Source organism: Nocardia asteroides, from assembly GCA_019930625.1.
Classification (GTDB): Bacteria; Actinomycetota; Actinomycetes; order Mycobacteriales; family Mycobacteriaceae; genus Nocardia; species Nocardia sputi.
Map to the genome: position 1 here is coordinate 6956533 of CP082844.1, position 114291 is coordinate 7070823.

The 114291-nt window shown below is 69.3% G+C and carries 112 protein-coding genes, 1 tRNA gene and 1 pseudogene (2 of these 114 cut by a window edge); 43 read left to right on the top strand and 71 right to left on the bottom strand.

The annotated features are described in order from the left end of the window. Window positions 1-425: the 3' portion of a class I SAM-dependent methyltransferase gene (locus K8O92_31410; protein ID UAK32162.1), read on the top strand. The gene continues 421 nt to the left of window position 1, outside the view; 425 of the gene's 846 nt are visible here — the last part of the coding sequence; its start codon lies beyond the left edge, outside the window; its stop codon occupies window positions 423-425. Here the strand turns inward: K8O92_31410 and K8O92_31415 are convergent. The 4 genes from K8O92_31415 to K8O92_31430 form a co-directional block, all read right to left on the bottom strand. Beyond that, entirely contained in the window at window positions 409-717 is a 309-nt protein-coding gene (locus tag K8O92_31415) for a hypothetical protein (GenBank protein UAK32163.1), read from the bottom strand. The genes K8O92_31410 and K8O92_31415 overlap by 17 nt on opposite strands. 99 nt (window positions 718-816) lie before the next feature. After that, window positions 817-975, bottom strand: a complete 159-nt coding sequence (locus K8O92_31420; GenBank protein ID UAK32164.1) for a hypothetical protein — start codon at window positions 973-975, stop codon at window positions 817-819. A 12-nt stretch (window positions 976-987) separates the two neighbouring features. After that, a complete protein-coding gene (locus K8O92_31425; GenBank protein UAK32165.1) occupies window positions 988-1872 on the bottom strand; it encodes an SPFH domain-containing protein in 885 nt (294 codons plus the stop codon). Between the two features lie 80 nt (window positions 1873-1952). After that, window positions 1953-3308, bottom strand: a complete 1356-nt coding sequence (locus K8O92_31430; protein UAK32166.1) for an FAD-binding oxidoreductase — start codon at window positions 3306-3308, stop codon at window positions 1953-1955. Window positions 3309-3379: 71 nt separating this feature from the next. Between K8O92_31430 and K8O92_31435 the strand changes: the two genes are divergently transcribed. Beyond that, on the top strand, window positions 3380-4276 hold the full coding sequence (locus tag K8O92_31435) for a LysR family transcriptional regulator (GenBank protein ID UAK32167.1): 897 nt from the start codon (window positions 3380-3382) through the stop codon (window positions 4274-4276). A gap of 167 nt (window positions 4277-4443) precedes the next feature. Here the strand turns inward: K8O92_31435 and K8O92_31440 are convergent, their stop codons facing one another. Next, entirely contained in the window at window positions 4444-5289 is an 846-nt protein-coding gene (locus K8O92_31440) for an NAD(P)-dependent oxidoreductase (GenBank protein UAK32168.1), read from the bottom strand. Window positions 5290-5394: 105 nt separating this feature from the next. On the opposite strand from K8O92_31440, the gene K8O92_31445 reads away from it, so the two are divergent. Continuing rightward, entirely contained in the window at window positions 5395-5748 is a 354-nt protein-coding gene (locus K8O92_31445; protein UAK32169.1) for a MerR family transcriptional regulator, read from the top strand. A 101-nt stretch (window positions 5749-5849) separates the two neighbouring features. Then, complete coding sequence (locus K8O92_31450; protein ID UAK32170.1) at window positions 5850-6602, top strand: SDR family oxidoreductase; 753 nt, start codon at window positions 5850-5852, stop codon at window positions 6600-6602. Window positions 6603-6664: 62 nt separating this feature from the next. On the opposite strand, the gene K8O92_31455 is transcribed toward K8O92_31450, so the two are convergent. The 4 genes from K8O92_31455 to K8O92_31470 form a co-directional block, all read right to left on the bottom strand. Then, window positions 6665-7417 carry an amino acid ABC transporter ATP-binding protein gene (locus K8O92_31455; protein ID UAK36057.1) on the bottom strand — a complete coding sequence of 251 codons (753 nt, stop codon included), beginning with the start codon at window positions 7415-7417 and terminating at the stop codon, window positions 6665-6667. 32 nt (window positions 7418-7449) lie between these two features. Continuing rightward, window positions 7450-8409 carry an amino acid ABC transporter permease gene (locus K8O92_31460; GenBank protein ID UAK32171.1) on the bottom strand — a complete coding sequence of 320 codons (960 nt, stop codon included), beginning with the start codon at window positions 8407-8409 and terminating at the stop codon, window positions 7450-7452. 3 nt (window positions 8410-8412) lie between these two features. Further along, a complete protein-coding gene (locus K8O92_31465) occupies window positions 8413-9336 on the bottom strand; it encodes an ABC transporter substrate-binding protein (protein ID UAK32172.1) in 924 nt (307 codons plus the stop codon). Window positions 9337-9557: 221 nt separating this feature from the next. After that, the gene (locus tag K8O92_31470) at window positions 9558-10733 is read right to left on the bottom strand and encodes an isocitrate/isopropylmalate dehydrogenase family protein (protein UAK32173.1); all 1176 of its coding nucleotides are present in this window, start codon (window positions 10731-10733) and stop codon (window positions 9558-9560) included. Here K8O92_31470 and K8O92_31475 point away from each other — a divergent pair. Next, window positions 10732-11262, top strand: coding sequence for a 2'-5' RNA ligase family protein (locus tag K8O92_31475; protein UAK32174.1), 531 nt, complete (start codon window positions 10732-10734; stop codon window positions 11260-11262). The two genes, K8O92_31470 and K8O92_31475, sit on opposite strands and share 2 nt — an antisense overlap. A gap of 47 nt (window positions 11263-11309) precedes the next feature. Next, window positions 11310-11696, top strand: coding sequence for a thioredoxin (gene trxA, locus K8O92_31480; protein ID UAK32175.1), 387 nt, complete (start codon window positions 11310-11312; stop codon window positions 11694-11696). A gap of 157 nt (window positions 11697-11853) precedes the next feature. Here the strand turns inward: trxA and K8O92_31485 are convergent, their stop codons facing one another. Then, the gene (locus K8O92_31485) at window positions 11854-12291 is read right to left on the bottom strand and encodes a 2-keto-3-deoxygluconate kinase (protein ID UAK32176.1); all 438 of its coding nucleotides are present in this window, start codon (window positions 12289-12291) and stop codon (window positions 11854-11856) included. Window positions 12292-12387: 96 nt separating this feature from the next. Beyond that, entirely contained in the window at window positions 12388-12594 is a 207-nt protein-coding gene (locus K8O92_31490) for a hypothetical protein (GenBank protein UAK32177.1), read from the bottom strand. Between the two features lie 123 nt (window positions 12595-12717). Here K8O92_31490 and K8O92_31495 point away from each other — a divergent pair, with 123 nt between their 5' ends. Then, window positions 12718-13047, top strand: a complete 330-nt coding sequence (locus K8O92_31495; protein ID UAK32178.1) for a DUF6191 domain-containing protein — start codon at window positions 12718-12720, stop codon at window positions 13045-13047. Between the two features lie 67 nt (window positions 13048-13114). On the opposite strand, the gene K8O92_31500 is transcribed toward K8O92_31495, so the two are convergent. Together K8O92_31500 and polA are read right to left on the bottom strand one after the other, a co-directional pair. Further along, complete coding sequence (locus tag K8O92_31500; GenBank protein UAK32179.1) at window positions 13115-13609, bottom strand: carbonic anhydrase; 495 nt, start codon at window positions 13607-13609, stop codon at window positions 13115-13117. Between the two features lie 200 nt (window positions 13610-13809). After that, entirely contained in the window at window positions 13810-16590 is a 2781-nt protein-coding gene (gene polA, locus K8O92_31505) for a DNA polymerase I (protein UAK32180.1), read from the bottom strand. 138 nt (window positions 16591-16728) lie between these two features. On the opposite strand from polA, the gene K8O92_31510 reads away from it, so the two are divergent. Together K8O92_31510 and K8O92_31515 are read left to right on the top strand one after the other, a co-directional pair. Beyond that, entirely contained in the window at window positions 16729-16893 is a 165-nt protein-coding gene (locus K8O92_31510; protein ID UAK32181.1) for a hypothetical protein, read from the top strand. 13 nt (window positions 16894-16906) lie between these two features. Then, window positions 16907-18133 (top strand): FxsB family radical SAM/SPASM domain protein, encoded by a 1227-nt coding sequence (locus K8O92_31515; protein UAK32182.1) that lies wholly within the window; start codon window positions 16907-16909, stop codon window positions 18131-18133. A 5-nt stretch (window positions 18134-18138) separates the two neighbouring features. Here K8O92_31515 and K8O92_31520 read toward each other — a convergent pair whose 3' ends face one another. From K8O92_31520 to K8O92_31545, 6 genes are all read right to left on the bottom strand, one after another. Beyond that, entirely contained in the window at window positions 18139-20673 is a 2535-nt protein-coding gene (locus tag K8O92_31520; GenBank protein UAK32183.1) for a tetratricopeptide repeat protein, read from the bottom strand. Window positions 20674-20783: 110 nt separating this feature from the next. Then, on the bottom strand, window positions 20784-22601 hold the full coding sequence (locus tag K8O92_31525; GenBank protein UAK32184.1) for an ATP-binding cassette domain-containing protein: 1818 nt from the start codon (window positions 22599-22601) through the stop codon (window positions 20784-20786). Continuing rightward, a complete protein-coding gene (locus K8O92_31530; protein ID UAK32185.1) occupies window positions 22598-24013 on the bottom strand; it encodes a branched-chain amino acid ABC transporter permease in 1416 nt (471 codons plus the stop codon). Before K8O92_31530 ends, K8O92_31525 begins: the two co-directional genes overlap by 4 nt. Then, entirely contained in the window at window positions 24010-25047 is a 1038-nt protein-coding gene (locus K8O92_31535) for a branched-chain amino acid ABC transporter permease (GenBank protein UAK32186.1), read from the bottom strand. Before K8O92_31535 ends, K8O92_31530 begins: the two co-directional genes overlap by 4 nt. A gap of 93 nt (window positions 25048-25140) precedes the next feature. Further along, window positions 25141-26340 carry a branched-chain amino acid ABC transporter substrate-binding protein gene (locus K8O92_31540; protein UAK36058.1) on the bottom strand — a complete coding sequence of 400 codons (1200 nt, stop codon included), beginning with the start codon at window positions 26338-26340 and terminating at the stop codon, window positions 25141-25143. 224 nt (window positions 26341-26564) lie between these two features. After that, window positions 26565-27182 (bottom strand): ANTAR domain-containing response regulator, encoded by a 618-nt coding sequence (locus K8O92_31545; GenBank protein ID UAK32187.1) that lies wholly within the window; start codon window positions 27180-27182, stop codon window positions 26565-26567. A 223-nt stretch (window positions 27183-27405) separates the two neighbouring features. Here K8O92_31545 and K8O92_31550 point away from each other — a divergent pair. The 3 genes from K8O92_31550 to K8O92_31560 all read left to right on the top strand — a co-directional run bounded on the left by K8O92_31550 (window position 27406) and on the right by K8O92_31560 (window position 29544). Next, window positions 27406-27489 (top strand) — tRNA-Leu (locus tag K8O92_31550). Window positions 27490-28346: 857 nt separating this feature from the next. Then, window positions 28347-28967 (top strand): low molecular weight phosphatase family protein, encoded by a 621-nt coding sequence (locus K8O92_31555; GenBank protein ID UAK36059.1) that lies wholly within the window; start codon window positions 28347-28349, stop codon window positions 28965-28967. A gap of 151 nt (window positions 28968-29118) precedes the next feature. After that, the gene (locus K8O92_31560; GenBank protein ID UAK32188.1) at window positions 29119-29544 is read left to right on the top strand and encodes a hypothetical protein; all 426 of its coding nucleotides are present in this window, start codon (window positions 29119-29121) and stop codon (window positions 29542-29544) included. Between the two features lie 2 nt (window positions 29545-29546). Here K8O92_31560 and K8O92_31565 read toward each other — a convergent pair whose 3' ends face one another. From K8O92_31565 to K8O92_31610, 10 genes and pseudogenes are all read right to left on the bottom strand, one after another. Beyond that, the gene (locus K8O92_31565) at window positions 29547-30425 is read right to left on the bottom strand and encodes an acyl-CoA thioesterase II (protein ID UAK36060.1); all 879 of its coding nucleotides are present in this window, start codon (window positions 30423-30425) and stop codon (window positions 29547-29549) included. A 29-nt stretch (window positions 30426-30454) separates the two neighbouring features. Then, window positions 30455-31873, bottom strand: coding sequence for a pyruvate kinase (pyk, locus tag K8O92_31570; protein ID UAK32189.1), 1419 nt, complete (start codon window positions 31871-31873; stop codon window positions 30455-30457). A 102-nt stretch (window positions 31874-31975) separates the two neighbouring features. Continuing rightward, a pseudogene (locus K8O92_31575) lies at window positions 31976-33409 on the bottom strand (ABC transporter permease subunit). Between the two features lie 194 nt (window positions 33410-33603). Continuing rightward, window positions 33604-34098 (bottom strand): TM2 domain-containing protein, encoded by a 495-nt coding sequence (locus K8O92_31580; GenBank protein ID UAK32190.1) that lies wholly within the window; start codon window positions 34096-34098, stop codon window positions 33604-33606. Window positions 34099-34328: 230 nt separating this feature from the next. After that, a complete protein-coding gene (lgt, locus tag K8O92_31585) occupies window positions 34329-35495 on the bottom strand; it encodes a prolipoprotein diacylglyceryl transferase (GenBank protein ID UAK36061.1) in 1167 nt (388 codons plus the stop codon). A 312-nt stretch (window positions 35496-35807) separates the two neighbouring features. Further along, window positions 35808-36608, bottom strand: a complete 801-nt coding sequence (trpA, locus tag K8O92_31590; protein UAK32191.1) for a tryptophan synthase subunit alpha — start codon at window positions 36606-36608, stop codon at window positions 35808-35810. Then, window positions 36605-37876 carry a tryptophan synthase subunit beta gene (trpB, locus tag K8O92_31595; protein UAK36062.1) on the bottom strand — a complete coding sequence of 424 codons (1272 nt, stop codon included), beginning with the start codon at window positions 37874-37876 and terminating at the stop codon, window positions 36605-36607. The genes trpA and trpB overlap by 4 nt, the downstream gene beginning before the upstream one ends. Beyond that, a complete protein-coding gene (trpC, locus tag K8O92_31600) occupies window positions 37876-38694 on the bottom strand; it encodes an indole-3-glycerol phosphate synthase TrpC (GenBank protein ID UAK32192.1) in 819 nt (272 codons plus the stop codon). Before trpC ends, trpB begins: the two co-directional genes overlap by 1 nt. 183 nt (window positions 38695-38877) lie before the next feature. Next, window positions 38878-39708 (bottom strand): TIGR02234 family membrane protein, encoded by an 831-nt coding sequence (locus K8O92_31605; GenBank protein ID UAK32193.1) that lies wholly within the window; start codon window positions 39706-39708, stop codon window positions 38878-38880. Next, complete coding sequence (locus tag K8O92_31610; protein ID UAK32194.1) at window positions 39705-41264, bottom strand: anthranilate synthase component I; 1560 nt, start codon at window positions 41262-41264, stop codon at window positions 39705-39707. The genes K8O92_31605 and K8O92_31610 overlap by 4 nt, the downstream gene beginning before the upstream one ends. Window positions 41265-41452: 188 nt before the next feature. On the opposite strand from K8O92_31610, the gene K8O92_31615 reads away from it, so the two are divergent. The 4 genes from K8O92_31615 (at window position 41453) to K8O92_31630 (ending at window position 43630) form a co-directional block, all read left to right on the top strand. Beyond that, window positions 41453-41764, top strand: a complete 312-nt coding sequence (locus tag K8O92_31615; GenBank protein UAK32195.1) for a hypothetical protein — start codon at window positions 41453-41455, stop codon at window positions 41762-41764. A 138-nt stretch (window positions 41765-41902) separates the two neighbouring features. Next, window positions 41903-42358 carry a peroxiredoxin gene (locus K8O92_31620; protein UAK32196.1) on the top strand — a complete coding sequence of 152 codons (456 nt, stop codon included), beginning with the start codon at window positions 41903-41905 and terminating at the stop codon, window positions 42356-42358. A gap of 63 nt (window positions 42359-42421) precedes the next feature. Continuing rightward, window positions 42422-42976 (top strand): permease, encoded by a 555-nt coding sequence (locus tag K8O92_31625; protein UAK32197.1) that lies wholly within the window; start codon window positions 42422-42424, stop codon window positions 42974-42976. Between the two features lie 201 nt (window positions 42977-43177). After that, window positions 43178-43630 carry a MarR family transcriptional regulator gene (locus K8O92_31630; GenBank protein UAK36063.1) on the top strand — a complete coding sequence of 151 codons (453 nt, stop codon included), beginning with the start codon at window positions 43178-43180 and terminating at the stop codon, window positions 43628-43630. Here the strand turns inward: K8O92_31630 and hisI are convergent. The 6 genes from hisI to K8O92_31660 all read right to left on the bottom strand — a co-directional run bounded on the left by hisI (window position 43627) and on the right by K8O92_31660 (window position 47893). After that, window positions 43627-43989, bottom strand: a complete 363-nt coding sequence (hisI, locus tag K8O92_31635) for a phosphoribosyl-AMP cyclohydrolase (GenBank protein UAK32198.1) — start codon at window positions 43987-43989, stop codon at window positions 43627-43629. The two genes, K8O92_31630 and hisI, sit on opposite strands and share 4 nt — an antisense overlap. Before the next feature lie 51 nt (window positions 43990-44040). Continuing rightward, complete coding sequence (locus K8O92_31640; protein UAK32199.1) at window positions 44041-44985, bottom strand: TIGR03564 family F420-dependent LLM class oxidoreductase; 945 nt, start codon at window positions 44983-44985, stop codon at window positions 44041-44043. Between the two features lie 59 nt (window positions 44986-45044). Beyond that, complete coding sequence (gene hisF, locus K8O92_31645) at window positions 45045-45818, bottom strand: imidazole glycerol phosphate synthase subunit HisF (protein ID UAK32200.1); 774 nt, start codon at window positions 45816-45818, stop codon at window positions 45045-45047. A 4-nt stretch (window positions 45819-45822) separates the two neighbouring features. Next, window positions 45823-46638 (bottom strand): inositol monophosphatase family protein, encoded by an 816-nt coding sequence (locus K8O92_31650; GenBank protein UAK32201.1) that lies wholly within the window; start codon window positions 46636-46638, stop codon window positions 45823-45825. Next, window positions 46635-47366 (bottom strand): bifunctional 1-(5-phosphoribosyl)-5-((5-phosphoribosylamino)methylideneamino)imidazole-4-carboxamide isomerase/phosphoribosylanthranilate isomerase PriA, encoded by a 732-nt coding sequence (gene priA, locus K8O92_31655; GenBank protein ID UAK32202.1) that lies wholly within the window; start codon window positions 47364-47366, stop codon window positions 46635-46637. Before priA ends, K8O92_31650 begins: the two co-directional genes overlap by 4 nt. Window positions 47367-47443: 77 nt before the next feature. Next, entirely contained in the window at window positions 47444-47893 is a 450-nt protein-coding gene (locus K8O92_31660; GenBank protein ID UAK32203.1) for a MarR family transcriptional regulator, read from the bottom strand. A 99-nt stretch (window positions 47894-47992) separates the two neighbouring features. Here K8O92_31660 and K8O92_31665 point away from each other — a divergent pair, with 99 nt between their 5' ends. After that, complete coding sequence (locus K8O92_31665) at window positions 47993-48508, top strand: nuclear transport factor 2 family protein (GenBank protein UAK32204.1); 516 nt, start codon at window positions 47993-47995, stop codon at window positions 48506-48508. Here the strand turns inward: K8O92_31665 and K8O92_31670 are convergent, their stop codons facing one another. Beyond that, entirely contained in the window at window positions 48509-49012 is a 504-nt protein-coding gene (locus K8O92_31670; GenBank protein UAK36064.1) for a hypothetical protein, read from the bottom strand. Between the two features lie 352 nt (window positions 49013-49364). Between K8O92_31670 and K8O92_31675 the strand changes: the two genes are divergently transcribed. Continuing rightward, a complete protein-coding gene (locus K8O92_31675; GenBank protein UAK32205.1) occupies window positions 49365-49826 on the top strand; it encodes a hypothetical protein in 462 nt (153 codons plus the stop codon). Between the two features lie 42 nt (window positions 49827-49868). Here K8O92_31675 and hisH read toward each other — a convergent pair whose 3' ends face one another. The 8 genes from hisH to K8O92_31715 form a co-directional block, all read right to left on the bottom strand. Continuing rightward, on the bottom strand, window positions 49869-50504 hold the full coding sequence (hisH, locus tag K8O92_31680) for an imidazole glycerol phosphate synthase subunit HisH (protein ID UAK32206.1): 636 nt from the start codon (window positions 50502-50504) through the stop codon (window positions 49869-49871). Continuing rightward, on the bottom strand, window positions 50501-51121 hold the full coding sequence (hisB, locus tag K8O92_31685) for an imidazoleglycerol-phosphate dehydratase HisB (GenBank protein ID UAK32207.1): 621 nt from the start codon (window positions 51119-51121) through the stop codon (window positions 50501-50503). Before hisB ends, hisH begins: the two co-directional genes overlap by 4 nt. A gap of 39 nt (window positions 51122-51160) precedes the next feature. Then, window positions 51161-52294, bottom strand: a complete 1134-nt coding sequence (locus K8O92_31690; GenBank protein ID UAK32208.1) for a histidinol-phosphate transaminase — start codon at window positions 52292-52294, stop codon at window positions 51161-51163. After that, window positions 52291-53628, bottom strand: coding sequence for a histidinol dehydrogenase (gene hisD / locus K8O92_31695; protein ID UAK32209.1), 1338 nt, complete (start codon window positions 53626-53628; stop codon window positions 52291-52293). Before hisD ends, K8O92_31690 begins: the two co-directional genes overlap by 4 nt. Window positions 53629-53880: 252 nt before the next feature. Next, window positions 53881-55488 (bottom strand): protein kinase, encoded by a 1608-nt coding sequence (locus K8O92_31700; GenBank protein ID UAK32210.1) that lies wholly within the window; start codon window positions 55486-55488, stop codon window positions 53881-53883. 99 nt (window positions 55489-55587) lie between these two features. After that, the gene (locus K8O92_31705) at window positions 55588-57297 is read right to left on the bottom strand and encodes a penicillin-binding protein (protein ID UAK36065.1); all 1710 of its coding nucleotides are present in this window, start codon (window positions 57295-57297) and stop codon (window positions 55588-55590) included. 78 nt (window positions 57298-57375) lie between these two features. Next, the gene (locus K8O92_31710; GenBank protein ID UAK32211.1) at window positions 57376-58242 is read right to left on the bottom strand and encodes an arylamine N-acetyltransferase; all 867 of its coding nucleotides are present in this window, start codon (window positions 58240-58242) and stop codon (window positions 57376-57378) included. A 73-nt stretch (window positions 58243-58315) separates the two neighbouring features. Next, window positions 58316-59260, bottom strand: coding sequence for a S9 family peptidase (locus K8O92_31715; GenBank protein UAK36066.1), 945 nt, complete (start codon window positions 59258-59260; stop codon window positions 58316-58318). 333 nt (window positions 59261-59593) lie between these two features. On the opposite strand from K8O92_31715, the gene K8O92_31720 reads away from it, so the two are divergent. The 3 genes from K8O92_31720 to K8O92_31730 are packed head-to-tail and all read left to right on the top strand — an operon-like array spanning window position 59594 to window position 61962. Continuing rightward, window positions 59594-60079, top strand: coding sequence for a TerB family tellurite resistance protein (locus tag K8O92_31720; protein UAK32212.1), 486 nt, complete (start codon window positions 59594-59596; stop codon window positions 60077-60079). Window positions 60080-60104: 25 nt separating this feature from the next. After that, entirely contained in the window at window positions 60105-61283 is a 1179-nt protein-coding gene (locus tag K8O92_31725) for a winged helix DNA-binding domain-containing protein (protein UAK32213.1), read from the top strand. Window positions 61284-61323: 40 nt separating this feature from the next. After that, window positions 61324-61962, top strand: coding sequence for a GNAT family N-acetyltransferase (locus K8O92_31730; GenBank protein UAK32214.1), 639 nt, complete (start codon window positions 61324-61326; stop codon window positions 61960-61962). A gap of 309 nt (window positions 61963-62271) precedes the next feature. Here K8O92_31730 and nadC read toward each other — a convergent pair whose 3' ends face one another. Genes nadC through nadA form a run of 3 tightly spaced genes read right to left on the bottom strand, consistent with a single transcriptional unit; the run spans window position 62272 to window position 65804 of the window. After that, the gene (gene nadC / locus K8O92_31735; protein ID UAK32215.1) at window positions 62272-63132 is read right to left on the bottom strand and encodes a carboxylating nicotinate-nucleotide diphosphorylase; all 861 of its coding nucleotides are present in this window, start codon (window positions 63130-63132) and stop codon (window positions 62272-62274) included. A 51-nt stretch (window positions 63133-63183) separates the two neighbouring features. Further along, window positions 63184-64764, bottom strand: a complete 1581-nt coding sequence (locus tag K8O92_31740; GenBank protein ID UAK32216.1) for an L-aspartate oxidase — start codon at window positions 64762-64764, stop codon at window positions 63184-63186. After that, window positions 64761-65804, bottom strand: coding sequence for a quinolinate synthase NadA (nadA, locus tag K8O92_31745; GenBank protein ID UAK32217.1), 1044 nt, complete (start codon window positions 65802-65804; stop codon window positions 64761-64763). The genes K8O92_31740 and nadA overlap by 4 nt, the downstream gene beginning before the upstream one ends. 76 nt (window positions 65805-65880) lie before the next feature. On the opposite strand from nadA, the gene K8O92_31750 reads away from it, so the two are divergent. Further along, a complete protein-coding gene (locus tag K8O92_31750) occupies window positions 65881-66645 on the top strand; it encodes an NUDIX hydrolase (GenBank protein ID UAK32218.1) in 765 nt (254 codons plus the stop codon). A 173-nt stretch (window positions 66646-66818) separates the two neighbouring features. Here the strand turns inward: K8O92_31750 and K8O92_31755 are convergent, their stop codons facing one another. Both K8O92_31755 and K8O92_31760 read right to left on the bottom strand, forming a co-directional pair. After that, window positions 66819-66992 carry a hypothetical protein gene (locus K8O92_31755; protein UAK36112.1) on the bottom strand — a complete coding sequence of 58 codons (174 nt, stop codon included), beginning with the start codon at window positions 66990-66992 and terminating at the stop codon, window positions 66819-66821. A gap of 165 nt (window positions 66993-67157) precedes the next feature. After that, on the bottom strand, window positions 67158-68759 hold the full coding sequence (locus K8O92_31760) for an alkaline phosphatase family protein (protein UAK32219.1): 1602 nt from the start codon (window positions 68757-68759) through the stop codon (window positions 67158-67160). Window positions 68760-69020: 261 nt separating this feature from the next. Between K8O92_31760 and K8O92_31765 the strand changes: the two genes are divergently transcribed. Next, window positions 69021-69224: a cold-shock protein gene (locus K8O92_31765; GenBank protein ID UAK32220.1), complete on the top strand. Its 204-nt coding sequence runs from the start codon at window positions 69021-69023 to the stop codon at window positions 69222-69224. A gap of 124 nt (window positions 69225-69348) precedes the next feature. On the opposite strand, the gene K8O92_31770 is transcribed toward K8O92_31765, so the two are convergent. The 5 genes from K8O92_31770 to bioB form a co-directional block, all read right to left on the bottom strand. Beyond that, entirely contained in the window at window positions 69349-69900 is a 552-nt protein-coding gene (locus K8O92_31770; GenBank protein ID UAK32221.1) for an ATP-binding protein, read from the bottom strand. A 98-nt stretch (window positions 69901-69998) separates the two neighbouring features. Further along, window positions 69999-70532 carry a DUF1353 domain-containing protein gene (locus K8O92_31775; GenBank protein ID UAK32222.1) on the bottom strand — a complete coding sequence of 178 codons (534 nt, stop codon included), beginning with the start codon at window positions 70530-70532 and terminating at the stop codon, window positions 69999-70001. A gap of 81 nt (window positions 70533-70613) precedes the next feature. Then, entirely contained in the window at window positions 70614-71264 is a 651-nt protein-coding gene (locus tag K8O92_31780; protein ID UAK32223.1) for a DUF2567 domain-containing protein, read from the bottom strand. After that, on the bottom strand, window positions 71264-71491 hold the full coding sequence (locus tag K8O92_31785; protein ID UAK32224.1) for a hypothetical protein: 228 nt from the start codon (window positions 71489-71491) through the stop codon (window positions 71264-71266). Before K8O92_31785 ends, K8O92_31780 begins: the two co-directional genes overlap by 1 nt. 32 nt (window positions 71492-71523) lie before the next feature. Beyond that, a complete protein-coding gene (gene bioB / locus K8O92_31790; protein ID UAK32225.1) occupies window positions 71524-72537 on the bottom strand; it encodes a biotin synthase BioB in 1014 nt (337 codons plus the stop codon). Between the two features lie 102 nt (window positions 72538-72639). Here bioB and K8O92_31795 point away from each other — a divergent pair, with 102 nt between their 5' ends. Next, window positions 72640-73224, top strand: coding sequence for a TetR/AcrR family transcriptional regulator C-terminal domain-containing protein (locus K8O92_31795; GenBank protein ID UAK32226.1), 585 nt, complete (start codon window positions 72640-72642; stop codon window positions 73222-73224). A gap of 324 nt (window positions 73225-73548) precedes the next feature. On the opposite strand, the gene K8O92_31800 is transcribed toward K8O92_31795, so the two are convergent. The 8 genes from K8O92_31800 to K8O92_31835 all read right to left on the bottom strand — a co-directional run bounded on the left by K8O92_31800 (window position 73549) and on the right by K8O92_31835 (window position 82764). Then, complete coding sequence (locus K8O92_31800) at window positions 73549-74772, bottom strand: MFS transporter (GenBank protein UAK36067.1); 1224 nt, start codon at window positions 74770-74772, stop codon at window positions 73549-73551. Window positions 74773-75313: 541 nt separating this feature from the next. After that, complete coding sequence (locus K8O92_31805) at window positions 75314-76663, bottom strand: LLM class flavin-dependent oxidoreductase (GenBank protein UAK32227.1); 1350 nt, start codon at window positions 76661-76663, stop codon at window positions 75314-75316. Beyond that, a complete protein-coding gene (locus K8O92_31810; protein ID UAK32228.1) occupies window positions 76660-77412 on the bottom strand; it encodes an ABC transporter ATP-binding protein in 753 nt (250 codons plus the stop codon). The genes K8O92_31805 and K8O92_31810 overlap by 4 nt, the downstream gene beginning before the upstream one ends. Continuing rightward, entirely contained in the window at window positions 77388-78251 is an 864-nt protein-coding gene (locus K8O92_31815) for an ABC transporter permease (protein UAK32229.1), read from the bottom strand. The genes K8O92_31810 and K8O92_31815 overlap by 25 nt, the downstream gene beginning before the upstream one ends. Then, on the bottom strand, window positions 78251-79342 hold the full coding sequence (locus K8O92_31820) for an ABC transporter substrate-binding protein (GenBank protein UAK32230.1): 1092 nt from the start codon (window positions 79340-79342) through the stop codon (window positions 78251-78253). The genes K8O92_31815 and K8O92_31820 overlap by 1 nt, the downstream gene beginning before the upstream one ends. Window positions 79343-79406: 64 nt before the next feature. Next, window positions 79407-80570 (bottom strand): alpha/beta hydrolase, encoded by a 1164-nt coding sequence (locus K8O92_31825; GenBank protein UAK32231.1) that lies wholly within the window; start codon window positions 80568-80570, stop codon window positions 79407-79409. A gap of 353 nt (window positions 80571-80923) precedes the next feature. After that, window positions 80924-81595 carry a dethiobiotin synthase gene (gene bioD, locus K8O92_31830; GenBank protein UAK32232.1) on the bottom strand — a complete coding sequence of 224 codons (672 nt, stop codon included), beginning with the start codon at window positions 81593-81595 and terminating at the stop codon, window positions 80924-80926. Further along, window positions 81592-82764, bottom strand: coding sequence for an 8-amino-7-oxononanoate synthase (locus tag K8O92_31835; protein UAK32233.1), 1173 nt, complete (start codon window positions 82762-82764; stop codon window positions 81592-81594). Before K8O92_31835 ends, bioD begins: the two co-directional genes overlap by 4 nt. 127 nt (window positions 82765-82891) lie before the next feature. On the opposite strand from K8O92_31835, the gene K8O92_31840 reads away from it, so the two are divergent. Further along, a complete protein-coding gene (locus tag K8O92_31840; protein ID UAK32234.1) occupies window positions 82892-83221 on the top strand; it encodes a hypothetical protein in 330 nt (109 codons plus the stop codon). Here K8O92_31840 and K8O92_31845 read toward each other — a convergent pair. Further along, window positions 83208-83690, bottom strand: coding sequence for a MarR family winged helix-turn-helix transcriptional regulator (locus K8O92_31845; protein UAK32235.1), 483 nt, complete (start codon window positions 83688-83690; stop codon window positions 83208-83210). The genes K8O92_31840 and K8O92_31845 overlap by 14 nt on opposite strands. A gap of 60 nt (window positions 83691-83750) precedes the next feature. Between K8O92_31845 and K8O92_31850 the strand changes: the two genes are divergently transcribed. Beyond that, window positions 83751-84122 carry a cupin domain-containing protein gene (locus K8O92_31850; GenBank protein UAK32236.1) on the top strand — a complete coding sequence of 124 codons (372 nt, stop codon included), beginning with the start codon at window positions 83751-83753 and terminating at the stop codon, window positions 84120-84122. A gap of 4 nt (window positions 84123-84126) precedes the next feature. Here K8O92_31850 and K8O92_31855 read toward each other — a convergent pair whose 3' ends face one another. Next, entirely contained in the window at window positions 84127-85407 is a 1281-nt protein-coding gene (locus K8O92_31855; protein ID UAK32237.1) for an adenosylmethionine--8-amino-7-oxononanoate transaminase, read from the bottom strand. A 134-nt stretch (window positions 85408-85541) separates the two neighbouring features. On the opposite strand from K8O92_31855, the gene K8O92_31860 reads away from it, so the two are divergent. After that, complete coding sequence (locus K8O92_31860) at window positions 85542-85910, top strand: GNAT family N-acetyltransferase (protein ID UAK32238.1); 369 nt, start codon at window positions 85542-85544, stop codon at window positions 85908-85910. A 38-nt stretch (window positions 85911-85948) separates the two neighbouring features. Here K8O92_31860 and K8O92_31865 read toward each other — a convergent pair whose 3' ends face one another. Next, window positions 85949-86404: a MarR family transcriptional regulator gene (locus tag K8O92_31865; protein UAK32239.1), complete on the bottom strand. Its 456-nt coding sequence runs from the start codon at window positions 86402-86404 to the stop codon at window positions 85949-85951. A 30-nt stretch (window positions 86405-86434) separates the two neighbouring features. Between K8O92_31865 and K8O92_31870 the strand changes: the two genes are divergently transcribed. The 3 genes from K8O92_31870 to treY are packed head-to-tail and all read left to right on the top strand — an operon-like array spanning window position 86435 to window position 91607. Further along, window positions 86435-86983 (top strand): cupin domain-containing protein, encoded by a 549-nt coding sequence (locus K8O92_31870; GenBank protein UAK32240.1) that lies wholly within the window; start codon window positions 86435-86437, stop codon window positions 86981-86983. A 59-nt stretch (window positions 86984-87042) separates the two neighbouring features. Beyond that, on the top strand, window positions 87043-89163 hold the full coding sequence (glgX, locus tag K8O92_31875) for a glycogen debranching protein GlgX (protein ID UAK32241.1): 2121 nt from the start codon (window positions 87043-87045) through the stop codon (window positions 89161-89163). An 11-nt stretch (window positions 89164-89174) separates the two neighbouring features. Continuing rightward, entirely contained in the window at window positions 89175-91607 is a 2433-nt protein-coding gene (gene treY / locus K8O92_31880; GenBank protein ID UAK32242.1) for a malto-oligosyltrehalose synthase, read from the top strand. Here treY and K8O92_31885 read toward each other — a convergent pair. Together K8O92_31885 and K8O92_31890 are read right to left on the bottom strand one after the other, a co-directional pair. Continuing rightward, window positions 91593-92804, bottom strand: a complete 1212-nt coding sequence (locus K8O92_31885) for a DUF2235 domain-containing protein (protein ID UAK32243.1) — start codon at window positions 92802-92804, stop codon at window positions 91593-91595. The genes treY and K8O92_31885 overlap by 15 nt on opposite strands. A gap of 138 nt (window positions 92805-92942) precedes the next feature. After that, a complete protein-coding gene (locus K8O92_31890) occupies window positions 92943-93176 on the bottom strand; it encodes a hypothetical protein (GenBank protein ID UAK32244.1) in 234 nt (77 codons plus the stop codon). Between the two features lie 87 nt (window positions 93177-93263). Between K8O92_31890 and K8O92_31895 the strand changes: the two genes are divergently transcribed. Further along, window positions 93264-93698: a nitroreductase family deazaflavin-dependent oxidoreductase gene (locus K8O92_31895; protein ID UAK32245.1), complete on the top strand. Its 435-nt coding sequence runs from the start codon at window positions 93264-93266 to the stop codon at window positions 93696-93698. Window positions 93699-93773: 75 nt separating this feature from the next. After that, complete coding sequence (ilvA, locus tag K8O92_31900) at window positions 93774-95129, top strand: threonine ammonia-lyase IlvA (GenBank protein ID UAK32246.1); 1356 nt, start codon at window positions 93774-93776, stop codon at window positions 95127-95129. Window positions 95130-95230: 101 nt separating this feature from the next. On the opposite strand, the gene K8O92_31905 is transcribed toward ilvA, so the two are convergent. Then, window positions 95231-96481: a beta-lactamase family protein gene (locus K8O92_31905; protein UAK32247.1), complete on the bottom strand. Its 1251-nt coding sequence runs from the start codon at window positions 96479-96481 to the stop codon at window positions 95231-95233. 113 nt (window positions 96482-96594) lie between these two features. Further along, a complete protein-coding gene (gene treZ, locus K8O92_31910; GenBank protein UAK32248.1) occupies window positions 96595-98334 on the bottom strand; it encodes a malto-oligosyltrehalose trehalohydrolase in 1740 nt (579 codons plus the stop codon). 209 nt (window positions 98335-98543) lie between these two features. Here treZ and K8O92_31915 point away from each other — a divergent pair, with 209 nt between their 5' ends. Next, the gene (locus tag K8O92_31915; protein ID UAK32249.1) at window positions 98544-99161 is read left to right on the top strand and encodes a class I SAM-dependent methyltransferase; all 618 of its coding nucleotides are present in this window, start codon (window positions 98544-98546) and stop codon (window positions 99159-99161) included. A 5-nt stretch (window positions 99162-99166) separates the two neighbouring features. Here K8O92_31915 and K8O92_31920 read toward each other — a convergent pair whose 3' ends face one another. Then, window positions 99167-99568: a hypothetical protein gene (locus K8O92_31920; protein UAK32250.1), complete on the bottom strand. Its 402-nt coding sequence runs from the start codon at window positions 99566-99568 to the stop codon at window positions 99167-99169. A gap of 163 nt (window positions 99569-99731) precedes the next feature. On the opposite strand from K8O92_31920, the gene K8O92_31925 reads away from it, so the two are divergent. After that, entirely contained in the window at window positions 99732-100304 is a 573-nt protein-coding gene (locus tag K8O92_31925; GenBank protein ID UAK32251.1) for a TetR/AcrR family transcriptional regulator, read from the top strand. A gap of 81 nt (window positions 100305-100385) precedes the next feature. Continuing rightward, window positions 100386-101582: an MFS transporter gene (locus K8O92_31930; GenBank protein ID UAK32252.1), complete on the top strand. Its 1197-nt coding sequence runs from the start codon at window positions 100386-100388 to the stop codon at window positions 101580-101582. Between the two features lie 79 nt (window positions 101583-101661). On the opposite strand, the gene dnaE is transcribed toward K8O92_31930, so the two are convergent. After that, the gene (dnaE, locus tag K8O92_31935; GenBank protein UAK32253.1) at window positions 101662-105210 is read right to left on the bottom strand and encodes a DNA polymerase III subunit alpha; all 3549 of its coding nucleotides are present in this window, start codon (window positions 105208-105210) and stop codon (window positions 101662-101664) included. Between the two features lie 317 nt (window positions 105211-105527). Here dnaE and K8O92_31940 point away from each other — a divergent pair, with 317 nt between their 5' ends. From K8O92_31940 to acs, 8 genes are all read left to right on the top strand, one after another. Beyond that, the gene (locus tag K8O92_31940; protein ID UAK32254.1) at window positions 105528-105965 is read left to right on the top strand and encodes a hypothetical protein; all 438 of its coding nucleotides are present in this window, start codon (window positions 105528-105530) and stop codon (window positions 105963-105965) included. A 299-nt stretch (window positions 105966-106264) separates the two neighbouring features. After that, the gene (locus K8O92_31945) at window positions 106265-107461 is read left to right on the top strand and encodes a histidine kinase (protein ID UAK36068.1); all 1197 of its coding nucleotides are present in this window, start codon (window positions 106265-106267) and stop codon (window positions 107459-107461) included. Between the two features lie 148 nt (window positions 107462-107609). After that, window positions 107610-108407, top strand: a complete 798-nt coding sequence (locus K8O92_31950) for a LytTR family DNA-binding domain-containing protein (protein ID UAK32255.1) — start codon at window positions 107610-107612, stop codon at window positions 108405-108407. Next, complete coding sequence (locus K8O92_31955; protein UAK32256.1) at window positions 108404-108769, top strand: hypothetical protein; 366 nt, start codon at window positions 108404-108406, stop codon at window positions 108767-108769. Before K8O92_31950 ends, K8O92_31955 begins: the two co-directional genes overlap by 4 nt. A 313-nt stretch (window positions 108770-109082) precedes the next feature. After that, complete coding sequence (locus tag K8O92_31960) at window positions 109083-110837, top strand: cation acetate symporter (protein UAK32257.1); 1755 nt, start codon at window positions 109083-109085, stop codon at window positions 110835-110837. Between the two features lie 171 nt (window positions 110838-111008). After that, complete coding sequence (locus tag K8O92_31965; GenBank protein ID UAK32258.1) at window positions 111009-111365, top strand: DUF485 domain-containing protein; 357 nt, start codon at window positions 111009-111011, stop codon at window positions 111363-111365. Beyond that, a complete protein-coding gene (locus tag K8O92_31970; GenBank protein UAK32259.1) occupies window positions 111362-112999 on the top strand; it encodes a cation acetate symporter in 1638 nt (545 codons plus the stop codon). The genes K8O92_31965 and K8O92_31970 overlap by 4 nt, the downstream gene beginning before the upstream one ends. Before the next feature lie 50 nt (window positions 113000-113049). Beyond that, window positions 113050-114291: the 5' portion of an acetate--CoA ligase gene (gene acs, locus K8O92_31975; GenBank protein ID UAK32260.1), read on the top strand. Its footprint extends 714 nt past the window's final position; the window shows 1242 of its 1956 coding nt (coding positions 1-1242); the start codon lies at window positions 113050-113052; its stop codon lies off the right edge, out of view.

Here is a 114291-nt window from a genome sequence, read left to right on the forward strand (position 1 = left end):
CCGACGCCTCGTTCGATCTGGCCTGCTCGGCGTTCGGCGCCGTGCCGTTCGTCGCCGATTCCGCGCTGGTGATGCGCGAGGTGGCGCGGGTGCTGCGGCCGGGCGGGCGCTGGGTCTTCTCGGTGAACCACCCGTTGCGCTGGATCTTCCCGGACGATCCCGGTCCGGCGGGGCTGACCGCCACCATCCCGTACTTCGACCGCACCCCTTATGTCGAGGTGGACGGCGACGACGTGCCCACCTACGTCGAGCACCACCGGACCATCGGCGACCGCGTGCGCGAGATCGTCGCGGCGGGATTGGTCCTGGAGGACATCGTCGAACCGGAATGGCCGGAATGGCTCGATCGCGAATGGGGACAGTGGAGCCCGATGCGCGGCGAACTCTTCCCCGGCACGGCGATCTTCGTCACGAGGAAGCCGTGAGCTTCGGATGATGCTCGTCGGCCAGCTCGAGGATCGAGACCTCGTGCGTGACCAGCATCTCCTGCGACCGCGGCTGACCGGCGATCTCGCGCAGCCGCTCCCGGAACGCCTCGGCCGCGGCCATGCTGTCGAAGTCCACGTCGACGAGCACCCGATTGGGATAGTGCGTGAATCGCTGCACCCGGCAGTTGCGAGCCCCCGCCTCGGCGAGGAAATTGTCGAAGGCGTCGAACATCGGTTTCCACGTCTCGTAATCGCGCACGACGTGGTCGATGTGCACTGTCGCGGCCATCTGTGTCCCCTTTCCGTGGGTACGGCCGAAGTTGCCGACACTTAGCAGTCTTCGCGCCGATCGGGCGGGGCACCATCTCTGATCGGTCTCGGAGTCGCGTCACTGCGACTTCGGTTTGCGCCCGGCCTGATCCAGCGCCAGGCGCAGCGCGTACTCGATCTGGGCGTTGATACTGCGCAGGTCGTCGGCCGCCCACTTCGCGATGGCGTCGTGGACGGCCGGGTCCAGGCGTAGCAGCAGTCTCTTGCGCTCAGCCACGGGCCGCCCGCCTCATGAGTAGAGCGAACCGGCGTTGACGACAGGCTGAGTCGGACGGTCACCGCACAGCACGACGAGCAGGTTCGACACCATCGCCGCTTTGCGCTCCTCGTCCAGCTCCACCATGCCTTCCTGCGCAAGCCGCTCCAGAGCCAGGCCGACCATGCCGACCGCGCCCTCCACGATCCGGGTTCGCGCGGCGACCACCTGGGCCGCCTGCTGCCGAACCAGCATGGCCTGGGCGATCTCGGGCGCGTAGGCGAGGTGGGTGATCCGCGCCTCCAGCACCTCGATGCCCGCCATCTCGGTGCGGTCACGCAATTCCACGGTCAGCTCCTCGGCGACCTCGGCGCCGTCACGCAGGCTGGTGCGGCCCGCCTCGTGCGCGTCGTAGGGATGCGTCGTGGCCAAGTGCCGCACGGCCGCCTCGGACTGGGTCTCGACGTACTCCTCGTAGTCGTCGACGGCGAAGGCGGCCTTGAAGCTGTCCACCACCCGGTAGACGACCACCGCGGCGATCTCGACCGGGTTGCCGTCGGCGTCGTTGACCTTGAGTTTCTGGGTTTCGAAATTCCGCACGCGCAGCGAGATGCTCTTGCGGTCGGTCAGCGGGAGCACCGAGAAGAAGCCCGGTTCGCTCACCGAGCCGACGTAGCGGCCGAAGAACTGCACCACCTTGGCTTCGTTGGGGTTCACCACGGTCAGGCCGGTCGCGAGCAACAGCAAGACGACCACCATCACCGTCGCGGCCACCGCGCCGGCCACGGCGAGGCCGTTGCCGTGGCGGGCTCCCGCGACGAAACCGAACGCCGCGGCGGCGCCGAACAGGAGCGTGAGCACGAACCATCCCAGCAGCACCAGAAAGCCGTTCAGGCGGAACGCGGATCGAAACTGCATGACATCCTCCCAATATCAGAGTGATATCACGAAGATAGCATGCTGCCGCCGCGCCCCACCAGGCAGCGGCGGCGGCGAACTCACCGGGCGTCCGGCCGGATGTTGCGGTTGAAGCGGAACAGGTTGCGCGGATCGTGCTGCGCTTTGAGCGCCGCCAGCCGGGCGTAGGTGTCGGGCCGAAAGCCTGCGCGGGTCTGCGCCTCGTCCGCCTCGGCGCCCGCCCCGTAGAGGAAGTTGAGGCTGTGCCCGAGAGTCCACGGCGCCAGCGCGGCACGGATATCGGCTCGGGTCGCGGCAGCCTCGGGGCCGGTGATGATCCGGACGACATAGGAGGCCTCACGATGGTCCACCGCGATTCCGGCGTCGCCCGGGCGGGCCGACGCGCCACCGAGATGACGGATGTCGACCACCGCCCCCGCGCCGGATTCCGGCCCAGCGGCAGCCAGCAAGGCCGCGGCGGCGTCCTCGGTGAACTCACTCAGCAGCGCGTTGGTGGCAGCGTAAGCGTGCGGGTGATCGGGGTCGCTGTGAATGGTGTGCGACTCGGTGTACGGCATCGTGCGCAGGTCGTCGGTCAGCCGTTCGCCGACCGCACGCAGCGGTGCGATCAGCCGTTCGGCTTGCTCGGCAGGCCCGTTGTACGCGATCCGGATCGAGGCGACGTACCGTCCGCGCAGTTGCGCGGGCACCGGCGGGATATCCGGGAATGCGAGCATGGCGACCGTCGAGGTGAGTTCCTCCGGCACGGTCGCGGTCCATTGCCGCCACGCGTCCAACGCCCGCTCCACCAGCGGCGTGTCGAACACCAACTGCCCGCCGTACACCGTGGTGACCGGGACCAGACCGACCTCGAGGCCGGTCACGACACCGAAGTTGCCTCCGCTGCCGAGCACGGCGCCGAACAGTTCGTCGCCCGGCGACAGCGTGCGCACCCTGCCGTCGGCGGTGACCAGCTCGATCGCCCGCACGTGCTCGGCGGCGTACCCGAACTGACGCGCGAGCAGTCCGACGCCGCCACCGAGCAGATAGCCCACCATCCCCACCGACTGGGACGAGCCGTTCAGCGGCGCCAATCCGTGCTCGGCCGCCGCGTCGACCAGCGCGCCCGCGCGGACCCCGGCGCCGATGTGGGCGGTCCCGCGGACGGGATCGATGCGGATGCCAGCCAACCGGCGCGTGCTGATCAGCACTCCCCCGTCGGCCGCGACCGACAGCCCGTGGCCGGTCGCCTGTACCGCGATCGGCAACTCGTGCCGCGCCGCGTACTCCACGGCAGCGCGCACGTCCTCGGCGTGCGCAGCGCCGACGATCAGGGCGGGGCGATGCGTGTAGGCGGTCTGGAAACCGGCGGTCTCCGCGTCGTAGCCCGCGTCGCCGGGACGGAAGATCGGGCCGGTGAAGGCGTCGAGGTCGATGGTCTCTGCTATGTGTCCCATGGCTTCGACGATTCCCTGACGAGTTCAATAAGTAAAACAGCCAGCTTTTCTACTTCCTATAATTGCTAGTTATGGAATTGCGGCAGCTTCGCTACTTCGTCACGGTGGCCGAGGAGGCGAACTTCACCCGCGCGGCGGCGCGGCTGCATCTGACCCAGCCCGGGCTCAGCGCCCAGATCCGTCAGTTGGAGCGCGAGCTCGGCCTGCCACTGCTCGACCGTGGCGGGCGTACGGTCACACCGACCGAGGTGGGCGCGGCCGTGCTGCCGCACGCGCGGGCGGCGCTGGCCGCCGCCGAGCGGATCACCCACATGGCGGACGAGTTCACCGGGTTGCTCCGCGGACAAGTTCGGCTCGGGCTCATCTCGGGGGCGGCGGTCGAGGAATTCGACGTCGCCGCTGTGCTCGCCGATTTCCACCGAGACCACCCGCAAGTCGGCATCAGCTTGACCGAGGACACTTCGGAGCGGATGCTCGCCGCCCTCGACCGGGGCGAACTCGATGTGGCTCTGATCGGAATGACCGGCGCGGACGTCGGTCCCGGCATCGGTATCGAGGTGCTGCTGGAGACCGCGGTGGTGGCGGTCGCGGCGAGGGACCTCGGTGACGGCGCCGAGATCCCGGTCAGGACGCTGCGCGATCGTCCGCTGATCTGTCTGACGCCGGGCACCGGCATCCGCGCCGTCTTCGAGCGAGCCTGCGCGGCGGCGGGTTTCGAACCCGCCGTCGCTTACGAGGCGGCGGCGCCCGCACTCTTGCTGCGGTTGGCGGCACGCGGTCTCGGCGTGGCCGTGGTGCCCGATCTCACCGCCGAGGAGGCCGAGGCTTTCGGAGTGCGGACCATGCGCATCGTGGAACCGGAAGTGCGCGGGCGTCTCGCGCTGGCCTGGCGCACCGACCGTCCCGCGAGCCCAGCCGCCGAAGTGCTGCTCGGTCAGCTGCGAATCGCCCTGCGCGTCGACGAATGAACCGACCGGCCCGCCGGAGTGGCAAGCGCCCGCCGCGACCAGGGCCGTCTCCGGCCGCCGTGCGGGACGAAACAGCGCGGACAACGTGGTCGACCCGATCGCGAGTGTGCGGCGGTGGTGGGGCGTCGTCGGTGGAGTGAGCGGTGGATCTCCGCGGCGTCGAGTTCTCAGACGCTGGCGATGGTCTCTATGAGGCTTGCGAAGCTGTCTCTGCCGTGGCCGGCTTCGATGCCTCTGTGTGTAAGCGATCTGATGAGTTGGGGCAATTCGGTGTTGATGCCGCGCTGTCGGGCGGCGTGGATGAGGTGGTCCATGAGGGGCGCGTCGAGCTCGAGCCATTCCTCGTCGCCGGGGTACCGGCCGTTGTCTATCTGCTGGGCGTAGTCGGCGATGACCGACGCGATCGTGGTCGACATCCAGTGATTCAGCAGCGGGGCCGTCGATGCCGCACGAACCTCGGCCGTGCGCAGCAATGCCGCGCTGTACAGGTATCCGACGAGGGTGGCCCACGCGAAGTTCAGCATCGCGACGTCGTAGAGCGCTGCCGTGCCCGGGTTCGGTCCCAGATACGTCGCGCTACCCAGCTGCCCGAGCAGTGGTTCGTGACGGGCGAACAATTCTTCCGAACCGCTGTACACGAGGACCGTCTCGGGCTTGCCGACATGTTCGGGGTGCGCCATCAGCGCACCGTCGAGGTACCGGCCGCCACGTTCGGCCACCCAGGCGGCCAGTCGCCGGGCCTGCGCATCGGTGCCCGAGGTCACGTTCACCAGATCGCGGGATGTGATGTGCTGTTCGGCCCGTCCGAGGATCCCGGCGGCAGCGTCGTAGTCATCGACGCACACGACGACCAGGGCCGCGGCGTCGAGAGCCGCGTGCAGTGAATTCGCTTGCGCGTCGTCGTGCTCGTCCCAGAACGTGACCGCGTTGTGCATCGTTAGAGCTTCGGCCAGCGCCGCTGCTCGGACGCCGCGTCCGAGCACGGTCACGGATGTCCCCGTAGGTGTACGCATCAGATCTTCTCTCCGCATTGCTTGCCCACCGGGACGTGGGCGAAGGGCTTGGTGCGGCTACGCTAATCCTTCACATGGATGTGAGAGTCAAGTCGGAGAACCGTGATGCGCATCGGTGAACTGTCGGAACGAACGAGCGTCAGCCAACGGCTGCTGCGCTACTACGAGGAACAGGGCCTCTTGGCCCCTCTCCGTGAGCCGAGCGGTTACCGAAGCTATCGCGACAGCGATATCGAGCGGGTCCATCGCATCCGCACTCTGCTGGCCGCGGGCCTCAGCACTGCCACCATCGCTCATGTCCTGCCCTGCATCCTCGACACCGGCGACGGGCTGGCCGCGGCCTGTCCGGACCTGCTCGCCGATCTGCACCGGGAACGCGACAGGATCTCCGCCGCCATCGGTGAGCTCACCAGCGCACAGCACGCTTTGGACTCCATCATCCACGCCACGAAGCGATGAATCGCCGGTACCGCCGCGCCGCTCGGAGTCCGAAGGCGGGAAAGCCGCGGCAGGCAGATGCGCGGCGATGATTTTCTTCAGCTCGACCCGTCTGAAGTTGTATGAGTTTGATTGGTAAGAACGCGGTGGTGTACGGAGCGGCAGGCAGTATGGGCGGGGCAGTGGCGCGGGCGTACGCCGGCGCAGGGGCACAGGTCTATCTGGTCGGGCGCACTCGGGCGACGCTGGAAATCGTGGCCGAGGAGATCACGGCATCCGGTGGTCGCGCGAAGGTCGCAGAGGTCGACGTGTTCGATCGAACGGCTGTAGAGGCTCACGCAGACGAGATGATCGAAGAAGCCGGCTCGCTCGATATCTCCTTCAACGCGGTAGGTATGAAGGCAATCCAGGACGTGCCGCTGGTCGATATGGACCTCCAGGACTTCATGATCCCGATCATCGAGGCCGCGCGTTCACACTTCATCACCACGACCGCGGCGGCACGCCGGATGACTGCGCGGGGTAGCGGGGTCATCGTCCTGCTATCCGCTACCGCAGCCGCTGAATATCGGTACCGCATGGGTGGATTCAACATCGCTTGCGCCGGCATCGAGGCCCTCAACCGCAGCCTCGCTGGCGAAGTCGGCCGGTACGGGGTGCGCGTCGTATGCATTCGCTCCAACTTCGCCCCGGAGACCGTCCCCGGCCTGTCCGAGAACGACCCCTCCCTGCAGACCTTGATAGGCGATACCCGACTCGGGCGACTTCCCCGCCTCGCCGAGGTGGCCGACGCGGCGGTATTCGCCGCGTCCGACATGGCAGGCGCCATGACCGGCGCGGTCCTCAACCTTTCGTGTGGCGCCCTCGTCGACTGACTTCGAGACCGGGAGGCCTTCGGGGACCTGGTGCCGGATACCGCCCTCGTCGGTGACGGAAATCAAAGCAGTCGTGAAAGGAAGGCCTTCGTGCGCTGCTGGCGTGGATCGGCCAGCAGCTGCCGAGGCGGTCCCGCCTCCACGACCACGCCGCCGTCCATGAACGCCAGTTGATCGGCCACCTCGCGGGCGAATCCCATCTCATGGGTCACGACGACCATCGTCATGCCCGAGCGAGCGAGTTCGCGCATGACCGTGAGGACTTCGCCGACCAGTTCGGGATCCAGCGCGGAGGTCGGCTCGTCGAACAGCATGAGTTTGGGGTCCATGGCCAGCGCGCGGGCGATCGCCACGCGCTGCTGCTGACCGCCCGACAGTTGCGCCGGGTAGGCGTTCGCTTTGTCCGCCAGGCCGACCCGGTCCAGCAATTCCCGCGCCCTGGTCACCGCGTCGGCCTTGCGGACCTTCTTGACCTGGGTCGGCGCCTCGATGATGTTCTCCAGCGCGGTCCGATGCGGGAACAGGTTGAAGTGCTGGAACACCATGCCGATCTCGCGGCGCTGCTTGGCCGCGTCGCGCGGGTGCATCTCGTGCAGCTTGCCGTTCTTCTCCCGGTAGCCGACGATCTCGCCGTCGACGTAGAGCCGGCCCGCGTTCACCTGTTCCAAGTGGTTGATGCAGCGCAGGAAGGTGGACTTTCCCGAGCCGGACGGCCCGATGAGGCACAGCACCTCACCGCGGCCCACCTCGAGCGAAACGCCCTTGAGCACCTGCAGCGCCCCGAAGTTCTTGCAGACCCGGTCCGCCACGATCATCGGAGGGGAGGTGGTCTTCTCGACGTCCACGCTCATTTCGCCTTCTCCACCTGCTGGGCGTCGGCGAGTTCCTGCAGCTGCTTGGCGGTCAGCCTGCGGGAGACGCCGCGCGAGTAATAGCGCTCCAAGTAGTACTGCCCGACCATGAGCACGCTCGTGATCGCCAAGTACCAGGTGGCAGCGACCAACAGCAGCGGAATCGGCTGGAAGTTCACGCCGTAGATATCGCGTGCCCGGCCGAAGAGGTCGGTGCTCAGCGGGATGCCGGTGACCAGCGAGGTGGTCTTCAGCATGCCGATGAGCTCATTGCCGGTCGGCGGGATGATCACGCGCATAGCTTGCGGCAGCACCGTGCGGCGCATGGTCTGATTCCAGGACATGCCGAGCGCGAACGACGCCTCCCGCTGCCCCTCGCCGACGGAGTTGATCCCGGCCCGGACGATCTCGGCCATGTAGGCGGCTTCGTTGAGGCCGAGGCCGAGCACCGCGAAGGTGAACGCGGCCTGCAGTTGCTGCACGTCGAGTTGGAAGAACTGCGGCCCGAACGGAACGCCCAACTGGATCTGGCTGTAGAGCGAGGGGACCAACCCCCAGAACACCAGCTGCACGAACACCGGGGTGCCGCGGAAGATCCAGAGGTACACCCACGCCGTGGCGCGCAATACCGGGTTCGGTGACAGCCGCATCACGGCCAGCATCGTCCCGAGCGCGACCGCGATCGCCATCGCGCACACCGTCAGTTCCAGCGTCACGATGGCGCCCGCGGTGATCCGGCTGTCGAACAGATACTTCCAGTAGGTGTCCCAGCGATAGGCCGGGTTCGTCGCGGCGCCGTAGACGAACAGCGCCACCAGGACGAGGATGACCGCCGCCGCTATCCAGCGCCCCGGCCTGCGCAGCGGAACCGCTTTGATCGGCTCCGGCTCCCGCGTCGAATCCACTCCGCCGGGCCCGGGATCACCGGGCGCAGGCCGAGTGTCGTTGTCCGCCATCGATCAGCTCACGGCGCCGTTGATGACGGACGTGGTGATGGCGCCTTCCTGGACACCCCAGTTCTTCGTGATCTCGAGGTACTTGCCGTTGTCGATCAGGTGCTGGACGGCCTTTTGCAGCACGGCGGCCAGCGGCGCGCCCTTGGGCACCGCCCAGCCGTAGGGTGCGGAGTCGAACACCGGCCCCGCGGTCTCGATCTTGCCGCCGCTCTGCTTGATCGCGTACGCGGTCACCGGGGAGTCGGCCGACATGGCGTCGACCTGGCCGAGAACCAGCGCGTTGGTCGCGGCGCTCTGCTCGTCGAACGGCTTGATATCAATCGCGGGCTTGCCCTCCGCGACGCACTTGGCGCTCTTGGCGGGCACCTCTTCGGTGTGCTCCACGGTCGTGGCCTGGACGGCGACCTTCTTGCCGCAGGCGTTCTCCGGGTCGACCGGCTTGCCCTTCTGCTGGGCCCACTGGACACCCGCGTTGAAGTAGGTGGTGAAGTCGACCTGCTGCTCGCGTTCCTTGGAGTCGGTGATCGACGACATGCCCACGTCGTAGGTACCGGCCTGGATCGCGGGAATGATCTTCTCGAAGGCCGACTCGACGTATTCGGCCTTCACGCCGAGCACGGAGGCGACCGCGTCCATCAGGTCCACGTCGAAGCCGACGATCCGGCCGCTGGCGTCCCTGTACTCGTTCGGCTGATAGGGGACGTTCACGCCGACCACGAGTTTGCCGGACTGCTTGATCTTGTCGGGCAGCTGCGCGGCGATCTCTTCGACCTTGTCCACCTGCACCTTGGCCACCGAGGGTCCGGTTTCCTCGGTGTTGGTGGTACATCCGGTCAACACGAGCGCGCCCGCGGCGAGCGCGCCCGTGGCGGCTCGCAGGACGCGCCTGCCGAGAAACGATCGATCAGACACAGCAGTCCTCCACATTTTTGCTCCACGCAACCCGGGCGTCACCACCCGTTTGGCAATCTAAGCGACCGGGACGCTCCGCGCTGGACAGTAATGCAACAGCAACACGAAACCGTCGCCGGTCCCGTGCCGCCGCACCGGCCCGACACCCTACCCCGTCGCCAGCTGACCTGCGGGTTCGGGTTGTCGGGCGCGCCACCGGTGTGGATCCGCGTTCGGTCCCGGCACACCCGCTCGGGCTACCAGCGATGCACCCTGGCGCACACCTGTTCGGTGAACTCGCTGGTCGATGCCAGTCCCCCCAGGTCGGCGGTGGCGATGCCCGCCTCGAAGGTCGCGGCGACCGCCCGCTCGATCCGCTCACCCGCCCGCGCCAGGGTCACCTCCGCGTCCCGGGTCGCCAACCAGCGCAACAGCATCGCCGACGACAGCTGCAACGCTGCCGGGTTCGCGCGGTTGTGCCCGGCCAGCGACGGCGCGGCCCCGTGCACCGCCTGGGCCATCGCCGTGGTGGCCGAGCAGTTGAGCGACGCGGCCAGGCCGAGCGACCCGCTCAGTTCCCCGGCCAGGTCGGACAGGATGTCACCGAACAGATTCTCGGTGACCAGGACGTCGTAGTCGGCGGCGGCGCGGACGAGATGCGCCGCCGCCGCGTCGACATGTTCGTCGTCCACCTCGACGCCCGGGTACGCGAGTCCGACCTCCCGGCAGACGTCGCGGAACAGTCCCATCGTCAACGGCAGGACATTGGCCTTGTGCACGATCGTCACCCGCTTGCGTCGTGTCGTGGCCAGCCGGAACGCCTGATGCGCGATCCGCTCACAGGCGGCACGGGTCACCAGCCCGACCGACATCGCGATATCGGGCGTGGGCCCGAACTCGCCCACTCCGGCGAACATGTTCCGGTCGGCGTAGAAACCTTCGCTGTTCTCCCGGACGATCACCAGGTCGATGCCCGGCGCCGCCGCGTGCACACCGGCGAACGCCCGCGCGGGACGGATGTTGGCGTAGAGGTCGAAACGCTTGCGGATCACGCCGCCCGGCGCGATGCGGTGTTCGGCGGGATACGACGCGTTGTCGTGCGGGCCGAGAATCCACGCGTCCACCCCGGCGAGCTGCTCGAGTGTCTGCTCCGGCAGCGGGGCGCCGAATTCGGCGATGGCAGCGTGGCCCATGGCCAGCGGCACCCAGTCGACCGGCGCGGCGCCCACCGCCGACAACGCCTCGTCGACCACCTGCCTGGCGGCTCGCACCACCTCGGGGCCGATGCCGTCGCCGTCGATCAGGCCGAGCCGCAGTGCCCGCCCCTCCCGGGGTTGATTCACGTCGTTCACCGGGACATCCTCCCGCCGACATGCCCCGGGTGCCGGAACCGGCCCGCGGCAACGCCGGATGCGGTTACCTTCGGGGACCATGGTGCAGTCGGTCGAACTACTCCTCGACGAGGCCGCCGACACCGAGATCCGCCGCCAGTGGCAGATGCTCGCGGAGGCCGGTGTGGCGAGCCTGGCCGCGCGCACCGACGAGTCCAACCGTCCGCACATCACCGCCGCGGTGGCCAGGCAGATCTGGCCGCGCATCGAGCAGGCCCTGGACGAGCTGGCCTTCGCGCCGATCCCCGTGCGGCTCGGCGGACTGGTGGTCTTCGGTGCGCGCCGTCCGATCCTGGTGCGACTGGTGGTGCCGTCCGAGGCGCTGCTCGCGTTGCACCGGCGGATCTTCCACACGATCTCCCCGTGTCCCGGCGTTCCGGCCAATGTGCACCCGGACGCGTGGACGCCGCACATCACCCTGGCCAGGCGGGTGCCCCCGCACCTGCTCGGCGAGGCGATCCACGCCGTGGCCGGTGACCGGGATTTTCCGGCGACGGTGCTGGGTATCCGTCGGTGGGACGGGGATCAGCGGCGCGAATGGCCGGTCGGCCGGATCCGCCGTGGAAGATAACCGAGGAAGCCCGCGTTGTAGCAGGCATACCGAGACGAGAGGATGTCATGGCCACCCAGACGCTGACCCAGCACAATTTCGATGAGGTAGTCACCGGAAACGACGTGGTACTCGTCGATTTCTGGGCCGATTGGTGCGGTCCGTGCAAGAGTTTCGCACCGACTTTCGAGGCCTCCTCCGACAAGCACCCCGACGTGGTGCACGGAAAGGTCGACACCGAATCCGAGCAGGGCCTGGCGGCGGCTGCCAACATCCGCTCGATCCCGACCATCATGGCCTTCCGGGAGGGCGTGCTGGTGTTCGCGCAGCCCGGCGCATTGCCGCCCGCCGCGCTCGAGGATCTGGTGACCCAGGTCAAGGCGCTGGATATGGACGAGGTGCGCAAGCAGCTCGCCGAGCAGCAGGCGGCTGCCGAGAACCAAGCCGGACAGTGATCGGCGCGGCGCGGTGAAACACTGCGCCGCAACGATATTCACTCGGGCCCGGGGACGGACGCGCGGGAGCGAAGTCCGCGTCCGGGCCCGCTCGGCGTCTGGACCCCCACAGTGACGGGGGGGCGGCAGGCTGCCTCCCCGCGGTCCGTGCGTGATCTCAGGACACGCCGAGCAAGTTGACGCCCGCGATCATGGCGCGAACCGTCGATTCCGCGCCGTCATCGGCGATCGCCGCGCCCCAGCCGCGCCTGCCGTTGCATTCGCACCGCACGAAGGTGGCGGTGCCGTCGGCGGTGCGCCGCTGGTGGAATTGCAGAATCTCCACGGGGTAGCCCTCCTCGTAGAGAGCCGAGGTCATCGCGGCGACCGGGCTGCCGGTGGCCACGACGGTCCGCAGATGGTCGGCGAACTCCAGCGTGGCGGTGAACTCCGCGGTGCGCGCGCCCGCGGGAGACCACTCACCGAGGCGGATCGGACCGCCGTCCGCGCAGTAGCGGCTGTGGAACTCCGCCGAAGTCAGCCCGGCGGCTTCGGCGCGTAAGCCCTTGGGAGCGGCGGCGTGGAACATGTCTGTATCAAGAGTAAGGATGGTCATTGAAAGTAGGTCTTCCCGGAGAATGTCGTGGTTCAGTTGACAGAGGGGACCAGCACTAACAAGTGGAAAAGCCCGCAGCGAGGGGGCCGGCCCGAATCAGACCCCGCTACGGCGGGGTACTACGAGGACTCGGGGGCGCGGCGCCACCATCGCGGTGAGCGGAAGTAGCTCGGCGCGAACCTCGGGCTCGAAGGCGGTAGCCTGCGTCACCACGGAGGGCCCGATGAGCGACGCCGAAAGCAGAGCGCTGTCGCGGTCTGCGACGGTGAGCGCTGCGCTGCGGCGGTCGGCGGGATTCGGCACGGCATCGAGAATAGGGACATCGCGACGCAATAGCAACCACATTCGATGCCCGATTTGTCTACTGACGAGTACCGTTCGTGCAGTTCAGGCCGCTGCGGGCGGAACGAGGGTAGCGTCGGTGACATGGGTCTCCTCGTCGCGATGACCATTCCGGGTCTGGCCGTCCTGCTCATCCTGTTCGCCTTCGCCGAAGTCGCCTGGAACAAGCTCACCGGTAGCCGCGCGCTGCCCTGGACCCGCAAGCGGTCCGGCCGCCCGGTGGCGGCCGCGGGCTTCGAAGAAGTCACGGCGGTTTTCCAAGGCGGCAAACACCACGAGTTCGAGCAGCGGCTGACGACACTGATGCACCGCGAGGACAAGTCCGACGGCGCGCCGCCCCGCGACGAGGTAGATCTCGCCCACGGTTCGGCCCGCCTGGTCGGGCAGCGGCCTTCGGGAAGCCGGACTTCGTGAACATGGTCGGTCGTAGGGAGATCCGGGCGCCGTCTTCCGGATCGCACTGTGCGGGCGGATTCGCCCCCTAGCGGGGAAGAACCTCGTTCAGCTTGCCGGTGGCGACATCGAAGACGAACCCGCGGATCGAATCCTTGTGCGGCACGAACGGGCTGGCGACGATGCGCGCGATCGATTGACGCACATCGGTTTCCAGGTCCGAGAACGCCTCCGCCGCCCACTCGGGCTTGATCCCGGTCTCCTCCTGGATGCTCGCCTTGAAGTCGTCGTCGGTGAAGGTGAGCATGCCGCAATCGGTGTGGTGGATCAGAATGATCTCCCTCGTGCCGAGCAGCCGCTGGCTGATGGCCAGCGAGCGGATCTCGTCGGGAGTGACGACGCCGCCCGCATTGCGGATGACGTGCGCCTCGCCTTCGGCGAGGCCGAGCGCGCCGTAGACGTTGAGCCGCGCGTCCATGCAGGCGACCACGGCCACGCCCTTGGCGGGCGGCAGCGGCAGCGGGCCTCGGAAGGTGCTCGAATAGGCGGCGTTGTTCTCCAGGTACTCGTCGGTGACAGTCATGGGCCATCCCCTGCGCTCGGTATGCGTGAATCCCTCTGTGTGATCAGCCCAACGGTAGGTGGCCGCGCAGTATGGGACAGCGGTCCCGTTCACCGTGATTCATTCACTTGCACGCGGCGGCCCGATGATAGCTCGCCGATTGCCCCATGCCGGGCCCGTGCGGTCGGACCCGGCATGTCCGGTGCGGTGCGCGGAGCCGGTCAGTGCGCGGCGGAGTCCCAGCTGTGGCCGACGCCGACCGAGACCTCCAGCGGCACCGAGAGGGCGATGGCGGAGGACATCTGTTCGCGTGCCAGCGCCTCGAGCACCTCCCGCTCGCCGTCGGCTACCTCGAACAACAGTTCGTCGTGGATCTGCAACAGCATCCGCGAGCGCAAACCGGCCTCGTTCATGGCCCGGTGCACGTTGATCATCGCCACCTTGATGATGTCGGCCGCGGTGCCCTGGATCGGGGCGTTGAGCGCCATCCGTTCCGCCGATTCCCGGCGCTGCCGGTTGCTGGAGTCCAGGTCGGGCAGGTAGCGGCGGCGGCCGAACAGCGTCTCGGTGTAGCCGACCTTGCGCGCCTGCTCCACCACCTCGTACAGGTAGTCGCGGATGCGGCCGAAGCGGGCGAAGTAGACCTCCATCTGCTCCTTCGCCTCGGTGGTGCTGATCTTCAACTGCGCGGACAGACCGTAGGAACTCAATCCGTAGGCCAAGCCGTAGGACATCGCCTTGATCCGGCGGCGCAGTTCCGGACCGACCTCGGAGATCGGGATGTCGAACGCTTTCGACGCCACGAAAGTGTGCAGGTCCTCACCGGAGTTGAACGCCTCGATCAGCCCCTCGTCCCCGGACAGGTGCGCCATGATCCGCATCTCGATCTGGCTGTAGTCCGCGGTCATCAGCGACTGGTAGCCGGAGCCGACCACGAATGTGTCGCGGATCTGCCTGCCGGTGTCGGTGCGGATGGGAATGTTCTGCAGGTTCGGTTCGGTCGAGGACAGCCGACCGGTGGCCGCGATCGTCTGGTTGAACGTGGTGTGGATGCGACCGTCCTCGGCGACGCACTTGAGCAGGCCGTCGACGGTGACCTTCAGGCGGGTGGCGTCGCGATGCGCGAGCAGATGCTCCAGGAACGGGTGCTGGGTCTTCTCGTAGAGCGACTCCAGCGCGTCCGCGTCGGTGGTGTAGCCGGTCTTGGTGCGCTTGGTCTTCGGCATGTCCAGCTCGTCGAACAGCACCACCTGCAACTGCTTGGGCGAGCCCAGGTTGATCTGCTTGCCGATCACCTCGTAGGCCGCCTCGGCCGCCTCTGCCACCCGGTCGGCGAACTGCCGCTGCAGCGTCGCGAGCTGGTCGGTGTCCACCGCGATGCCCGCCTCCTCCAAAGCGGACAGCACACCCAGCAGCGGCAGCTCCATGTCCGCCAGCAGCGGGATGGATTCGATCTTCGCCAGTTCCTCGTCGAGCGCGTCGGCCAGGTCGGCGACGGCACGCGCGCGCAACATCTGCGCCCGCGCCAACTCGGCGTCGACGGCGTCCTCCTCGTCGAGCAGTGACAGCTGCGCGGTCTCGCCGGCCTCGGCGCGCAGCTCTCGGTGCAGGTAGCGCAACGACAGGTCATCGAGGTTGAAGGTGCGCTGACCGGGGCGGACCAGATACGCCGCCAGCGCGGTGTCGCTGGTCAGCCCGCCGAGAGTCCAGCCGCGACCGCGCAGCGCGTGCAGGGCGGCCTTGGCCTCGTGCAGTGCCTTCGGCACGGCCGGGTCGGCGAGCCAAGCGCCCAGCGCGGCTTCGTCTTCCGGGGTGAGCACCGTGACGTCGATATAGCCGCTTTCGCCGTCACCCGCCGCGATGGCCAGCGCTCGGACGTCACCACCGGCCGGAGAGCCCGTGCCGACGATCGATACACCATGGCGCGCACCGGCTTTCGCATGCTCGGCCAGCCAGCCCGCGACCGCGCCGATCTCCAGCGCGCCGCCGCTGATCTCGAATCCCGACTCCGCCTCCGGCTCCGGCGGCGCCAGCGTCTCGAACAGCCGGTCGCGCAGCACGCGGAACTCGAGATCGTCGAACAACTGATGGATCTTCTCGCGATCCCACGGCCCCTGCGCCAGCTGATCGGGGGTGTAGGGCAGCGGCACGTCCCGCATCAGCTCGGTGAGCTGCCGGTTGAGCACCACGCTGCTCAGATTCGCCCGCAGCGCGTCGCCGACCTTGCCTTTCACCTGGTCGACCTTCTCCACCAGGACGTTGAGGTCACCGTACTCACGAATCCACTTGGCGGCGGTCTTCTCCCCCACGCCGGGAATGCCGGGCAGGTTGTCGCTGGGGTCGCCGCGCAGCGCCGCGTAGTCGGGGTACTGGTTCGGCGTGAGGCCGTATTTGGCCATCACCTCTTCCGGAGTGAACCGGGTCAGGTCCGATACGCCTTTGCGCGGGTACAAGACGGTGACGTTCTCGTCCACCAGCTGGATGGCGTCCCGGTCACCGGTGACGATGAACACGCGGAAACCCGCGGCCGTCGCCTGCGTGGTGAGCGTGGCGATGATGTCGTCGGCCTCGAAGCCCTCGATGGCCATCACCGGGATGCCCAACGCCCCGAGCACGTCCTTGGTGAGCTCGACCTGGCCGCGGAACTCGTCCGGCGTGGTGGTGCGATTGGCCTTGTACTCCGGGTACGCCTCGGCGCGGAAGGTCTGGCGCGAGACGTCGAACGCCGCGGCAACGTGTGTCGGCTTCTCGTCGCGCAGCAGGTTGATCAGCATCGCGGTGAAGCCGTAGACCGCGTTCGTGGTCTGCCCGGTGACCGTCTTGAAGTTTTCCGCCGGTAGCGCGAAGAACGCGCGATAGGCGATCGAATGCCCATCCAGCAACAGCAGCGTCGGCCGGTCCCCCGAACCGGGATCGATGGAGCCGGACGCGGGGGCAGGACGCGGAGCGGTCGTGGGTGAACTCACGCCCCAGAGTCTAGGGACCGGCACCGACAAGGCCATACGCCGACACCCGGCTGACCGACGGTCGGCGGCGCGCCGATCCCACCTGCGGCCCGGTCGGTACGCGGACCGCTCATTCACCCCTCGCCGTGCGGGTTGAAATGCGATGATAGAGACAGACTTCCATAAGGAGCCGCCATGAAATCGCCCGCCGAGATTCCCCCGGTTTCCGCTCCGGCATCCGCGCTCGACCTGGCCCTGGAGCGATTGCACGCTCCGCGAGCCGCGGACTGCGCGGCCTACGCCCACAGTTCGAACGGGCGCGCGGTCACCGCCGTCCGCGCCCCACGACAAGACCGGTAATCCGGATACAGAGATGTCGGCGGATCTGCCGTGGCCGGGCTTCTCCTCGGCTCCGGCGCGGCCGACCGGCGGATTCCGTCCGTTACGCGAGTTCGTTCTCAAGGTTCAGTCCCGGTGCAATCTGGACTGCGACTACTGCTACGTCTATCACTTGGCGGATCAGTCGTGGCGCAACCAACCGCGCGGTATGGCGCCGGAAATCGTCGCCGCTGTCGGCGACCGCATCGCCGAGCACGCCCGTACACACGATCTGGACAGTGTGACCGTCCGGCTGCACGGTGGAGAACCTCTGCTCGCAGGCCCTGACTACCTTGTGCGGATCGTCGACGAGCTGCGCCACCGACTGGCGCCCACCCGTGTCGTCGCTTCGGTTCAGACCAACGGCGTGCGGCTGGACGCGGTGGCCGCCGACCGCCTGATCGCAGCCGATATCGGCATCGGGATCAGCCTGGACGGAGACCGGAAGGCCAACGACCTCCACCGGCGTTTCCGTAACGGCAGGTCCAGCTACGACACCGTCGTGGCGGCGATCGAGCTCATGCGTGAGCCGGAGCGGAGCGCGTATTTCAGCGGCGTCCTCTGCACCATCCAACTCGAGGCCGATCCGCTCGACGTCTGGCGGGCTTTGCGGGATAGGAATCTGCCCGCGGTCGATTTCCTGCTCCCGCACGGCACGTGGGAGAACCCGCCGCCCGGTCTGGTTCCCGGCGACGGTCGTACTCCGTACGCCGACTGGCTGATACCCATCTTCGATGAGTGGTTCGATGCGGCCGAATGTCCCTGCGGGGTACGTATATTCGAGGATTTGGTGCATCTGGTGCTCGGTGGTACCGAAAGCTATGAATCGTTCGGGCTGGATCCGGTGGCGCTCGTGGTCATCGAGACCGATGGTTCATACGAACAGGTGGACAGCATGAAAGCCGTGCACGACGGCGCAGCGGCCACCGGCCTGCATGTCCTGCGGCACGCACTCGACGACGTGCTGCGACTACCGTCCTTCGTAGCCAGACAGCAGGGAATCGACGCGCTGTCGCCCATCTGTCGCTCCTGCGCACACCACCGGATCTGCGGTGGCGGCCTCTACCCCCATCGGTATCGGCCGGAGAACGGGTTCGGCAATCCGTCCGTCTATTGCGCCGACCTGTTCGCCTTGATCACTCATATAGAGCAGCGGGTTGCCGACGGCTTGGCGCGGCGCGGGACCTCACTCGCCGCAATCCGCGCCACCCGCAGGAGGTAGCAGCCCTAGCTCCCGTGCCCATCCTCCGAATCGACCCCCAGTTCGCGCAGGCGCGCACGCACCTCGTCGGCACGGGGTGAACCCGATTCCACGTAAACGGCCAATGCTTGGAGCAGCGCGCTCTGCGCGCCCACCTGGTCGCCGAGCAACCGCCGGGTCTCCCCGAGGGCGTAAAGGGTTTCCGCCTCCCCGAAACGGTCGCCGCTCATCCTCCGCACCGCCAGCGCCTCTTCGTAAGTATCCGCTGCCTCCCCGTACCGGAGCATGGCCTGCAGGGTGGTACCCAGGTCGTGCAGTACGTTGCCCTCGGTGTGCGAGTCGATGCCATGACAAGCCGCGAGGGCATCCCGGTAGAGCCGTTCCGCCGCCGGGTAGTCACCGTGATCGAAGCGCGCACCGGCGAGGACATCTCGCAGCACAATGGCTTCGTTGCGCCGATCGCCGATCGCGCGCCAGATCGCGAGGGCCTGTTCGCCCAGCTCGCTGGCATAGTCGGGGCGGTCGAGCTCGCGCGCGGCCTCCCCGAGGTTTCCCAGCGCCATGCCCTCGCCGATCCGGTCGCCGATCTGCCGGTTGATCCGCAGCGACTGCTCGTACGCCGACCGCGCCTCTTCGAAACGGCCGACCTCGACCAACGCGCCACCCAGACTGGTCAGGCACCACTGCTCGGCGAAGGCGTCTCCCGCCTCCCGCGCCGCGGTCACGGCGAGTTCACTGGTCGTCAGCCAATCGTCGTGGTGACGGCGGATCTTGTAGAAAGTCACCGCGGCCAGCGCCAGCCGCCATGCGACGTCCGGCATACCGTCCGTACCGGCGGCCCGTATCGCCGCGACCAGGTTGGCTCTCTCGCTGTCACACCACTTCAGAGCATTGTCGTAGTCGCCGAACTCGGTGGTCGGAGTGCCGGGGCCGGGCGGCTCGAGCGGCACATGCCGACGCAGCGGCGCCAGCAATCGGTCGGCGGCGTCCACGGTATGCGCGTACCAGTCGAGTTCCCGAGCCAGCGCAGCGTGACGCGCTCCGTCGGGCTCGTCTTCCGCGGCTCGCTCTGCCGCGTACTCCCGCAACAGGTCCAGCAATCGGTAACGATTGCGGGACAGGCGCTCCAGCACACTGAATGCCACGAGGGAGTCCAGGATTCGGCGGGCTCGATCCGCCGGAACACCCAGCAGCGCCGCCGCGGCCGTGGTGCTGAATTCATCGCCCGGATGCAAACCGAGAAGCCGGAATGCACGGCGGAGATCATGGGGCAGATTCCGGTAAGACCAGGAGAACACCATCCGTACCTCCGATGTCGGGTCACCGTCCACACCGGCCAGTGCGTCCAGCCGGTTCCGTTCGTTCGACAGCTCGGCCGCGAGCTCACCCAAGGTCATGCCGGACACGGCGGCGTGCTCCGCAGCGAGCTTCAGCGTCAGCGGCAGATGCCCGCACATCCGTGCGACCTTCGCCGCCGCGGCGCTGTCCTGCGAGCCGGTCGCGGTCCTCAGCAACGTCTCGGCGTGGGCCGGCATCAGTGGCCGTAACACCAGCCTGCTCGCATCGTCCCGTACCACCAGCCCGGACAACGGGCTTCGTGACGTGATCACGGTCGCGCAGCAAGGCGGCGGCAGCAGCGGCCGCACTTGTTCCGGAGTCAAGGCATTGTCGATGACCACCAGCACGCGCCGCCCATCGAGCAGCGCGCGGTAGCGCTGCGCCAGCCGTTCCACGTCCAGCTCCGGGTCCCCCTGCGCGGTGTCGTCGAGGGTCCGCACGAAACGATCCAGGGCCTCGTAGGCCGTCGATGCCGGCATCGCGCTGTACCCGTGCAGATCCAGATACAGTTGCCCGTCCGGGAACTCCGCGCACAGCGCGTGCGCCACCCGGACCGCCAGCGTCGACTTTCCGACACCGGGCGGACCGCTGATGATGCCGATCGAGCGCGCGCACGTTCCGTCACCGCGCAGTAGTGCGGTCAGCCAGGCGCTGTCCTCGGCGCGATCGGTGAAACCCGATGCAGCGGCCGGTAATTGACGTGGGCGAGGTCTCGAAGCCGGCGCCACGACAGGGCCGCGCATCGCGTCGTCGAGCATCAGCTGGGCGATGGCTTGCGTCAGCGCGGCGTCCAGCTCACCCGGGTCGGCGACGCGGGCGATCGTCAGCCCGGAATCGAGCAGCCGAGCGTGGAACGCGAGCTGGCGGGCGTCGGCCGGCCTGGGTGAATCGTCCGCGACCAAGAACACCAGTCTGCGTTTGCCCGCCGCTGTGGCGGTGTCGAACTCGAGTTCGGTGTAAGAGCGTGACGGGTCATCGGGCACCGGCGAGCCGTAGTTGCTCCCGATGATCCCGACGTACAGATCGGCGAGACCGACCAGCTCCGCGCACACCTGGGCAGGTGGCCGGCCATCGGCGGCGAAGTACTTCATGTCCACCGGCGCATGCCGGAACCTTTTCACCGCTTCCTCGGCCGAGGTGATCCAGGAACGTCCACTCGGCTTGGACCGGAGATCACGAGTGTGACTCAAGAACACCCGCCACGGCCGTCCGACCGCTGTCACCTGTCAACGGTAACCCGCGGGACGCGGTCATCGCCCGGAAAAAGCTTCAGCGGACCGAAGCGGCCTGTGCTCCCGGGCATCGGGAGCACAGGCCGCGCTGGTGAAGACGCCTATCCCACGCCCAGATACGCCGACTTCACCGCGGGGTCGGTGAGCAATTCCGCGCCGCGGCCGGACTTGGTGACCTCACCGGTCTCCATGATGTAAGCGCGGTCGCTGCGGGCCAGCGCCTGCTGGGCGTTCTGCTCCACCAGCAGCACCGTGGTGCCCTGCTGGTTGATCTCGCCGATGATCCGGAAGATCTGCTGGATCACCATGGGCGCCAAACCCATCGACGGCTCGTCGAGCAACAGCAGCCGCGGACGCGCCATCAGTGCGCGGGCGATGGCCAGCATCTGCTGCTCACCGCCGGAGAGCGTGCCGCCGACCTGTTTGCGCCGCTCGAGCAATCGCGGGAAGAGCTCGAACACCCATTCCAGCGTCCGGTCGTACTCGCCCTTCCGCTTGAAACCTCGTCCGTAGCAGCCCATGTCGAGGTTCTCCTGCACCGTCATGCCGGGGAAGACACCCCGGCCCTCCGGAGCCTGGATCAACCCGTGCTTCACCCGCTCGTGCGCCTTCATCCGAGTGATGTCGCGGCCCTCGAACAGGATTCGGCCGCGGGTCAGCGGCAGCAGCCCGGACATCGCGCGCATGGTGGTCGTCTTGCCCGCGCCGTTGGCGCCGAGCAGGGTGACCAGCTCGCCCTCGGCGACGGTCAGCGAGATCCCGTGCAGCGCTCGGATCCTGCCGTAGTTGACGACCATGCCCTCCACTTCGAGCAGCGGAGCACCCGCGGCAGGAGGCTTGTCCGGCGCCTCGGTCACCGGTGGAGTGACCGCCGTCTCGGCGCGCGGCGCCGCCGCCGGTTCCGGACCCGACGGCGCGCTTTCGCCGCTCTCGCTGCCCTCCGGCACGGCGGGGTCGAATTCGCTCACCTCGGTATCCGGCACGCCGAGGTAGGCCGCGATCACCGCCGGGTTGTCGCGGATGTCCGCGGGCAATCCGTCGGCGATCTTGCGGCCGAACTCCAGCACCACGATCCGGTCGGTCACGCCCATGACCAGCCGCATGTCGTGCTCGATCAGCAGCACCGTGAACCCGTCGTCGCGGATCTTGCGAATCAGGTCCATGAGCGCGGACTTCTCGCTCGGATTGAATCCCGCCGCCGGCTCGTCCAGGCACAGCAGCTTCGGCTCCGTGGCCAGCGCGCGGGCGATCTCCAGGCGACGCTGGTCGCCGTAGGACAGGTTGCGTGCCTTCTCCACCGCGCGCGGAGCGATGCCGACGAACTCCAGCAGCGCCATGCCGCGCTCGATGGCGTCGCGTTCCTCGCGTCGATGCCGCGGCGTGCGGAACACCGCGCCGGGCACCGAGGTCTTGTGCCGTGCGTCGGTGCCCACCACGACGTTCTCCAGCGCCGTCATCTCGCCGAAGAGCCGCACGTTCTGGAACGTGCGCGCGATGCCGAGCCGGGTGATCGCGTTGCGTTTGGTCTTGGTCAGCGGCTTGCCGTCGAAGTACACCAGTCCGGAGGCGGGCTGGTAGATACCGGTGATCGCGTTGAAGCAGGTGGTCTTGCCCGCGCCGTTGGGGCCGATGGGACCGAGGATCTCGCCGCGGCGGATCTCGAAGCTCACCTGGTCCAGCGCGGTGAGACCGCCGAACTTCACCGTCAGGCCGTCGGTGCGCAGCAGCGGCTCACCCACCGCGGTCTCGATATCGCGGCGCGGCGCGACGACTTCCGCAACCGTCTCGGCGTCGGCGAGGTCCGGTATCACCTGGGTGACGTCGACCGTCCCCGCGGACTCGGCCTGCGGCTCGGCCGCGTAACCCGCGGCCATGTCCTCGTTGTCGAACAGCGCGTCACCCGCGCCCGGCCCGGTCATCGGCCCGCTCCGATCGGCTCGACCGCGGCCGGTCTGCGCACGGCCAGAACCACTTGCCTGCCGTAGGTGAGCAGTTTCTGCCGCACCGGGAACAGACCCTGCGGACGCAGAATCATCATCACCACCAACGCGATACCGAAGTACAGATATTTGAGGTCACCCAGCGACTGCGCGCCGCCCTTGCGGAACAGCAGCACGCTGCCGAGCAGCAGCAGCGCCAGCACGCCGGTCGTGACCATGCCGGTGATCACGCCGCGCCGCTGCCAGGTGCCCAACCGACCGGCCCACAGCCGCCAGAAGACGATCAGCGCGACGAACACCGCCACGTCGATCGCCAGCAGCACGTACCCGGTCGTCTCGTTGCTCACCAGGTTCACCGACTGCAACCGCGCGGGCAGATAGGCGATGACGAACGCGCCGAAGATCACTCCGAGCTTGTTGCCCTGACCGCCGATGACCACCGCGCACAGGAACAGCATCGAGTTGATGATGTTGAAGCCGGTGGGGTTGATGAACTGCACCTGCCCGGCGTAGATCGCGCCGGACATGCCGCCCACCGCGGCCCCGATCATGAACGCCCACAGCTTGAACTTGAACGTCGGCACGCCCATGATCTCGGCCGCGTCCTCATCCTCGCGGATGGCCACCCAGGCGCGGCCGACCCGGCTGCGCTCCAGGTTGCCGACCATCAGCAGCACGATGACCACCAGCACCATGCCGAACCAGTACCAGTAGGTGCCGTAGCTGGCGCGGTCGAGCAGGTTCGCGCTGTCGGGGTCGCCGCTGTTGCCGCCGGAGAAGACGCCCTCCGGCTTGCTCTCGGATTCGCCCACGTGCGGGTAGGCCACACCCGACAGGCCGAGGCTGCCGTTGGTGATCTCGGTGAGGTTCTCCGCGAGGAGCCGGACGATCTCACCGAATCCGAGTGTCACGATCGCCAGGTAGTCGCCGCGCAGACGCAGTGTGGGTGAACCGAGGATCAGGCCGGAGACCGCGGTCACCGCGACGGCGATCGGCAGACAGGCCAGCCACGCCCACTCCGGATCCAACCAGCCGCCGTCGGTCTGGTTCCACGGACTGTTCGGGCTGGTGAGCAGTCCGACGGTGTAGGCGCCGACCGCGTAGAAACCGACGTAGCCGAGGTCGAGCAGACCCGCCTGCCCGACCACCACGTTGAGGCCGATGGCCAGCAGCGCGTACATCGCCACCTGCGCCATCACCAGGCCGAAGTTGTAGGAGGGCGTGTTCAGCAGTGGCGGAGGAAACAGCGGCAGCAACGCCAGCAGGATGAGGATCGGGACGCCGACGCCCCACTGCGCGGGCCTGCTCAGACCGTCCCACCAGGTGCGGATCGCATCGCCGAGGCCGCGGCGCGCGGTGTCCGGCGACGCCGTCTTGGTCGTGTCGGTCATGCGCGCGCCCTTCCGAGACTCTCGCCGAGGATGCCGGTCGGGCGAACCATCAGCACAAGAACCAGCACCACGAACGCGACCACATCACGCCACTCGGTGCCGAACAGGATCTGGCCGTACTGCTCCACCACGCCGAGCAGCAGGCCGCCGAGCAGCGCGCCCCGCAGATTGCCGATGCCGCCGAGTACCGCGGCGCTGAACGCCTTGATACCGAGGACGAATCCGCCGGAGTAGATGATCCCGTTGGGAATCTTCAGCGTGAACAGCATCGCCGCCGCGCCCGCGAGCACACCGCCGATGAGGAAGGTCAGCATGATGACCCGCTCGCGTGACACGCCCATCAGCGTCGCGGTGTCGGGGTCCTGGGCCACCGCGCGGATGCCACGGCCGAATTTGGTCCGGTTGATCAGCACCTCGGTGGCGATCGCCAGCACCACCGCCGCCGACACGATCAGCAGCATGATGTTGGTGACGTCCGCGCCGCCGAAGCTGAACTGCACGGTGGGCTCGACCAGGCGGATCGGCTGCTGCGCGTTGGTGCCACCGAGATCGGGGCGGATCTTCGGCAGCACGAAGTGCACCAATTCCTGCAGCACGAACGACATGCCGATCGCCGTGATCAGGAAGGCCAGCGGTTTCGCGCCCCGTTTGCGCAGGGGTCGGTAGGCCACCCGCTCCAATCCGACAGCCGCGCCACCGGATACCGCCATGCCCACGACCATCGCCAAACCCAGATAGACGACGGTGAGCACCACGCCCTGGGTGTACACATCCGCGCTGGCGACGAATCCGAAGATCATCAACCCGATCAATTGCCCGAACAACCCGAGCATGAAGATTTCCGAATGGGCGAAATTGATCAGCCGCAATACGCCGTAGACCAAGGTGTAGCCCACCGCGACCAAAGCATAGATGGCGCCGTAGGTCACGCCGTCGACGGTCAGTCGCCAGAAACTATCGACCAACCCCTCGTAGTTGAAGTCGATCGAACCGGCCGTGAGTTGTATCCCACCGGCCAATAACGTTTGTTTCATTTATTTCTGCCCTCATCCTTTCGCCCACCGAACAACGGCACGTATGGGGATCCGGCCGAATCCCCATACGTGCCGTGCGCCCGGAATCCGGAGCTACTTGACCTCGTACACCCAGATCAGCGCGTTCGACAGCTCACCGTTGGGATCCCACTTGTACTGACGCGCGAGGCCGGCACCGTCGTACGTCCGTACATGGTCGAGCAGATCCGGGCGGGTCACCTTGCCGCCGTCGATGCCCTTGGCCAGGATCGTGGTGAGGTCGTACGCCTCGACCGAGTAGACACCGGGCGCCTGACCGTTGAGCGCCTCGTAGTCCTTGGCGAACTGCTCCGGGGCGGGACCGCACGGGCACGACAGCTTCGCGCCCTTGGCGGCGCTGCCCGCCTGGGTGACGAACTGCGGGTCGTTGGTGCCGTCGGCGGAGACGAAGACCGCGTTCACGCCACCGGACTTCAACTGCTGGGCCAGCGGCGCGCCCTCGGAGTAGTAGCCGGAGTAGAAGATGGCGTCCGGATTCGCGGCCGCCACCTTGGTGACCGTCGCGGAGAAGTCCTTGTCGCCCTTCTTGATGCTGGCCGCGCACGCCGGGTCCGCGGCGGCGCCGAGACCGTCGGTGATCGACTTCGCCAGACCCGTGCCGTAGTCGGTGTTGTCCTGGATGACGCAGACCTTCTTGTAGCCCGCGGTGTTGACCAGGTACTTCGCAACCGACGGGCCCTGCACGTCGTCGTTGGCCAGACCGCGGAAGAAGGTGGTCCAGCCGTTCTGGGTCAGCGTCGCGTTGGTCGCCGAAGAGGTGACCGAGACCAGCCCGGCGTCGCTGAGGATTTTGCCGGTCGCCTTCGTCTCCCCGGAGAACGCGGGACCGACCAGGCCGATGATCGACCGATCGTTGACGATCTGCGGGATCACCTGGGTGGCCTTCTGGGGGTCACCCTCGGTGTCGAACTGCTTGAGCTCGATCTTGCAACCGGGGTTGGCCTTGTTGTGCTTGTCGAGCGCGAGCTTGACGCCGTTGACGATGTTGATGCCCAGCGCGGCGTCCGGACCGGTCAGCGCGCCCGCCATCGCGATGGCCGTGCCCGGCGCGCAGGTCGCCTTGCCGTCGCCCGCGGGATCGGCCGCCGCGGACGCGTCCGCCTTCGGCACCTCCTTGCCCTGCTGGTCGACCTGCAAGACCGGCTGGATGGACAAGCCGCCCGCGCCGTTGGTGCCCGAGGAATCCGAACCGCTGCTGGTGGATTTGTCGCTACAACCGGTCAGCACCAGCGCGGCGGCGGCGCCGACGGCCAGGACACCGAGCGTCGAGCGACTGCGCCATGTCGAACTAAGCACGTTTCACCTCATCTAAGTTCTGTGCTCCCCCGGGTTCACCGAGGAGGCCGACCATGTCAGCCCGGTCAGAACATAGCGTCGGTACGTTAGTTCCGCATCACATTCGGATCATGCGCGCGACATCGTTTCGAATTCTTGTTCACGATCACGTTTCGTCTGCGTAAATTTTCGCGCGGGCCCCGTCACTTCGGCGTCAGGTTCTCCAACACGACCTCCGCGACCGCCTTCATCGTCGTGCGACGATCCATTGCGGTGCGTTGAATCCACTTGAACGCCTGCGGCTCCGAAAGGCCCTGCGTCTGCATCAGAACACCCTTGGCGCGCTCGACCAGCTTGCGCGTCTCCAGCCGGTCGGCCAGATTCGCGACCTCGCTCTCCAGCGCGGTGATCTCGTGGAAACGGCTGGCCGCCAATTCGATGGCGGGCACCAGATCCGATTTCGTGAACGGCTTCACCAGGTAGGCCATCGCCCCCGCGTCACGCGCCCGCTCCACCAGATCGCGCTGGCTGAACGCGGTCAGGATAACCACGGGTGCAACACGTTTCGAGGCGATCTCGGCCGCCGCGTCGATCCCGTCGCGGCGCGGCATCTTCACGTCCATGATCACCAGATCCGGCCGGTGCTCGACCGCGAGATCCACTGCCTGCTGGCCGTCACCCGCCTCACCCACCACCTGATAGCCCTCTTCGGTCAGCATCTCGACCAGATCCATGCGAATGAGCGCTTCGTCTTCGGCGACGACGACCCGCTTCGCCCCGGCGTCCCGCTTGGTGCCGGCGCCCCCAGCTGCTGTGCTCATAGGTAGACCCCTCTGGTTCCGATGCCCTGTCCCGACCGAACCGAAAGAAAGCCGGGATCGCACGGGGCGACCTTCGGCCTCATCGGGGCTGTCGAGTGATGTAAAGAGTACCTTTCACTTCGGCATAGAACGCATATACCCTGCGCAAACCGTGTGGTCGCGCCGCAGAGACCAACCCATTCGCGTTCCAGCCACCTGACCCGCTATAGTTGCCACCCGGTGCGCCGGGTTGGCGGAACTGGCAGACGCGACGGTCTCAAAAACCGTTGTCCGAAAGGACGTGTGGGTTCGAGTCCCACACTCGGCACTCGCTTCTGGGCGTCCCCTGCTCGCGGAGAGCGCTTGCGGGGGGCGCTCGTCATTTCTTCTGGGGGTGCAACCCCCAGGCCCCGCTCGGCGGGGCTTCGCCCCCGAACCCCTGAGGTGTGTGGTTGCGTTGCGGGGAGAGCGCTTACGTGGGGCGCTCATCGCTTCTTCTGTGGGCAACCGTGAGGACCCCTCGGAGGGGCTTCGCGGCGTTGGCAGGGGAACGTGGCGTTTGGTAGTTGAGGCGCTGCCTCTGCCTCTCTGGTGTAGTCCCCCCGGCTTCGGAGCGGAAGCCCACCTTCAGTGCCGACTGATGGGGGGCGCCGGTTGGGAATGGTGGCGTTCGGGATGAGCACTCGCGAAGTGTCCCGTCTTCCCCTTCTGTGCTGGCGGATGGTGCTCGTGGCCGGTCGAGAGGTGATGTCGGGGTATGAGGGGTGGGTTACCCGTGACGGCATCGCTGACATGGTCTCGGCGGTCGGCGTGTACGGTTCGCGTCCGGCGTCGCCTCGCGGTCACCGGCTCTGCACCGCGATCGCATCCAGGGCAGAGCCGGCGAGGGTCCAGCCCCGCGTTCGCGAATCCCCTTACCGAAGCGGCGAATACGAGGCGGGTGCGCATCGCCGTCATATTACGAAGCAATCACAAGGCAGCGTTTGAATGCGTGCGGTCAGGGGTAAAGGCTTGAGGGGAGTCGAACCGTTGCACCTCCCGCAGTGACGTACGTCGCAGGCGGGGAGGCAAAAGCGGTGTGCTTCGTGTACGGCGCGCTACGAGCAGATGAATATGTTGTTCCCACATGTGGGACTAACGACTCGAGCCCTTCTGGTAGCCTTCGCGCCGTTTATCGTGGTCTGTATGCACGTCTTGTTCGTCTGCAACGGCAACGTTTGTCGTTCGGTGATCGCCGAGCGGCTCACGCGCGCCCTCGCGGTCGAATACGACCTTCCCTACCTCACCGCCGAGAGCGCGGGAACGCGTGCGCTCGTGGGATTTCCGGTCGAGCCGCTGGCCGCGCAAACCATCGCCGGGCTCGGCGCCGATCCCGGCAGCTTCCGGGCACGGCGCCTGAAGCCCGAGATGATCGACAAGGCCGACCTGGTGCTCACGATGACCGAGCAGATCCGCGACCAAGTCGTCGACATGGCGTTCGGCGCCGGGTCACGCACCTTCACCCTGCTGGAAGCCCACCGGATCGCCCGCGTCACCGGCGCGCGCACGGTCGCAGAATTGCACCGGGCACGCAACGACCTGTCGCTGGTCGGCCGAGAGAACATCGCCGACCCAGTCGGGCTGTCCGCTCAGGCGTTCTGCGAGGTCGGCGACCGTATCGCCGAGGCGCTCGTGCCGCTGCTGCTGGCGCTCGCCCCGCACGAACAGCCGCGCTGGCCGCACGACGAACGCCGTGGACTGGTGATCCGCCCCGGCGGCGCGCCCGCACCGCTGGCGACCTTCCTCGCCGCCCAACGCACCCAGTGATCACCGGAGCCGACCGCGCGCGGTAGGGCGGGGATCGCCGCGTATCAACCTGTTATCACCCGGCTGTGTCCTTTTCCGCACCGAACGCATTAAACTCCCGCCGGACAACACTCTCCGCCGTTGCTGGTTCGACACAGGACAGGAAGAAGACATGCCGAAACGCATTTCGGATGTTTCGCTCCATGTTTATGTGACACCGGAAACCCTCGAACGCGTCGTCGACACCGTGCGTGCGGTGGTCGACGACCACCTCACCGACCGTGACGTGTTCGCCTGGCGTTTCACCTTGCCGGTCGACATCGATGACCCCGCCCACACGGCGCTCGCAGGCCGCTGCCCCGCGGCTGTGCCCGGCGCACTCGTGGACGACCGCGGCACCTACGAGATCGCGCTCAGCTTGGTCGGCGCACCCGACCAGCTGACCGGCGACCACATGGCCGCGCTGGAACGGCAATTGCTGCATGCGATCTCGGGGCTCGCGCGAACCGAGCCGGGAGACGAGATCCCGGTCTCGATCCGCGCATCGCAGCGCACCGACGTCGATCTCGACATCGATCGCGACCTCGAACTGCTGTAACCCTAACGCCGCGAGGGGAAGTGGCGGATGAGTCCCTCTTGCACCGTGGTGGCGAGCAGATCGCCGCTGCGGGAGTAGAAGCGCCCGGTCGCCAGCCCACGGGATCCCGCGGCCACCGGTGACTCGGTGCAGTACAGTGCCCACTCGTCGAAACGGAACGGGCGGTGGAACCAGATCGAGTGGTTGACCGTGGCCGCGATGATGCGGTCCAGACCCCACGACAGCCCGTGGGTGGTGATGATCGAGTCCAGCACCGTGGTGTCGGACGAATAACCCAGCGTCGCCACGTGGATCAGCGGATCGTCGGGCAGCTTGCCGTCCGCGCGCATCCACACGCGGTTGTGGTTGAGCCGCTCCCCGGTGCCCTTCAGGATCCACGCCGGGTCGTTGGTGTAGCGCATGTCGATCGGATGCGGCGCCTTGACGAACATCTCCAGCTTGTCCTCCAAGCCTTCGAAGCTCTCCTCCACCCGCGGCAGCGTCTCCGGGTCCGGTACCTCCGGCTGGGCGTGCGCGTGCTCGAGTCCCGTGCCCCAATCCTGGAACGCGGCGAGCATGACGAACAGCTCCTGGCCGTCCTGGCTGGCGGTGACCGTGCGATTGGCGAAGGCGCGGCCGTCGCGATGGCGGTCCACCCGGTACTCGATCGGCTTCTTCACGTCGCCGCCGCGCACGAAATGCGCGTTGACGGCGTGCACCGGGCGGTCACCGACCGTGCGGCCCGCCGCAATGATCGCCTGCGAGACGAGCTGACCGCCGAAGGTCCGGCTCCACACCTTCTCCGGGTGCTGGCCGACGAACACGTCCTCGTCCATCTGTTCGAGATCGAGCAGACCCAGCAGCACATCCAGGTCGGAGCGCGGCGCGTGCGGGTCCGCGATGTCGACGGGGCTGCTCAGGGAAGCACTCACTAATGGTCCTCCTCACCGATTCGGTGAACGTGGATCAGGTTGGTGGACCCGACGGTACCGGGCGGCGACCCGGCCACGATGACAACCAGGTCCCCCTTCTGGTATCGCTCCATCGACAGAAGTGCTACATCCACCTGGTGGATCATCGCGTCGGTGCTGTCGACGGTCGGCACGATGAAGGTCTCGGTGCCCCAGGTCAGCGCCAGCTGGCTGCGCACCTCCGGCAGCGGCGTGAACGCCAGCAGCGGCAGCGGAGTGTGCAGCCGCGCCAGGCGGCGCACCGTGTCGCCCGACTGGGTGAACGCGACCAGCGCCTTGGCGTTGAGCCGCTCGCCGATATCGCGGGCCGCGTAAGAGATCACACCCCGCTTGGTGCGCGGCACGTGGGTCAGCGGCGGCACCCGGGTCGACTCGGTCTCCACCGCGTGCACGATGCGCGCCATCGTGCGCACCGTTTCGATCGGGTACTTGCCCACCGAGGTCTCGCCCGACAGCATCACCGCGTCGGCGCCGTCGAGCACCGCGTTCGCCACGTCCGATGCCTCGGCGCGGGTGGGGCGGGAGTTTTCGATCATCGATTCCAGCATCTGCGTGGCGACGATGACCGGCTTGGCGTTTTCGCGCGCCATCTGGATGGCGCGCTTCTGCACGATCGGCACCTGCTCGAGCGGCAGCTCGACACCGAGGTCGCCGCGCGCGACCATCACCGCGTCGAAGGCCAGGACCACGGCCTCCAGGTTGTCGATCGCCTCCGGCTTCTCCAGCTTGCCGATCACCGGCACCCGGCGGCCCACCCGGTCCATCACATCGTGCACCAGCTCGACATCGGACGGGGACCGCACGAACGACAGCGCGATGAAGTCCACGCCTAGCTTCAGCGCGAATTCCAGGTCCTCGATGTCCTTCTCGGACAGCGCGGGCACCGACACGTCCATGCCCGGCAGCGAGACGCCCTTGTTGTTGGAGACCGGACCGCCCTCGGTGACCCGGCAGACCACGTCGTTGCCCTCGACGCGAGTGACGATGAGGCCGACCTTGCCGTCGTCGACCAGCAGGCGATCGCCTGCCTTGGCGTCCTGCGCCAGTTCCTTGTAGGTGGTGGACACGCGATCGTGGGTCCCGTCGATGTCGTCGACGGTGATGCGGACCTCTTCACCCGTCGCCCAGACGGTTCTGCCTTCCAGGAAGCGGCCGAGGCGGATCTTGGGACCCTGCAGGTCGGCCAGAATGCCGACCGCCCGGCCGAGGTGGTCGGAGGCCTGACGCACCTTCTTGTAGTTCTCGGCATGGTCGGAGTGCTCACCGTGGCTGAAGTTCAGCCGAGCTACGTCCATACCGCTCTCGACGAGTTCGCGGATACGGTCCTCGGTGGCAGTGGCCGGTCCGAGCGTGCACACAATCTTCGTCCGTCGCATCACGGGTAGAGCCTAGTCCCGCTCGGTGCACAGGTCCCGCCCTGGCCACGGTGAAACCTTGGTGAAAAATATGAACTACGCCTCGTAGCCGGCACAAACGGATACTCATCGTGCGACATGGCGCGCCAGCCGGGTCTCCAGCCGAGTCTGCCCGAACCCGAGGATCAGGCAGATCACCCAGTAGTACATCGCCGCGACCCCGTAGAGCGCGAAGAAATCGAAGGTGGGCGCGGCCGCGAGCTGGGCGACGCGCAGCAACTCGGTCACCAGGATGGTCGAGGCCAGCGAGGTGTCCTTCACCAGGGAGATCAGCGTATTGGACAACGGCGGCACGGCGATCCGCGCGGCCTGCGGCAGGATGATCAGCCGCAGCATCATCGGATACGACATGCCGAGCGCCTGCGCCGCCTCCCACTGACCCGCCGCGACGCTGAGAATGGCAGCGCGCACCACTTCGGCCGCGTAGCCGCCGACGTTGAGGCTGAACGCGATCACGGCGGCGGGAAACGGGTCGATCACGATCTCGAACTGCGGCAGCGCGTAGAACACGATGAACAACTGCACCAGCAGCGGGGTGCCGCGAATGATCGAGATGTAGCAGCGGGCCGCCGCCGACAGCGGCCACACCGGCGACATCCTGGCCAGCGCGACGAACAGCGCGATCACCAGGCCGATGGCGAAACTGATCGCCGTGAGCGGCAGCGTCTTGGTGACGGTGGCCTGCAGCATCGGCCACAGGTTGTGCCAGATGAGATCCCGGGTGGCGGCGTCCATGAAGGTGGTCGGCTACTGGCTGACGTCGGTCCCGAAGTACTTCTCGGAGATCTTCGCCAGGGTGCCGTCGGCGCGCAGCTGGTTCAGCGCGTTGTCCACGTCGGTGATCAGCGCGTCGCCTTTACGCGCGGCGAAGGCCTGCTTGCTCACCGACCCGGTCCGGCCCGCGACCTTCACGCTCGTGTCACCGGTCTTCTTGGTGTATTCCGCGACGGCGAGGTTGTCGTTGACGGTCGCGTCCACGCGGCCGTTCTTCAACAGCTGGACGGCCTGCACGAAGCCCTCCACGGCCTCGACCTTCGCGCCCGCCTCGGTGGCGACCTTGCTCCAATTGCTGGTGGCCGACTGCGCGCAGGTCTTGCCGTCGAGATCGGCGAGTGCGGTGATGGTGTTGTCACCGGCTCGGGTGACGATCACGCCCGCCGATGTGGTGTACGGCGCCGACAACGCGTACTTGCCCGTGCGCTCGTCGTTCACGGTCACCTGATTGGCCACCAAGTCGAAACGCTTGGACTCCAGGCCCGCGAAGATGGCGTCCCACGGCGTCTGCACGAACTCGACTTTCTTGCCGAGCTTGTCGCCGACCGCCTGGATAACCTCCACGTCGTAGCCGGTGAGCTTGCCGTCGGAACCCTGGAAGCTGAACGGCGAGTAGGTGCCCTCAGTGCCGACCTTCAGCACATTCGGGTCACTGCCGCCGCACGCGGTCAGTCCGGTGGCGGCGACGACGGCGAGCATGGCGGCGGCGAACAGCTTACGGCGCACGGGATCCCTCTCTTCGGTGCGTGGAGCTCCACACACGGCACGCGAATCCGAGCCATGCTACGCCCGGAGCTACGCGAGCGACAGTATCGCGATCGTCGTGCGCGAAAGAGTTGCGCTCCGTGGTCCCGGCCCGGTGCCCGCCGGCAGAAGAACGCGTCGCGCCCTTCTGTCGGCCGGCATCGATACCGTCGCCGTCAGTCGCGCAGCGGGCGGCCTTGCGAATCCGGCACCTTGCCGACCAAGATCATGATGCCGTCGATGAGGCCCCAGATACTGCCGAGGCCGCAGGTCACGATGGTGACCGCCAGCTGGGCGACGCCCAGGCCGGTGTAGCCGAGGTAGAAGCGGCCGACGCCGAAACCGCCGAGGAAGATCTGCAGCAGACCCGCGATCAGCTTCTGCTTGTCCGACAGCGGTACGCCGAACGGGTCGCGGCCCCAGGGCGCTTCCGGGTCGTTCGGGTTGTAGCCCTGCGGACCACCCGGGTACGGGGCCGGTGGGTAGCCACCCGGCTGCTGACCATAGGGGTCAACGGGCTGGCCGTACTGGGGCTGACCGTACGGGTCCGACGGCGGGTTGTACTGCGGCTGACTCTGCGCCTCGAGCGGCTTGGTCAGATCCGGGCCGGTGCCGGGCGGGCCGTACTGCGGGCCCCCGGAACCCGGATTCTGCTGGTAAGGGTCGGTCACTCATGTCCTCCTCATTAGTGCGGGCACCCTCTTGTCGGCCCCCGGCCTTGCTGGATCGCCGAACTGCCGCTCGCGACGATCACGAGTCATTGTCACCGGGATCGACCGGGTTGTCGCCCCGGGATGGTTCGGTCCCGCGAATAGTTATCGCGGCGGGTCGCCTGATCGTTGCCGCGAACGAGAATTCGCTGTCGGCGGCGACGGATCCGACCCAGGCACGCACCGAACGATCAGCTGTTGTCCGAGGCCGACTTCTCCGAGGCCGACTTCTCCGAGGCCGACTTCTCCGAGGCCGACTTCTCCGAATCCACCTTCTTCGGCGCGGTTTCGGTGGACTCGGTTCCGGCCCCGGCAGCCTCTGCCTCGGATTGCCCGCCCGATTCGGTCGCGCCGGACTCGGCATCGGACACCGGGCGCTCGGACGCGGCGGCATCGGTCTCGGACGCGGCAGCATCGGTCTCGAACGCGGCAGCGTCCGGGGACTTCTCGGCCGACGCCGCTCCCGCGGCACGCAGCGCACGGATCTGCCACGGCCACGGACGCGGGCTCGCGCCGGGCTGCAACTGCTCGGGCGTCTCTCGGCCCTTCGTCGCGAAGACGAAGTAGGCGATCGCGCCCAGGAACACGACGGCGGAGGTGAACGAGTTGATCCGGATACCCGCGATCTTCGTCGCCTCGTCGGCGCGCATCAGCTCGATGAAGAACCGGCCGAAGCAGTAACCCGCGACATACAGCGCGAACAGCCGCCCGTGGCCGATCCGGAAACGCTTGTCCACCAACACCAGCAGCACGACGACGAGCACGTTCCACAGCAGCTCGTACAGGAAGGTGGGGTGCACGATCTTCTCGACCACGCCGGTGGAGACGCCGTTCATCATGTCGAGCCGGCCGTCGTCGCCCACCCGCCGGTAGATCTCCAGGCCCCACGGCAGGTCGGTCTCGCGTCCGTAGAGTTCTTGGTTGAAGTAGTTGCCGAGCCTGCCGATGGCCTGCGCCAGCAGGATCGGCGGGGCGACCGCGTCGCCCAAGGCGGGCAACGGGATCCGGTACACCCGGCAGCCGATCCAGGCGCCGACGCCACCCAGCAGCACCGCGCCCCAGATACCGAGCCCGCCTTGGTAGATCTTCAGCGCGTCGACCGGATTCCCGTCCGCGCCGAAGTACTTCTGCCAGTCGGTGGCCACGTGGTAGAGCCTGCCGCCGACCAGACCGAACGGCACCGCGAACATCGCGACGTCCAGGATCGCACCGGGCTGCCCGCCGCGAGCGCGCCAACGCCGTTCGCCCCACCAGATCGCGACGACGATGCCGAGGATGATGCACAGGGCGTACGCCCGCAGCGGGAACGGCCCGATCTGCCACACGCCCTGCGCGGGGCTGGGGAGGTAGGCCAGCACGGCGCCGCTGACGCCGCCGTCGGCCAGGACACTGTCTGCGAGGACTCGTAACGTCACGGGGCAACCGTAGCGGAGAGTCTCAGCCGACTCGCCACCAACGCACCGCCCCCGCCGTGGCCGGGCACGCCCATGCCGCGCGCGACGCTCCCACCGCCGTGAGAGCTATCGCCTTCTCGGGTCATCGGGGGGCCAAGGGCGCGCGGTGCAGCACACGACGAGGCCACTCACGCATAGCGGCAGACGGTCCGGGAGCGGTACGCGAGTTCGTTCGTCCGCCGTCGCGGAGGACGCGGTTCCGCCACCGGCGGGTGGCTACGACGCGACGGTCGCCGACCGCACGCCTCGAGCCAGTTCCGCGGTGAGTGCCCGCACCGCGTCCAGTCCGCGGCCCGCCGCACTCACCAACGCCGAACCGACGATGACACCGTCGGCGTAGGAGGCGATCTCGGCGGCCTGCTCGCCCGAGCGAACACCGAGGCCGACGCCGATCGGGATGTCGGAGTGGGACCGGATGCGGGCGCACAGCGCGGGCGCTGCCGAGGACACCGCGTCGCGCGCGCCGGTGACGCCCATGGTCGAGGCCGCGTACACGAAACCGCGGCTGGCCTCGAGCGTCTTCACCAGGCGCTCCTCGGTGGACGACGGCGCGACCAGGAAGATGCGGTCCAGGTTGTGCGTGGACGAGGCGACGAACCAGTCGTCGGCCTCCTCCGGGATCAGGTTCGGGGTGATGATGCCCGCGCCGCCCGCGGCGGCCAGATCCCGCGCGAAGCTGTCGACGCCGTACTTGAGTACGGGATTCCAGTAGCTCATCACGACGGCCTTGCCGCCCGCGCCGGTGATCGCCTCGACCACGGTGAACACGTCGCGCACCCGCACGCCGCCGCGCAACGCCTGCTCGGCCGCGGCCTGGATGGTCGGGCCGTCCATCACCGGATCGGAGTAGGCGACGCCGACCTCGATGATGTCGCATCCGGCCTCGACCATCGTGCGCACGACCTCGATGGAGCCGGCCAGGTCCGGGTAGCCCGCGGGCAGGTAACCGATCAGCGCCGCCCTGCCCTCGGCGCGGCAGGCGGCGAAGGTGTTGGCCAGGCGGGATTGCTGGCTCACCGGTCGGCCTCCTGCGGCTCGTTCTCGGCGCCGAACAGCCCGAACCACCGCGCTGCCGTATCCATGTCCTTGTCGCCCCGGCCCGAGAGGTTCACCAGGATGACCGCGCCCGGGCCGAGTTCCTTGCCCAGTTGCAGCGCGCCCGCCACCGCGTGCGCCGACTCGATCGCGGGGATGATGCCCTCGCTGCGGCTGAGCAGCAGCAGCGCGTCCATCGCCTCGCTGTCGGTGACCGGCCGGTACTCGGCACGGCCGATGTCCTTGAGATAGGCGTGCTCGGGGCCGACGCCCGGGTAGTCCAGGCCCGCCGAGATCGAATGCGACTCGATGGTCTGGCCGTCCTCGTCCTGCAGCAGGTAGGAGTAGGCGCCCTGGAACGCGCCCGGCGTCCCGCCGGTGAACGTGGCCGCGTGCCGCCCGGTGTCGACGCCGTCACCGGCCGCCTCGTAGCCGATCAGCCGCACGTCGGCGTCGTCGAGAAACGCGTGGAAGATGCCGATGGCGTTGGAACCGCCGCCGACACAGGCGACGACCGCGTCGGGCAACCCGCCGGTCGAGGCCTGGACCTGGGCGCGGGCCTCCATGCCGACGATGCGCTGGAAATCGCGCACCAGCATCGGGAACGGATGCGGACCCGCCGCGGTGCCGAAGCAGTAGTAGGTGTCGTCGGCGTTGGTCACCCAGTCGCGCAGCGCCTCGTTGATGGCGTCCTTGAGAGTCTGCGAACCCGACGTCACCGAGATCACCTCCGCGCCGAGCAGGCGCATGCGCGCCACGTTCAGCGCCTGGCGCGCCGTGTCGACCGCGCCCATGTAGACGACGCAGTCCAGCCCGAGCAGGGCGCAGGCGGTCGCTGTCGCGACGCCGTGCTGGCCCGCGCCGGTCTCGGCGATCACCCTGGTCTTGCCCATCCGCTTGGCGAGCAATGCCTGACCGAGCACGTTGTTGATCTTGTGCGATCCGGTGTGGTTCAAGTCTTCGCGCTTGAGCAGGATGCGGGCGCCGCCCGCGTGCTCCGACAGCCGCGTGCACTCGAACACCGGCGACGGACGGCCGGTGTAGTCGCGCTGGAGCCGGTCGAGCTCGTTGAGGAAGGACTCGTCGAGCCGTGACTTCTCGTACTCGGCGGTGACCTCCTCGATCACGGCCATCAGCGCCTCGGGGACGTGCCTGCCGCCGTAGACGCCGAAGTGCCCGCCCGCGTCCGGCTCGTGGCCGCTGCGCTGGGCGATGCCGTCACTGGCCCGGGGTAGTGCCGTCACGCCCATCACCGGCCCCGCCGCGCGGGCTTCGGGCAGGACGGGTGGGTACCCGCGGTCACCAGCTCCGAGACCGCCGCACGGGGGTCGCCACTGGTCACAAGTCCCTCGCCGACGAGGACGGCGTCCGCGCCCGCACCCGCGTAGGCCAGCAGGTCTGCGGTGCCGCGGATGCCCGACTCGGCGATCCGGATGACCTCGGTGGGCAGTCCGGGCGCGATCCGAGCGAAGACGTCGCGGTCGACCTCGAGCGTCTTGAGGTTGCGGGCGTTCACGCCGATCACCGACGCGCCCGCCTCCAGCGCGCGGTCGGCCTCCTCCTCGGTGTGCACCTCGACCAGCGCGGTCATTCCCAGCGACTCGGTGCGATCGATGAGGGAGGACAGGACGTCCTGTTCCAGCGCCGCGACGATCAGCAGGATGACGTCCGCGCCGTGCGCGCGCGCCTCGTGGATCTGGTACGGGCCGACGACGAAGTCCTTGCGCAGGATCGGGATGTTCACCGTGGCGCGGACCGCGTCCAGGTCGTCCAGCGACCCGTTGAAGCGGCGGCCCTCGGTGAGCACGCTGATGATCCGGGCTCCGCCGTCCTCGTAGGCCTTGGCCAGGCTCGCGGGGTCCGGGATGTCCGCCAGCTCGCCCTTGGACGGACTTGCCCGCTTGACCTCGGCGATCACGCCGATGCCGTCCTCGAGCAGCGCGGCGCGGGCGTCCAGCGGCGCGGGCGCCGCCGCGGCGGCCGCCTTGACCGCCTGGAAGTCGAGAAGGGCTTCCCGAGCGGCCACATCCGCGCGGACCCCGTCGAGAATCGAGTCGAGTACCGTCATCTGGCTCGAATCCTTTCTGGGGAGACGGACTTGCTACCTGAGAATCCCCCCAGGCGCTGTCTCACCGATGCTGACAAAGAATAAATGGACCTACCGGGCGCGTACGCGCCGGGGCTCGGGTTGAACCACGCGGAAGGGCTCGGCGCAAGGTGGCAGCCGCCACACCCGGCGCGCGGGGACAGCTCAGCGGCCACGTCGGCCCACCTCTCCGTGGTCCGGATTCTCCGGAGGCGGCTGCCCGCCGGAAGGTTCCTCGGTCGGGTCGGTGCCCGCGTCCAGCGCGTCCCACAGCACGCGCTCGGACAGCTGCGCTGAGGGTCGCTCGTCCGGGGACTGCGTGCGCCGCTGCGTGACCTCCGCCGTCGCGGCGGCGCGCCGGAAGACCGGGTTGTCGTACTTGCCGGACAGCCGTGCCGCCTCGGCGGGCATACGCGCCAACAGCGCGCCCGCGCCGAACGCGGCGATCGCGCCGAGCAGCGCCAGCACGGCCGGAAACGCCGACGTGGTCGCCTCCTCCACCTGTGCCCGTGCCGGGAGCTCGGCGAGTTTCGCGGCCCGCTCGGCGAGCTTGCCGGAGTCGGTCAGCAGCGCGAACGCGGGCACCGCGGCCACCGCCGCGACCAACGCGATCAACACGCCGACCACCCGGCGTAGCCAGCCCCTGGTGGCCAGCACGGCCGCGATCGATGCGAGCAGTACCAGCGCCAGCGGCGTGAGCGCGCCGAACCACACCCCGCCGTCGAGCTGATCGGTGCGGGGTTGGGTGAGACCGTCGGAAGAGGTGACCGTCACCCAGGTCATCCGGGACGACGCCCACAGTGCCGCGGCGGCGGCAGCGAGCAAGACGATCGGGCCCACCGGGTATTTCCGGCGCGAATCGTCGCCGGCGCCGGGCGATCCGGTGGGCGGGGCGGATCCTTCGGCCGAAGGCAGGGATTCCCGTGTCGTGGCGCTCGTATCCGGGGCGGGCTCCCGCGCCCGGCCCGGTTCGTCTTCGGGACGAGCAGCCGTCATCGCGGTCCGCCGTCCGCCGTATCCGGCTGCGTGCCGTACGCCCGCACCGTCCGGGCCGCCGCGACCGCCTTCAGCACCGCCATCGCCTTGTTGCGCGCTTCCACGTCCTCGTACTCCGGATCCGAGTCCGCGACGACTCCCGCGCCCGCCTGCACGTAGGCCGTGCCGTCCTTCAGCAGCGCGGTGCGGATGGCGATGGCGGTGTCGGCGTCACCGGCGAAGTCCAGATATCCGACGACGCCGCCGTAGACGCCGCGCCGGGTCGGTTCGAGTTCCTCGATCAGCTCCATCGCGCGCACCTTGGGCGCACCGGACAAGGTGCCCGCCGGGAAGCACGCCCGCACCGCGTCCAGCGCGATACGCCCGGGCGCCAACCGGCCCGAGACCGTCGAGACCAGGTGCATGACATGGCTGTAGCGCTCGATGTGCCGGTACTCGGTGACCCGCACGGTGCCCGGCTCGCACACCCGGCCCAGGTCGTTGCGGCCGAGGTCGACGAGCATGAGGTGCTCGGCGTTCTCCTTCTCGTCGGCGAGCAGGCCCTTCTCCAGCAGGAGGTCCTCCTCCTCGGTGGCCCCCCGCCAGCGGGTGCCCGCGATCGGATGGGTCGTCGCCACGCCGTCTTTCACGGTCACCAGCGATTCCGGACTGGAGCCGACGATGGAGAACGCGGTGCCGCCCTCGCCGTCCGGGATGTGCAGCAGGTACATGTAGGGGCTGGGATTGGAAGCGCGCAGCATCCGGTACAGGTCGATCGGCGCCCCGTCGTAGTCCATCTCGAAACGCTGCGACAGCACCACCTGGAACGCCTCGCCCGCCTCGATCTCCTTGACCAGGCGACGCACACCCGCACCGAACTCCTCGGTGGTGCGCCTGCGCCGGTATTCGGGCTCGGGCCGGTCGAACACCGACACGGTGGAATCGGCGGGCTCGCCGAGCGCGGCGGTCATCCGGTCCAGCCGGGCCACCGCGTCGTCGTAGGCCTCGTCGACGCGTTCGGCGGTGCCGTTCCAGTTGACCGCGTTGGCGATCAGCGTGATCGCGCCCTCGTGGTGGTCGAACGCGGCCAGATCGGTAGCCAGCAACAAGACCATCTCGGGCAACCGCAAGTCGTCCATGGCCAGCTCGGGTAGTCGCTCTATGCGGCGCACCGCGTCGTAGCCGAGATACCCGACCATGCCGCCGGTCAGCGGCGGCAAGCCGGGCAAACGTTCGGTGCGCAGCAACTCCAGCGTCTCACGCAACGCGACCAGCGGATCGCCGCCGGAGGGGGCGTCCACCGGGATATGGCCGAGCCAGGCCGCCTCGCCGTCGACGACGGTCAGTGCCGAAGGGCTTCCCGCGCCGATGAACGACCAGCGCGACCACGACCGGCCGTTCTCCGCGGACTCGAACAGGAACGTGCCCGCCCGGTCACCGGCGAGCTTGCGGTAGGCCGAGAGTGGAGTCTCCGAGTCCGCCAGCACCTTTCGGGTCACGGGGACGACCCGGTGCTCCGCGGCCAGCTGATGGAACTGCTCGCGGGTCGTGGTGGTGGGAGTGGACGCGCCTGGCATGTACTCATCATCCCAGGCCGGGCCGACCGACCGGTGAGCGGTGCCGGTGACACGGCGAAGGACGCGACAAACCCGACAAATCAGGTCGACCGTCCGGTTCCCACGCGGCCGCGGCAGGTGTGGCCGGGCTCACTACACTCGCGGCGTTCCACGTCGCATGCGGTATCCATCTCGAGAGGAAACAACTGATGTACCCCTCGCAATCGGTAGCGCCCGAGGGCCCTCGGCACGTCGCGGGCCGCCACGTCCCGCGCCTCGACACCCCGCGGTCGGCGGGCACCGGTCAACCTGCCCACCCCCACGGCGTTCCGAGCAACGCGCTCGCGTCCTTCGTCACCTACGTCAAAGCACTGGAGTCCCTGGACAAGAACCGATTTCCCGACGAGTACGCCGTCCACAGCCATCGCATCAAGGAGCTGAAGCCGTTCCTGCGGGCCCACGGCATCCTCGACGTGATGGCGATCAAGAACCCTGAGGTCGCAGCGCTCATCGGCGCGTAACCGCACCGCGCCCCCGGCTCGTGCCCGGCCACCGACGCGGCGATCCGATCGCAGGCGGCGTATCGACGGGCACGAGCAACAGGTCCGCCGCCCGCGCGCCTACCCGATTCAACCAAGCGCCCGGTAGTGTGCCCGGGTATGCAGCAAGGACAGCTCGCCCCTGATTTCGAGCTTCCCGATCAGTCCGGCACCCCTCGCTCGCTCGACGCGTTGCTGGCGAACGGCCCCTTGGTCCTGTTCTTCTATCCCGCGGCGAATACGCCCGTGTGCACGGCCGAGGCCTGTCATTTTCGCGACCTCGCCGCAGAATTCGCCGCTGTCGGCGCAAGCTGCGTCGGCATCAGCACCGACGGCGTGGCCACCCAGGCGGGATTCGCCGAGAAGCAGCGTCTGGGCTATCCGTTGCTCTCCGACGCCGACGGCGCCGTGGCCGCGCGGTTCGGCGTGAAGCGCGGCCTCCTGGGCAAACTCGCGCCCGTGAAGCGGCAAACGTTCGTCATCGACACCGACCGCACCATCCGCAAGATCATCACCGGCGAGTTGCGCGCCGCGGTGCACGCCGACGAAGCACTGAACTACCTGCGCACCAGGTAGAAGGCACGGCGCGCCGGGTCCGCGCAGCCGCTGCCGAGCAGTGGTGCGGCCTAGGCTGGATCCATGACTTCGACCGACGTTCAGCCGGGCGGACGCAAACCCGTGGCAGCCGTCTGGCGCACCCGGATCATCGGTGGCGCCGCGGTCGTCGCCGTCCTCGTCATCCTCTACTTCATCCTGTCCGCGTTCATCCCACGCTGGTGGGCGCAGCGGGTCGGGTCGACGGTGCAGGGAAGCTTCGCCAAGGGCATCGGCTGGGGTCTGTTCTACGGCGGGTTCTGTACCGTCGTCACGCTTTTCCTGCTGCTGTTCGCCGTGCTGATGTGGCGGCGCAAGGCGGGTAAATTCCTCGCGGGCGCGGCCGCGGTCGTCGCGATCCTGTTCGCGATTCCCAACCTGATGACGCTGACCATCGTGCTGGGCAACAGCAGCGCCGCCCACGCGGGTGAGCGTGTTCTGGATGTCGACGCTCCCGCCTTCCGCGGCGCCGCGCTCACCGGGGCCCTCATCGCGACGCTGCTGTTTCTCCTCGCGGTCGCGCTGTTGCTGCTGCGCAGGTGGCGCCGCACGCACCCGCGGACGCCGAAAGCCGAGGACACGCCCCCACCCGCCGTGTGAGTGAACTCACGTCATGCAGCATCTTTATGACGGTCGAGCGAAGTCGTGGCAAACTCGATGTCGCGGGTGACTGTGCACAATTTTCTCGACAATCACTAGGACTACGGACAAAACCACGTCACTTGGCTTGAAAGAAGGCACACAGTGACGAAGTGGCTCGACCCGGTCGAACAACGAGCTTGGCGCGCAATCGTTGCGCTGATGACGCGGCTGCCAGGAGCCTTGGACACCCAGCTCCAGCGCGAGTCCGGCGTGACGCATTTCGAGTACTGGGTACTGACCCTGCTGTCGGAGGAACCGGGGCACCGACTGCAGATGAGTGAGCTTGCCCACAAGGCAAATGCATCGCTATCGCGGCTGTCGCATGTGGTGTCCAAGCTGGAGCGCATGGGCTGGGCGCAGCGCTCGGCGACCGCCGGGCGGCGCGGCGTGCAAGCCGTCCTCACCGACGAGGGGTATCTCAAGGTCGTCGAAGCCGCGCCCGGATATCTGGACGCCGTGCGGCACTTGGTCTTCGACGGCCTGGACACCGCGCAGAAGGCCCAGGTCGCCGAGCTGGGCCAGCTGCTGGCCGAGCGGCTCGCCGACGTGCTCGACCAGCCCGGCGGACTCGCCGCGCCGAGCCGGGACGACCACCGCCCGAACGGCGCCTAGCCGGGCGCGTTCACCGATCGCGCGGGCAAGAGCACGTCCGAGTCGAAACAGGTATGCGTGCCGGTGTGACAGGCCGCGCCCGCTTGATCGACGACCAGCAGGATCGTGTCACCGTCGCAGTCGAGCCGCACTTCGTGCACGTACTGGGTGTGGCCGGAGGTCTCCCCTTTGACCCAGTACTGCTGCCGGGAGCGCGAATAGTACGTCGCCTTGCGGGTTTCCAGCGTGCGCGCCAACGCTTCGTCGTCCATCCACGCGACCATCAGCACGTCACCGGTGGCGCGTTCCTGCGCTACGGCCGACACCAGCCCGGCGTCGTTGCGCTTGAGACGGGCGGCGATAGCGGGATCGAGACTCATAGCACCGTTATAACAGGGGCCTGCGGGGGCCGGATCGCCCGGAGTGCGCGGTCAGCGCGCACGGGAGCGCTGGAGTTCGCCGAGCGCCTCCCAGGTCCGCCGCTGGTCCTGCGGGGTGGTCAGATCGGTTTGCGAGAAGACGACCTCCGTCGCCCCCGCCGCGAAGTACTCCTCGACGCGCGCCGCGATGGCTTCCTCGTCTCCGATCACCACGAGCTCCGCCGCACGCGACGCGCCGGACAGCTCGATCATCCGGGCATAGGAGGGGATGTCGTCGTAGAACGCCGTCTGGGTCGCGGCCGCCGCACGGGCGGCGTCGATGTCCGCGGTGACCACGCCGGGGACGAGGGCGGTGATCCGCGGCCGCGGCCTGCCCGCGCGCTCGGCCGCCGCGGTGAGCGGCGCGACGATGTGTTCGGCCAGCGCCTTGGGGCCGACGAGGAAGGGCAGGGTGCCGTCGGCCAGTTCACCGGTGACGCGCAACGCCTGCGGTCCCATGGCGGCCACCAAGATGGGCACTGGTGGGCGCGCCCCGGCCACCGCGGCGGGCATCGGGGCGGCCGCGGTGAGCGTCTCCCCGTGGAAATCGACCGCACCGGTGTGCACCACGGTGCGCAGCGCGGTGAGGAACTCGCGCAACCGGGTGATGGGCCGGTCGAAGGAGCCGCCGAACACCGGTTCGGCGAACGATCTCGCGCCGAGTCCGAGACCGAGACTGAACCGGCCGCCGGTGGCCGCCTGCGCGGTCTGCGCCTGAGCGGAGGTCAGCAGCGGATGACGCGCGGTGATCGGCACCGCGGACGTGCCGACCGCGAGTTCGGGCACCGCCCGGCCGACGATCCCGGCCAGCGCGATGGCATCGCTGCTGAAGGTCTGGCCGAACCACAGCGAGGCCAAACCGGCGGCGGCCGCCGACACACCCAGCGACACCGCCGCGTCCACGGCGTTGTCGGTGGCGTCGAGGGAGAAGGGGGACAACGCGATACCGATGCTCATGCCCGAAGCAACCGCGATACCGCGACCCGCCTTCCTACTCGGCCGATTCCCGCCAATCGCTACCGGATGACGATCTTCTCCGCCCGCATCGACTCCTTGACCTGGCCGATGGTGAGGTCGCCGAAGTGGAACACGCTGGCCGCCAGCACCGCGTCGGCGCCCGCGTGCACGGCCGGGGCGAAGTGCTCGACCGCGCCCGCGCCCCCGCTGGCGATCACCGGCACCGTGACGGCCGCCCGCACGGCACGAATCATCGGCAGGTCGAAACCGGCCTTGGTGCCGTCGGCGTCCATCGAATTGAGCAGGATCTCGCCGACACCGAGTTCGGCGCCGCGCACGGCCCATTCGACGGCGTCGATGCCGGTGCCCCGTTTGCCGCCGTGCGTCGTCACCTCCCACCCGGAGGGGGTTTCCGGCTGCCCCTCCGGCACGGTGCGCGCGTCCACCGACAGCACGATGCATTGGGAGCCGAATCGCTCGGACATCTCGCGCAGCACCTCCGGCCGCGCGATCGCGGCGGTGTTCACCGAGACCTTGTCCGCGCCGGCGCGCAGCAGACGGTCCACATCCTCGACGGTGCGCACCCCGCCGCCGACGGTGAGCGGGATGAAGATCTGCTCGGCGGTGCGGGTCACCACGTCGATCATGGTGCCGCGGTCGCCGGTGGAGGCGGTGACGTCGAGAAAGGTCAGCTCGTCGGCGCCCTGCGCGTCGTAGAGCGCGGCCAGTTCGACCGGATCACCCGCGTCACGCAGGTTCTCGAAGTTGACGCCCTTGACCACCCGTCCCGCGTCGACGTCCAGACACGGGATCACCCGTACGGCCAACGTCATTGCCTCACCCTTCCTCCGCGGCCGCCGGGTCGGCGACCGTGCAGATCATGTCGAGCAGTTCCTCGTGCACTCCGGGCGCGGCCGCGAGCACGGAACCGGAGGTGATGGTCCACGGACGGCCCACCAGGTCGGTGACCACACCGCCCGCCGCACGCACCAGGGCGACGCCCGCCGCGTTGTCCCAGGGATGGTGGCCGAACACGATCGCGCCGCCGAGCACGCCGGAGGCGGTGAACGCCAGATCGATGCCGGTCGAGCCGTGCATGCGCACCCGGGAGGACAGCCTGCTCAGCGGGCCGAGCAGGTCGAAGCGGAACTGTCCGGGGATGCGGCCGTCGGAGTCGACGTTGAACGCGCCGAAACCGATCATGGCCTCGGCCAGCTTGCCGCGCGGCAGCGGGGGCAACGGCCGCCCGTCCAGCAGCACCGGACCTCCCGCCATGGCCGCGTAGCGGCGGCCGAGCAGCGGCAGCCAGGTCAGTCCCAGCACCGGCTCCCCGTCGCGGACCAGTGCGAGCAACATGCCCGAGAGCGGGTGCCCGGAAGAGTAGTTGAAGGTGCCGTCGATCGGGTCGAGCACCCACGCCGTGCCGGAGGTCAGCTGCGGGCCGCCGAACTCCTCGCCGTGCACCTCGATCCCGGTGCGCCGCAGCAGCTCGGCGGAGACGGTGCGCTCCAACTCCAGGTCGAGTTCGGTGGCGAAGTCGTTGCGGCCCTTGTCGACCGCGCTCGGCGCGCCGATACCCTCGACGAACCGCGAGCGCACCGAGTCGAGAACCTCGCTCGCCTCCGCGAGCAGTGCCGACAGCTCCTGGGTCATCTCACCGCGGCCAGCGCCTCGGGCAGGGTGAAACGTCCCGCGTACAGCGCCTTGCCGACGATCGAGCCCTCGACGCCGTCGGGCACCAGTTCGGCGATCGCGACCAGGTCCGCGATGGTGGAGACGCCGCCGGAGGCGATGACCGGGGCGTCGGTGGCCGCGCAGACCTCACGCAGCAGATCCAGGTTCGGGCCGGTGAGCGTGCCGTCCTTGGTCACGTCGGTCACCACGTACCGCGAGCAGCCGTCCCGTTCCAGGCGCTCGAGCACCTCCCACAGGTCGCCGCCGTCGCTGACCCAGCCGCGGCCGCGCAGCCGATGCTCGCCGTCGACGATGCGCACGTCCAGGCCGACGGCGATGCGCTCACCGTGCCGGGCGATGGCCTTCGCGCACCACACCGGGTCCTCCAGCGCGGCGGTGCCGAGGTTGACCCGGGCACAGCCGGTGGCCAAGGCGGCCTCGAGACTCTCGTCGTCGCGGATGCCGCCGGACAGTTCCACTTTCACGTCGAGTTCCCCGACCACGCCCGCGAGCAGCTCACGATTCGAGCCGCGCCCGAAGGCTGCGTCCAAGTCGACCAGATGCACCCATTCCGCGCCGGCTTCCTGCCACGCCAGCGCCGCCTCGCGAGGCGAGCCGTAGCTGGTTTCGCTTCCGGCCTCTCCTTGCACGAGGCGCACGGCCTCTCCGTTGGCGACATCGACGGCGGGTAGCAGCACAAGACTCACGAGAGCAGCCTAGTGGTTACCCGGCCGCGGACGAGCGCAGGGCCTGGGCGGATGGGACCTCGATCACCCGGTGCGGGTCAGCCGCTATGGGCGTCGAGGATGCGGGTGAGCAGCGTGACCAGGGTGCGCCGATCCCTCTCCGTGAAGCCGGCGAGCAACTCGTCCTGGGCGAGGGCCAGCCGCTCGTGGAGCTCCTCGAGGTGGCGGGCGCCCGCGGCGGTGAGGGTCACGATGTTGCGGCGGCGGTCGGCGGGATCGGGGCTGCGCTCGACGAAGCCGCGCGCGGCGAGATCGTTCACCGCGGCGACCACGTCGCTGCGGTCGATGCGGGTGCGCCTGCCCAGTTCGGCCTGGCTGTCGGGGCCGAACTCGCCGAGCGTGGCCAGCAGCGCGTAGTGGTGACGGCGGGAGCCGGTCGGTTCCAGGGCGCGCTCCGTCGCCCGATTCGCCACCAGGGCCACCTGATTGACCAGCCTGGTGGGCAGGACCCGGAGCCGTCTCGCGGCGCCCTCGTGCGCGATGTGCATGCGGCCACTGTACCAACACTTGTTGGCGTCACCCACAATCTGATACGTTGGCACACCCAACGTTGGAACAACCAACGTTATTTCCGAAAGGTCACTGCGATGCGCAAGATCCGCCTGGCTCTCCCCTTGCTCGCCGTTCCCCTGGCTGCCCTGACGGCCGCCTGCACTTCCGCCGCCGACCCCACGCCGGAGGTACGCGAAATGCTCGACCGTCAGCAGATCACCGCTCTGGTCGACCGGCTCGGCCGCGCCTTGGACGAGGGCCGCTTCGACGATCTGCGGGCGATCTACACCCCCGACGCGACCGCGAAGACGCCCGGCGGCACGGCCGAGGGCCGCGAAGCGCTGATCGCCCAGGCCAGTCGCAATCACACCGGCGACAAACGCATCCAGCACGTCATCGGCAATGTGCTGATCGACTTGCGCGGCGACGCGGCTGACGTCCGGGCGAACTTGATCGCCACCTTCGCGCCCGCTTCCCCGGGCGGGACGATCCCGCAGCCGCAGTACACCCTCGGTGAGATCTACCGTTTCGACGCGGTGCGCACCGGGGAAGGCTGGCGCCTGTCCCGGGTGCAGACCACTCCGATCTGGTCCACCGGCACCCGGCCGTGATCAGCCGGTGGCGAGCACACGTGCGCGATAGCAAGCCAGGGCGGCGAGCACCGCGCACAGTGCCGTCACCGCGGCGGCCGCGGTCCGCAGGCCGTGGCCGACCTGGAACTCCGTCGCCGCGCGTTCGATCTCGGCGAGCGTGTGGGAGTGCCGGTCGTCGAACAGGATCGACGCCCGCGGCCACAGGTAGAGGATCGACAGCAGGAACTGCCCGCTGAGCAGAGCTACCAGCGAGAGACCGAGCCATCGGCGTCCGATCCGGTAGATCAGCGACACCGCGCCCGCGACCGACGCGCACAGCGTCAGCACCGCGCCGAGCGGGCGCATGATGTCACCGACGGCGACGACACTCATGAATTGCTCGGTGAGCTCCAGCGATTCGGGAACGTCGCGAAAGATGTTGGGATACAGCAGCAGTGTTTCCGCGGCGGTCGTCGCGAACGCGAAGCTCGCGATCACCGCGTAACCGGTGAGCACCGTCAGCGGGACGATGACGCTCTTCAGAGCGGCCTCCTCGCATCGAAGGTAGATCCGAAGCGGCCGTCCGCGGATCCGGAGCGAGCCCCCATGGACGGGTCGACCGGATCGGGGTCTACCCCGAGTCACGTGCTCCCTGATCGGCCGTCGGCTCGAGGCGAGCACCGGCTCCCGGACGCACGCCGTGATCGGTGGACGGCTGGCCAGGAGCGCGATGGCGCCCGACAGCGCGCCGGGAGGAACGAGAAACATCCGGCGGCGGCGGGTGCCGAAGGCCGATGTCGCCGCGAGATCGACGCGGCCCGTGGGGCGCGGCCGGTATCGTCTCCGCTCGGCGACCACCCCCGGCCGCCGCTTCCACCTCGCACAGAGGAAGTGCATGTCACGATCGAAACTCCCCGCCGCCCTGTCGCTTTCGGCAGCCGTCTGCTGCGCGGCGCTCGCCGCGGCGCCCACCGCCATGGCCGCCCCGCCCGAGGAGGCGCGCCTCGCCGGATGCGAGTTCGGCTCCGCCGCGGCAACCTACGACTACGCGCGGTTCGGCGACCACGCCCGCCGGATGCTCGACCTCAGCACCGGAGAGTTCCGGGCGGAGTTCGAGAACTTTCGCGCCAACATCCAGTCCAGCGCTGAGGCCGCGCACACCCGGGCCGAGGCCGAGTCCGCCGACTGCCGCATCGTCTCCGGCGACGACTACCGGGCCGAGGTGGACGTCGACGTGGTGCGGACAGTGACCAGCGACGAAACCGACGGTCTTCCCCAGACCGGCCGCATCTCGATGACCGTGACGGTGGACAACGTCGACGGGCGCTGGTTGGTCAGCAAAGTCCGGTCGCACTGACCCGGCGGGCGGGTCCCGCGCTTTCGGTGCGCGGGATCCGCCCTACAGCGAGTTCACCCAGTTGCGCAGCAGGTGCGCGCCCGCGTCACCGGACTTCTCCGGGTGGAACTGGGTGGCCGAGAGCGCACCGTTCTCCACCGCCGCCAGGAACGGCACCCCGTGCTCGGCCCAGGTCAGCTTGGGGGCGGCGAAGTGCTCGCTGGACGGCAGATCCCAGGTCTGCGCGGCGTAGGAGTGCACGAAGTAGAAGCGGGTGTCGACGTCGAGACCCGCGAACAGGACGCTGTCGGCCGGGGCGGAGACGGTGTTCCATCCCATGTGCGGCAGCACCGGCGCGGACAGCCGGTCGACCGTGCCGGGCCATTCGGCGCACCCGTCGGTCTCCTCGCCGAACTCGACGCCACGCTCGAACAGGATCTGCATGCCCACGCAGATGCCGAGCACCGGACGCCCGCCTGCCAGCCGCTGACCGATCAGGCGCTCGCCGCGCACCCCGCGCAGCCCCGCCATGCACGCGGCGAAAGCCCCGACGCCGGGCACCACCAGACCGTCGGCGGCCAGCACGACCTGCGGGTCCGCGGTCACCTCGACGTGCGCGCCCGCCCTGGCCAGCGCCCGTTCGGCCGAGTGCAGGTTGCCCGAGCCGTAGTCGAGCAGGGCCACGGATTTCGCGCTCACAGCGCTCCCTTCGTCGACGGGACCCCGCTCACCCGCAGGTCGGGTTCCACCGCGGCGCGCAGCGCGCGCGCCACCGCCTTGAACTCGGCCTCGGTGACATGGTGCTGGTCGCGGCCGTAGAGCACCCGGACGTGCAGGGCGATGCGCGCGTTCGACGCGATCGACTCGAACACGTGGCGATTGAGCACGGTGGAGTACGGCGCGCCGGGACCGGACCCGGGAATCACCGCGTGCAGCAGATGATCCGGCTCACCGGTGTGCACGCAGTAGGGGCGGCCGGACACGTCGACCGCGGCGTGCGCCAGCGTCTCGTCCATCGGGATGTAGGCGTCACCGAAGCGACGGATACCCGCTTTGTCCCCCAGCGCCTTGCCGAGCGCCTGACCGAATACGATCGCGGTGTCCTCGACCGTGTGATGCGCCTCGATCTCGATGTCGCCCTCCGCGCGCACGGTCAGATCGAAACTCGCGTGCGCGCCGAGCGCGGTGAGCATGTGGTCGTAGAACGGGACGCCGGTGGCGATCTCGGTCTTGCCGGTGCCGTCCAGATCCAGTTCCACGACGATGCTGGATTCCTTGGTGACCCGCTCCACCCGGGCGGTCCTACTCATGCTCATGTCCAATCGGGTTGTCGCCGAGGGCTTCCCGGCGCTGGTTCATCGCGGTGCGAGGTCGGTGCCGGCCAGCAGCCCGCTGACCCGCAGCAGTTCGTCGTTCTCGGCGGCGAGGCCGATGGTGGTGCGCAGATAGCCGGGAATGCCGACGTCGCGGATCAGCACGCCGTGATCGAGGTAGCGCTGCCAGGTGCGCGCGGCGTCGGCGAAACGGCCGAACAGCAGGAAGTTGGCGTCGCTGGGGACCACGTCGTAGCCGAGTTCCCGCAGCGCCGCCGCCACCCGGTCGCGCTGTGCGGCCAGTTCGGCGACGCTGCCGAGGGTCTCGTCGGCATGCCGCAGGGCCGCGCGCGCGGCGACCTGGGTGACCACCGACAGGTGATAGGGCAGCCGTACCAGCAGCATCGCGTCGATCACGGCGGGCGCGGCGACCAGATAGCCGAGCCGGCCACCGGCGAACGCGAAAGCCTTGCTCATCGTCCTGGTCACCACGAGCTTCGCGGGGAACCGGTCGATCAGCCCGATGGCGCTGGGCTGTGCGGAGAACTCGCCGTAGGCCTCGTCGACCACCACGATGCCCGGGGCGGCCGCGAGGACGCGCGCCAGGTCCTGCTGCGGGATGCTGTGGCCGGTGGGGTTGTTCGGGCTGGTCACGAACACCACGTCGGGTGCGCGCTCGGCGATGGCGGCCAATGCGTGGTCGACGTCGAGGGAGAAGTCGGCGTTGCGCTTGGCCTCGATCCACTCGGTGTCGATGCCTTCGGAGATGATCGGATGCATCGAGTACGAGGGCACGAAACCGAGTGCGCTGCGGCCCGGCCCGCCGAAGGCCTGCAACAGCTGCTGCAGGATCTCGTTGGAGCCGTTGGCCGCCCAGACGTTGCCGGTGTCCACCGCGACGCCGGTCTGCGCGGTCAGATACCGCGCCAGGTCGGTGCGCAGCGCGACGGCGTCGCGGTCCGGGTAGCGGTGCAGGTCCGCGGCGGCGGCGCGGATCGACTCGGCGACGTCGTCGATCAGCGCCCGGCTCGGCGGATGCGGGTTCTCGTTCGTGTTCAGCTGCACGGGCACCGTCAATTGCGGTGCGCCGTAGGGTTTCTTGCCCCGCAGGTTGTCCCGCAGCGGCAGTTCGTCCAGGGTCAGGTCCGCGCCGGGCGCGCTCACCGCGCGCGTCACGACAGCGCCTCGAAACGCGCCCGCACGGCCTGGCCGTGGGCGGGCAGGTCCTCGGCGTTCGCCAGCGCCACGACGTGGCCCGCGACATCCTTCAGCGCGGCTTCGGTGTACTCGACGACGTGGATTCCGCGCAGGAAGGTCTGCACGCTCAGACCGGACGAGTGCCGCGCGCAGCCCGCGGTCGGCAGCACGTGGTTGGAGCCCGCGCAGTAGTCGCCCAGGCTGACCGGCGCGTACGCGCCCACGAACACCGCTCCGGCACTGCGCACCCTGGCCGCGACCGCGGGGGCGTCGGCGGTCTGGATCTCCAGGTGTTCGGCGGCGTAGGCGTTCACCACGCGCAGCCCCTGCTCGATGTCGTCGACCAGCACCGTGCCGGACTGCTTGCCGCGCAGCGCCTCGCCCACCCGGTGGGCGTGCTTGACCACGGTCAGCTGCGCGGTCAGCGCCGCGTCCACCGCGTCGGCCAGGTGCTCGCTGTCGGTGACCAGCACGCTGGCGGCCAGCACGTCGTGCTCGGCCTGGCTGATCAGATCGGCGGCGACGTGCACCGGGTCGGCGGTCGCGTCGGCGAGGACGGCGATCTCGGTGGGGCCCGCCTCGGCGTCGATGCCGACCAGGCCGCGGCACAGCCGCTTCGCCGCGGTGACGTAGATATTGCCCGGACCGGTGATCAGGTCGACCGGTTCCAGCTGCGCGCCGTCGGTGTCGAGACCGCCGTAGGACAGCAGGGCGATGCCCTGGGCGCCGCCGACCGCCCACACCTCGTCGACGCCGAGCAGCTGCGCGGCGGCGAGGATGGTCGGGTGCGGCAGTCCGCCGAACTGCGCCTGCGGCGGCGAGGCCACCACGAGTGAGCCGACGCCCGCGGTCTGCGCGGGCACCACGTTCATCACGACGCTGGACGGGTAGACGGCGTTGCCGCCCGGCACGTACAGGCCGACCCGTTCGACGGGCACCCAGCGCTCGGTCACCTTGCCGCCCGGCACCACCTCGGTGGTCTTGTCGGTGCGCCGCTGATCGGCGTGCACCTTGCGGGCCCGGTCGATGGACTCCTCCAGCGCCGCGCGCACCGCCGGTTCCAGCCGCTCCAACGCGGCTTCCAGCTCGGCCGCGGGCACCCGCACCGTCGCCGGGATCACGCCGTCGAAGCGCTCGCTGAATTCCAGCGCCGCCGACACACCGTGGTCGCGGATCGCCTCGACCACCGGCCGCACCTGATGCAGCACCGAGTCCACGTCGACTCCCCCGCGCGGCAGCGCGGCGCGCAGCTCGGCGACGGAGGGAGTACGACCGCGCAGATCGACGCGGGCGAGCTCGATGCGGGTTGTCATGAGGTGTCGGTCCTTGTCTCCAGCTGATTGCGCAACAGGAAAGTTGCAGCTACCAGCCTAGTGGGCCGACGCCAGCCGTTATCCGCGTGGTCCGGGCGGTCGGCGCGCGCCGGACCCGTGTGCGCAGGTCCGCCCCTCGGGAGCGTTCCTGGAGTGCGGCGAAGTGTGTCGCCGCTCTCGTCCGAGGCCGACCCGCGCTGGTCTCCCGGCGATGTGCCGGATGCCCCGGCACGACGACCAGTAGCAGGTCGTCTACTTGGTGTCGCTGTCGATGAGCAGACGCCCGCCCGAGCTGATCACCCGCAGCGTCAGGCTCTTGGTCTGGCCCTCGACCGTGATGCTGGCCAGCCGCATGTCGACCGACCCGTCGTCGTTGTTCGTCCGCCTCGCGGCCTCGATGGTGTTGAAGTCGTCGATGGTCCGCGCGTCCCAGTACTGCCGGAAGGCCTGCTCGCTGCCATAGGTCTTCTGCGCCGCCGGTGTCAGCAGTGCCCACGACCCGGACGGATTGGTATAGAAGTCCTCCACCAGGCGACCCGCCGACCCGATGTCGACGCGCTCGCCGGAGCTGGGGGTGCGTCCCAGCTCGGCCGCGACGGTCGAGGTGGTCCCGGGCCTGGTCGTCGAACTCACCGACGGCGGGCTCGCCTGCGGACCCGGCGAATCGGAGTCGGACTGAGTGAACGCGCTGATCAACAGCGCGGAGACGGCGGCGACCGCGCCGACGAGTGCGCCGATCAGCACCGCGCGCCGTTTGCCCGCGGGCCGCTGCTGCGGTTGCGGGCGCGGCTGCGCCATGGTGCGTGGATGGGCCGCGGTGTCCGGGTGCGCGGGCCGCGCGGGCGCGGGGCGGGGACGCGGCTGACGCTCGGTGGGCGTGTAGGGCGCCGACGCCATCGCCGACGGCCGCAGCGCGCGGGTCGCCGATTCGGGCTCACCCGCCCTCGGGCGGGTGAACGCTTCGCTGGCAGGCACGAACCCGGCGGCCACCGGCGCGGGACCGGCGTCGGCGAACGCGGCGAGGTGATCGCGCGCCGCCCGCATGCTCGGACGCTCGGAGGGCTCGGGGCTGAGCAGGTCGAGCAGGAAATCCGTTGCGGGACCGGCGTTGCGCGGTTCGCTCAGCTGGCCGTTCGCGGCGGCGTAGAGCACCGCCAGCGGATTGGAGCCCGCGCCGTAGGGCGGTTCGCCCTCCAGCGCGTGAAACAGCGTGGCACCCAAGGCGAAGACGTCGGATGCCGGACTGGGATCGGAGCCGCGGGCGACCTCCGGCGCGAGATAGGCTGCGGTGCCGCAGATCAGCCCGGTCTCGGTGAGGGTGACGTCGCCGGTCGCGCGGGAGATGCCGAAGTCGGTGATCTTCACCGTGCCGTGATCGTCGAGCAGGATGTTGCCCGGCTTCACGTCGCGGTGCACGATGCCCGCCTGGTGCGCGGCGATCAGGGCCGAGGCCACCTGCTCGCCGATCCGGGCGACCTGGGTCAGCTGCAGGGTGCCCTGCGCGCCGATCACCGCCGCGAGGCTCTTGGACTTGAGGTATTCCATCACCAGGCAGGGATCGCCCTCGTGCTCGGTGATGTCGAACACGACGATCGCGTTCGGATGCTGGAAGCGGGCGGCGTTGCGGGCCTCCCGAATCGCGCGCTGGCGCACCACAACGCGCTCGGCCTCGGGAAGGCTCGGCTGGATGTGGATCTGCTTGACGGCCACGGAGCGCTGGAGGCGTTCGTCGACGGCACGCCAGACCACGCCCGTGCCGCCGCTACCAATCCGCTCGACCAGGCGGTAATGCTCCGCGATCAACTGACCGGTATCGATGGCGCCTACTCCGAACCTTCTCGAAATCGTGACATCCCGCATATTGATTACTCACGCGGTCCGGGGATGAGTGTAGCTGGCTTCGGAATGCTCGCACGCGTCAGCCGGGCCTTCGTGTGCGCCCGAATCGCACGAAACGGACTATCCGCGCGCCCGCAGCATCCGGCCCGCCGCGTCCACCGCGGGCGCCGAACTGCTCGCGTCGCTGATGAACACGGCAAATGCCAGGTCGCCGTCGATGCCGACGAACCAGCCGTGCGCGTGCGCGTCATCGATGTACTCCGCGGTGCCGGTTTTGCCGAGCACGCCGGGGATGTCGCGCAATTGTGTCGCGGTGCCGTCGGTGATCGTCTCACGCATCATGGCTTTCAGCTGGTCGGCGACCTGCGGCGGCAGCGCGTCCGGGGTCCGGTCCGGAGTGCCCGGCCTGCCCGCGACGAGGGTGGGCGCGGGCGCCGCGCCGCGGGCGATGGAGGCGGCGACCAGCGCCATTCCGAACGGCGACGCTGTCACCTGCCCTTGACCGATCGCCGACTCCACCCGCAGCGCGGAGGTGCCGGCCGGTGGCACTTTTCCGGTGACGGTGGTCAGGCCCGGTGTGACGTAATCGATCCCGAGTCCCAGTTGTGCCGCCGCTTTCGTCAGCGCGTCGGCGGGCAATAGCACGGCCAGGGCGCCCATCGTGGTGTTGCAGGAGCGGGCGAACGCGGTGTGCAACGGGACCGATCCCAGATCGAAGTTGTTGTCGTTGGGGATGCGACGGCCCTCGATGTCCGCGGTGCCCGGGCAGGGCAGCACGGTGTCGGGTGTCACGGTTCCCGCCTGCAACGCGGCGGAGACGGTGACCGTCTTGAACGTCGAACCCGGCGGGTAGAGCCCGGTCAGCGCGATCGGGCCCTGCGCGTCGGCGGCGGCGTTCTGCGCCATCGCGACGACGTCGCCGGTCGAGGGCCGCAGGGCGACGATCGCGGCGGGCTGGGCGACCGGGGCCAAGGCCGCCTCGGCCGCGCGCTGCAGGCCGGGATCCAGCGTGGTGGCGATGTCGGCGGTGGGCCTGGGGTCGGTTCCGGCGACGCGCTGGGTGCCCTGGGGCGTCTGGGCGCGCACCGCCCATCCGGCGTTCGCGTCGGCGGACTCCTGCCACAACTCGGCCAGTCCGGACAGGGTCGGTCCGGACAGGGCCTTGTCGGTCGTCAGCAACCGGGTCTGCGGCGCGAGGGTGACGCCCGGCAGCGCGGTCAGGCGATCCCGGATCGCGGCGAGGTCTGTCTCGCGCAGGGTGATCGCGGTGATCGGTTTTCCTTGCGCCGCGGCCAGTTCCGCTTGCAGCGACTGCGGGGTGACGCCGGGTGCGAGCGGGCCGAGCAGGTCCGCGACCGCGGAGAGGTCGGCGCCGGAGCCGACGTTCACCAGCGTGACGATCTGCTCGGTCATCAATTCGCCGCCGGCGGCGTCGAGTACGCGGGCAGGTCTCGGATAGACCCTGCTGTAGCTCAACGGGCCCGCGTCCAGTCCGGGGGCGACCGTGGCCGGATTCCACTTCACCCGCCATCCCGCCCCGTCGTCGCGCGCGGCGCCGTTGGTGGTGTAGGTCCACTCGGACTTGCCGTCCGCGCCCAGCTTCCAGGTGGCGGCCAGCGCGAAGTCGTTCTCGTCGGCCGAGCGGACCTCGAAGCGCACGTCCTGGCCGAGCCCGTCGTAGAGCGCGTCGAGGGTCTCGGCGGCCTGGGCCGGGTTGTCGGTGAGCGCGGCGGCCGCGGGGATGTCGTCGCGGTTGAGCGCGTCGGCGAACTGGCCGGCGACGGTGTCGGGCTGGTCCGGGCCGGACGAGCAGGCGGCGAGCACGAGCATCGGTGCGGCGAACAGGACGAGAGATTTCCGGTTGGTACGCACGCGCTCGACCTTATCCGGCCGTGGCGGATCGCGATCTCAGTCGCGCGACCAGGGCGCCTGCGCGAGGGCGGCGGCGTCGGCGTCGGCGAGGTCGATGTCGAACACTTCGGCGAGGATCTTGGGCAACTCGGTGGGCGCCAGCTCTCTCGTGTCGCTCGTGCCGTCGGGGTACTCGGTGACGAACGTGGTGCCGTCCAGCACGTGATGCACCTCCGGGTGGAAACGCTGCACATAGGGCCGGGTGGTGAAGGGGGAACGCGGCGAGGTCGACACGAAGTGATTGCCGACGGCGTAGTCGATGCGGTACTGCGGATTCACGGTGAAGCTGTGCCGGTCGATCCAGCCTTCGCGGCCGTACTGGTGCAGCACCCACAGCTCGGAATCCAGCTCCCCGCGCGTGCGCTCCAGCCGGAACTTCCATTCTCCCGCCGCGAATTCTCCGGTCTCGCCGGACAATTCGAAGGGCACGAGCGGTCCGGCGCCGAAGCCGACGTCGCACAGCCACACCCGGTCGTCGTCGGCGGTCGTCACGCGCAGCAAGGCGTGGGTGGCGGGCCGCAATCCCGCGCCCGCACCCATGCTCACCCGGCCGCTGAGTCCGGTGACGCCGAAGCCGAGCCGTTCCAGTGCGGCCGCGAACAGTCCGACGTTCTCGTAGCAGTAGCCGCCGCGCCGGCGGCGCACCATCTTGTCCTGCAGGGTAGCCAGGTCGAGCGGGATCGTCCTGCCCAGGATGATCTCGAGGTTCTCGAACGGGATCGCGGTGGTGTGCGCCCGCACCAGTTCGTGCAGCGTCCGGACGGTGGGAGCGCACTCGCCGTCGAAACCGATCCGGGCCAGATAGGCGTCCAGGTCGAGTTCGGCTCCGTTCCAGTGGTAGGCCGGGTCGGCCGGTTTGCTCATCGCGTCCTCGCTTCGTCGGTCGGTTTTTTTCGGTCAACCGCACCGGGACGCGATCATGTTCCCGGCCGCCGCCTCATGCCGCGCACTTCGCACCCGGCGGGGCGGGCGGGGTGGTGACGACGCCGTGCGCGACGTCCACGAGGTAGTCGCGATCCGGGCCGTCGACCGGTTCCGCGCCGAGCAGCAGGCGCTCGACGACGCAGCCGCCTTCGAAGAAGGCCGGGCCGACGCTGTGGTCGCCCGGGACCACGCGCCCGTTCAGGTCGCGCCCGGTGACGACGGTGTACATCGAAGTGGGCTTGCCCGCGGCGACGAGCCCGGCGCGCATCTCGACGCTCGTGGCGTAGGGCACCACGTCGTCGGCGGTGCCGTGGACGAGGAACGCGCGCCGCACGTCCATCCGGGCGGCCAGCAGTGCGGGCGAGCGTTCGACGTAGGCGAGCGGACAGGCCGCGGGCGGGCAACCACCCGCGTCGCGCTCGATCTGCGCGGGCAGCGCCGGATCGACGGCCACCGCGCCCAGCCACATCGTGAAATCGTCGGCGGGACCGTAGTTGTCGACCCAGTAGTCGAACATCCCGCGCGGACCGTGCGCCACCGCGAGACCACTGGTGATGCCGCCCTGGCTCCAGCCCCACAGCACCGTGCGCGTGATCGAGCGGTGGCTCTGCCGGTACCACTCGGTCGCGGCGACGATGTCGCGCCAGCCCGCCCACAGATTCCACTCGCCGGTGCGCCATACGCTGTCCGCGGAACGCAGATCCATCGACAGGATCGGAGTAGCGGTGCGGCGCGCGATCGAGTCGAGATAGCCGGCGAAATCCGCCGACGACCCGTCGTGCCCGTGCACCGCGACCACCAGAGCCTGCGCCGCCACATCGCCCTCGGCGCACCGGTAGGGCTCGTACACCCGCCCGGTCGCCTCCTCCCCGTCCACGGTCACCGCCACCGGGTGGACAGCCACACCCCCGGCGCACACCTGATCCGCCGAAACCCGCGGCGCCGCAGAGGTTGTCATCACGAGCGCACCGACCAGCGCGCAGCACAGCACGAGTATCGGAGAGGCCTGGCGCATCCTCGGATGATGTCACGCCGTCGACGTGTCCCCGCGCAGACGCATCACGACGAGCAGCCCGCCCGCGGCCGCCGCGACACCCACCACACGGCAGTCATCCCCGCGCTCAGCCCGTAGGCGGCGCCGAGAAACTAGTAGGCAGCGGCCGAACCGGCGGACTGATCCCGATTTTTGGGGGCAGGACCCGGCGTCCGCGCGCTGTTACGGTCCGGGTACTCATTTCGAGTCCGGACGGCACGGGTCCGCGCGTTCGGACGTCTTCTCATGGAGTCAGCCATGACCATCGCACCTCGCCGCATTCCCGACGCGACCCTGATCAGCACGCTGGCGGAGACCGCCGCGACGTGGCGAGGCCAGCTGCTCGCGAAACGGAACGAGTTGCGGGGCGGAACTTTTCGAGACGCGGCGGTTGCCCTGTGCGCGTGGATCGCGGTGACCGACGGCCCTGCCGCGGGCGGCGACCGCGCCACCGTCGCCGAGTTCGTCACGGCCGACCCGGTTCTGCGGAATTTCCCGGTCGACGACCTGCGTGCGCTGTTCGAGGACAACTGCAATCGGCTGGCGAACAATCCGGTCCTCGGCTGCGCGCACGTGTTGCGGCAGATCGCCAAAGCGGCGGACAAGCCCGCCGAAGCGGACGCGGTGGTCCGGATCGGCATCCTGATCGGCAGCGGGGCCGGCGCCTGTGGCCCGGAGGCGATCGATGCCCTCCACGACGCCTGCCGGACCTTGCGGCTGGCTCCGGAGCACTTCGGCCTCTGAATCCGCCGAACGCTACGATTCGCCTATGCGTTCGATTGATGCCGCCGAGCGGCGCGCTCGGCTGGCGGTGCGGCACCGGCTCGCGACGCCCGAACGGTCCGGGCTGGTCGACGAGATCGCCCGTTCGCTGGTCGCCCTGCACGCGACCGATCCGGCGACCGTCTTCCTCTCGGTCGCGGCGCGTGGCAAGGGCCTCACGCCCGCGGATGTCGAACGGGCGCTCTATGAGGATCGTTCGCTGCTGCGGATGCTGGCCATGCGCCGCACCATGTTCGTGGCGCCGGTGGACCTGGTGCCGATTCTCCAGGCCTCGTGCGCGGACGCCTTGGCGCACAAGCAGCGGCGCACCTACGGCAAGTACCTGGCGCAGGCCGGTATCGGGGACGGTGACACGGCGGGCTGGTGGACCGAGGTCGAAGCCGAGACGCACAAAGCGTTGCTCGCCCGCGGCGCGGCCACCGGCGCGCAGCTGAGCAAGGACGTCCCCCGGTTGCGCACCCAGGTGAACACCGCGCCGGACAAGGCGTATTCGAAGCCGACGAACATCACCACCTGGGTGCTGGTGGCTCTGGGCTGCGAGGGCCGCATCGTGCGCGGGCGGCCGAACGGCAGCTGGGCCAGCAGTCGATACACCTGGGCGCCGATCGAGTCGTGGTTGCCCGGCGGCGTCCCGTCCGTCCCCGCCACCGCGGCTCGCGTAGAGCTGGTCCGCCGCTGGTTGCGCGCCTTCGGTCCCGCACCCGTGTCGGACGTCAAGTGGTGGACCGGATGGACTCTGGGCGAGGTTCGCGCGGCGCTCGGCGCGCTCGAGCTGGTCGAGGTCGACCTGGACGGCGTGACCGGTGTACTCCTGGCCGACGACGTGGAACCGGTCGCCGCGCCGGAACCCTGGGCGGCGCTGCTGCCGGCCCTGGATCCGACGCCGATGGGCTGGCAGGCGCGGGAGTGGTATCTCGGCCCCCACGCACCGAGCCTGTTCGATCGCAACGGGAACGTCGGACCCACCGTGTGGTGGGACGGACGGATCGTCGGCGGCTGGGCACAGCGCAAGGACGGCGAGATCGTCTACCGCCTCCTCGAAGACGTGGGAGCCGACGCCGACGCGCTGATCGCCGCGCAAGCGCAGCGCGTCGCCGAATGGTTCGGCGAGGTGCGCACCATTCCCCGGTTCCGGACACCACTGGAACGCGAGCTCACCGCCTGACCGACCGGAGACCCGACCCGCACCGGGTAGTTTGAGCCGCATGGAGATTCGCGGATTCGCCGAGAGCGACCGGGCCGCCCTGCGCGCTTTGTTCGTGCGCGCGGGTGCGGGTTCGCCGACCGAGTCGCTGTGGGGGCATCCGGAATCCGAGGCGGCCGTCTATCTGGAGCCGTACATGGATCTGGAACCGGCGTCGCTGTTCGTCGCGGAGCACGAGGGCGAGCTGGTCGGGTATCTGACCGGCTGCGTGGGCAGCGCGGGGTTTCCCAGCGAGAGCGAGCGCATCGATCAGGCCATCCGCCGCTATCGCCTGGTGTTCCGCCGTGAGCCCGCCGGATTCTTCGCACGCAGCATCGCCGATGTCGCGGGTGCGGCGATCCGCCGGGCTCCGACGGCGGGAGATTTCCGCGACGAGCGCTGGCCCAGCCATCTGCACATCAATGTCGCGCCGGAGGCCAGGGGCACCGGCGCGGCCGACCGGCTGATGGTCCGCTGGCTCGAGCGCCTCACCGAAACCGGTTCGCCCGGCTGCCATTTGCAGACGCTGGTGGAAAACGTCCGTGCCGTCCGGTTCTTCGAGCGCATGGGATTCACCGCCCACGGCACCGAGCCCCTGGTCCCCGGCCTGCGCTATCGCGGGGCACGAGTGCACCAGCGCACGATGGTGCGCGACAGCTGACGGGCACGCGACGGCGATTCCGGAGTCGACCGCGTGCCACTACTCCCAGCGGCGGAAGTACACCGACTTGTGCGGTCGACCGGGCTGTCGAGCCCGCCGCAGCCACTTCACCGTCACGGGTTCCGGGAAAGCAAACGCGCCCGCAAGCGACTTCCCGGTGCGGTCATAGCTCGAGGGGCCGAGGTCAGCTCGCACCTCGACCGCGTGTTCGAGCTCCGGGCTCGACACCGGCCGAACTCGAAGTCACGGTCCCTGCTGCCGGTGACGGTCCCGCGACCGCACGGCCGAGCCGGTGTGCTGAGGATTCCGCTACATGTCCAGCCCGAGGTCGAGCACACGGACCGAGTGGGTGAGGGCGCCCACGGCGAGGTAGTCGACGCCGGTGCGGGCGTAGTCGGCGGCGACCTCGAGGCTCAGGCCGCCGGAGGACTCCAGTTTCGTTCGCGGAGACGCGGCGTTGCGGCGCTGCACGGCCGCCTGGGTCTGCCAGAGCGGGAAGTTGTCCAGCAGGACGAGTTCCACGTCCTCGGCGAGCACGGCGTCGAGCTGTTCGAGACTGTCGACTTCGACCTCGCAGGGGATGTCGGGGGCGGCAGCGCGCACCGCGCGCAGCGCCTCGACCACAGATCCCGCGGCGACCACGTGGTTGTCCTTGATCAGGGCGGCGTCACCGAGACCCATGCGGTGGTTGACACCGCCGCCGACGCGCACGGCGTACTTCTGCAGCGCGCGCAGGCCGGGCAGCGTCTTGCGGCTGTCCCGGATGCGGCAGGAGGTGCCCGCGACGGCGTCCACCCATGCGGCCGTCGCCGTCGCGATGCCGGACAGATGGCATACCAGGTTGAGCATGGTGCGCTCGGCGGTGAGCAGCCCGCGAGTCGGCGCGATCAGGGTCAGCACGGACTGTCCCGGCGAGACCCGGGTACCGTCGGCGACGCGATCGGTGATCTCGTAGTCGCCCGCGCCGATCACCTCGTCGAGCACGAGCAACCCGGCGTCGAGCCCGGCCACGGTCCCCGGCTCCCGCGACACCACCGACGCCTTGATGACCGCGTCCGCGGGCACGGTCGCTGTCGTCGTGACGTCCGGGCCGTAGCGCAGGTCCTCGGACAGCGCGGCGCGGATGATCCGCAGCACCTCGTCGCGATCCAGGGCGGCATCCAGGGCCATCGAAGTTCCTCTCTCGCCGAGCGGGGCCGGTGGACGGCTCGGCGGCTGTCGTCAGGGGATGGGCGCGTACTCGGGTACGCCGTCGTTGTTCAGCCGGATCGGGAGGCCGTGACGGAGTTCGGGAACGGCGTCCGGGTGGTCGGACCGGGTGTGACAGCCGCGGCTCTCGGTGCGGGCGAGCGCGGCCAGCAGCAGCGTGCGGGCGGCGAGGGTGAGCGCGGCGTCCTCGATCCCGGCGATCGGGTGGGTGAGGGTGGTGTTCGTGTCGCGCCGGGTGACCACGTCATCGAGCCGCTTGAGCGCTTCGGCCAGACCGGCGCGGTCGCGGACCACCGAGGCGTGCGTGGTCATCAGACCCTGCACCACCTCACGGGCGGCGTAATCGGCGGTGCGAGCGGGTAGCTCGCGCACCCCGGCCCGCTCGCCGAGCCGTTCGGCGGCGGCGGCCCCGGCGCGCTCACCGACCACCAGTCCCTCGAGCAAGCTGTTGGAGGCCAACCGGTTCGCCCCGTGCAGACCTGTGCGCGCGACCTCACCGGCCGCGTACAGACCGGGCACTCCGGTGCGGCCGTGGGTGTCGGTGACGACTCCCCCGCACTGATAGTGCGCGGCGGGCGCGACCGGGATCAGGTCCGTGCGCGGATCGATGCCCGCGGCCAGGCACGAGGCGGTGATCGTCGGAAACCGTCGACCGAAGCCATCGATCGACCGCGCATCGAGGTAGACGTGCTCGGCGCCGAGCGCCCGCATGCGGGCGGCGATGGCACGGGAGACCACGTCGCGGGGGGCGAGGTCGCCGCGCGGATGCACCCCCGCGGTCACCGGATCGCCTTCGGTGTCGACGAGCGTCCCGCCTTCGCCGCGCACCGCTTCGCTGATCAGCGGCCTGCGCCCCATCCCTCCCGGGGTGTAGAGCACGGTCGGATGGAACTGCACGAACTCGAGATCGGCAACGGTCGCGCCGGCCCGCAGCCCGAGCGCGACGCCGTCGGCGGTGGCGCCGGGCGGATTGGTGCTCAGCGCGTACAACTGTCCGAGCCCGCCGGTGGCCAGCAGCACAGCGGGGGCGTGCACGACACCGAAGCCCTTGTCCGACACCGCGACCACGCCCCGCACACCGTTCGGGCCGGTGACGATCTCGGCGACCGCGGCGCCGAACAGCACCGGCAGACCGGCCTCGTTCAGCGCCCGCTGCACCTCCGCGCCCGTGGCGTCGCCACCGGCGTGAATGATCCGGCGGGTGCTGTGCCCGCCCTCGCGGGTCCGCGAGATCTGGCCGTCGCGGCCGAGGTCGAACACCGCGCCCAAATCGGTCAGCGCGGCCACCGCGGCCTGCCCGCCCGCGACGATGGACCGCACGGCGTCCACGTCGCACAGGCCCGCGCCCGCCTCCACCGTGTCGTGCACGTGCGACTCGACCGAATCCCCGTGCGGCGCCACCACGGCGATGCCGCCCTGGGCGTACTGGGTGGAGGTGTCGGTCGGCCCGCCTTTGCTGAGCGTGAGCACCCGCAGGCCACGCAGTGACGCGGTGCGCGCCGCGGTCAGTCCCGCGACGCCGCCGCCGATCACCACCAGATCGGCCTCGGCCTCCCAGTCACCCACCGCCGCACGGGCAGCGGTCGGGCTCATTCACCGCCGCCGGGATTGCCGATAGCGATCATCCGCTGCACCGAATTGCGGCCCAGCGCGGCGGTTTCCGGATCGACATGGACTTCGTCGCGACCTTCCACCAGGCAGCGCAGCAGCGCCGCCGGGGTGATCATCTTCATGTACTTGCACGAGGCCCGGTCGTTCACCGCCTGGAAGTCGATGCCGGGAGCGGCCTTGCGCAGCTGGTGCAGCATGCCGACCTCGGTGGCCACCAGCACCTGATTCGACTTCGCCGCCTTGGCCGCGTCGATCATGCCGCCGGTGGACAGGATGTGCACCCGCTCGGCCGGGAACGCGCCCTCCCCCGCCAGGTACAGCGCCGAGGTGGCGCAGCCGCATTCGGGGTGCACGAACAGCTCCGCGTCGGGATGGGTGCGGGCCTGCTCGGTCAGCTCCTCGCCGTTGATGCCCGCGTGCACGTGGCATTCACCCGCCCAGATGTGCATGTTCGCGCGGCCGGTGACCCGCTTGACGTGCGCGCCGAGGAACTGGTCCGGCAAGAACAGCACCTCACGGTCCGGGTCGATCGAGGCGACTACGTCGACCGCGTTGGACGAGGTGCAGCAGATGTCGGTGAGCGCCTTCACCTCGGCCGTGGTGTTCACGTAGGAGACGACCACCGCGTTCGGGTGCTCGGCTTTCCACGCGCGCAGTTCGTCGGCCGTGATGGAGTCGGCGAGCGAACATCCGGCGCGCTGATCCGGGATGAGCACGGTCTTCGCCGGGCTGAGAATCTTGGCGGTCTCGGCCATGAAGTGCACGCCGCAGAACACGATGGTGTCCTCGGGCGCCTCGGCCGCGATCCGCGACAGCGCCAGCGAATCGCCGACGTGGTCGGCCACGTCCTGGATCGCGGGCAACTGGTAGTTGTGCGCCAGGATCGTCGCGTTGCGCTCCCGCGCCAGCCGCTTGACTTCCCGCGCCCACTCGGGCGATGCCTCGACACCCGCGAACCCGGACGGCCCGTCGAACACCTGCCCCATCAGCGGGGGCGCCAGTTTCGCACCCGTCGTCGCCATGGATGGCTCCCTTCCTCGTGCGGTCGGCTACCCGCCGATTCGCACCAAACCAGGTTTTCGACTTACAATCGAAAACGTGGCCCATAGTAGCACCATCCACGAATCGCTCACCGCGGTGTTCCAGGTTCGCCGCTTCCCGAAGAACGTCACCGCAGGTCACAGTGCGGCGGAGCGCGCGGAAGAGTTGACGCGGCGGTGCCCGCCCGATCAGCGGACCGAACTGGCGGTGTTGCTGTGGGAACGCGCTCTCGACCCGCAGAAGGGCACCTGGTCACTGCCGGGCGGCAGGCTCGGTGACGACGAGGACCTCGACACCTCCGCGCGCCGCCAGCTCGCCGAGAAGGTCGACGTGCGCGAGCTGAGCCACCTGGAACAGCTCTCGGTGTTCAGCGCCCCCGACCGGGTGCCGAGCCCGCGGCGCATCGCCTCGGCCTACCTCGGACTGGTGCCGCTGACCGCCGATCCCCAGCTGCCCCCGGACACCGCGTGGCACCCGGTCGCGGCACTGCCGGACATGTCCTTCGATCACCGCACGGTGGTCGACCACGCCCGCACCCGGCTGGCGGCGAAACTGTCCTACACGAATATCGCCTTCGCCCTCGCACCGGACCGGTTCACCATGTCCACCTTGCGCGAAATCTACTGCGCCGCATTGGGCTACGACGTGGACACCACGAACCTCCAGCGAGTTCTCTCCCGCCGCAGAGTGATCACGCCCACCGGCGCCACCGCCGCGCCCGGCCGCGCGGGCGGCCGCCCCGCCGCGGTCTACCGCTTCACCGGCTCCGGCCTGCGCGTGACGGACGAATTCGCCGCCCTCCGTCCGCCCGGCCCATCCTGAGCTGCCTTCGGCAGCGCACCTCGACCCCCGTAGACAGGACCCGTCCGCGCCTGCTCGCGAAGCACAAGTGCGCACGCGGCTTTCGGCAAGCGTCGAAGTAGGCGCCGAGGACATCGGCTTCACCGCCGATGGGCGTCGGCGACCAGGAACTGAGCAGCGTGATGAGGCCGCGACTACTGGTCGGTGGTTTTGCGGTGCTTGCCCCTGCGGCGGTACTGCCGCTTGCTGGGTATCGGACGCGCGGCGTTGCTGCGCCGCAAGGCGTCTCGGCGACGCCATGCCGCCAGATCGGCGCGCTCGCTCGCCGCGGGAGGCGCGTCGGCCATCGCATGAGGTGCGGGATTCACGGCCGGTCCCCCTTTCGCGTATCCGGCTGCTCCGGTTCACACCGTATCGCCGCGCGGGTTCGGCCTCCACCGATTTTCACCGTGGGCGGGTCGGCGAGCGCGTCGGCGAAGAGCTCACCGCATCCTTCGGCCACGCCCAGCGCCGTCGCGATAGCGCCCTCAGCCCTACCGTTGGCTCGGGAGATCCAGTTCGGCCACCTTGACCAGGCCCGTCTCTTGCCGAGCGGTCTCCAGCGTGAACCGGGCGCGGCGGCCCCGGACGTCGAGGGAGGCGATCGAATTGCCGAAGTGCGGGCCGCTGATCTTGCGCCAGCGGACCGGATCGGGTGAGAGCCCACGCCGATCCGCGAGCCACCGCAGCGCCGACGCGATCGGCGCCGCCCACGACAGCGCGAACGCGGGCTGGAACATCTTCGGTGGCTCGTTGTGCACCGGCGAACACACCAATTGCAGCACTTGTGATTTCGTCGGCTCCGCGTAACCGGCGACGGCGACGTAGCTGTGGTGCACATCCCCGGACAGCACGCAGATCGTGCTCGGCGACTCCGGGGTGGTACCCAGCCGGTGGATCAGCCGCGCCAGCCGTTCGAACGACGCGCGGAACGCGGGCCAGTGCTCCAGATCCGCTGCCTGCCTGACCTTTTCGCCCAGTCTTCCGCGCCATCCCGGCAGGTCCGCCGCCCGCTCGTTGAGCGATTGGAAGTGGCTCAGTGCGTGCGGCATCAGCCACGGCAGGGACGATCCGATCAGCAGGTGGTCGACGTCGCCCGCGGCGTTCTCCTCGATCCAGTCGAATTCCTCGGACCCGACGATGAGGCGCTGACCGTCGAGGATCCGGCCACCGCGGGTGTCGATCACCAGCAGCCGGACGCGGCCGAAGTCACGGCGGTAACTCCACCGGGTGGGCTTACGACCGTCGACCTCCTTGTCGGCCTGCTCGGCGAAATTCTCCAGCAGACCTTGCACGTCGTCGCCCGCCTCGGTGACCTCGCGGTAGAGGGTGTTGCGCGCCAGTTCGTCCGGGCCGAGGTTGCCGATGTGCTGATACACCCAGTAGGACGCGAGTCCGGCGCGGATGCGCTGGTTCCACCACGGCTTGCGCGCCATCTGTTCGCGCCAGGTACGCGAGGTGTTCCAGTCGTCGCGTACGTCGTGGTCGTCGAAGATCATCGACGTCGGCACGGTCGACATCAGCCAGCGGATCTCCGGGTCCGCCCACGACTCGTGGTAGAGCTCGGCGTACTCGCGGAAGGACACCACCTCGCCCTGCGGCTCCTGCCCGCCGCGCCGCCGTGCCAGCCACTCCTTCATCCGCGGGGTCGGCTCGTCGGCGTAGACCTGGTCACCGAGCAACAGCAGGGCATCCGGCCATTCCTCCTCCGGCAGTCCCGTCATGCGCGCGGCGTACGCGTCCAGCGCGTCCGCTCCGAGCTTGTCCGCCTCGAGCACCCCCGGCGTGGCCTTGGCCGCCCGGCACGACCCGAACAAGATCTTCTCGACGGGCCGCGTACGGATGCGGCACGGCGGAAACTCCGATTCCGGCTCCGGCCAGACCGGCACACCGTCGAGCCGCACCTGGTAGGGCACCGACTGGCCTGGTTCCAGCCCGTCGATCACGACCAGCGCGAAGTGCTGCTCCCCCACATGGAACGTGCGGGCGCGCCGTCCCAGAACGTCCACTTCGCACGCAGCATCGGTTTCCACCCAGACGGTCGCCGAAGTCGCGTCGACATGCCGCAACACCGGCCCCAATACCAATTCCGCCATAACAACCGACGTTACGTCCACATGCGCGCTCCGGCATGATTACCGACTCGGCGCGATGAACACGGGCCTACCGGCGTGCGGTGATGCCGGCGGCAGCCTGGTGACGCTGCTGGGACCGCAGGTTCGCCCATGGTGTCGGTTAGCTCACAAACCGCCGCTGGGGTATCGGGAAATGCCGATCCATGGCAGGGTGGATCCGTGAGATCAGGCTTATCGATGTGATTCGCTTGGCTCATCTACAGAAAAGATTGAAGTAAAGCAATGGCTCAAGGCAGTGTGAAGTGGTTTAACAGCGAAAAGGGCTTCGGCTTCATCGCGCAAGACGGCGGCGGCGCCGACGTGTTCGTTCATTACTCCGCCGTGTCCGGCTCGGGATTCAAGTCCCTGGAAGAAGGACAGCGCGTGGAGTTCGAGATCGGCCAAGGTCAGAAGGGCCCCCAGGCCCAGGACGTTCGCGCGATCTGATCGACGTAGCCAGGTGAAAGCCCCGCACTCACAGGGTGCGGGGCTTTTGCGTATACGCCAGTCGATGATCGACGGCACATGGTCGCGGCAACGCGCGAGAAGGGTCCTCCACCATGTGCGTCGATCATGAGGGGTCATGGAGGAAAGCGATGATCGCGGTGAGGTCGGGGCGGTAGCCGGAGGTCGTGTCGACCTCGAGTGACGGCGCGTCGAGGGCGATGCGTTGGAACGCGACAGGCGTCGGTGGCGGGTGGTCGGGATCGGAATGGGCGCGGCGGAGTGGACCGGCTCGGCGGCGCTGGTGGATTCGCGCGGTCGTCAGAGCCGGATCGGTCACGCAGTGGACGACGCGCAGCCGTGCGTGGGCTTGCAACGGTGTGAGGCCCGGACGCCACAGCCGGTCCTGGAAGGCGGCTTCGGCAACCACGGTGACGCCGGCCCGCACGAGGAGCTCCAGCGTCTGGAAGAACACCGGCAGAGTGCGCAGGTTCAGTTCATCCGAGCGGTCCGGGGCGTAGTTCCCCGTCGCATGCACCATTCCCTCTTTGATCTCGTCCCGGCAGATGGCAGGGCAGCCGATCGACCGGGCAAGGGCGTGTGCGAGCGTCGTCTTGCCGGACCCGGGTGGGCCGCTGACGAGGACCAGGGTGGGGAGCGTATCCGGTTCGTCGGCCATTCCCGCACCGTAGTACCACTCGAATTGCCAGGCTCCCGCGCTCTCGGCACGAGTGCGACATCGCGCCGTCGCATACGAAGTCTGCGACGACCCCTCGTTCAGGCGGACTTCATCTCCGGGCCGGGCGGCGGCGCTTCGGTCCGCTGCGCCACGCGCGCTCCTGCCCAGAAGACCAGCTCCACCAGCCAGAACAGCAGGAGGAACACGGTTACCACGGTTACGGGGACGGCGAGGAAGAGCACCGATGGGACGGCGACGACGACGAAGCGGGCGAAGTCGGCCGTGGTCGCGCCGCTCAACCGGTGGACCGCGCGCACGGCCGCCCACATCATCCAGCGGCGCGGCAGCGAGACGCCGAGCTCGTGCAGGCTGCGGCGGAAGACGCCGTCGGCGTCGGCCACGCTCACCGCGGTCGAGTTGAGCAGATAGTCGTGCAGGATCGCGGCGCGGGTGTAGACGCCGTAGCGCGGTATCAGCCAGACGAGAGCGCGCGGCACCGAGGCGAAGTCGGTGCGGAAACCTGCGGGGATCACGAATTCCTCGGTCGCGCCGCGATAGACGAGCGGTTCGGTCACCCGCCAGAATCCGGCATCGAGTTCTTCGACGATCGGCCCGCCACCGACAAAGGTCACGTCCTGTTCCTTCCGCGCACTACCCCACCCCACGGTGGTTCGGCAAAGCCTCCCGGCGGCGGTGACGTGCCGGACGACGCGTCAGTACCGCGGGTGGGATTCGGGCACCGAATACCCTTCCCTGGCAGGCTCGTAGCCACGATAAGGGAGCTCTACCCCGCTCGCAGCTTCACCGTAGGGAGTCAGAGTGCCTCGGGTGTCGAAGGTGTCCACCCGGTCCCGGGCGGTGCGGCGGCCGCTGCCGAGATCCTCCGAAACACTGAGGGCGGCAAGAAACAGCATGGCGAACGACGCGATCAGCGGCTGCACGATCAGCGCGAGTGCACTGCCCAATTCGATCGGCAAGGCGACGATCTGTCCGACCGGCGGGTCGTTGGGCCGCGGATGCAGCCAGGCGGCGACCTGCTCGCCCACGCCCGCCATCACCACCGCGCCCACAGCGGAGCCGATCAGCAGGCCGAGTTGCAGCAATGGTCCGCGCGCCGAGCGCCACCGCCACGCGGCCAGCGCCGAGAGCAGTCCCAGCACCGCCCCCGCGAGCAGGAACATCGCCAGCGCGTCGAACTGATGCGCGCTCTCACCGGTCAACGCGACCCCGCGCCCCGGCTCGACCACCAGCAGCCGCTCGGTCGGCGCCGACACGCCCCATCCGGCGCCGGCGATCGCGCTGACGATCACCACGGAGACGGCGACCAGCGCCGCCGAGCGCACCTCGCTCCCGGCCGACGCCACTAGCGGCGTTCCAGTTCGGCCGAGTCGATGACGCCGTGCCGCGAGCACCTGGCCCACCAGCCGTCCGGGCTGACCTGCACGATCATGCGGCGCCCGCACTGCTCGCAGAACCGCGGCGGCTCCAAGCCCAGCGCGGCGGCGGCCGGGATCGCGTCGTCGAGACCCGGCACGATTCGCTTGCCGGTGAACGGGTTGTAGCGCTCGTCCATGTCCATGACAGTACTCATGCTCGCCTGCCTGTTCGTCGCAACCGAGCCGGTCAGAGCGTTTCGTTGAGCGCCTTGATCGGCATCTTCAGCTCGCCGAGCAGATCCAGGTCCTGTTCGGCCGGACGGCCCAGGGTGGTCAGGTAGTTGCCGACGATGACGGCGTTGATGCCGCCCAGGATGCCCTGCTTGGCGCCGAGATCGCCCAAGGTGATCTCGCGGCCACCCGCGAAACGCAACATGGTGCGCGGCAGCGCGAGCCGGAACGCGGCGACGGCGCGCAACGCGTCGGACGCGGGCAGCACCTCGAGGTCGCCGAAGGGGGTGCCCGGCCGGGGATTGAGGAAGTTCAACGGCACCTCGTCGGGCTCGAGCTCGGCCAGGTTCGCGGCGAATTCGGCGCGCTGCTCCAAGGTTTCGCCCATGCCGAGGATGCCGCCGCAGCAGACCTCCATGCCCGCTTCGCGGACCATGCGCAGGGTGTCCCAGCGCTCCTCCCAGGTGTGCGTGGTGACCACGTTCGGGAAGTAGGAGCGGGAGGTCTCCAGGTTGTGGTTGTAGCGGTGCACGCCCATGGCGGCCAGTTGGTCGACCTGCTCCTGGGTGAGCATGCCCAGCGAGCAGGCCACCTGGATGTCGACCTCGTTGCGGATCGCCTCGACGCCCGCGGCGACCTGGGCCATCAGGCGCTCGTCCGGACCGCGCACGGCGGCCACGATGCAGAATTCGGTGGCCCCGGTCTTCGCGGTCTGCTTGGCGGCCTCGACCAGGCTCGGGATGTCCAGCCATGCGGCGCGCACCGGGGACTGGAACAGGCCCGACTGCGAGCAGAAGTGACAGTCCTCGGGACAGCCGCCGGTCTTGAGGCTGATGATGCCCTCCACCTCCACCTCGGGGCCGCACCACTTCATGCGCACCTCGTGGGCCAAGGCGAGCAACTCCTCGAGCCGGTCGTCACCCAGGCGTAGCACCTCCAGCGTCTGCTCCTGATCGAGCCCCTCGCCGCGCTCGAGCACCTGCTCGCGGGCGATCGACAGGATCTCGGTGTCTACGGGTGCCTGGGTCACAGCACGAATCCCTTCGTCCGGCCGAGGTGGCCGTGCAACTTGAACGGTGTTCAGGCTAGGGTAGCGGTAGGAGTGAGTCAAAGCACGACGAGAGGGCATCGAGTGCAACTGCACCGGGCGGACGTGGTCGACGGCGCCATCGCGATCCTGGACCGATACGGCCTGGCCGACCTCACCATGCGCCGGTTGGCCGGTTCCCTCCAGGTCCAGCCGGGCGCGTTGTATTGGCATTTCCCCAACAAGCAGGCGCTGCTCGGCGCGGTCGCGGACAAGATCCTCGCGCCCATGGAGGACCCGATCGAGGCCGGGGAATGGTCCGGGCAGATCACCGAATTGGCTCACCGGCTGCGGAACTGCCTGCTGGCCTATCGCGACGGGGCCGAATTGGTTTCGGCGACATACGCTTCCCGGCTCACCACGAGCAAGGGGCGGGAACGTCTGGCGAGCGCGGCGATTCGCGCGGGCATGCCGCGCGAGGAGGCCGAACTCGCGGCGTTCACGCTGCTCTACTACGTTCTCGGCGAGACCGTCGACGAGCAGTCGCGGATGCAGATGGACTCGGTGGGCGCCCTGCCCGACGACGCGTCGCCACTGGAGGAGACCCCGGACGCCACAGCCCGTTTCGACTTCGGCCTGCAATTGTTCGTCGCGGGTGTGCGCCACCTGCTCGGCACCCGGGTCCGCTGACCTGCTAGCCACCTGCCGGACACCGGGCTCCCAGCGACGAGGGATTCGGTCGGGGTTCCGCGCTCGGTGACGTGCGGAACCGTTGGCTGTGCATCGGTCTCGCCGTTCGGTCCCCGGCCGATGAGCGAGCGGTCCGGCACGATCGGTGCGACGCTGGATGGCCGCTCGACCGGCGAACTATCGCCCACAGCGACGGACAGGGGTGCCGACCGTGTCCGGCGGATCGGCATACGAGCGGTCGGCGCGGCCTCTTTCCGGTCAGCCGACCCAGTGCCGTCTCCGCGTACACCGGCGGGCATCTCCGCTTCGGGCCGCGACTCGGGCTCACCTCGTCCCTTCATGCGACCGCGGTGACGGCCGGACCGCACCGGGAAACCAGAGGTACATCGTGTACGCGCCCGCCGCGGCGGCGAGCGCGAGCGCGACGGCCGCCGCACCGAGCACGGTGACGGCGCTGATCGCGCCCACCGCCACCGGTCCCGCGAACATGCCGATGTCGTGGGTCAGCCGCCAGGCTCCGAGGAATTCCGCACGCTGCCCGTCGGGTGCGACGTCGGCGCCGACCGTCATGATCAGCCCGTTGCTCATTCCGTTGGCGAGCCCGAGCAGCACGGCGGCGCAGCCGAGGCCGAGCACCGTCGAGGTGAACGGCAGCGCACCGAAACCGGCGGCGAACAGGATCATCGACGGCACGCCGGTGGCGCGCCTGCCGTAGCGATCCAGCCAGACCCCCGCCGGATAGGACAGCAGCACGTCCACCGCTCCCGCCAGGCCGAAGATCAGACTGGTGGTCGAAGCGCTCAACCCGATGTGCGCCGCCCACAGCGGCAGCAGCGCCAGCCGCGACGCCCGTGCCGCGCCGACCAGCAACGCGGCCGAGCCGAGCGTGCCGAGGGTTCTGCGGTGCTCGACCACGATCGCTCCCAGCGAAGCCCGCGCGCCTGTCTCGCCCGGCCCGTCGGGTGACCGGATCGCCGCCATGGCCGCGCCGGAGATCACCGTGGTCGCCAATTGCAACCACAGCGCGCCGTTCGGGCCGAGGGAGTGCACCACGGCCGCACCGAGGAACGGTCCGCAGAAGAACCCCAGCCGCATCGAACCGGCCAGCGTCGACATCGCGCGCCCGAGGTCGCCCACGGGCACCACGGCCACGAGGTAGGTCTGGCGAGCCAGGCCCCACACCGCGCCCGCCGCGCCGCCCAGCAGCATTCCCAGGGCGAGCACCCCGACGTTGGGCGCGAAGATCGCCGCGAGCACCCCGACGCCCCCGATCACCGACCCCACCGCCATCGCGCCGCGTTCCCCGAACCTGGCGACGACCCTTCCCGCGGGCAGATCGGTGAGCACCATCCCCAACCCGGACAGCGCGACGATGACCCCGGCCAGTCCGGCCGACGCGCCCAGGTCCAGCGCGCGCAGCGCGTACATCGGCGCCGCCGCGCCGGACCCGATGCCGTACACCACCATCGGAACGAACACGGTCCAGGTCAGCGACCGCAATCGCACCGGGTTCGCGACCGCACCGACCACGACGGACCGCTCGTTCATCGCCGAGTCACCGTACGGCCAGAGCATCCCCGAGTCCGTGAGGCCACCCGCCGCGCACTGCTCCAACCGGTCACCCGCCGCCCGAACCCGCTGCTCGCGGCGTTCGATCCGGGCCGCCGCCCCCACGATTCGGCGGGAGCCCGCAGGACCGCGCGGCAACTCCGCACACTGGATTCGGTCATCCGCGCGACGCGAGCAGCGAATCCAGCCGATGACGCAATCCGGTCGCGCACCCGATCGCGACCGACGACTGTGCGCTCGTTGCCCGTCACCCACGCCACCGCGCGAGCACTCTCCGACCACACACCCACGGCGGGCGAGCGGCCCCGGGTGTGACCGATAATCGACCGCTGGTTCGGGCCGGGCCGCGCGCCGCGCGAATCGGCGAGAACCCGCAGGGCCGTCAGTGAGCGGGGCACGGCACCGACCGGCTCCCGACCGGCCGCGCGAGTCCGGTCCATGGCGGGCACCGGCGTGGTGGGACGTCGGACAGCTCGGTGCGCCCGCGCCCCGGCGGGACAGTCGGTTTCGCCGGTGCCGCTCACCGGGTCAGCGCGGGCTGCCGGGCGAAACGGCTCTCGGGACGGGGCAGGCCGAAGTGGTCACGCAGGGTGGTGCCGGTGTACTCGGTGCGGAACAGTCCGCGCTGCTGCAAGATCGGCACGACCGTTTCGGCGAAGACCTCCAGTCCACCCGGGTAGTACGGCGGCATCACGTTGAAACCGTCGGCGGCGCCGCCGCGGAACCATTCCTCGATGGTGTCGGCGACCTGCTCGGGGGTTCCGGCGAACACCCGGTGACCGCGCGCACCGGCGAGGCGGTGCAGCAGGCCACGGACAGTCGGCCGTTCCCGCTGCACGATCCCCGCCACGACTTGCAACCGGCTCTGGCCGTTGTCGGTGACATCGCCCGCGGCGTCGAACAAATCGGCCGGAATCGGCTCGTCCAGCGCCAGGTGCCGCAGGCTGATCCCGACGATGCCCTCGAGCTGTGCCAACCCGTACTCCGGCACGGTGAGCTCGTTGAACTCCTGTTCCAATTTCTTGGCCGCCGCCTCGGTGTCGGCGATGAACGGGCTGATCCCGGGCAGGATCTTGACGTGCTCGGGGTCGCGGCCGAAGCTGCGGGCCCGCTGTTTGATGTCGGCGTAGAACGCCTGCGCGTCGCTGAGGCGCTGATGCGCGGTGAAGATCGCCTCGGCGTACTTGCCCGCGAACGCCCGGCCGTCGTTCGACGCGCCCGCCTGCACCAGCACCGGGAAGCCCTGCGGCGTGCGCGGCGCGTTGAACGGCCCACGCACCCGCAGGTATTCGCCCTCGAAGTCGACCCGGTGGATCTTCTCCGGGTCGGCGTACACGCCGGAGGCCTGGTCCCCGACGATGGCGTCGTCCTCCCAGCTGTCCCACAGCGCGGTCACGGCGTCGACGAACTCCCGCGCCCGCGCGTACCGTTCGGCGTGGTCGGGATGCTTGTCCAAACCGAAGTTCGCCGCGGCGAGATCGGTTCCGGTGGTGACGATGTTCCAGCCCGCGCGGCCGCCGGAGATGTGGTCCAGCGTGGAGAACAGCCTGGCGAGGTTGTAGGGCTCGTAGTACGTGGTCGACGCGGTGGCGATGAGGCCGAGGTGCGTCGTCGCCGTGGCGATGGCGGTGAGCAGGGTGATCGGCTCGAGGCCGGAGGCCGCGTTGTGCCGTACGTTGGTGCGCAGCGCTGGACCGTCGGCGAAGAACACCGCGTCCAGCTTCGCCGCTTCGGCGGTGCGTCCGATCTCTTGGTAGTAGGCGACGTCGTAGATCCGGTCGGGACTGCTCCACGGATGCCGCCAGGCGGCCTCGTGGTGACCGGAGGGATAGATGAAGGCGTTGAGACTGAGTTGGCGCGGTGCGGTCATGAGGCTTTCTTCTCGTCGGTATGCGTGTCCGCGACGTCGACACCCAGGCTGGCCAGCAGCAGGGATCGGTGCCGCAGGAAGGCGGGATCGCCGTGGCGGCGCGGGCGTTCCAGGTCGATGCGCTGGTCCACCGCGAGGTGCCCGTCATCGAGCACCAGCACGCGGTCGGCGAGCAGCACCGCCTCGTCCACATCGTGGGTGACCAGCAGGACGGCGGGGCGATGCCGGGCGCACAGGTCCTGCAACAGCGCGTGCATCTTGATCCTGGTCAGCGCGTCCAGCGCGCCGAACGGTTCGTCCGCCAACAGCAGCTCCGGCTCGCGCACCAGCGAACGCGCCAGGGCGACGCGCTGTTGCTCACCGCCGGAAAGTTCCTTGGGCCATGCTTTCTCGCGGCCCGCGAGGCCGACCTCCGCCAGCGCCGCGCGACCGCGACCGGCCACGTCCGCGCCACCGAGGCCGAGGGTCACGTTCTCCAGCACGCGCGCCCAGGGCAGCAACCGGGAGTCCTGGAACACCACCGAGCGCTCGGTGGGCACACTCAGCTCACCGGATCCGGGTACGTCGTAATCCAATTCGGCCAGCGCCCGCAGCAGCGTGCTCTTGCCCGAACCACTGCGGCCCAGCAGCGCGACGAACTCGCCGCGGGCGATATCGATGTCGAGGTCGCGCAGCACGACCCGGTCGCCGAAGCCACGGCGCAGCCGCCGGGCGCGGACGACGTTCAGTCCCCGAGTGTCTGTCGCCATGACAGCGCCTTCCTTTCCACGGCGCGCACCAGGATGTCGCCGAACAGGCCCAGCAGGCCGTAGATCACCAGGCCGACCACGATGATGTCGATCTGGCCGTAGGTGCGGGCCTGGGTCATGAGGTATCCGATGCCGCTGGTGGCGTTGACCTGTTCCACCACGACCAGCGCCAGCCACGAGATGGTGACCCCGAGCCGCAGACCGGTGAAGAATCCGGGCAGCGATCCCGGCAGCGCGATCCGGCGGACGAACCCCCACCGCGACAGATCCACAGTCTGGGCGAGTTCCACATACCTGGCGTCGACGCTGCGCAGATGCGCGTGCGTATTCAAGTAGATCGGGACAGCCACGCTGGTGGTGATCACCAGCAGCTTCATTTCCTCGCCGATGCCGAACCACACGATGAACAGCGGGATCAGCGCGAGCGTCGGAATGGCGCGTTTGATCTGAATAGGGCCGTCCACCAGCGCTTCACCGAGCCGGCTCAGCCCGGCCAGCAGCGCGAGCACCACACCGATCGCGACACCGATCCCGAGCCCGATGGCGGCGCGCTGCACCGAGGTGAGCAGGTTGCTCTGCAGTCGGCCGTCGGCGAGCAGGTCACCGGCGGTCTGCGCGACCGTCCACGGTGCGGGCAAGGTTTCCGGATCCAGTGCGCCGGAGGCGGATCCGGCGACCCACGCGGCGATCAGCAACGTCGGTCCCAACGCGATACCGAACGGGATCGGGCGGCCCGGTCCCAGGCGCGGCCTGCTCGGTTTGCGTTTCGCCAGGACCGGTTCCGCGTCGGGGCGACCGAGGCCGATGCGGCGCAGCACGGTGGCGTCGAGGGTGGCCATCAACGCGCCTTCGGTTCGAACGACGCGCCACTCTCGGTGACCGCCTGGGTGATCGCGGCGTCGAAGCGCAGGTCGAAGCCGTCGGCCGCCCGCACCTTCTTGGGCAGCTCACCCGCCTCGGCGATGGCGTCGATGGTGGATTGCTGACGGTCGATCAGTCGCTGGTCCAGGTGTGGGAAGACGTAGACGCCAAGCGATTGCACGATCCGTTCGGCGTCCTCGGCGCTGACCTTCTGGTTCTCCACGTAGTAGCGGCGCGCCCACTCCTGCGGGTGGGTGTTGGCCCACTGGTAGGCCCGCACGAAGGCGCCGACCAGGGCGCGGGTGGCGGCCGCCTCGGCCGGGTCCTGCACGACGGCCCGACGGGCGTAGAGGTAGGCGAGGCCGCTGTAGATGCCCGCGGTCTCGGAGTCCGGTACGAGAGAGGTGCCCGGCGTGCGCAGCAACCGGGTGACGTTCGGTTCGATCAGCGGCGCGACGTCGACCTGGCCGGTGCGCACGGCATCGAGGAACTCGGCCAGTTGCAGCCGGACCAGCTGCACGTCGGAGGTGGTGAGTCCGGCTCCGTCGAGGGCGCGCAGCACGGCGGCCTGCTGGGCGGTGCCCTCGGCGTAGGCGATCTTCTTGCCCTTCAGGTCCGCCAGCCGCGTTACCGACTTGCCCGGCGCCACCGCCAGTTTCAAAGCGGTGGTGCTGGTCTGGTAGGACGCGACGATCGGAACGTCCTGCCCCGCCACCAGGGCGTGGATCGGCGGGACGTCGCCGACCTGCGCTACGTCGGCGGCGCCCGCGCGGAACGCCTCCAGGATGGCGGGGCCGCCGACGAAGTTGGCGAACTCCACCTCGAAGGGGAGCTTGTCGAGTTCACCGGACAGGCGCAGGACCGATTGCAGGCGCTCTTGCTGGTCGGCGATCACGAGGGTGGTCCCGGGGGGAACCTCGGTCGGCAGTGGCCCGTCGGCTGTGGGACCGACCGGCTTGTCGTCGTTCGCGCAGCCGGTGAGTCCGAGAGTCGCAACGGTTGCCACGGCGAGCAATGCGGCGGTCGTGCGGCCGCGGAGGCCGGACCGGAACGTGCTGGGTCGGAACATAGGCGAATTGAAACAGCGCCACAGCGGCCGGAGAACGGTTTGTCTCAGCCTGGTTCGAACCCGGTCAGCGGTGCGGCGCGGCCACCGTCGTCGACCGAACCTGTTGCTGATAGCGCTGCATGAACGGCAGGATCTGCTGCTCGATCACCGTGTTGTATTCCCGGGGGCGCTGCATCGGGTTGGCGTGCCCGGTGTTTCGGGCGAGCACCACCAGCAGTGTGCCGTCCACCCCGCCGGACCGCTCGATCAGCACTTGATGGGAGTGCTCGACATCGACGACGCGGTCACGTCCCGGGTCGCGCGGACGGATGAAAACGATGGCGGGCCGCGGCTTCTCGGCCGTGGGCTCGGCCAGGGAACGCAAGTTGTCCGCCGCTCCACCGGCCACGATGGCGGTGAACTGGGACTCGATCAAGCCGTTGCTCGCGGCGTCACGCGAGACGATCTTCTCCCGCAGCACCTCCGAGACCACCTTGCCCAGCTCATGGAGCCGGATACCGGGCAGCCCGTCGCCGCGGTCGAGGAACCGGTCCCGGCGGGCATAGGTTTCCACGGCCAGCCGGAGCGTGCGGCTTTCCCGGGCGCCGGGCAGCCAGCCCATCCAGCGCAGCATGTCCTCGCCGCGGCCGCGGCTCTCCGGACGGACCGCGTTCAGGTCCACCGGCGTGCAGTCCAGGATCACTCCGACCAGCCTGCGGTCGCTGTCGCGGTGAATGTGCTCGGCCACTTCCAGCGCGATCACGCCACCCATGCTGTGGCCGACGAGCACCACGTTGCGCAGGCCCGACAGTTCCGCGGCACGCACGACCAGGTCGGCGATCACCTTGGTGTCGATGCCCTGGTTGTCGTAGCGGATCGCCCACACCATGCCCATCCCGCGCAGCGCGGGCAGGGCGGCCGCGGTGTCAGTGGCGTCGAGCCCGCCGAGCCCGACCAGGTCCACCACGACGGTGTCCCAGTTCCGCGGGTCCACCGGCGGGGCGACGGGCAGGATGGCCGGCTCGGTGCGCGCCAGCCGCGCCTGTTCCGGCGCGACGTCGTACTTCCAGTACTGCGCGAACACCACGAGCCCGGTCAGCAGCAGTGCAGCCACCCGAAGCAGCGTCACCCTGGTGCGGCGCAACGTCTTCCACTCGTGCCCCAGGCCCGTGTCCCGCAGCCGAGCTCGGCGTCGCGTGTCGTCCCAGTCGGAGACGGTGGACGGGTGCCTCTCGTCCATCGGCGACATCCATCCCACTGTAGGCACGGGTGCGGACCATCGCCATCACGCCGAGTCAGGTCGCGCGCGCCACGGCGGCCGGTGACGGCGCGGCGAAACGTGCCCGCTCCGAGCTGCCGCAGCCCCTTCCGCGCGGGTCAGCGCACCGACTCGTCATCGCGGCGAGCTTGCCGAGGCAGATCCGCCGACGGAGTTCGTTCTGCTCGGGCGCGATCCCGTCCGGCAGGCCGCGGCGCCGCGCGCCGACGTGGGTGCCGCCGCCCGCGCGGAATCGCGGCCATGCCACCCACCGTGTGCGGCACCGACAGACTCGGGCTATTCGGCCCGCCGGATCGCGTCCCGCCCGACCGTGGATCAGCGCGTCAGCTGAAAGGCGACCAAGCGGGATCGAACCAGCCCGGGGCGGCGGCGGTGAACCGCGCACGATCCCAGCCGCCCGCGCCCGCGGGCACCGATCCCACGAGGTCGACGCCGGTGACGCGGGGCAGGTCGGTGCGGTTGCAGTCGGCCGCCAGATCCGGCGCGGCGGGCCACGCGCCGATCACCAGGCCGGCACAGCGCACGCCCGCCGAATGCAATGCGCGGGTGGTCAGTTCGGTGTGATTGAGCGTGCCCAGCGCGGCCGCGGTGACCAGCAGCACGGGTGCGCCGAGTTTCTGGGCGAGATCGAGCAAGGTGAAATCGCCCAGGCGCACCAGCAATCCGCCCGCGCCCTCGACCAGGACGAGGTCGGCGGTCATGGCGTCCACCGCGGCGGAGGTGTCGGCGAGGGTGAGTTCCGGCAGGCCGGCACGGCGGGCGGCGGTGTCGGGCGCCAGCGGGTCCGGATAGCGGGCTAGTTCGACCGTCCTGGTCACGCCGGACAGACGCTGGATTTCCGCGAGGTCACCGGGTTCGCCGACGGCGACGCCGGTTTGGCCCGGCTTGCACACCGCCACCGAGTGCCCGCCCGCCAGCGCCACCGCGGCCACGGCGGCGGTGACGACGGTCTTGCCGACGTCGGTGGACGTGCCGCTGATCAACAGGACGGTCATGCGGGCACCGTGCCCCGCGCCTCGGCCGACATCGCGCCCCGCGCCTCGGCAAGCACCTCGCCGAGCACCGTTGCGATGGAGTCGAGTTCGATGGGAGTGAGGTTCGCCCGCGCGGTCAATCGCAGGCGCGAGGTGCCCTCCGGGACCGTCGGCGGGCGGAAACAGCCCACGTCGAGCCCGCGCGCCCGGCACGCCTGGGCCGCGTCGAAGGCCACCTGCGCCGGACCGAGCACGACCGACACCACCGCCGAAGGCGGCGCGGGCACACCGGCGATCCGGGCGATGTCCGCGGCGCGGGCCAGCACCCGTTCGGCCAGTCCGGGTTCGGAGCGCAGCAGGCGCAGCGCGGCCCGCGCGGCGCCGACGGCGGCGGGCGCCAGACCGGTGTCGAAGATGAACGTGCGCGCGGCGTCGATCAGGTGGGCGCGCACCCGCGCACTGGCCAGCACCACCCCGCCCTGCGCGGCAAGGGACTTCGACAACGTCGCGGTGATCACCAGATCCGGTGCCCCCGCCAGACCCGACTCGTGCACCAGCCCGCGCCCGCCCGCACCGCGCACGCCGAGCCCGTGCGCCTCGTCCACCACGAGCACGGCGGCGTTGGCCCTGGTCACGCGATGCAGTTCGGCCAGCGGCGCGAGATCGCCGTCGGCGCTGAACACCGAATCGGTGAGCACCAGCGCACGCTCCTCGGTGCGCTCCGCCAGCAACCGGTCCACCGCCGCGATGTCGCGGTGCGGCGCGATCTCCACCCGGGCGCGCGACAACCGGCAGGCGTCCACCAGCGACGCGTGGCTGCCCGCGTCGGAGACCACGAGCGAGCCGCGCCCGGCGAGCGCGGTGACGGCGCCGAGGTTGGCCGCGTATCCGGAGGCGAACACCAGCCCGGCTTCGGCGCCGACGAATTCGGCCAGCTCGGTCTCCAGCAGCTCGTGCTCGGCGGTGGTCCCGGTGACCAGGCGCGAACCGGTCGAGCCCGCGCCCCAGCGGCGCACCGCCTCGACAGCGCCCTCGATCACCTCGGGGTGGCGTACCAGGCCCAGGTAGTCGTTGGAGGCGAGATCGATGGACGGGGCCTGCGGGGCGCGCGGGCGCAGCTCACGGCGCAGTCCCGCGGCCACCCGCGCGGTCGCGCGTTCGTCCAACCAGCTCAGCGGATCGGTAGTCACAGCTGGGCAGCATACTTGAACACCGTTCAGGGCACCCGTCCACCGGCCCGGCTGGTACCGTTGAGCCATCGTTGGTGGTGTCACCGGCCCGCGGTGACGGAGCTGCACCGGGGAGGAACACGGCCGGATGCCGCGGTGGGCAATAGTCGTCGAGGAAACCACGGGTTCGGGCGACCACAGACGCTGGTCACCCCGGATCCTCGCGGAAGTGGTCGGCACGCGCGCCCAGGCGCTGGCGAAGCTGGCCGGCGTACTGCCCACCTACACCCCGGAGCATCCCAAACTGCGCGGCCGCCGCGTCGTCCTCCGCGACGGCGACACCTACTTACTGATGGTGCGCGGCTGGTCGGATGACTACCACTGCATATTCCGGGTGTGGGAGATGCTGTCGGACAGCGATCGCCCGGAGATCGCCGACAACCCGCGCGGCGGAAGCGATCGGCTCACGGACCGTTGAACCAGTTCGGCGTATCGAGCCGGAACACCTCCCCGGGCGCCAGCAAGCGCAGATCGCGCTCCAACGCCGCCAGCCGGTCCGCACCGAGCAGATCGGCCCAGCGATCGCGGATCCGGTCGAAGGCGCGGGCCGATCGGGTCAGCACCTCCTCGGCGCGGTCGGTCAGCGTGTAGACCTTGCGGCGCGCGTCGGTCGGATCGTGCCCGCGCCGCAGGTAACCCAGCCGCTCCAACGCCTCGACGTGCTTGCCCGCGGCCTGTTTCGAGACGCCCAGGGCGCGCCCGAGGTCGGCGGCCGTGCAGCCGTAGGGACCGCCCGCCCGGCCGACTGCCTGGAAGACGAAGCCGTGCATGGGCCGCAACTCGGCGTGGCCGTACTCGGCCAATTCGGCGTGCACCTCATCGATGACGGCGCGGAAGCCGAGCAGCATGCGCAGCGGCAACTCGTAGCCACCCACGTCACTTGACATTATGGACAACCTCATTGACTATATGGACAACCACGTTGTCTAGTTTAGAGGACTCGCCTGATGACCGTCATCCGACACTCCGATACCCGCCGCACCGAAACCCCGGGCGGCGTCATGACCACACTCGCCTCCCCCACCCAAGGCGGATCCGCACTCGCGTTGTGGCGGGTCGAGGTGCCGGCGGGAACCAGCGGGCCGCTGCACTTCATCGACACCGAGCAGATCTGGACCGTTCTGGCCGGACGGATCGACGTCGCGATCGACGGCACGGAAGTCACTGCGGCCGAGGGCGATACGGTCATCCTTCCGGCGAACGTCCTGCGGCAGGTGCGCACCGGCGTCGGCTACACCGCCATCGTCACCGCACGGGCGGGCGCCCGAGCCGGAACGCCGGACGGCGACGGCACGATCGTCCCGCCGTGGATCGCCTGAGCGGTCACCGATCGGACTGCGCGGCGACCGCGGCGCGCATTCCGGCGGTGATCGTCGCGATGTCGCCGGGGGAACTGATGAACGGCGGCATCGCGTACACCAGGTTCCGGAACGGACGCAGCCACACCCCGGCCGCCACCGCGGCGTCGGTCGCGGCGCGCATGTCGACCGGGCGGTCCAGCTCGATCACGCCGATCGCACCGAGCACCCGCACCTCCGCCACCCCCGGCAGGCCGCGCACCGGAGCCAGACCCGCCGCCAGCCCCGCCTCGATCCCGGCCACCTCGCCACGCCAGTCGCGCGAACGCAGCAACTCGATCGACGCGACGGCGACCGCACAGGCCAGCGGGTTGCCCATGAACGTGGGACCGTGCATGAGCCCGCCGTGCGCCGCGCTGATCGTCTCGGCGATCCGCGCGGTGCACAGCGCGGCGGCCAGGGTGAGGTAGCCGCCGGTCAGCGCTTTCCCGACGCACATCACATCCGGGCTCACCTCGGCGTGCCCGGCCGCGAAAAGCTCTCCGGTACGGCCGAACCCGGTGGCGATCTCGTCGAAGATCAGCAGCACGCCGTGTTCGTCGCACAGCCTGCGCAGGTCGGCGAGGTAGCCGGGGTGGTGCCAGCGCATCCCGCCCGCGCCCTGGACGACCGGCTCCACGATGACCGCCGCGAGTTCGCCCGCGTGCGCGGCGATGACCCGCTCCAGTTCCGCGACGTACTCCGGCAGGTACGCACTCGGCGGCACCGGCGCGAACACCTGGTTCACCAGGATGTCGGTCCACAGCGAGTGCATGCCACCCTCCGGGTCGCACACACTCATCGGAGTGAACGTGTCGCCGTGATATCCGCCCCGCCAGGTGAGCAGTCGGCGCTTCTCCGGTTTGCCCAGCGAGCGCCAATATTGCAGGCACATCTTCACCGCGACCTCGACCGACACCGAGCCGGAGTCGCACAGGAACACTTTGTCCAGCCCCGCGGGTGTGGATTCGACCAGCAGCTCGGCCAACCGTGCCGCGGGTTCATGGGTGAGCCCGCCGAACATCACGTGACTCATGCGCCGCGACTGGGCCAGCAGCGCCGCGTCGAGCCTCGGATGCCGGTAGCCGTGGATGGCGGCCCACCAGGAACTCATGCCGTCGACCAGCGAACGCCCGTCGGCCAAGGTCAGCCTGGTCCCCTCGGCGGCGGTCACCACCAGGGGTTCGGTCGTGGCCGGGAAGCCGCCGTACGGATGCCAGACGTGCTCGGCGTCGAGTGCGGTGATCTCGTCGGGGGTCAGTGCCACAGCAATCCTCGCGTCACGGCCCCGGCCCGCCGGGGCGGCTTGAACACCGTTCAAGTTAACACCCGGCCCGGCACGAGTCCGCCGGGTGCCCGGTATGACGGGAGTTCGGCCGTTTCCCCACTGCGCGGCAACGCTTGGCCGACTATCTGAGTTGCCGCGACGAGCGGCGCGAGCGCGCCTGGATCGCGGAAGCGGACGGCCGCCCGGTAGGCAGCGTCTTCTGCGTCCACGAGGACGACACCACCGCACGGCTGCGGTTGCTCCTGGTCGAGCCCGCCGCCCGCGGCCTCGGCGTCGGTTCGGCGCTGGTCGACGCGTGCCTGCGCTTCGCCACCGCGGCGGGTTATCACGAGATCGTGCTGTGGACCAACGACGTGCTCACCGCGGCGCGGCGCGTCTACCAGCGGGCAGGGTTCGAGCTCGTGGATCAGAGCCCGCATCACAGCTGGGGGCACGATCTGGTCGGCCAGACCTGGCGGCGCTCACTCGCGCCCGCGAACTGACCCGCGCGGCGGGCATCCTGCGGTCTCCGGGCGGTGGATCACCCGTCTCGATCGGCGGTCGTTTCCGATGCCAGCACCGCACCCACTCGCGCCAGCGCGGCGCGCATCTCCGCGAGGCGACGCTCACCCAACGCCTGCGCCACCGTGCCCTCGATCTCGCGAATGCGCTGCTCCGCCACGCCCAGCGCGGCCCGGCCCGCCTCGGTGACCATGACCACCCGCGCGCGCCGGTCGGCCGGATCAACCTGGCGCACCACCAGCCCGCTGTGCTCCAGATGCGTCACCAGCTCCCCCATCGACTGCTGCGTCATCCCCGCGGCCTCGGCCAGCGCGGTGATCCGCGACCCGTTCGGATCCAGATAGCGGAACACCGCGTAGTGCGCGGGCCGCAGGTGCCCGTCCAGCCGCGCGCGCAGCTTGTCGTTCAGCGCGCGCTCGTATGCGGCGGTGGCCTGGCTGAGCAACTTCAGCAGCGTCGGTTCACCCGTTGACATATTACGAAGGATACCTTTATATATGGAAGTATGCGAGACGCGCGAACACTGACCTTCCGCAATGGGCATCGCGTGACGTTCGTCGCGCAGAACACCGACGAACAGGGCCCCTACCTGCGACTCGAGCACGTGCTGCCGCGGGCGGAACGCCAGGCGGGCCCGCATTGGCATCCCGTGCTGACCGAGCGATGGACGGTCCGGCAGGGACAATTGCGCTTCCGCATCGACGGCGCGGAGATCCTCGCGCATCCCGGCGACACCGTGACCGCGCCTGCGGGCACGGTGCACGAGTTCCACAGCACGGTTCCCGGGACGGTGCTCGATCACGAGATCCGGCCGCCGCTGCGGCACTGGGAGTTGTTCCTGCTCTGGCACCACCTGGATCGCGCGGGGAAGACCACCTCGACGAGGGTGCCTCGCGATCCACTCGCCCTCGCCCTGCTGTGGGACTACCAGGACGGCTATCTGGCGGGCATCCCCGCGTTTGCGCAACGGGTGGTGCTCGGTGGTCTCGCGCGCGTAGCGACACGCTTCGGCTACCGGCGCCGCTGGCTGGAAAACGCCCACGACCTCCCCTGATCCACTCGGCCGCAACCACCCGCACAGCGCGAGGCCCGACTGCCGCTACTGTCGTTGCCATGGCTCAGCCCGACGCAGCGCCCGGCGACGCGACACTCCTGGGTGTCTGGCCCGGCACCGCCTATCCCCTGGGGGCCACCTACGACGGCGCGGGTACCAATTTCTCGGTGTTCTCGGAGGTTGCCGACGCGGTCGAATTGTGCCTCGTCGACGGCGACGGCGCCGAGACCCGCATCGCGCTCGACGAGGTCGACGGCTACGTCTGGCATGCGTACCTTCCCGCGATCGGTCCCGGTCAGCGCTACGGGTTCCGGGTGCACGGTCCATACGACCCCGCGAAGGGATTGCGCTGCGACCCGAGCAAGTTGCTGCTCGACCCGTATGGCAAAGCTTTCGACGGCGACTTCGGCGATCATCCCTCGCTGCACACCTACGGACTGGACTCGCTCGGCCACACCATGACCGGCGTGGTGATCAACCCGTACTTCGACTGGGGCGACGATCGCGCGCCGAAGCGGCCCTACCACGAGACCGTGATCTACGAGGCGCACGTCAAGGGCATGACGATGACCCATCCCGAGGTGCCGCAGGAGTTGCGCGGCACCTACTCCGGCATCGCGCACCCGGCGATCATCGACCATCTGAAGAGATTGGGCGTCACCGCGATCGAGCTGATGCCGGTGCACCAGTTCCTGCACGACCGGGTGCTGCTGGACCAGGGACTGCGGAACTACTGGGGCTACAACAGCTTCGGCTACCTGGCGCCGCACAACGAATACGCGGCGATCGACCGCGCCGGATCCGCGGTCACCGAGTTCAAGGCGATGGTGCGCGCCCTGCACGCCGAGGGCATCGAGGTGATCCTCGACGTGGTCTACAACCACACCGCCGAGGGCAACCACCGCGGTCCCACGATCGGCTTCCGCGGCATCGACAACGCCGCCTACTACCGCTTGGTCGACGACGACCCCTCGCTCTACATGGACTACACGGGAACCGGCAACAGCCTCAACGTGCGCCACCCGCACACCTTGCAGCTGATCATGGACTCGCTGCGCTACTGGATCCTGGAGATGCACGTCGACGGCTTCCGTTTCGACCTTGCCGCGACGCTGGCGCGGGAACTGCACGACGTGGACCGGCTGTCGACGTTCTTCGATCTGGTGCAGCAGGACCCGGTGGTGAGCCAGGTCAAGCTCATCGCCGAACCGTGGGACGTCGGCGAGGGCGGCTACCAGGTAGGCAACTTTCCCGGCCTGTGGACGGAGTGGAACGGCAAATTCCGCGACACCGTGCGCGACTACTGGCGCGGCGAACCGGCGACACTGGGCGAGTTCGCCTCCCGGCTCACCGGCTCCTCGGACCTGTACGAGGCCACCGGGCGCAGACCGAGCGCCAGCATCAACTTCGTCACCGCGCACGACGGATTCACCTTGCGGGACCTGGTGTCCTACAACGAGAAACACAACGAGGCCAACGGCGAGGACAACCGCGACGGCGAGAGCTGGAACCGCTCGTGGAACTGCGGCGTCGAAGGGCCTACCGACGATCCGGAGATCCTCACGCTGCGCGACCGGCAGAGCCGCAACCTGATGGCGACGCTGCTGCTCAGCCAGGGCGTGCCGATGCTCGCGCACGGCGACGAGATGGGCCGCACCCAGCAGGGCAACAACAACGTCTACTGCCAGGACTCGCCGCTGGCCTGGATGGACTGGTCGCTGCGGGACAAGCATGCCGACCTGCTCGAATTCACCCGCGCGGTGATCGCGTTGCGCACCGAGCACCCGGTCTTCCGGCGCCGCCGCTTCTTCGCGGGCGGCCCGACCCGTTCGGCGGACAACGCCCGCGACATCGCCTGGCTCACCCCGTCCGGCGAGGAGATGACCGAAGCGGACTGGGACAGCGGATTCGGCAAGTCGCTGGCGGTCTATCTCAACGGCGAGGCGATCCCGGAGCCGGGCCCGCGCGGGGAGCGGATCACCGATGATTCGTTCCTGTTGTGTTTCAACGCCCACGACGCGGCTATCGACTTCGTGCTACCGCGCGCCGGCGACGGCGCGGAATGGTCGGTGGCATTGGATTGCTCGACGCCGACCGGTCCGGCCGACGCCGGCTATCCCGGGGGCGCCACCGTCACCGTCGAAGCTCGTTGTCTCCTCGTCCTCCGCCAGGCCGCCTGACCCGAATGCCGATGAACCCACCCGATTCCACCGAGATGCACGTGACCGACCCCGTGTCCCTCCGACGCAAACCCGCACGCCAGACGACGATTCGCAGCGCCTACCGGCTACAGCTGCGACCGGACACGCTCACCTTCGCCGAAGCGCGCGCCATCGCGGAATACCTCCAGCAGCTGGGCATTTCACACCTGTACCTGTCGCCGATCCTGACCGCGACGCACGGCTCGACGCACGGCTACGACGTCACCGATCCGACCACGGTCTCCGCCGCTCTCGGCGGGCCGACCGGGCTCAAGGCCCTCGCCGACGAGGTGCGCAGCCGCGGCATGGGACTGATCGTGGACCTGGTGCCCAATCATGTCGGCGTCGCCGATCCGCGGCAGAACGCCTGGTGGTGGGACGTCCTGCGGAACGGCAAGGAATCGCGGTTCGCGCACTACTTCGACATCGACTGGAGCCCGGGCAACGGCGCGGGCGGCAGGCTGGCGCTGCCGGTGTTGCAGAGCGAGAACGACCCGGCGGCCCTGACCGTGGACCGCACGGGCGCCGAACCCATGCTCGCCCTGCACGATCTGCGGTTCCCGATCGCGCCTGGCACCGATGGGGACAACGCCCTGCGCATCCACGACAAGCAGCACTACCGGCTGGTGAGCTGGAAGGCCGGGCTGTGCACCTACCGGCGGTTCTTCGCGGTCAGCAGCCTGGCCGCGATCCGCCAGGAGAATCCCGAGGTCTTCGAGGTCACCCACCGCGAACTCGCCGCCTGGTGCGAGCACGACCTGATCGACGGTGTGCGGGTCGACCATCCGGACGGTCTGTCCGATCCCGCCGGCTATCTCGCCCGGCTGCGCAGGTTGATCGGCCCGCACCGGCTGCTGCTGGTGGAGAAGATCCTGGCCAACCGCGAGCCACTGGACGCCACGCTCCCGATCGACGGCACCACCGGCTACGAAGCGCTGGCCGACTTCGGCGGCGTGCTGATCGATCCGCGCGGGGAGCACGCGCTCACCGAACTGTCGCGGCGGGTCGCCGGGCACGGCAGCGACCGGGCGTGGATCGGCGAGACCGAGCACCGGATCAAGCGAGCGGTCGCGGAGAGCATCCTGACGCCGGAAGTCCGGCGCCTGGTGGCCGCGATCAAGCAGGACGCGAACGCCGAGAGTTTCGACACCATGGCGCTGACCAACGCCACCATCGAGGTGCTGGCGTTCATGCCGGTGTACCGGGCCGACTACGCGCCGCTGGCCGGAATGGCGGGTGCGGTGATCGCCGAGGTGGAGAAGCGCAACAGCGAGCTCACCGCGCCGCTGGCGGTGCTGGTCGCGGCGCTGGCCGCCGACGGGGACGCGGCGGTGCGCTTCAGCCAGGTCTGCGGCGCGGTGACCGCGAAAGCGGTCGAGGACACCATGTTCTACCAGGCCGCGCGGCTGGTCTCGTTGCAGGAGGTCGGCGGCAACCCGGCGCGCTTCGGTCATTCGCTCAACGAGTTCCATCTGTCCAACAGCCAGCGCGCGCAACTGTGGCCCGCGACCCTGACGACGCTGTCCACCCACGACACCAAGCGCGGCGAGGACGTCCGCGCCCGCATCGGCGTACTGTCCCAAGCCGCGGAGATCTGGGCGCGCAACGTGGACTCCTGGTTGGAGACCACCCCCGCGCCGGACGGGGCGACGGCACTGTTCCTGCTGCAGAACATGTTCGGGGTGTGGCCCGCGGACGGACGGCCCGCCGCGTCGGTGCCCGGCCTGCGCGAGCGTCTGCACGCGTTCGCCGAGAAGGCGATGCGGGAGGCGAACACCAAGACCTCCTGGGAGGAGCCGGACGCGGAGTTCGAGGCTGCCGTGCACGCGTGGCTGGACGCGGTGATCGACGGACCGGTGGGCTCCGAACTCGGCGACCTGGTGCACGAACTGGCCCCGCACGCATGGTCGGACGCGTTGTCGCAGAAGCTGCTGCAGCTGTGCGGCCCCGGCATCCCGGACGTCTATCAGGGCTGCGAGCTGTGGGAGGACTCCCTCGTCGACCCGGACAACCGCAGGCCGGTGGACTTCGCCGCCCGCGCGGGCATGCTGCAATCGCTCACCGGCACACCGGCTTTGGACACCACCGGCGCGGCGAAGATGTGGATCGTCGCCTACGCGCTGTGGTTGCGCCGCGAACGTCCCGACTGCTTCGTCGGCGGCGCCTACCGGCCGCTGTTCGCCACCGGCGACCACGCGGCCGAACTGGTGTCCTACGCGCGCGGTCGCACGGGCGAGCCGCCGGAGGTCATCGTCGCGGCCACCCGCCACAGCGTGAGCCTGGCCGAGAGCGGATGGGGCGACACGTTCCTCGATCTGCCCTCGGGCAGCTGGACCGACCGGCTGACCGGACACACCTTCCAGGGCCGGGCCAGGCTGGAGAAGATGTTCGCCAGGCTGCCCGTCGCGCTACTGGTGCGCTGAGAGCTCGAGCGGGGGCGCGGCGGCCACCGCGGGAGCCTTCACGAGTTCCTTCGAGAAGACGCCGCGAACCTGCTCGAAGGTCTTCTCCGGAATCACCCCGCCCAGTTCCTCGCGCCAGCGCCGCAGATTCGCGGGATCGTAGTCGAACGCCTCCTGCGTGCAGGCGGCCAGCCGGACCCCATGATCGGTGGGCGTGGATATCCGGCGCCAGGAATCCCAGTGGAAGCGGCGGCTGCGCGGATTGCGCAGCGTGCGCACCACGTTCAGGATGCGATAGCCCATGCTCAGGGAATCGTGCAGCCGCATGTGCCCGTCCTTCGCGGTGTCGCAGCGTTTGGACAGCTCCGCCAGCCGATCCCGGTCGAAGGCCAGCCCCACCGACTCTGCCTCGCGGACCATCCACTGCAGCGTCATATCGGACAGGCCGCATTCGGCGTAGCCGCCCCCGATGTCGGTGTGCACGCCGGGGAACCACACCTGCTTGACCCGCTCGAACCCGCGCCGGTACTTCACGGTCGGTTCGACCGGAACCTCCCACAGGGACGGTTCGAAGTTGCGCCGCCGCTCATCGATGGCCAGCGCTTGCCGGGCACAGTGCACGTGACGGGAGAGCTTGACGTCGTGGAAGCGGTGCCGCAGCGAGGTGACCCCTGGCACGCCCAGCGCGCCGACGGTGTCGAACACGCCGAGGAAGTCGATCTTCGCTCGCCTGCAGTTCTCGCGGCGGAACTCCCGCCACTGCCGCGGCTCGGGCGGATCCGGATTCTCGGGCGTCGGTGCGGGCGGCCGCTGCCGGTAGATCCGCAAGGCCTCGGGGTACTTGCCCGCGATCATCGCCTCCGGGGTCATGATCCCGATGCGACTGATCAGGCCAGCCAGGCTGCGCGCGGTGAAGGCGCCGCGACTGAACCCGAAGATGTAGATCTCGTCGCCCTTTTCCCAGTTCAGGGCCAGGTGCCAGTATGCGGAGGACAGATTCGCCTCGAGCCCGAGTCCGAAAGCTCCGCCCAGCAGGCGATCGCTGAGGAAGCCGCGCGCGCCGGGGCCGGAGACGTAGGTGACCCACTGCTGGATCGTTTGTCCCGCCGGTCCCGGCGCGTCGAACCGGATGGTCTGCGCGATCTTGACAATGTTCGAAACCGTGCTGCTCGACTCGGCCTTCCACGTGCCGTCGCAACATACAACCAGGCGTTTCATGCCTTGATCCTCCCGCTGGTATCCCACCGAAACCCGCGTACTCCACTACTCGAATTCATCGCCGAACAGACCGGACAGCGTTAATGGCAAGCCGGAATACGCGAGTCGGCAAGACGGGCGAAGCGCTGGTCGCGATCGCTACGCGCGCCGCGGGCCCGGCTCGTCGCGCCGGGCGGAGCCCAGCCCGATCAGCCAGCGCGCCGCACCGAGCGCGGCCGCGACGAGCACCGCCAGCTGCAGCGATCCGGTGATCAGAGCCAGGACGAGGCAGGTCCCCAGCCCGATGACCAGTGCGTCGAGCTTGTATACCGGCCACGCGCTGCCTGCGATGTCGATCGTGGCGCCGCGGGCCGAGGAGTGAACGACCGCCATTTGCTCAGGGTAGTCGGATTCCGAAGTTCGGGCCAGCGAACTTTTCTCGCCGGGAACACGCAGGATCGCCGCGGCGTTGCGGCAGACATGCCACTGACAGGTGAATACGAACCGAGCACATCGGACTGGGCCCGTGAGCAAGCCGAGAAGTACGAGAACTCCGGCGGCGCCGAGGGCGCGACGTTACTGGGCAAGCCCATCATCCTGCTCACCACCAAGGGCGCGAAGACCGGCAAGCTGCGCAAGACGCCGCTGATGCGGGTGGAGCACGACGGCGAGTACGCGGTGGTCGCTTCGCTGGGCGGCGCGCCCAAGCACCCGGTCTGGTACTACAACATCAAGGCCGAACCGCACGTCGAACTGCGCGACGGCGCGGTCAGCAAGGACTACACCGCGCGCGAGGTCTTCGGCGAGGAGAAAGCTCAGTGGTGGGAGCGAGCGGTCCAGGTATGGCCGGACTACGCGGAGTACCAGACGAAAACCGACCGTCAGATCCCCGTCTTCGTCCTCACGCCCAGGTAGCTCCTACGCAGGTGGCCCGCGTGTCACTGCCACCCGCCGCAGCTCGCCGCCGCGGCAGGTGGCAGCATATTTCGGGTGTCCAATCCGCTTGATGTCCTCGACGCACTGTCCGCTTCTCGCCCTGCGCTCACCGCGGACGAGATCGATGCTGCCGCCAAGCGAATTGCCGACGTCATCGACCCGACCCCGCTTCAGCGCAGCGAGCGGCTGTCCACGCTGACCGGGGCGGAGGTCTATCTCAAGCGCGAGGATCTCAGCCCGGTCCGCTCCTACAAGCTGCGCGGCGCCTACAACCTGGTGGTGCAGCTGACCGAGGACGAACGCGCCGCCGGCGTGGTGGCGGCCAGCGCGGGCAACCACGCGCAGGGCGTCGCGTTCGCGTGTCAGGCGATGGGGATCAAGGGACGTATCTACGTGCCGACCACGACGCCGAAGCAGAAGCGTGATCGCATCCGGGTGCACGGTGGCGAGTTCGTGGAATTGATCGCGGTCGGCGAGACCTACGACGCCGCCGCCGCGGCGGCCGCCGCCGACGTGCAGCGCAGCGGCGCGACGATGGTGCCGCCGTTCGACGACGCGCGCACCGCGGCGGGTCAGGGCACCATCGCCGCGGAGATCCTGGAACAGCTCGGCGCCACTCCCGACCTGGTGATCGTGCCGGTGGGCGGCGGCGGCTGCCTGGCCGGTATCGGCACCTACCTGCGCGCGCGGTCTCCGCGCACCGCCATCCTGGGTGTGGAGCCTGCGGGCGCGGCCTCGATGACCGCGGCCCTCGTGGCGAGCGGTCCGGTCACGCTGCCGGAGATCGACCCGTTCGTTGACGGCGCCGCGGTGCGCCGGGTCGGCGCCGTGCCGTATGCCGCGGTGTCCGGATTCGGCGGGCGAGTGGTCTCGCACGCATCACTGCCGTTGCTGACCATCAGCGAGTCGCCCAGGGGCGCGGGCGCGTTCCAGATGATGCAGGTCGACGAAGGCGCGATCTGCACCACCATGCTCGACCTGTACCAGAACGAGGGCATCATCGCCGAGCCCGCGGGCGCGCTCACCACGACGGCGCTCGCGGAGATCACCGTGGAGCCGGGCTCCACCGTGGTGTGCCTGGTGTCCGGCGGCAACAACGACGTGTCCCGCTACGGCGAGATCATCGAGCGCTCGCTCGTCCACCGCGGTCTCAAGCACTACTTCCTGGTGGACTTCCCGCAGGAACCCGGCGCGCTGCGCCGTTTCCTCAACGAGGTGCTCGGTCCCGACGACGACATCACGCTGTTCGAGTACGTCAAGCGCAACAACCGGGAGACGGGAGCCGCGCTGGTCGGCATCGAACTCGGCGCGCCGGACGGGCTGGGGCCGTTGCTGGGACGGATGCGCCATTCGCCGATCCAGTGCGAGCGCCTCGAACCCGATTCGCCTGCCTACCGTTACCTGACCTGAGCCGGACGACGGCTACCAGCGGCCCCGCGCTCCGGTTCCGGTCCGAACGAGCCGGCCTGGGCGGCCCGAATGGCTCCCGGGCACCGGAACCGCCCGGCAGGTCAGGCGGCCTTGCGCGTCTGGGTCGAAGGTATCCGGCGGCGGGACGCGCGCAGGCAGTTCAGCATGAGCGGCAACAGCCAGAACGCCGCCGACTGGTCGTAGCTGAGCTGCGCGGCGGAGAGCCGGTTGTGCACGAAGCCGACCGACAGGCCCAAGCGGGGTTCGGCCCAGCCGAAGGAGCCGCCGAGCCCGATGTGCCCGAACCCGGCGTGCGCGCCCGGCATCGGCAGCGAGTGGTAGCCCAGTCGCCACATCATCGGCAGGTAGAACAGCGCGCGGTCGGGCTGATAGGTCTCGACACGGCGCAGGGCCTTCATGGTGTGGCGGCCGAGATACCTGCGGTCGGCCACGGTGCCGTCGCCCGCGAGCGCGCCGTACATCGTGGCCAGCGCGGGCGCGGTGGCCACACCGTTGCCCGCACCGAGTTCGGTGTCCAGGATCGGCGGGCTGACGCCCTCGAGAATGGCTTCCAGACCGGGCAGGAACAGGCAGCGGGTGGCGGCGCCGAGCGCGCCGGGAATCTTGTGGCTACGGCCCAGAACCGCCGCGCCGAGCGGCCTTCCGAGCATGCTCAGCTGGGTGCCGGCCAGCGGCGCGTAGGTGAGCGCCGCACCGGCGGGCGGCCTGCCCAGATGCAGGCCGTCGATGCCCAGCGGCTCGGCGACCTCGGTGCGGATCAGTTCCGCCAGACTGGTACCGGTGATCGAGCGGGCCAGGCCACCGATCAGCCAGCCGAAGGTAAGCGCGTGGTAGGTGGGCACGCCGAGCGAACGGTCGGGCTTCGCCGCGGCCAGGCGCTGCTCCATGAGCTCGTGGTCCAGCACGTCGGCCAGGCCGCCGGTCGCGATCGGAGCCAGGGCGGACAGCCCCGCCCGATGGGTCAGCAGCTGGCGAACGGTGATCTTGCGCTTGCCGTTGGCGCCGAATTCCGGCCAGTACTCCGCGACCGGAGCGGAATAGTCGAGCAACCCGCGGTCTGCGAGGCGGTGCACGACGGTGGCGGCGATTCCCTTGGTGGCCGAGAAGATGATCGTGCCGGTGTCCCTGGTCCACGGAACGTCACCACCGGAGCCGACCCAGATGTCCACCAGCGGCTCTCCGTGCCTGTGCAGCGTGAACGCCGCCCCCGCACCCCTACGAGTACCGAACGCCCGTGCGAAAGCGCGCACGAACGGTGCGAATTCGGCGGCTGCGCTGCCACCCATTCCCGGGGGGAGAACCGCGAGGTCCCCGGAAGCGACGTTGCTCATCTCTCCACGGTAATCGCACGGGACGATTCCGGCAAAGTACCTGTCTCGGACAGTTGTACGCCCGTTATCCGGAAAACGCCCGAAAGGCGGCCCGGAGCTGGGATTCCACGCTCTCAGCGCCTGCCGGGCAGCGCCGTCTCCAGCAGGGCGAACGAGTGGCCGGGAACGGTTGTGGCGGAAGGGCCGATCGTCGGGGATTCCCAGGACAGCAGCGGGATGCCCGCGATCGGGACGGCCACCGGGTCCTCGCCGAGGTTGCACACCAGTGCCAGCGTGCCCCGGTGCACGACGATCCACCGCGCCGCCTCGTCGTAGTCCACCGAAACGTGGGTCATCCATGGGTCGCTGAGCTCCGCCCGGTCGCGGCGCAGTGCCAGCAGGGCGCGATAGCACGACAGCAGCCGCGCGTGTTCCGGCTCGTCCGGTTCGGTCCAGTCGAGCTTGGAGCGCAGGAACGTCTTCACGTCCTGCGGGTCGGGCACCTCGCCCTCGGACCAGCCGTGGGCAGCGAACTCCTTCTTGCGCCCGGATGCGGTGGCGGCGGCGACCTCCGGGTCGGTGTGCGAGGTGAAGAACTGGAACGGCGTGTGCGCGCCCCACTCCTCCCCCATGAACAGCATCGGCGTGAACGGCCCGCACAGCACGAGGGCTGCTTTGACCGCCAGCTGGCCGTCGGTCAGGTAGGCGCTGGGCCGGTCGCCGAGCGCGCGGTTGCCGATCTGGTCGTGGTCACAGGTGTAGGCCAGCAGCGCGCTACCGGGGATGAGACCGCGATCGATCGCTCGGCCGTGCGTGCGGCCACGGAAGCTGGAATACGTTGCGGCGTGGAAGAACCCGTGCTTCAACGTCCGCGCCAGGCAGCGCAGCGAACCGAAATCGGCGTAATAGCCCTGCCGCTCGCCGGAGACGGCGGTGTGCACGGCGTGGTGCAGGTCGTCGTTCCACTGGGCGGTCAGGCCGTACCCACCGGCCGCGCGCGGGGTGATCAGCTTCGGATCGTTGAGATCGCTTTCCGCGATCAGCGTCAGCGGCCTGCGCACGTGGGTGGCGAGACGCTCGGTCTCGACGGCGAGTTCGGCCAGCAGGTGCGTGGCCGTGCGGTCGACGAGGGCGTGCACCGCGTCCAGGCGCAGCGCGTCGACGTGGAACTCGCGCAGCCATCGCAAGGCGTTGTCGAGGATGTACCTGCGCACGTGATCGGACTGCGGACCGTCGAGGTTGAGGCTCGGCCCCCAGGTGTTGCGACCCTCGGTCAGGTACGGCGCGAAACGTGGCAGGTAGTTGCCGGACGGGCCGAGATGGTTGTAGACGACGTCCAGGCACACCGCCAGACCACGGATATGGCAGGCGTTCACGAACCGTTGCAGGCCGTCGGGCCCGCCGTAGCTTTCCTGCACCGCGTACCAGAGCACGCCGTCGTAGCCCCAGTTGTGCGTGCCGTCGAAGGCGTTCACCGGCATGACCTCGACCACGGTGACGCCCAGCGCGACGAGATGGTCGAGCCGCTCGATCGCGGCGTCGAAGGTGCCCCCCGGGGTGAAGGTTCCGATGTGCAGTTCGTAGTAGACCGCCCCGGCCTGCGGACGGCCGGTCCACCCCGCGTCGGTCCACGCCGCCGGATCGAGGGTGTGCAGCGCCGAGCGGGCGTGCACCCCGTCGGGCTGGCGCGGCGAGCGGGGATCGGGCAGCACTGTCGGGTCGTCGTCGAGCAGGAACCCGTATCTGGCCCCCTTCGCGGCCGGTACGTCGGTGCGCCACCACCCGTCCGGCGACCGCGTCATCGAGTGGACGACACCCTCCAGATCCAGTCGCACCGCCTCGGGCCGCGGTGCCCACACCTCGAACACACTCACCGAGCCAGCATCGCACGGGCGCGCCCGGCCCGCCGGATAGCGACACCTGCCTCGGAGACAACGGCCTGCGCGCTCCCGGCCGCGCGACCAACTGCCCGCAGTCCCTTCATTCGTCCGCGCGACCACTGTGACCGGATCAAGGGCCGAGGCCGACCGGCTGTGGCCGTGGGGTCCTGGCCGGAACGGGCGATCCCTGCCAGAGTGGAGGCGTGGGTGTCTACGCCGAGCACGTCCTACCGCGCATCGTCAACGTGGCCTGCGGGATGCGGGTCAACGACCCGCTGCGCGAGCGGGTGTGCGCCGGGCTGCACGGACGGGTCGTGGAACTCGGTTTCGGCTCGGGACGGAATGTGCCGTTCTACCCGGCGGCGGTCGCGGCGGTGAGCGCGGTCGAGCCCGCCGATCTCGGCTGGCGACTGGCTGGCGAACGAGTCGCCGCGGCCACCGTGCCCATCGAGCGGGCCGGGCTGGACGGACAGGCGCTGCCCTTCGCCGACAGCACCTTCGACTGCGCCCTGTCGACGTGGACCATGTGCACCATCCCCGACATCGCCGCCGCGCTCGCCGAGGTGCGCCGGGTGCTCGTTCCCGGCGGAACCCTGCACTTCGTCGAACACGGGCTGGCGCCGGACGACAAGGTGCGGGTGTGGCAGAACCGGCTGAATCCGGTCCAGAAACGACTGTTCGGCGGCTGCCACCTCAACCGCGATATTCGCGCCCTGGTGACAACCGCCGGTTTCGAGATCCGCGAGGCCGAGTCGTTCTACGGGGAGGACGCCCCCCGCTTCCTGGTCGCCCAGACGCTCGGGGTCGCGGTCTCGCCTTGACGGGATCAGATGATGCGCACCGACAGGGTGTAGGTGGCGTTGCCGCGGCTCGGCGCCACCGAGATGGCGTAGTAGCCGGTGCGCGGCAGAGCGATCCGGCTCCAGGTCTCCTCGAGGCACAGGACGCTTCCGCCCGGGGCGGTGGTGGTGAACCGCGCGTTGCCCTCGACCGAGGTGAGCTCGGTGATCAGCGTCTGCCCGGCCCGCGCCTCGAACGCGAAGGTGTCGGCGTCGCCGCGGACCACCGCGCCGTCGACCGACGCGCGATCGCTGCCCGGCGCGAACTTTATCTCGTAGACCGAGCCCGCGTTCGCCGCGCCCGCACCGATCGCCGCGACGGCCGACGACGCCGCGAGCACGGTCACGCCGACTACGAGCAGACGCAGACTGCGGAGTATGGCTTGCATGATGTTCCTCGTTCTTCTCGAGTGGACGACCTTGTCCCAGAACTGTCGGCGAACCCGCCTGTCGAATGCTTAACAGCCGCTTGGAGATCGACAGAAGCGCAGGCAGCGTTCGCATCCGACACTTATTGGAATGATCTGTTCAAAACTGTGCTAGCCTGAATCCGTGGCACGACCCAGATTGTTCGACGAGGACCGCGCGGTGGACGCGGCGATGCGCGCGTTCTGGCGCGCCGGATACGAGGCGACCTCCACCGAGGACCTCTGCGCCGCGACCGGACTGGGCCGCAGCAGCATCTACAACACCTTCACCAGCAAGCGCGACCTGTTCGGGCGCGCCCTGCGGCACTACATGGCGACCAAGAACGCCGCGACGTTCGACCTGCTCGACAGCCGGACGGAGGTGCGGGCCAAGATCCGCGCACTGCTGTGGCAGATCGTCGAGGCCCCGGACGAGGACCCGCGCGGCTGCCTCGTGGTCAACTCGACGATCGAACTGGCCCCGCACGACCCCGAACTGGCCGCCGTCCTCGCCGCCGACCACGAGCGACGGCTCGCGGTGCTGACGGACGTGTTCGAAGCGGGCAGGCGCGCGGGCGAGATCGCACCGGACAAGAATCCGTCCACTCTGGCCCACTTCGTGATCGCCACCATCGGCGGCATGCGGGTGGCCGCACGCGGCGGCGCGGATCGCGAGACGCTGGCCGCCATCGCGACCACCGCGCTCGACGCGCTCTGAGTCGCCCGAGCCTGTTTCATCCGACGGCGAACTTGCCGCGCCCTCATTTTGTATAGTTCAGTACAAAACAAGGAGGTACCGATGCCCGTGGCGATCTATGTCCTGGGTCTTTCGATCTTCGCCCAAGGCACCTCGGAGCTGATGCTCGCGGGCCTGCTCACCGAAATGGCCGGGGACCTGGGCGTATCCGTGCCGCGCGCGGGCCTGCTCATCTCGGCGTTCGCGCTGGGCATGCTGGTGGGCGCGCCGGTGCTGGCGGTTTCGACGCTGCGCTGGTCGCGGCGCACCGCGCTGCTCGCCTTCCTCGCGGTGTTCGTCGGCACCCATGTGATCGGCGCGCTCACCTCGAACTACTGGGTCCTGTTCGCGACCAGGGTGGTCGGCGCGTTCGTCTACGCCGGATTCTGGGCGATGGCCGCGACTACGGCGATCAGCCTGGTGCCGCCCACCGCACGGGGCAAGGCGATGAGCATCATCGCGGGCGGGCTGACCTTGGCCATCCTCGTCGGACTCCCCGCGGGCACCGTGATCGGACAGCAATGGGGCTGGCGGGCGGCGTTCTGGGCAGTCGCACTGCTGTCGGCGGCCGCGACGGTCGGAGTGCTGGCGAAGATCCCCGGCGGACGCCCTGCCACGCCGCGACTGCGTACCGAGCTGCGCACGATGCTGCGTCCCGAACTCTGGCTGTCCTACGCCACCACCGCGCTGGCCATCGCCGCCCTGATGGTCACCTTCGCCTACCTCGGCGCCTTGCTGTCGGACACGACCGGCATGGCCGAGGGCTGGATTCCGGTGGTGCTCGGTATCTACGGCCTCGGCGCCTTCCTCGGCATCGCGATCGGTGGGCGCACCGCCGACACCCATCCGCTGACCAGCCTGTACGTCGGCATTACCGGAGGCGTGCTCACCTCGGCACTGCTCGCCCTCACGGCGGAATACACCGCTCCCGTCGTCGTGCTGTCATTCCTGTTGGGCGCCTTCGGTTTCGGCATCAACCCGACCTTGAACAGCCGCGTCTTCACCCTCGCGGGCGACGCGCCCACCCTGGCGGGAGCCACGAACATCTCCTCGTTCAACGTCGGCATCACCGCAGGCCCCTGGCTCGGGGGCCTGGCCATCGGCGCGGGCCTCGGTTACGACGCGGTCGCCTGGATCGGCGTGGTTCTCGGCATCGCCGCGCTAGGTGTCGTCGCGTGCAGCCACGCCCTGCACCGCAAGCAGGCGATGCGAGCGTCGACCGCCGCACCTGCCCCGGCACTGGCCGACGTGGCAGGGTAACTCTTCGCACAGTGGCAGCGGCCCTCACCCGACGATGCGCGGATCGGGTGCAGGGCCGCTGTTGTGGGAAACCCGTCGCTCAGCCGGCCAGGCAGCCGGGGCCGAGGAGGGCCTTGAGGTCGCCCATCAGGGCGGAGGACGGTGAGACTCGCAGGCGGTCGTCGAGTTTCAGCAGCGTGGTCTTGTCCCGGGCGCCGACATGCCGGATATGGACATCCGACGTGCCGGGGTGCCTGGACAAGACCCGCTTGAGTTCGCCGATCTTGTCCGGTGTGCACATCCGGGTGGTGACGGTGACCGCGAGCGGCTTGGCTACGCCGACGGCGGACAGGTCGGGGACGGCCAGATCGTTGGCGATCAACGAGATCCGGTCGTCGCGGACCGAGACGCGCGCCTTGATCAGCACCACGGCGTCCTCGACCACGTCCATCCCGTACACCGAGTACGCCTGCGGGAAGAACAGCACCTCGATGCCACCGGTGAGGTCTTCCAGCTGCGCCGAAGCCCAGGCCAGGCCGTTCTTGTTGATACGCCGGTTCACCGACGCCAGGATGCCGCCGACGGTCACCTGGGTGCCGTCTTTGATGTCGCCTTCGAGGATGGCGGGGATCTGCGTGTCGGCTTGGGCCGCGAGCACGTGCTCGACGCCGTTGAGCGGGTGCCCGGAGACGTACAGGCCGAGCATCTCCCGCTCCAGCGCGAGGCGGTGCTTGGACTCCCACTCCTCGTCGGGCACCTTCACGTTGAAAACCGAAGTCACCGACTCGTCCGCGTCCAAGCCGCCGAACAGGTCGAATTGACCGATCGCCTCGGCCTTCTTGGTGGCCATCACGGCATCGATGGCGTCGGAGTGGATCAGCATCAGGCCCTTGCGCGGATGACCGAGGGAGTCGAAACCGCCTGCCTTGATGAGTGATTCGGTGACCTTCTTGCTCGCGGCGATCGCGTCGATCTTGTTCAGGTAGTCGGAGAAATCGGTGAACTTCGATTTCTCCTTGCGTGCCTGGATGATCGAGGCGACGACGTTCGCGCCGACATTGCGCACCGCGCCGAGACCGAAGCGGATGTCCTTGCCCACGGAGGCGAAGTTCTGCTCGGACTCGTTGACGTCCGGCGGCAGCACGGTGATGCCGAGACGGCGGCAGTCGGAGAGGTAGACCGCGGCCTTGTCCTTGTCGTCGCCCACGGAGGTGAGCAGGCCCGCCATGTATTCGGCCGGGTAGTTGGCCTTGAGGTAGGCGGTCCAGAACGAGACGAGGCCGTAGCCCGCGGCGTGCGACTTGTTGAACGCGTAGCCGGCGAACGGAAGGATGGTGTCCCACAGCGCCTTCACCGCGGCCTCGGAGAAGCCGTTGGCGGTCATGCCCTCGTGGAAGCCCTTGTACTCGGCCTCGAGCACCTCGAGCTTCTTCTTACCCATGGCCTTGCGCAGCGCGTCGGCCTTACCCATCGAGTAGGAGGCGACCTTCTGCGCGATGAACATGATCTGCTCTTGGTAGACGATCAAGCCGTAGGTCTCGGCGAGGATGTCCTCGAGCGGCTCCTCCAGCTCCGGGTGGATCGGCTTGATCGGCTGCCGCCCGTTCTTGCGGTCGGCGTAGTCGTTGTGCGCGTTCATGCCCATCGGGCCGGGCCGGTACAGCGCGAGCACGGCGACGATGTCGTTGAAGCCGGTGGGCTGCATGCGGCGCAGCAGATCGCGCATGGGGCCGCCGTCGAGCTGGAACACGCCGAGCGTGTCACCGCGCGAGAGCAATTCGTAGGTCGCGGGATCGTCCAGCGGCAGGTTGTCCATGTCCAGGTCGATGCCGCGGTTGGCCTTGATGTTGTCCAGCGCGTCACCGATCACGGTGAGGTTGCGCAGGCCGAGGAAGTCCATCTTCAGCAGGCCGATGGCCTCGCAGGACGGGTAGTCCCAGCCGGTGATGATCGCCCCGTCCTGGGGCCGCTTCCACACGGGGATGGCGTCCATCAACGGCTCGGAGGACATGATCACCGCGCAGGCGTGCACACCGGCGTTGCGGATCAGGCCCTCGAGGCCGCGTGCGGTCTCGTAGATCTTGGCCACGTCCGGGTTGTTGCCGATGAGCTCACGAACCTCGGCGGCCTCCTTGTACCGCTCGTGGTCGGGGTCCATGATGCCCGACAGCGGGATGTCCTTGGCCATGATCGGCGGCGGGAGCGCCTTGGAGATCTGGTCGGCGATGGCGAAGCCGGGCTGGCCGAACTGGACGCGCGCGGAGTCCTTGATCGCGGCCTTGGTTTTGATGGTGCCGAAGGTGATCACCTGGGCGACCCGGTCGGTGCCCCACTTCTCGGTGGCGTAGCGGACCATCTCACCGCGGCGGCGATCGTCGAAGTCGATATCGATATCGGGCGCGGACGGGCGTTCCGGGTTGAGGAACCGCTCGAACAGCAGGCCGTGCGGCAGCGGGTCGATGTTGGTGATGCCCAGCGCGTAGGCCACCAGCGAACCGGCCGCGGAACCACGGCCGGGGCCGACCCGGATGCCGACCTCCCGCGCGTGCTTGACGAGGTCGCCGACGACGAGGAAGTAGGCGGGGAAGCCCTTCTGCTTGATGACGTCGAGCTCGAAGTAGGCGCGGGTGTAGTACTCCTCGGGCACGCCGCCGGGGAACCGGCGGGCCAAACCGCGGTCGACCTCTTTGCGCAGCCAGGAGTCCTGATCCTCGCCCTCGGGCACCGGGAAGACCGGCATGCGGTCCTTGAAGGCCCACACGTCGTCGTAGGACTGCACCCGCTCGCCGATCAGCACGGTGTTGTCGCACGCGCCGGGCACCTCGGCGTCCCAGAGCGCCCGCATCTCCTCGGCGGACTTCAGGTAGTAGCCGTCACCGTCGAACTTGAACCGGGTGGGGTCCGACAGCGTCTTGCCGGTCTGCACGCACAGCAGCGCCTCGTGGTTGGCGGACTGATCCTTGGTGACGTAGTGGCAGTCGTTGGTGGCCAGCGCCGGAATGCCCAGCTGCTTGCCGACGTTCAGCAAGCCCTCGCGGACCCGGCGCTCGATGGACAGGCCGTGGTCCATGACCTCGAGGAAGAAGTTCTCCTTGCCGAAGATCTCCTGCCACTTGGCGGCGGCCTCCAGCGCCTCCCGCTCGTGACCGAGGCGCAGGCGGGTCTGCACCTCGCCGGAGGGGCAGCCGGTCGTCGCGATGATGCCCTCGGCGTACTGGGCGATGATCTCCGCGTCCATGCGCGCCCACTTGCCGAGCTGGCCTTCGATGGAGGCCAGCGAGGAGAGCTTGAACAGGTTGCGCAGGCCGGTCGCGTTCTCGGCGACCATGGTCATGTGCGTGTAGGCGCCCGAGCCGGAGACGTCGTCGCCCTTCTGGCCGGGATCGCCCCACTGGACGCGCTTGGTGTCGAACCGGGAGCCGGGCGCGATATAGGCCTCGATGCCGATGATCGGCTTGATGTCGTGCTTCTTGGCCGAGTTGTAGAACTCGGAGGCGCCGTACATGTTGCCGTGGTCGGTCATCCCGACCGCGTTCATCCCCAGCCGTTTCGCCTCGGTGAACAGTGGCGAGATCTTGGCGGCACCGTCGAGCATGGAGTACTCGGTGTGGTTGTGCAGATGGACGAACGATCCGGACGAGGCGGCCAAGACGGTCCTTCCTCCCAAGGTCTCGACGGGGGTTGGCTGGACCGATTCTAGGCGTGCGCACCGACTGGTCTTGACCGGCACGCGGGTGCGGATCGGACATCGGCGTGTCGGCTGCTCAGGCCACCGGCGCGTCCTGGCGACTCGCCCGAGGAGCGGCCGATTTCCGCGAGTGTTGCAATCGCGCCGAATGCCGGAACACCGAACGTCGGCCGTGGCGCGGCGGTAGGCTCTGCTTCCCTCCCCCACGGCGATGTCGGACGCTTGACGGGACGGATGAGCGTGACAGACAAGAACTTTCCCGATTCGTGGAGGTGTCGATGCATTCGACGACAGCGCTGTTGATGGTTCCCGCGACGGCGGTGGCCGCCCTGGTCGCGACGGCCGCTCCGGCGGCGGCGGCCCCAGCCGCCTTCGCCACGGTGTACACCCTGGCGCAGGGGCCGTGCGTGGGTCAGGTGGAGATGTCGGTCAACGGCAACGCCTACCCCAACCAGGCGGCGTTCACCGTGGGCGCGACGCTGGTCGGCGCCGGGCCGTGCACGCTGCCGCTCACGCTGAACTGGCGCAATGTCGCGACCGGTCAGGAAGGGGCGTTCAAGGTGGTCGCGCAAGGTCCCGGCTACTGGGGCAACAGCGGCCACTCCGCCCTGTTCGTGCCGGGCATCGGCACGTTCACCGCTACCGTCGGCGTCGGCGCGGCGCACTTCCCGGCGCCCGGCACCGTGGAGTTCACGGTGCCGCAGTACCAGGGCTGAGCCAGCCGTCCCGGCCCGGCCTCTACACCGGCCGTCTCGGGCAGTCACATCGATCGCCTGGGACAGCTACACCGGCCGCCTCGGACAGTGCCATCCAGCACCGCGCCCACCGGCAACCGAGAGCACCCGGTCGGTACGGTCGTCCGGCATGGTCCCCACCCACCGGACCGCACCGTCGCCCGGGTGACGCCGCGGTCCGGTGTTTCGGGCCGGAGCTCGGTCGCAGGTCCGCCACCGTGCCGCGCCCCATCCGGTCGACGCGATAATCGTCCCATGAAGTCCGTGCGCCGATGCCCGCCATGACCACCGCGCTCGCCGTCGTGGCCGTGGCGGCGCTGCTCGTCGGTGCGCTGCTGATCTGGTCGCGCACCCGCAGAGTGGTGACCACCCCTGCCGAGCGGGCGGTGCATTCGGCGCTGCACACCGCGTCGCTGGCGGCGGTCCCGCTGCGCCGCGGGCTGACCGAACGCTCCGCGCGGGAGGCCGCGCCCCACCTGCGCGCGCTCACCGGCGCGGACGCGCTCGCGCTGGCGAGCGCAGACGGCACGCTGCTCGCCTGGGACGGCCCGCACGCCGAACTGGCCGAGTACTTCACCGAAGCCGCGGAGCGCGCCGTCGCGGGCGAGCGGCCGGTGCTCGTGGCCGGGCCCGGCCGCGGCGAACACGCGGGGCGCACGCTGATCGCGCAACCATTGTTGATCGACTCGACCGGCGTGGCCGGGGTGCTCGGCGTCGTGAGCACCGGGCAGCCGGGGCCGGGCCGGCTCGGTGCGGTCGCCGAGGTGGCGCGCTATGCCTGCGGCCAGCTCGAATTGGCCGAGCTGGACGCGTCACGGGCCCGGTTGGACCGAGCGGAAGTGCGTGCGCTGCGAGCGCAGATCAGCCCGCACTTCATCTACAACGCCCTGAACACCATCGCCTCGTTCGTCCGCACCGACCCGGCGCGGGCCCGCGAACTGATCCTCGAGTTCGCCGACTTCACCCGCTATTCCTTCCGCGCGGCGGGCGAATTCACGGTGCTGTCGGACGAACTGCGCAACATCGAGCGATACCTCGCGCTGGAACGGGCCCGCTTCGGCGACGCGCTGCAGGTCCGGCTGCGGATCGCGCCCGAGGTGCTCGGCGTGGTCCTGCCTTTCCTCGCGCTCCAGCCGCTGGTGGAGAACGCCGTGCGGCACGGCCTGGCGGACACCGCGCGCGGCGGCACCGTCAGCATCGTCGCCACCGACGCGGGCACCGACTGCGTGATCAGCGTCGAGGACGACGGCGTAGGCATGGACCCGGACCTGCTGCGCTCGGGCGCGCTGGACGCCGTCGACGCCGGAACGGGCCCGGCGGGCTCCGGCGAGTCAGCCCACGTCGGTCTGGCCAACGTCGACGACCGGTTGCGCGCCGCCTTCGGCGACGACTACGGCCTGGTCGTGGAAACCGCGCCAGGGGCGGGCACCAAGGTCAGCCTGCGCGTCCCGAAATTCCGCGCGGGGATCCGGGCATGAGACCCGCGCGCGAAGCCCGGAACACGGCTCGTGCCTACGGCAAGCCACCCGATATTCGACCAACGCGCCCGAGGCCCGGGAGCACAGCGGGTCACGCCGACGACGCCCGGTCGGCGGCCCCGCACGGGAGCCTTACCATGGAGCGATTGTGACCCGCGTTACCGGCAAACCGGCGGGCGCGCTACGCGTGCTCGCCGTGGACGACGAGAAACCCGCTCTCGACGAGCTGGTGTATCTGCTGCGCGCGCGAACCGAGATCGGGGAGATCCACGCGGCCGGTGACGCCACCAGCGCGCTGCGGGTGCTGCGGGCCCATCCGATCGACGCGGTGTTCCTGGACATCAACATGCCGGGCCTGGACGGGATGGAGCTGGCGGGCATTCTCTCGGAATTCGCCAATTCACCCGCGGTGGTCTTCGTGACCGCGCACGACGACCGGGCGATCGCCGCGTTCGACCTGGGCGCGGTGGACTACCTGCTCAAGCCGCTGCGCGAGGCGCGGCTGGCGGAGGCGGTGCGGCGGATCGCCGCGGCGCGCAGCACGTCGCACCAGCCCGCCGCCGACGCGCGCGCCGATCCGAGCGAGGTCATTCCCGTGGAGCTGGGCGGGGTCACGACGCTGGTGCCGAGGTCGAGCGTGAGCTGGGTGGAAGCCGACGGCGACTACGCGCGGCTGCACACCAGCGACGGATCGCACCTGGTGCGAATCCCGTTGTCGGCATTGGAGGCTCGCTGGCACGACGCCGGTTTCCTGCGGGTGCACCGGTCCTACCTGGTGGCGCTGCGGCTGGTCACCGGGCTGCGCACGGTGGGTACCGGGACCGTGGTGTGCCTGCGGGCCGAGGGCGACGCGCAGGCGGTCGAACTGCCGGTCAGCCGAAGACAGGTGCGCGAACTGAAGCAGCGGCTGGTGCACCGGCCACGGCAACACTGGGGCGCCCCGTGACCGCGCCGCAGCGTCCGGGGCGCAGTCGCGTCGTGCTCTCCGAGCGCCGCGGGGCGCGGCGGGTACGCACACGGGTGGAGGTCGCCGAACAGACCGAGTTCGGCGAAGCGCTCATCGGCGGCCTCATCCGCGCGCAGCTAGGGCTCGCGCTACGCGTCGGCCTGGTGACGATCGCGCTGCTGTGCGCGCTGCCCGTGCTGTTCCGCACCGGCTCGATCGGCTCGGCGACGGTGCTGGGCATCCGGTTGCCCTGGCTGCTGCTCGGCGGCGCGGTGTACCCGTTGCTGTTCCTGATCGGCCGGACGTACGTGCGCCTTGCCGAACGCAACGAGCAGGACTTCCTCGAATTGGCCGAGGACTGACGGTGCGCCGGGCTTCAACCACCTCCGCAGCGCGGACCACCGGCTTCGCCCACGCATACGTGGCGAGCGATTCGGCGGGCACGGGTACAGCCCAGCCGGCCCGCCCACTACGGCAGGCAGGGCTTCAGTCGTCCAAGCGATCCGCCACTGCCATCATCACACCCGCATCGCCCGCCACACCGACTCACCTGCCTCGCGGGATACGGCACGCAGGGCTTCAGTCGACCCGGCTAGAGGCAGCCGAGCGGAGCCGACGGCCACGGCAGCGATCCGCCTCACCCGCCGGACTGATTCACCTGCCGCGGGGCGCTTCGTGATCTCCGGCACCGCGCCCGCGCTGACCGTGGCCGCGCTGGTCCTCGCGGCGCTGGCGACTGTCGCGATCGGCGCTTACGGCGTGCGGCTCGCGCGCACCACCTCCGACTTCCTCGTCGCGTCCCGCAGCGTGGGGCCGCGCTGGAACGCGGCGGCGATCTCCGGCGAGTATCTTTCGGCCGCATCGTTTCTCGGGGTCGCCGGATTGATCGCGAAATACGGCGCGGACGCGCTGTGGTATCCGGTGGGGTTCACGGCCGGGTACCTGGCGCTGCTGCTTTTCGTCGCCGCGCCGCTGCGGCGCTCCGGCGCGTACACCGTGCCCGACTTCGCCGAATTCCGTTTGGGCTCAGTGCGTTTGCGCAGGCTCGCGGCCACCGTGGTGGTGCTGATCTGCGCGGTGTATCTCATCCCGCAGTTCCAGGGGGCGGGGCTGACCCTGCACATCCTGCTCGGGGTGCCGGACTGGGTGGGCGCGGTGGCGGTGGGCGTGATCGTGATCGCCAACGTGGTCGGCGGCGGGATGCGCTCGATCACCCTGGTTCAGGCCTTCCAGTACTGGCTGAAGCTGACCGCGGTGGCGCTCCCCGCGCTGGTCTTGCTCGGGCACTTCCTCGCCGACGAGCGGCAAGTCGGCGCGCCCGCTCCGCCGGTGGTGACCGAGCGAACGACAGTGGACGTGACCACCGACGTGGTGGTGCGGGTCAACGCTCCGCAGCAGGTCGCCATCACGGGAACCCTCGACGACCGCGCGGTCGACGGCCTGGTGCCGCTGACACCCGGAACCCATGATCTGGCGGCGGGCACGCGATTGGTGCTCGAGGCCGGAGCCACGGTGCCGGTGGTCGCGGGCGCGCCGGCGGACGGTGCGGCCTGGCTGGCGCCGGGTGGCGGGTTGGGCGGCCCGCATCCGACCTACCAGGTCTATTCGCTGATCCTCGCGACTTTCCTCGGCACCATGGGGCTGCCGCACGTGCTGGTGCGCTTCTACACCAACCCCGACGGGCGGGCCGCGCGCGCGACCGCGCTCGCGGTGATCGGCCTGGTCGGGCTCTTCTACCTGTTCCCCGTGCTGCTGGGCGTCTTCGCGCGGTTGTACGTGCCGCAACTGCTGATCACCGGGACCTCCGACGCCGCTGTGGTGCTACTGCCCGGATCGGTGGTCGCCGGACTGCCGGGTCAGCTGCTCGCGGCGCTGGTCGCCGCGGGTGCGATCGCCGCCTTCCTGTCCACCTCCTCGGGACTGCTGGTGAGCATCGCGGGCGTGCTCAGCACCGACATGCTGCGGGGACGGATCCGTGACTTCCGCACGGCGGCGCTGGCGGCGGGCTCGGTCCCGCTGGCGCTGTCACTGACCGTCGCGTCGCTGGACCTGTCCCGCACCGTCGGCCTGGCCTTCGCGGTGGCCGCCTCCACGCTGTGCCCGCTACTGGTCCTTGGCATCTGGTGGCGCGGGCTGACCGCGGGGGGCGCGGCGGCCGGCCTGGTCGCGGGCGGGCTCGCGGCGGGCACCGCGACCGCCGTCTCGGTGACCGGCGGCTTCTCCGACGAGGTGGCGGGCGGCTGGCCCGCGGCGCTGCTCGGCTACCCGGCGGCGATCAGCGTGCCGTTGGCGTTCGCCACCATGGTGCTGGTCAGCTCGTTCACCCGCGGGCTCGGCGCCAGGGCGGTGAGCCGGATCTTCGTGCGGATGCACGCGCCGGAGCGACTGGGCATGGGCGCGGACCGCGAGCGCAGTCTGCGCTCGGACTGACCGGCGACCTGCCCGCGGCGCCACTCGGGCCGACCGTTCGTCGCGGCGCATCGACCGCTCACCGCAGATTCGGACACCTTCACGGAGTGACCCAGACCACAGCCTACTGACGCCCCGCTGGTCTGGCTTACCGTCCTCGAGAAGTAAGCCACGTCACTTGGTAGGACGATCATGACCAGTATCCAACTCGACGACACCGCCCCGCGGCGAGCGCCGAGCGCAGCAGAATTCGCCGAAGTACAGGCGAGCCCCCAATTCCAGGAACTGCGAAGCCGATTGCGCCGCTTCGTTTTTCCGATGACCGTGTTGTTCCTGCTCTGGTACCTCGGCTTTGTCCTGCTCGGCGCCTACGCCCATGACTTCATGAGCCGCTCGGTGTTCGGCAACATCAACGTCGGATTGCTACTGGGCCTCGGCCAGTTCGTATCCACCTTCGTCATCACGGCGCTCTACGTCCGGTTCGCCAACCGTGAACTGGATCCGCGCGCGGCGAAGATCCGCGGCTACCTCGAGGGAGACCGAGCGTGAACACCGTGCACACCTATGCCGCGGCGGCGACGGTCGGCAACCCGATCGCCAATATCGCCATCTTCGGCGTCTTCGTCGCCATCACGATGATCGTGGTGATCCGGGCCAGCCGCAACAATGCCACCGCCGCCGACTACTTCACTGGAGGACGCGGCTTCTCCGGTCCGCAGAACGGCGTCGCCATCGCCGGCGACTATCTGTCGGCCGCGAGCTTCCTCGGCATCGCGGGCGCCATCGCGGTCTACGGCTACGACGGGTTCCTCTACTCCATCGGGTTCCTGGTCGCCTGGCTGGTCGCCCTGCTGCTGGTCGCCGAGATGCTGCGCAACACCGGCAAATTCACCATGGCCGACGTGCTGAGCTTCCGATTGAAGGAAGGCCCGGTGCGCACCGCCGCCGCGCTGTCCACGCTGACGGTGTCGCTGTTCTACCTGCTCGCCCAGATGGCGGGCGCGGGCGGGCTCGTCGCGCTGCTGCTGGACATCTCCGACAAGACCGGTCAATCCGTCGTGATCGCCGTGGTCGGCGTGCTGATGATCGTGTATGTGCTGGTCGGCGGCATGAAGGGCACCACGTGGGTGCAGATCATCAAGGCGGTACTGCTGATCGCGGGCGCGGCGCTGATGACCGTCATGGTGTTCGCCAAGTTCGGTTTCAACTTCTCCGACATCCTCGGCTCCGCCCAGGGCGCGGTCTCGGATTCGGCGAACAAGGCGGTCGCCGCGCGCGACGTGCTCGCTCCCGGCGCGCAGTACGGCGGCAGCGAGACCTCGAAGCTCAACTTCCTGTCCCTCGGTCTGGCACTGGTGCTGGGCACCGCGGGCCTGCCGCACGTGCTGATGCGCTTCTACACCGTGCCCACCGCCAAAGAGGCGCGGCGGTCGGTGGTCTGGGCGATCGGCCTGATCGGCGCGTTCTATCTGTTCACCCTGGTCCTCGGCTACGGTGCGGCCGCGATCGTCGGACCGGACCGCATCCTCGCGGCCGCGGGCGGCCAGAACTCGGCGGCTCCGCTGCTGGCCTTCGAACTCGGCGGCGTGGTGCTGCTCGGGGTGATCTCGGCGGTCGCCTTCGCCACCATCCTCGCGGTGGTCGCGGGCCTGACCATCACCGCGTCGGCGTCGTTCGCCCACGACATCTACGCCAGTGTCATCAAGCGCGGGAAAGCCGGTGAGCGCGAACAGGTCCGGGTCTCCCGGATCACCGCGGTGGTGATCGGCGTACTGGCCATCGCGCTGGGCATCCTGGCCAACGGGCAGAACGTCGCCTTCCTGGTGGCGCTGGCGTTCGCGGTCGCGGCGTCGGCGAACCTGCCCACCATCCTCTTCTCGCTGTTCTGGCGGCGCTTCAACACCACCGGCGCGTTGTGGAGCATGTACGGCGGCCTGATCTCCACGATCGTGCTGATCGTGTTCTCCCCCGCGGTCTCCGGCAGCAAGTCCGCCATGCTTCCCGGCTCGGACTTCGACTGGTTCCCGCTGTCCAACCCGGGCATCGTCTCCATTCCCTTGGCGTTCGTGCTCGGCGTCGTCGGCACCTTCGTCGGCGGCAGGTCCGAGGATCCGGCCAAGGCCGCGGAGATGGAGGTCCGCTCGCTCACCGGCGTCGGCGCCGAGAAGGCCGTGGCGCACTGATCGTTGCCCGGCACACCTCGTTCCCTTTGCTTTTCGTTAGGAGATTTCGCGTGACCAGCGCAACTACCGATGACCGCGACACCACCGCCTTCCCGCCCGACGCGGATTTCGCCGCCCAAGCGAACGCGAGCGCGGCGTTGTACGACCGGGCGCTGTCGGATCGGCTGGAGTTCTGGGCCGAGCAGGCCCGCAGGCTGCATTGGGACCAGCCGTGGACACAGGTGCTGGATTGGAGTGACGCGCCGGTGGCGAAGTGGTTCGTCGGCGGCAAACTCAACGTCGCCTACAACTGCGTGGACCGCCACGTCCTCGACGGCCACGGCGACCAAGTCGCCATCCACTTCGAAGGCGAACCCGGCGACTCCCGCGCCATCACCTACCGCGAACTGCTCGACGACGTCTGCCGGGCCGCGAACGCACTGACCGACCTCGGCCTCGTCGCCGGAGACCGCGTCGCGATCTACATGCCGATGGTCCCCGAAGCCATCATCGCCATGCTCGCCTGCGCCCGCCTCGGCCTCACCCACTCGGTCGTCTTCGCCGGCTTCTCCCCCACCGCCCTACGCCAACGCGTCGACGACGCGCAAGCCCGCCTGGTGATCACCACCGACGGACAGTGGCGCCGCGGCAAAGCCGCCCCCTTGAAACAAGCCGTCGACCAAGCCCTCCACGCACACAGCACCACCCCCGGCAGCGTCGAACACGTGCTGGTTGTGCGCCGCACCGGCATCGAAGTCCCCTGGACCGACAACCGCGACCTGTGGTGGCACGACACCGTCACCACCGCATCCCCCACCCACCAACCACAACCCTTCGACGCCGAACACCCCCTGTTCATCCTCTACACCTCCGGCACCACCGGAAAACCCAAAGGCATCCTCCACACCACCGGCGGCTACCTCACCCAAACCGCCTACACCCACCACACCGTCTTCGACCACAAACCCGGCCAAGACACCTACTGGTGCACCGCCGACATCGGCTGGGTCACCGGCCACAGCTACATCGTCTACGGCCCCCTCGCCAACCGCAGCACCCAAATCGTCTACGAAGGCACCCCCAACCACCCCGACGAACACCGCCACTTCCACCTCATCGAAAAATACGGCGTCACCATCTACTACACCGCCCCCACCCTCATCCGCACCTTCATGAAATGGGGCCGCGACATCCCCGACGCCCACGACCTGTCGTCGTTGCGGCTACTCGGCTCCGTCGGCGAACCCATCAACCCCGAAGCCTGGCGCTGGTACCGCCAAGTCATCGGCGCCGACCGCACCCCCATCGTCGAC

Coding starts and splice junctions, on each gene's coding strand:
- K8O92_31415 (UAK32163.1), bottom strand. CDS start 717: ATGGCCGCGACAGTGCACATCGACCACGTCGTGCGCGATTACGAGACG.
- K8O92_31425 (UAK32165.1), bottom strand. CDS start 1,872: ATGCAGTTTCGATCCGCGTTCCGCCTGAACGGCTTTCTGGTGCTGCTG.
- K8O92_31430 (UAK32166.1), bottom strand. CDS start 3,308: ATGGGACACATAGCAGAGACCATCGACCTCGACGCCTTCACCGGCCCG.
- K8O92_31435 (UAK32167.1), top strand. CDS start 3,380: ATGGAATTGCGGCAGCTTCGCTACTTCGTCACGGTGGCCGAGGAGGCG.
- K8O92_31440 (UAK32168.1), bottom strand. CDS start 5,289: ATGCGTACACCTACGGGGACATCCGTGACCGTGCTCGGACGCGGCGTC.
- K8O92_31445 (UAK32169.1), top strand. CDS start 5,395: ATGCGCATCGGTGAACTGTCGGAACGAACGAGCGTCAGCCAACGGCTG.
- K8O92_31450 (UAK32170.1), top strand. CDS start 5,850: ATGAGTTTGATTGGTAAGAACGCGGTGGTGTACGGAGCGGCAGGCAGT.
- K8O92_31455 (UAK36057.1), bottom strand. CDS start 7,417: ATGATCGTGGCGGACCGGGTCTGCAAGAACTTCGGGGCGCTGCAGGTG.
- K8O92_31460 (UAK32171.1), bottom strand. CDS start 8,409: ATGGCGGACAACGACACTCGGCCTGCGCCCGGTGATCCCGGGCCCGGC.
- K8O92_31465 (UAK32172.1), bottom strand. CDS start 9,336: ATGTGGAGGACTGCTGTGTCTGATCGATCGTTTCTCGGCAGGCGCGTC.
- K8O92_31475 (UAK32174.1), top strand. CDS start 10,732: ATGGTGCAGTCGGTCGAACTACTCCTCGACGAGGCCGCCGACACCGAG.
- K8O92_31470 (UAK32173.1), bottom strand. CDS start 10,733: ATGGTCCCCGAAGGTAACCGCATCCGGCGTTGCCGCGGGCCGGTTCCG.
- trxA (UAK32175.1), top strand. CDS start 11,310: ATGGCCACCCAGACGCTGACCCAGCACAATTTCGATGAGGTAGTCACC.
- K8O92_31485 (UAK32176.1), bottom strand. CDS start 12,291: ATGACCATCCTTACTCTTGATACAGACATGTTCCACGCCGCCGCTCCC.
- K8O92_31495 (UAK32178.1), top strand. CDS start 12,718: ATGGGTCTCCTCGTCGCGATGACCATTCCGGGTCTGGCCGTCCTGCTC.
- K8O92_31500 (UAK32179.1), bottom strand. CDS start 13,609: ATGACTGTCACCGACGAGTACCTGGAGAACAACGCCGCCTATTCGAGC.
- polA (UAK32180.1), bottom strand. CDS start 16,590: ATGGCCTTGTCGGTGCCGGTCCCTAGACTCTGGGGCGTGAGTTCACCC.
- K8O92_31510 (UAK32181.1), top strand. CDS start 16,729: ATGAAATCGCCCGCCGAGATTCCCCCGGTTTCCGCTCCGGCATCCGCG.
- K8O92_31515 (UAK32182.1), top strand. CDS start 16,907: ATGTCGGCGGATCTGCCGTGGCCGGGCTTCTCCTCGGCTCCGGCGCGG.
- K8O92_31525 (UAK32184.1), bottom strand. CDS start 22,601: ATGACCGGGCCGGGCGCGGGTGACGCGCTGTTCGACAACGAGGACATG.
- K8O92_31530 (UAK32185.1), bottom strand. CDS start 24,013: ATGACCGACACGACCAAGACGGCGTCGCCGGACACCGCGCGCCGCGGC.
- K8O92_31535 (UAK32186.1), bottom strand. CDS start 25,047: ATGAAACAAACGTTATTGGCCGGTGGGATACAACTCACGGCCGGTTCG.
- K8O92_31545 (UAK32187.1), bottom strand. CDS start 27,182: ATGAGCACAGCAGCTGGGGGCGCCGGCACCAAGCGGGACGCCGGGGCG.
- K8O92_31555 (UAK36059.1), top strand. CDS start 28,347: ATGCACGTCTTGTTCGTCTGCAACGGCAACGTTTGTCGTTCGGTGATC.
- K8O92_31560 (UAK32188.1), top strand. CDS start 29,119: ATGCCGAAACGCATTTCGGATGTTTCGCTCCATGTTTATGTGACACCG.
- trpB (UAK36062.1), bottom strand. CDS start 37,876: ATGGGCGTGACGGCACTACCCCGGGCCAGTGACGGCATCGCCCAGCGC.
- trpC (UAK32192.1), bottom strand. CDS start 38,694: ATGACGGTACTCGACTCGATTCTCGACGGGGTCCGCGCGGATGTGGCC.
- K8O92_31605 (UAK32193.1), bottom strand. CDS start 39,708: ATGACGGCTGCTCGTCCCGAAGACGAACCGGGCCGGGCGCGGGAGCCC.
- K8O92_31610 (UAK32194.1), bottom strand. CDS start 41,264: ATGCCAGGCGCGTCCACTCCCACCACCACGACCCGCGAGCAGTTCCAT.
- K8O92_31615 (UAK32195.1), top strand. CDS start 41,453: ATGTACCCCTCGCAATCGGTAGCGCCCGAGGGCCCTCGGCACGTCGCG.
- K8O92_31620 (UAK32196.1), top strand. CDS start 41,903: ATGCAGCAAGGACAGCTCGCCCCTGATTTCGAGCTTCCCGATCAGTCC.
- K8O92_31625 (UAK32197.1), top strand. CDS start 42,422: ATGACTTCGACCGACGTTCAGCCGGGCGGACGCAAACCCGTGGCAGCC.
- K8O92_31630 (UAK36063.1), top strand. CDS start 43,178: ATGACGCGGCTGCCAGGAGCCTTGGACACCCAGCTCCAGCGCGAGTCC.
- hisI (UAK32198.1), bottom strand. CDS start 43,989: ATGAGTCTCGATCCCGCTATCGCCGCCCGTCTCAAGCGCAACGACGCC.
- K8O92_31640 (UAK32199.1), bottom strand. CDS start 44,985: ATGAGCATCGGTATCGCGTTGTCCCCCTTCTCCCTCGACGCCACCGAC.
- hisF (UAK32200.1), bottom strand. CDS start 45,818: ATGACGTTGGCCGTACGGGTGATCCCGTGTCTGGACGTCGACGCGGGA.
- K8O92_31650 (UAK32201.1), bottom strand. CDS start 46,638: ATGACCCAGGAGCTGTCGGCACTGCTCGCGGAGGCGAGCGAGGTTCTC.
- K8O92_31660 (UAK32203.1), bottom strand. CDS start 47,893: ATGCACATCGCGCACGAGGGCGCCGCGAGACGGCTCCGGGTCCTGCCC.
- K8O92_31665 (UAK32204.1), top strand. CDS start 47,993: ATGCGCAAGATCCGCCTGGCTCTCCCCTTGCTCGCCGTTCCCCTGGCT.
- K8O92_31675 (UAK32205.1), top strand. CDS start 49,365: ATGTCACGATCGAAACTCCCCGCCGCCCTGTCGCTTTCGGCAGCCGTC.
- hisB (UAK32207.1), bottom strand. CDS start 51,121: ATGAGCATGAGTAGGACCGCCCGGGTGGAGCGGGTCACCAAGGAATCC.
- hisD (UAK32209.1), bottom strand. CDS start 53,628: ATGACAACCCGCATCGAGCTCGCCCGCGTCGATCTGCGCGGTCGTACT.
- K8O92_31700 (UAK32210.1), bottom strand. CDS start 55,488: ATGCGGGATGTCACGATTTCGAGAAGGTTCGGAGTAGGCGCCATCGAT.
- K8O92_31705 (UAK36065.1), bottom strand. CDS start 57,297: ATGCTCGTGCTCGCCGCCTGCTCGTCCGGCCCGGACCAGCCCGACACC.
- K8O92_31710 (UAK32211.1), bottom strand. CDS start 58,242: ATGAGCAAACCGGCCGACCCGGCCTACCACTGGAACGGAGCCGAACTC.
- K8O92_31715 (UAK36066.1), bottom strand. CDS start 59,260: ATGACAACCTCTGCGGCGCCGCGGGTTTCGGCGGATCAGGTGTGCGCC.
- K8O92_31720 (UAK32212.1), top strand. CDS start 59,594: ATGACCATCGCACCTCGCCGCATTCCCGACGCGACCCTGATCAGCACG.
- K8O92_31725 (UAK32213.1), top strand. CDS start 60,105: ATGCGTTCGATTGATGCCGCCGAGCGGCGCGCTCGGCTGGCGGTGCGG.
- K8O92_31730 (UAK32214.1), top strand. CDS start 61,324: ATGGAGATTCGCGGATTCGCCGAGAGCGACCGGGCCGCCCTGCGCGCT.
- nadC (UAK32215.1), bottom strand. CDS start 63,132: ATGGCCCTGGATGCCGCCCTGGATCGCGACGAGGTGCTGCGGATCATC.
- K8O92_31740 (UAK32216.1), bottom strand. CDS start 64,764: ATGAGCCCGACCGCTGCCCGTGCGGCGGTGGGTGACTGGGAGGCCGAG.
- nadA (UAK32217.1), bottom strand. CDS start 65,804: ATGGCGACGACGGGTGCGAAACTGGCGCCCCCGCTGATGGGGCAGGTG.
- K8O92_31760 (UAK32219.1), bottom strand. CDS start 68,759: ATGGCGGAATTGGTATTGGGGCCGGTGTTGCGGCATGTCGACGCGACT.
- K8O92_31765 (UAK32220.1), top strand. CDS start 69,021: ATGGCTCAAGGCAGTGTGAAGTGGTTTAACAGCGAAAAGGGCTTCGGC.
- K8O92_31770 (UAK32221.1), bottom strand. CDS start 69,900: ATGGCCGACGAACCGGATACGCTCCCCACCCTGGTCCTCGTCAGCGGC.
- K8O92_31785 (UAK32224.1), bottom strand. CDS start 71,491: ATGAGTACTGTCATGGACATGGACGAGCGCTACAACCCGTTCACCGGC.
- K8O92_31800 (UAK36067.1), bottom strand. CDS start 74,772: ATGAACGAGCGGTCCGTCGTGGTCGGTGCGGTCGCGAACCCGGTGCGA.
- K8O92_31805 (UAK32227.1), bottom strand. CDS start 76,663: ATGACCGCACCGCGCCAACTCAGTCTCAACGCCTTCATCTATCCCTCC.
- K8O92_31810 (UAK32228.1), bottom strand. CDS start 77,412: ATGGCGACAGACACTCGGGGACTGAACGTCGTCCGCGCCCGGCGGCTG.
- K8O92_31815 (UAK32229.1), bottom strand. CDS start 78,251: ATGGCCACCCTCGACGCCACCGTGCTGCGCCGCATCGGCCTCGGTCGC.
- K8O92_31820 (UAK32230.1), bottom strand. CDS start 79,342: ATGTTCCGACCCAGCACGTTCCGGTCCGGCCTCCGCGGCCGCACGACC.
- K8O92_31825 (UAK32231.1), bottom strand. CDS start 80,570: ATGTCGCCGATGGACGAGAGGCACCCGTCCACCGTCTCCGACTGGGAC.
- bioD (UAK32232.1), bottom strand. CDS start 81,595: ATGACCGTCCTGTTGATCAGCGGCACGTCCACCGACGTCGGCAAGACC.
- K8O92_31840 (UAK32234.1), top strand. CDS start 82,892: ATGCCGCGGTGGGCAATAGTCGTCGAGGAAACCACGGGTTCGGGCGAC.
- K8O92_31845 (UAK32235.1), bottom strand. CDS start 83,690: ATGTCAAGTGACGTGGGTGGCTACGAGTTGCCGCTGCGCATGCTGCTC.
- K8O92_31850 (UAK32236.1), top strand. CDS start 83,751: ATGACCGTCATCCGACACTCCGATACCCGCCGCACCGAAACCCCGGGC.
- K8O92_31865 (UAK32239.1), bottom strand. CDS start 86,404: ATGTCAACGGGTGAACCGACGCTGCTGAAGTTGCTCAGCCAGGCCACC.
- K8O92_31870 (UAK32240.1), top strand. CDS start 86,435: ATGCGAGACGCGCGAACACTGACCTTCCGCAATGGGCATCGCGTGACG.
- glgX (UAK32241.1), top strand. CDS start 87,043: ATGGCTCAGCCCGACGCAGCGCCCGGCGACGCGACACTCCTGGGTGTC.
- treY (UAK32242.1), top strand. CDS start 89,175: ATGAACCCACCCGATTCCACCGAGATGCACGTGACCGACCCCGTGTCC.
- K8O92_31885 (UAK32243.1), bottom strand. CDS start 92,804: ATGAAACGCCTGGTTGTATGTTGCGACGGCACGTGGAAGGCCGAGTCG.
- K8O92_31890 (UAK32244.1), bottom strand. CDS start 93,176: ATGGCGGTCGTTCACTCCTCGGCCCGCGGCGCCACGATCGACATCGCA.
- K8O92_31895 (UAK32245.1), top strand. CDS start 93,264: ATGCCACTGACAGGTGAATACGAACCGAGCACATCGGACTGGGCCCGT.
- K8O92_31905 (UAK32247.1), bottom strand. CDS start 96,481: ATGAGCAACGTCGCTTCCGGGGACCTCGCGGTTCTCCCCCCGGGAATG.
- K8O92_31920 (UAK32250.1), bottom strand. CDS start 99,568: ATGCAAGCCATACTCCGCAGTCTGCGTCTGCTCGTAGTCGGCGTGACC.
- K8O92_31930 (UAK32252.1), top strand. CDS start 100,386: ATGCCCGTGGCGATCTATGTCCTGGGTCTTTCGATCTTCGCCCAAGGC.
- K8O92_31940 (UAK32254.1), top strand. CDS start 105,528: ATGCATTCGACGACAGCGCTGTTGATGGTTCCCGCGACGGCGGTGGCC.
- K8O92_31945 (UAK36068.1), top strand. CDS start 106,265: ATGACCACCGCGCTCGCCGTCGTGGCCGTGGCGGCGCTGCTCGTCGGT.
- K8O92_31965 (UAK32258.1), top strand. CDS start 111,009: ATGACCAGTATCCAACTCGACGACACCGCCCCGCGGCGAGCGCCGAGC.